This window comes from Parabacteroides sp. PF5-6 (genome assembly GCF_029504695.1).
Taxonomy (GTDB): Bacteria; Bacteroidota; Bacteroidia; order Bacteroidales; family Tannerellaceae; genus QVMG01.
In genome coordinates this window covers 1-115,343 of record NZ_JAQFIN010000006.1, presented here as the reverse complement: position 1 = coordinate 115,343, position 115,343 = coordinate 1, and the positions used below count along the sequence as shown (strand labels likewise).

General features: G+C 47.9%; 86 protein-coding genes (1 of these 86 running past the window's edge). 60 read left to right on the top strand and 26 right to left on the bottom strand.

What is annotated here, in order from left to right:
* The 3 genes from M2133_RS09405 to M2133_RS09395 form a co-directional block, all read left to right on the top strand.
* Window positions 1-2,288 carry the 3' portion of an outer membrane beta-barrel family protein gene (locus M2133_RS09405; protein WP_277465866.1) on the top strand. It extends 199 nt beyond the left edge of the window, so the window shows 2,288 of its 2,487 coding nt (coding positions 200-2,487); its start codon lies beyond the left edge, outside the window; the stop codon is at window positions 2,286-2,288.
* Window positions 2,289-2,601: 313 nt separating this feature from the next.
* Window positions 2,602-4,353 (top strand): DUF6057 family protein, encoded by a 1,752-nt coding sequence (locus M2133_RS09400; RefSeq protein WP_277465865.1) that lies wholly within the window; start codon window positions 2,602-2,604, stop codon window positions 4,351-4,353.
* A 9-nt stretch (window positions 4,354-4,362) separates the two neighbouring features.
* Window positions 4,363-5,826, top strand: coding sequence for a hypothetical protein (locus tag M2133_RS09395; protein ID WP_277465864.1), 1,464 nt, complete (start codon window positions 4,363-4,365; stop codon window positions 5,824-5,826).
* Between the two features lie 665 nt (window positions 5,827-6,491).
* On the opposite strand, the gene M2133_RS09390 is transcribed toward M2133_RS09395, so the two are convergent.
* The 6 genes from M2133_RS09390 to M2133_RS09365 all read right to left on the bottom strand — a co-directional run bounded on the left by M2133_RS09390 (window position 6,492) and on the right by M2133_RS09365 (window position 18,083).
* Window positions 6,492-8,201 (bottom strand): erythromycin esterase family protein, encoded by a 1,710-nt coding sequence (locus M2133_RS09390; RefSeq protein ID WP_277465863.1) that lies wholly within the window; start codon window positions 8,199-8,201, stop codon window positions 6,492-6,494.
* Between the two features lie 73 nt (window positions 8,202-8,274).
* Complete coding sequence (locus tag M2133_RS09385; RefSeq protein WP_277465862.1) at window positions 8,275-10,701, bottom strand: TonB-dependent receptor plug domain-containing protein; 2,427 nt, start codon at window positions 10,699-10,701, stop codon at window positions 8,275-8,277.
* A 344-nt stretch (window positions 10,702-11,045) separates the two neighbouring features.
* Window positions 11,046-11,786 (bottom strand): DUF3800 domain-containing protein, encoded by a 741-nt coding sequence (locus M2133_RS09380; RefSeq protein WP_277465861.1) that lies wholly within the window; start codon window positions 11,784-11,786, stop codon window positions 11,046-11,048.
* A gap of 222 nt (window positions 11,787-12,008) precedes the next feature.
* A complete protein-coding gene (locus tag M2133_RS09375) occupies window positions 12,009-13,625 on the bottom strand; it encodes a RagB/SusD family nutrient uptake outer membrane protein (RefSeq protein WP_277465860.1) in 1,617 nt (538 codons plus the stop codon).
* Window positions 13,626-13,656: 31 nt separating this feature from the next.
* Complete coding sequence (locus M2133_RS09370; protein WP_277465859.1) at window positions 13,657-16,788, bottom strand: TonB-dependent receptor; 3,132 nt, start codon at window positions 16,786-16,788, stop codon at window positions 13,657-13,659.
* Window positions 16,789-16,937: 149 nt separating this feature from the next.
* A complete protein-coding gene (locus M2133_RS09365; RefSeq protein ID WP_277465857.1) occupies window positions 16,938-18,083 on the bottom strand; it encodes a basic secretory protein-like protein in 1,146 nt (381 codons plus the stop codon).
* A 561-nt stretch (window positions 18,084-18,644) separates the two neighbouring features.
* On the opposite strand from M2133_RS09365, the gene M2133_RS09360 reads away from it, so the two are divergent.
* The 7 genes from M2133_RS09360 (at window position 18,645) to deoC (ending at window position 26,169) form a co-directional block, all read left to right on the top strand.
* Window positions 18,645-19,877: a nucleoside recognition domain-containing protein gene (locus tag M2133_RS09360; protein ID WP_277465856.1), complete on the top strand. Its 1,233-nt coding sequence runs from the start codon at window positions 18,645-18,647 to the stop codon at window positions 19,875-19,877.
* Between the two features lie 333 nt (window positions 19,878-20,210).
* Complete coding sequence (gene ybeY, locus M2133_RS09355; protein WP_277465854.1) at window positions 20,211-20,636, top strand: rRNA maturation RNase YbeY; 426 nt, start codon at window positions 20,211-20,213, stop codon at window positions 20,634-20,636.
* Between the two features lie 81 nt (window positions 20,637-20,717).
* On the top strand, window positions 20,718-22,595 hold the full coding sequence (gene mnmG / locus M2133_RS09350; RefSeq protein WP_277465853.1) for a tRNA uridine-5-carboxymethylaminomethyl(34) synthesis enzyme MnmG: 1,878 nt from the start codon (window positions 20,718-20,720) through the stop codon (window positions 22,593-22,595).
* A 30-nt stretch (window positions 22,596-22,625) separates the two neighbouring features.
* A complete protein-coding gene (gene uvrC, locus M2133_RS09345) occupies window positions 22,626-24,449 on the top strand; it encodes an excinuclease ABC subunit UvrC (RefSeq protein WP_277465851.1) in 1,824 nt (607 codons plus the stop codon).
* Window positions 24,450-24,481: 32 nt separating this feature from the next.
* Window positions 24,482-24,934, top strand: a complete 453-nt coding sequence (gene dtd, locus M2133_RS09340) for a D-aminoacyl-tRNA deacylase (RefSeq protein WP_277465850.1) — start codon at window positions 24,482-24,484, stop codon at window positions 24,932-24,934.
* A 27-nt stretch (window positions 24,935-24,961) separates the two neighbouring features.
* Entirely contained in the window at window positions 24,962-25,297 is a 336-nt protein-coding gene (locus M2133_RS09335) for a nucleotide pyrophosphohydrolase (RefSeq protein ID WP_277465848.1), read from the top strand.
* Between the two features lie 2 nt (window positions 25,298-25,299).
* Window positions 25,300-26,169, top strand: coding sequence for a deoxyribose-phosphate aldolase (deoC, locus tag M2133_RS09330; RefSeq protein ID WP_277465847.1), 870 nt, complete (start codon window positions 25,300-25,302; stop codon window positions 26,167-26,169).
* Window positions 26,170-26,330: 161 nt separating this feature from the next.
* Here the strand turns inward: deoC and M2133_RS09325 are convergent, their stop codons facing one another.
* Window positions 26,331-27,305: a polyprenyl synthetase family protein gene (locus M2133_RS09325; protein ID WP_277465846.1), complete on the bottom strand. Its 975-nt coding sequence runs from the start codon at window positions 27,303-27,305 to the stop codon at window positions 26,331-26,333.
* A 118-nt stretch (window positions 27,306-27,423) separates the two neighbouring features.
* Between M2133_RS09325 and polA the strand changes: the two genes are divergently transcribed.
* On the top strand, window positions 27,424-30,189 hold the full coding sequence (gene polA / locus M2133_RS09320; protein ID WP_277465845.1) for a DNA polymerase I: 2,766 nt from the start codon (window positions 27,424-27,426) through the stop codon (window positions 30,187-30,189).
* A gap of 68 nt (window positions 30,190-30,257) precedes the next feature.
* Here polA and M2133_RS09315 read toward each other — a convergent pair whose 3' ends face one another.
* Window positions 30,258-31,292 carry a hypothetical protein gene (locus tag M2133_RS09315; protein WP_277465844.1) on the bottom strand — a complete coding sequence of 345 codons (1,035 nt, stop codon included), beginning with the start codon at window positions 31,290-31,292 and terminating at the stop codon, window positions 30,258-30,260.
* 9 nt (window positions 31,293-31,301) lie between these two features.
* Window positions 31,302-32,528 carry a 6-bladed beta-propeller gene (locus tag M2133_RS09310; protein ID WP_277465842.1) on the bottom strand — a complete coding sequence of 409 codons (1,227 nt, stop codon included), beginning with the start codon at window positions 32,526-32,528 and terminating at the stop codon, window positions 31,302-31,304.
* A 398-nt stretch (window positions 32,529-32,926) separates the two neighbouring features.
* Here M2133_RS09310 and ychF point away from each other — a divergent pair, with 398 nt between their 5' ends.
* The 11 genes from ychF to M2133_RS09255 all read left to right on the top strand — a co-directional run bounded on the left by ychF (window position 32,927) and on the right by M2133_RS09255 (window position 42,313).
* Window positions 32,927-34,030 carry a redox-regulated ATPase YchF gene (gene ychF, locus M2133_RS09305; RefSeq protein ID WP_277465841.1) on the top strand — a complete coding sequence of 368 codons (1,104 nt, stop codon included), beginning with the start codon at window positions 32,927-32,929 and terminating at the stop codon, window positions 34,028-34,030.
* Window positions 34,031-34,283: 253 nt separating this feature from the next.
* Complete coding sequence (locus tag M2133_RS09300; RefSeq protein WP_277465840.1) at window positions 34,284-34,790, top strand: hypothetical protein; 507 nt, start codon at window positions 34,284-34,286, stop codon at window positions 34,788-34,790.
* A gap of 127 nt (window positions 34,791-34,917) precedes the next feature.
* Window positions 34,918-36,111: a glycoside hydrolase family 88 protein gene (locus M2133_RS09295; RefSeq protein ID WP_277465839.1), complete on the top strand. Its 1,194-nt coding sequence runs from the start codon at window positions 34,918-34,920 to the stop codon at window positions 36,109-36,111.
* A gap of 48 nt (window positions 36,112-36,159) precedes the next feature.
* The gene (locus tag M2133_RS09290) at window positions 36,160-37,353 is read left to right on the top strand and encodes a DUF2264 domain-containing protein (protein ID WP_277465923.1); all 1,194 of its coding nucleotides are present in this window, start codon (window positions 36,160-36,162) and stop codon (window positions 37,351-37,353) included.
* Window positions 37,354-37,462: 109 nt separating this feature from the next.
* On the top strand, window positions 37,463-38,305 hold the full coding sequence (gene kduI / locus M2133_RS09285; RefSeq protein ID WP_277465838.1) for a 5-dehydro-4-deoxy-D-glucuronate isomerase: 843 nt from the start codon (window positions 37,463-37,465) through the stop codon (window positions 38,303-38,305).
* A gap of 94 nt (window positions 38,306-38,399) precedes the next feature.
* Window positions 38,400-39,191 (top strand): gluconate 5-dehydrogenase, encoded by a 792-nt coding sequence (locus M2133_RS09280; RefSeq protein ID WP_277465837.1) that lies wholly within the window; start codon window positions 38,400-38,402, stop codon window positions 39,189-39,191.
* 249 nt (window positions 39,192-39,440) lie between these two features.
* Window positions 39,441-40,355 carry a transporter gene (locus tag M2133_RS09275; protein WP_277465836.1) on the top strand — a complete coding sequence of 305 codons (915 nt, stop codon included), beginning with the start codon at window positions 39,441-39,443 and terminating at the stop codon, window positions 40,353-40,355.
* Window positions 40,356-40,475: 120 nt separating this feature from the next.
* Window positions 40,476-40,931, top strand: a complete 456-nt coding sequence (locus M2133_RS09270; protein WP_277465834.1) for a DUF4252 domain-containing protein — start codon at window positions 40,476-40,478, stop codon at window positions 40,929-40,931.
* Entirely contained in the window at window positions 40,921-41,430 is a 510-nt protein-coding gene (locus M2133_RS09265; protein ID WP_277465922.1) for an RNA polymerase sigma factor, read from the top strand. Before M2133_RS09270 ends, M2133_RS09265 begins: the two co-directional genes overlap by 11 nt.
* A complete protein-coding gene (locus M2133_RS09260; RefSeq protein ID WP_277465833.1) occupies window positions 41,420-41,833 on the top strand; it encodes a hypothetical protein in 414 nt (137 codons plus the stop codon). Before M2133_RS09265 ends, M2133_RS09260 begins: the two co-directional genes overlap by 11 nt.
* Window positions 41,834-41,845: 12 nt before the next feature.
* Window positions 41,846-42,313 (top strand): DUF4252 domain-containing protein, encoded by a 468-nt coding sequence (locus tag M2133_RS09255; RefSeq protein ID WP_277465832.1) that lies wholly within the window; start codon window positions 41,846-41,848, stop codon window positions 42,311-42,313.
* 121 nt (window positions 42,314-42,434) lie between these two features.
* Here M2133_RS09255 and mutS read toward each other — a convergent pair whose 3' ends face one another.
* A complete protein-coding gene (gene mutS / locus M2133_RS09250; RefSeq protein ID WP_277465921.1) occupies window positions 42,435-45,017 on the bottom strand; it encodes a DNA mismatch repair protein MutS in 2,583 nt (860 codons plus the stop codon).
* A gap of 181 nt (window positions 45,018-45,198) precedes the next feature.
* Here mutS and M2133_RS09245 point away from each other — a divergent pair, with 181 nt between their 5' ends.
* The 11 genes from M2133_RS09245 (at window position 45,199) to M2133_RS09195 (ending at window position 61,264) form a co-directional block, all read left to right on the top strand.
* Window positions 45,199-45,921 carry a tRNA threonylcarbamoyladenosine dehydratase gene (locus M2133_RS09245; protein WP_277465830.1) on the top strand — a complete coding sequence of 241 codons (723 nt, stop codon included), beginning with the start codon at window positions 45,199-45,201 and terminating at the stop codon, window positions 45,919-45,921.
* Complete coding sequence (locus M2133_RS09240; RefSeq protein ID WP_277465829.1) at window positions 45,918-46,574, top strand: ABC transporter ATP-binding protein; 657 nt, start codon at window positions 45,918-45,920, stop codon at window positions 46,572-46,574. Before M2133_RS09245 ends, M2133_RS09240 begins: the two co-directional genes overlap by 4 nt.
* A 21-nt stretch (window positions 46,575-46,595) precedes the next feature.
* Window positions 46,596-47,966, top strand: coding sequence for a sodium-dependent transporter (locus tag M2133_RS09235; RefSeq protein WP_277465828.1), 1,371 nt, complete (start codon window positions 46,596-46,598; stop codon window positions 47,964-47,966).
* 376 nt (window positions 47,967-48,342) lie between these two features.
* A complete protein-coding gene (locus M2133_RS09230; RefSeq protein WP_277465827.1) occupies window positions 48,343-49,062 on the top strand; it encodes a helix-hairpin-helix domain-containing protein in 720 nt (239 codons plus the stop codon).
* A 103-nt stretch (window positions 49,063-49,165) separates the two neighbouring features.
* The gene (locus M2133_RS09225; RefSeq protein ID WP_277465826.1) at window positions 49,166-51,427 is read left to right on the top strand and encodes an inorganic phosphate transporter; all 2,262 of its coding nucleotides are present in this window, start codon (window positions 49,166-49,168) and stop codon (window positions 51,425-51,427) included.
* Window positions 51,428-51,548: 121 nt separating this feature from the next.
* Window positions 51,549-52,733, top strand: coding sequence for a DUF6383 domain-containing protein (locus M2133_RS09220; RefSeq protein ID WP_277465825.1), 1,185 nt, complete (start codon window positions 51,549-51,551; stop codon window positions 52,731-52,733).
* Window positions 52,734-52,743: 10 nt separating this feature from the next.
* Entirely contained in the window at window positions 52,744-53,460 is a 717-nt protein-coding gene (locus M2133_RS09215) for a DUF3784 domain-containing protein (RefSeq protein WP_277465823.1), read from the top strand.
* A 320-nt stretch (window positions 53,461-53,780) separates the two neighbouring features.
* The gene (locus M2133_RS09210; RefSeq protein WP_277465822.1) at window positions 53,781-55,463 is read left to right on the top strand and encodes a PHB depolymerase family esterase; all 1,683 of its coding nucleotides are present in this window, start codon (window positions 53,781-53,783) and stop codon (window positions 55,461-55,463) included.
* Window positions 55,464-55,662: 199 nt separating this feature from the next.
* A complete protein-coding gene (locus M2133_RS09205; protein ID WP_277465821.1) occupies window positions 55,663-58,755 on the top strand; it encodes a TonB-dependent receptor in 3,093 nt (1,030 codons plus the stop codon).
* A 22-nt stretch (window positions 58,756-58,777) separates the two neighbouring features.
* Window positions 58,778-60,433, top strand: a complete 1,656-nt coding sequence (locus M2133_RS09200; RefSeq protein ID WP_277465820.1) for a RagB/SusD family nutrient uptake outer membrane protein — start codon at window positions 58,778-58,780, stop codon at window positions 60,431-60,433.
* 12 nt (window positions 60,434-60,445) lie between these two features.
* Window positions 60,446-61,264 carry an MBL fold metallo-hydrolase gene (locus M2133_RS09195; protein ID WP_277465818.1) on the top strand — a complete coding sequence of 273 codons (819 nt, stop codon included), beginning with the start codon at window positions 60,446-60,448 and terminating at the stop codon, window positions 61,262-61,264.
* A 70-nt stretch (window positions 61,265-61,334) separates the two neighbouring features.
* Here the strand turns inward: M2133_RS09195 and M2133_RS09190 are convergent, their stop codons facing one another.
* Window positions 61,335-65,309 (bottom strand): hybrid sensor histidine kinase/response regulator transcription factor, encoded by a 3,975-nt coding sequence (locus M2133_RS09190; RefSeq protein ID WP_277465816.1) that lies wholly within the window; start codon window positions 65,307-65,309, stop codon window positions 61,335-61,337.
* 376 nt (window positions 65,310-65,685) lie between these two features.
* On the opposite strand from M2133_RS09190, the gene M2133_RS09185 reads away from it, so the two are divergent.
* The 3 genes from M2133_RS09185 to M2133_RS09175 are packed head-to-tail and all read left to right on the top strand — an operon-like array spanning window position 65,686 to window position 71,778.
* Window positions 65,686-66,894 (top strand): esterase, encoded by a 1,209-nt coding sequence (locus tag M2133_RS09185; RefSeq protein ID WP_277465815.1) that lies wholly within the window; start codon window positions 65,686-65,688, stop codon window positions 66,892-66,894.
* Window positions 66,895-66,903: 9 nt separating this feature from the next.
* Complete coding sequence (locus tag M2133_RS09180; RefSeq protein ID WP_277465814.1) at window positions 66,904-69,255, top strand: beta-glucosidase; 2,352 nt, start codon at window positions 66,904-66,906, stop codon at window positions 69,253-69,255.
* A gap of 30 nt (window positions 69,256-69,285) precedes the next feature.
* The gene (locus M2133_RS09175; RefSeq protein WP_277465812.1) at window positions 69,286-71,778 is read left to right on the top strand and encodes a glycoside hydrolase family 3 N-terminal domain-containing protein; all 2,493 of its coding nucleotides are present in this window, start codon (window positions 69,286-69,288) and stop codon (window positions 71,776-71,778) included.
* 5 nt (window positions 71,779-71,783) lie between these two features.
* Here the strand turns inward: M2133_RS09175 and M2133_RS09170 are convergent, their stop codons facing one another.
* The 4 genes from M2133_RS09170 to dapB all read right to left on the bottom strand — a co-directional run bounded on the left by M2133_RS09170 (window position 71,784) and on the right by dapB (window position 75,503).
* Complete coding sequence (locus M2133_RS09170) at window positions 71,784-72,407, bottom strand: WbqC family protein (RefSeq protein ID WP_277465811.1); 624 nt, start codon at window positions 72,405-72,407, stop codon at window positions 71,784-71,786.
* Window positions 72,408-72,411: 4 nt separating this feature from the next.
* On the bottom strand, window positions 72,412-73,242 hold the full coding sequence (gene lepB, locus M2133_RS09165; protein WP_277465810.1) for a signal peptidase I: 831 nt from the start codon (window positions 73,240-73,242) through the stop codon (window positions 72,412-72,414).
* Between the two features lie 116 nt (window positions 73,243-73,358).
* A complete protein-coding gene (gene lepB, locus M2133_RS09160; RefSeq protein WP_277465809.1) occupies window positions 73,359-74,765 on the bottom strand; it encodes a signal peptidase I in 1,407 nt (468 codons plus the stop codon).
* Between the two features lie 21 nt (window positions 74,766-74,786).
* Entirely contained in the window at window positions 74,787-75,503 is a 717-nt protein-coding gene (gene dapB, locus M2133_RS09155) for a 4-hydroxy-tetrahydrodipicolinate reductase (protein ID WP_277465808.1), read from the bottom strand.
* A 109-nt stretch (window positions 75,504-75,612) separates the two neighbouring features.
* On the opposite strand from dapB, the gene M2133_RS09150 reads away from it, so the two are divergent.
* The 3 genes from M2133_RS09150 (at window position 75,613) to M2133_RS09140 (ending at window position 79,729) form a co-directional block, all read left to right on the top strand.
* Window positions 75,613-76,890, top strand: a complete 1,278-nt coding sequence (locus M2133_RS09150; protein WP_277465807.1) for a DUF2851 family protein — start codon at window positions 75,613-75,615, stop codon at window positions 76,888-76,890.
* Between the two features lie 99 nt (window positions 76,891-76,989).
* Window positions 76,990-78,900 (top strand): Ig-like domain-containing protein, encoded by a 1,911-nt coding sequence (locus M2133_RS09145; RefSeq protein WP_277465806.1) that lies wholly within the window; start codon window positions 76,990-76,992, stop codon window positions 78,898-78,900.
* A complete protein-coding gene (locus M2133_RS09140) occupies window positions 78,848-79,729 on the top strand; it encodes a DUF3108 domain-containing protein (RefSeq protein WP_277465805.1) in 882 nt (293 codons plus the stop codon). Before M2133_RS09145 ends, M2133_RS09140 begins: the two co-directional genes overlap by 53 nt.
* Window positions 79,730-79,733: 4 nt before the next feature.
* Here the strand turns inward: M2133_RS09140 and M2133_RS09135 are convergent, their stop codons facing one another.
* Window positions 79,734-80,141: a PaaI family thioesterase gene (locus M2133_RS09135; RefSeq protein ID WP_277465804.1), complete on the bottom strand. Its 408-nt coding sequence runs from the start codon at window positions 80,139-80,141 to the stop codon at window positions 79,734-79,736.
* A 137-nt stretch (window positions 80,142-80,278) separates the two neighbouring features.
* On the opposite strand from M2133_RS09135, the gene M2133_RS09130 reads away from it, so the two are divergent.
* Entirely contained in the window at window positions 80,279-81,589 is a 1,311-nt protein-coding gene (locus M2133_RS09130) for an AAA family ATPase (RefSeq protein WP_277465803.1), read from the top strand.
* Here the strand turns inward: M2133_RS09130 and cysS are convergent, their stop codons facing one another.
* Window positions 81,590-83,062 (bottom strand): cysteine--tRNA ligase, encoded by a 1,473-nt coding sequence (gene cysS, locus M2133_RS09125; protein ID WP_277465802.1) that lies wholly within the window; start codon window positions 83,060-83,062, stop codon window positions 81,590-81,592. It abuts the gene before it with no gap.
* A gap of 282 nt (window positions 83,063-83,344) precedes the next feature.
* Here cysS and M2133_RS09120 point away from each other — a divergent pair, with 282 nt between their 5' ends.
* Window positions 83,345-84,097 carry a phosphatase PAP2 family protein gene (locus M2133_RS09120; RefSeq protein WP_277465801.1) on the top strand — a complete coding sequence of 251 codons (753 nt, stop codon included), beginning with the start codon at window positions 83,345-83,347 and terminating at the stop codon, window positions 84,095-84,097.
* 108 nt (window positions 84,098-84,205) lie between these two features.
* Here M2133_RS09120 and M2133_RS09115 read toward each other — a convergent pair whose 3' ends face one another.
* Window positions 84,206-85,720 (bottom strand): GH3 auxin-responsive promoter family protein, encoded by a 1,515-nt coding sequence (locus M2133_RS09115; RefSeq protein WP_277465799.1) that lies wholly within the window; start codon window positions 85,718-85,720, stop codon window positions 84,206-84,208.
* Window positions 85,721-85,838: 118 nt separating this feature from the next.
* Here M2133_RS09115 and M2133_RS09110 point away from each other — a divergent pair, with 118 nt between their 5' ends.
* On the top strand, window positions 85,839-86,849 hold the full coding sequence (locus tag M2133_RS09110; protein WP_277465798.1) for an ATP-dependent 6-phosphofructokinase: 1,011 nt from the start codon (window positions 85,839-85,841) through the stop codon (window positions 86,847-86,849).
* A gap of 2 nt (window positions 86,850-86,851) precedes the next feature.
* Here the strand turns inward: M2133_RS09110 and rnc are convergent, their stop codons facing one another.
* Genes rnc through M2133_RS09095 form a run of 3 tightly spaced genes read right to left on the bottom strand, consistent with a single transcriptional unit; the run spans window position 86,852 to window position 89,208 of the window.
* Window positions 86,852-87,688 (bottom strand): ribonuclease III, encoded by an 837-nt coding sequence (rnc, locus tag M2133_RS09105; protein WP_277465920.1) that lies wholly within the window; start codon window positions 87,686-87,688, stop codon window positions 86,852-86,854.
* A 4-nt stretch (window positions 87,689-87,692) separates the two neighbouring features.
* Complete coding sequence (gene fabF, locus M2133_RS09100; protein ID WP_277465797.1) at window positions 87,693-88,949, bottom strand: beta-ketoacyl-ACP synthase II; 1,257 nt, start codon at window positions 88,947-88,949, stop codon at window positions 87,693-87,695.
* 22 nt (window positions 88,950-88,971) lie between these two features.
* Window positions 88,972-89,208 carry an acyl carrier protein gene (locus M2133_RS09095; protein WP_277465796.1) on the bottom strand — a complete coding sequence of 79 codons (237 nt, stop codon included), beginning with the start codon at window positions 89,206-89,208 and terminating at the stop codon, window positions 88,972-88,974.
* A 156-nt stretch (window positions 89,209-89,364) separates the two neighbouring features.
* On the opposite strand from M2133_RS09095, the gene purN reads away from it, so the two are divergent.
* From purN to M2133_RS09060, 7 genes are all read left to right on the top strand, one after another.
* Window positions 89,365-89,928 carry a phosphoribosylglycinamide formyltransferase gene (purN, locus tag M2133_RS09090; RefSeq protein WP_277465795.1) on the top strand — a complete coding sequence of 188 codons (564 nt, stop codon included), beginning with the start codon at window positions 89,365-89,367 and terminating at the stop codon, window positions 89,926-89,928.
* Window positions 89,929-89,961: 33 nt separating this feature from the next.
* The gene (locus M2133_RS09085; protein WP_277465794.1) at window positions 89,962-90,438 is read left to right on the top strand and encodes a pyridoxamine 5'-phosphate oxidase family protein; all 477 of its coding nucleotides are present in this window, start codon (window positions 89,962-89,964) and stop codon (window positions 90,436-90,438) included.
* A 90-nt stretch (window positions 90,439-90,528) separates the two neighbouring features.
* Complete coding sequence (locus tag M2133_RS09080) at window positions 90,529-91,080, top strand: ORF6N domain-containing protein (RefSeq protein ID WP_277465793.1); 552 nt, start codon at window positions 90,529-90,531, stop codon at window positions 91,078-91,080.
* 111 nt (window positions 91,081-91,191) lie between these two features.
* Entirely contained in the window at window positions 91,192-94,032 is a 2,841-nt protein-coding gene (gene leuS, locus M2133_RS09075; RefSeq protein ID WP_277465792.1) for a leucine--tRNA ligase, read from the top strand.
* A complete protein-coding gene (locus tag M2133_RS09070; RefSeq protein WP_277465791.1) occupies window positions 94,032-94,910 on the top strand; it encodes a YitT family protein in 879 nt (292 codons plus the stop codon). Before leuS ends, M2133_RS09070 begins: the two co-directional genes overlap by 1 nt.
* A 188-nt stretch (window positions 94,911-95,098) precedes the next feature.
* Window positions 95,099-95,686, top strand: coding sequence for a non-canonical purine NTP diphosphatase (locus M2133_RS09065; RefSeq protein ID WP_277465790.1), 588 nt, complete (start codon window positions 95,099-95,101; stop codon window positions 95,684-95,686).
* Window positions 95,683-97,980 carry a hypothetical protein gene (locus tag M2133_RS09060; protein ID WP_277465789.1) on the top strand — a complete coding sequence of 766 codons (2,298 nt, stop codon included), beginning with the start codon at window positions 95,683-95,685 and terminating at the stop codon, window positions 97,978-97,980. The genes M2133_RS09065 and M2133_RS09060 overlap by 4 nt, the downstream gene beginning before the upstream one ends.
* A gap of 77 nt (window positions 97,981-98,057) precedes the next feature.
* Here M2133_RS09060 and nadA read toward each other — a convergent pair whose 3' ends face one another.
* Window positions 98,058-99,032: a quinolinate synthase NadA gene (nadA, locus tag M2133_RS09055; RefSeq protein ID WP_277465788.1), complete on the bottom strand. Its 975-nt coding sequence runs from the start codon at window positions 99,030-99,032 to the stop codon at window positions 98,058-98,060.
* 588 nt (window positions 99,033-99,620) lie between these two features.
* On the opposite strand from nadA, the gene M2133_RS09050 reads away from it, so the two are divergent.
* Genes M2133_RS09050 through M2133_RS09040 form a run of 3 tightly spaced genes read left to right on the top strand, consistent with a single transcriptional unit; the run spans window position 99,621 to window position 102,922 of the window.
* Entirely contained in the window at window positions 99,621-100,151 is a 531-nt protein-coding gene (locus tag M2133_RS09050) for an RNA methyltransferase (protein ID WP_277465787.1), read from the top strand.
* A gap of 13 nt (window positions 100,152-100,164) precedes the next feature.
* Window positions 100,165-101,652 carry a glycoside hydrolase family 30 beta sandwich domain-containing protein gene (locus M2133_RS09045; RefSeq protein ID WP_277465786.1) on the top strand — a complete coding sequence of 496 codons (1,488 nt, stop codon included), beginning with the start codon at window positions 100,165-100,167 and terminating at the stop codon, window positions 101,650-101,652.
* A 19-nt stretch (window positions 101,653-101,671) separates the two neighbouring features.
* Window positions 101,672-102,922, top strand: a complete 1,251-nt coding sequence (locus M2133_RS09040) for a glycoside hydrolase family 5 protein (RefSeq protein WP_277465785.1) — start codon at window positions 101,672-101,674, stop codon at window positions 102,920-102,922.
* A 7-nt stretch (window positions 102,923-102,929) separates the two neighbouring features.
* Here M2133_RS09040 and M2133_RS09035 read toward each other — a convergent pair whose 3' ends face one another.
* A complete protein-coding gene (locus M2133_RS09035; protein WP_277465784.1) occupies window positions 102,930-103,532 on the bottom strand; it encodes a DUF4294 domain-containing protein in 603 nt (200 codons plus the stop codon).
* Window positions 103,533-103,908: 376 nt separating this feature from the next.
* Here M2133_RS09035 and dinD point away from each other — a divergent pair, with 376 nt between their 5' ends.
* From dinD to M2133_RS09005, 6 genes are all read left to right on the top strand, one after another.
* Window positions 103,909-104,742, top strand: coding sequence for a DNA damage-inducible protein D (gene dinD / locus M2133_RS09030; protein ID WP_277465783.1), 834 nt, complete (start codon window positions 103,909-103,911; stop codon window positions 104,740-104,742).
* Between the two features lie 122 nt (window positions 104,743-104,864).
* On the top strand, window positions 104,865-105,683 hold the full coding sequence (locus tag M2133_RS09025) for a hypothetical protein (protein WP_277465782.1): 819 nt from the start codon (window positions 104,865-104,867) through the stop codon (window positions 105,681-105,683).
* 16 nt (window positions 105,684-105,699) lie between these two features.
* Entirely contained in the window at window positions 105,700-107,748 is a 2,049-nt protein-coding gene (locus M2133_RS09020; RefSeq protein WP_277465781.1) for a helix-hairpin-helix domain-containing protein, read from the top strand.
* Window positions 107,749-107,814: 66 nt separating this feature from the next.
* Complete coding sequence (locus M2133_RS09015; RefSeq protein WP_277465780.1) at window positions 107,815-108,177, top strand: type II toxin-antitoxin system RelE/ParE family toxin; 363 nt, start codon at window positions 107,815-107,817, stop codon at window positions 108,175-108,177.
* The gene (locus tag M2133_RS09010) at window positions 108,174-108,470 is read left to right on the top strand and encodes a helix-turn-helix transcriptional regulator (protein WP_277465779.1); all 297 of its coding nucleotides are present in this window, start codon (window positions 108,174-108,176) and stop codon (window positions 108,468-108,470) included. Before M2133_RS09015 ends, M2133_RS09010 begins: the two co-directional genes overlap by 4 nt.
* A gap of 39 nt (window positions 108,471-108,509) precedes the next feature.
* Complete coding sequence (locus M2133_RS09005; RefSeq protein WP_277465778.1) at window positions 108,510-109,289, top strand: radical SAM protein; 780 nt, start codon at window positions 108,510-108,512, stop codon at window positions 109,287-109,289.
* Window positions 109,290-109,298: 9 nt separating this feature from the next.
* Here the strand turns inward: M2133_RS09005 and M2133_RS09000 are convergent, their stop codons facing one another.
* Both M2133_RS09000 and sulP read right to left on the bottom strand, forming a co-directional pair.
* Window positions 109,299-110,399 (bottom strand): heparan-alpha-glucosaminide N-acetyltransferase domain-containing protein, encoded by a 1,101-nt coding sequence (locus M2133_RS09000; RefSeq protein ID WP_277465777.1) that lies wholly within the window; start codon window positions 110,397-110,399, stop codon window positions 109,299-109,301.
* 113 nt (window positions 110,400-110,512) lie between these two features.
* Window positions 110,513-112,204 (bottom strand): sulfate permease, encoded by a 1,692-nt coding sequence (sulP, locus tag M2133_RS08995; RefSeq protein ID WP_277465776.1) that lies wholly within the window; start codon window positions 112,202-112,204, stop codon window positions 110,513-110,515.
* Between the two features lie 500 nt (window positions 112,205-112,704).
* On the opposite strand from sulP, the gene rbr reads away from it, so the two are divergent.
* Window positions 112,705-113,286 (top strand): rubrerythrin, encoded by a 582-nt coding sequence (gene rbr, locus M2133_RS08990; protein ID WP_277465919.1) that lies wholly within the window; start codon window positions 112,705-112,707, stop codon window positions 113,284-113,286.
* 73 nt (window positions 113,287-113,359) lie between these two features.
* On the opposite strand, the gene nadB is transcribed toward rbr, so the two are convergent.
* The gene (nadB, locus tag M2133_RS08985) at window positions 113,360-114,937 is read right to left on the bottom strand and encodes an L-aspartate oxidase (protein WP_277465775.1); all 1,578 of its coding nucleotides are present in this window, start codon (window positions 114,935-114,937) and stop codon (window positions 113,360-113,362) included.
* A 196-nt stretch (window positions 114,938-115,133) separates the two neighbouring features.
* Between nadB and M2133_RS08980 the strand changes: the two genes are divergently transcribed.
* Window positions 115,134-115,343 (top strand): hypothetical protein (locus M2133_RS08980; RefSeq protein WP_277465774.1); only part of this gene is annotated, 210 nt, incomplete at its 3' end.

Sequence of the window (115,343 nt, the reverse complement as noted above, 5' to 3'; positions counted from 1 at the left end):
ATGACGGTAAGTTTGAAACTACCTTGAAGGCTCCGGGCAATTATGTCCTGATTACCCAATATGTAGGGAAAGTTCCGGCTCATAAATCTTTTACGGTTAAAGAAGGAGATAAAACGGTCGACCTGGGCCAAATCATGATCTCCGACGATACGCAACGGATTGCCGAGGTGACTGTAACGGCTCAGAAGCCCCTGGTCAAGGTAGAGATCGACAAGATCGTCTATAGCCTGGAGGACGACCCTGAGGCGCAGACGAATAATACGTTGGATATGTTACGCAAGGTTCCGATGGTCACCGTCGACGGCGAAGACAAGATACAACTGAAGGGATCGAGCAATTATAAGATCTACCTGAATGGGAAGCCTTCGAATATGCTTTCTTCGGATAATGCTTCGGATGTATTGAAGAGTATGCCGGCCAGCTCGATCAAGAACATCGAGGTGATCACCGACCCGGGGGCGCGTTATGATGCCGAAGGCATTGGTGGGATCATCAATATCATCACCACTAAGAATGCCTTGCAAGGCTATACCGGAACGGTCAATGCAGAAGTTTCTTCTTTCGGTTCGTTCCGTGGGGGAGGTTATTTCACGACGAAGATTGGCAAGGTGGGACTGACGGCGAATTATAACTACATGGATTTCAAAAGGCCTTGGAGCGACTCGGAATCTTACCGGGAAAACTATGGCGATTTTGCCAGTCAACTGACCCAGACCGGTCGGAGTAAAAGCAAAGGCCCGCGCCAGTTCGGTTCTTTCGAGTTCAGCTATGAGATCGATACCCTGAACCTCTTGAGCATCAACGCAAATATCTGGGGAGGAAGCAACACCAGCACCTCGGAGATGTCTGCCGTACAGACCAGTGCGGATAACCCGTTATGGAATTATCAGTATGATCGGCACAGCAAGACGAAATTCGAATTCGGTTCCGTCGATGTCGGCCTGGACTATCAGCATTCGACCCGGAAGAAAGATGAACTGTTGACTCTTTCATATAAGTTCAGCAATTCGCCCAATAACTCGGAAGGGCATACCTATCTTCATAATGTGATCAATTATTACGATTCCATCGCTTATCCGCGTTGGAGTATCAACGACGCATATACCCGTGAGCATACGGCACAGGTGGATTATACGACACCGACATTCAAGGATCAGACGCTTGAAGCCGGTTTGAAGTATATCATGCGGCAAAGCGACAGTGAGACAAAAGAGCGGATCCTGAATGAAGAAACGCAGCAATGGCGGGATTCTCTACGTCCGATGCGCGACTTCAAGCATACCCAGCATATTTATTCTGCTTACCTGTCGTATGCGATGAAGTTCAATAAGTTTGGGGCGAAAGTAGGGGTACGCGCCGAAGGTACAGCTCTGAAAGCTAAATTCGCTGATACGCCGGAAGCGAACTTCGACACGGACTATTTCAACCTCGTGCCCAATGCCACGTTGTCGTATCAGATCAATATGGCGCAGCAGTTACGCCTGGGATACAATATGCGTATTCATCGTCCGGGTATCTGGCATTTGAATCCGTATGTCAACCGCGACGACCCACAGTTTATCTCCTATGGTAACCCGAACCTGCGGCCGGAAAAGAGCCACGGGATCAACTTCAATTACAGTATGTTCACCCAGAAGTTCAACTTCAACGCAAACCTGAGTTATCACTTCGTCAACAATTCGATCGAACGGTATTCATTCAAGGATGAAGAGACGGGCGTGAACGTGTCGACCTACGACAATATCGGTAAGAACCAAAGCATCGGTATGTTCCTTTATGGCCGTTGGAATCCGGTTCCTTTGTTTAATATCTCTTTGAACGGAGGTATGGATTATACCGATATCAACGGCGAAGACTGGGGCATGAGCAATAGCGGTTGGAGCGGACGTTTGTTTGCCAACGCTCAATTCAACCTGCCGAAAGACTTCAATATCAACCTCAATGGCGGGTACTTCAGCCCGTGGATACAGTTGCAAGCCAAACAGAGTGGTTACTACTTTACCGGTATCTCGGTAGGCAAAGGATTTATGAAGCGCAAACTAAACGTGCGCCTCTCGTGCCAGAGCCCGTTCGAGGAGAACTTGAAATTCAAGAATACGACAACTGCTTCTTCGTTCTATTCGCGGAGTACGTCTTATATGCCTATGCGGGAAGTGCGCCTGAGTGTAAGCTACCGCTTCGGGACATTGAAAGACAGCATCAAGAAAGTACGCCGCGGTATCACCAACGATGACACCAAAGGTGGCGGAGGCGACACCGGCGGCGGTGGTGGCGGCCAGACGATGTAAGCTTCCTAAAGCTCTCCTCCTTTGAAAAGGAGGAGTACGGCGAGGTACGAGCCGGGAGGAGGTTAGACTCTTTAAGAGTTTATTAATTAGAAACATAAGAATCTAACCACCTCCCCCTCTCTTCGTTCGGGTACTCCTCCTTTTCAAAGGAGGAGAGCTTTAGGAGCCTTTTGATACACCCTCAGCTTTAGCATACTATTATGTAAACCCCAGCTTTAAGATACTATTGGGTTAGCCCCAGTTTTAGGACCTTTTGATACATCTCTCATTACTTTTTTTAGTACTTTTACCGGGAATAAGCCATAGATAAGCCATGAGCGACCGGAAGACCACACACAAACGACGCATTGATTACCTGCAAGGGGTTCTTTTTATTGCCGGTAGTTTTCTTTTCATACAGGTGAATTACCGTTACTGGTATCATTTTATGGAGCAGTATGTGTTGTTCCGGACGACTCCGTTTTATTTCTTCGGTTTGTTGTCTCAGCCCGGGGGTTTCAATGCCTATCTTTCGGAGTTCCTGATGCAGTCGTTCTATTTCCCTTTGGGGGCGGCATCGGTCATTGCTTTACTCTTTGGGGGAGTCGCTTTTTTGTATTATCTTTTCCTGCGGCGGATCCAAAGGGAGGTTTCCCTGTTTGGAGCCTTACTTCCTGTATTCTTGTTCTGGCTCTTTCCGGTAGAGACTCTGGCTCCTCTTTTAGCGTTGGTTTTTGCCTTTTCATCGGTGCTTTTATATACTTCGATCCCGAAGAAGAATCTGCGATATCTGGTTGGGATACTACTGATCGGCGTCAACTATTTCCTGGCCGCTCCGGCTCATCTGGAGCTGGCGATACTTATTGGCATTTTTGAGTGGGTCAAGGGAGAAAAGGGGAAAGTCTGGATTGCCCTGGTGGCGATCGGCTGGAGTGTGTTGCTTCCCGTATTGGCCATGCATACGGTTTATGTTATTCCGCTGCGCGAGGCTTATTTGAGTAAACATCTGTATCATCCCGAATATCCGATCCCGTATGCTTTCTGGCTGATCGGGTTGGCTTTCCCGGTAGGGGCGATATTGCTGTATGGGTTGAGGAAAAAGGCCGGAGGCGGTGGCAAGGTAAAGGCGGTTGTATCGACCGGCCTGTTATTTGTCTGTATGGCCATTGGGATAGGCTGGGGCAAACATCCGATGGAGCAGGCGTATCGCTACGACTACTATGCGCGACAGGGGCAGTGGCAGGCGATCGTCACCGAGGCGCAAAGGACAGGGGTGCACGATAAGGATGCTTTGGTTTATACGCATCTTGCTTTGTCGCGGACCGGGCAGTTCAATGAACAGTTCCTGCAACTGCCGCAGATTGGCGAAGCGGGCTTTATCCCTCAGGACCCGAAGAGCCGGTTGGGATTGATCGAAGCCGCGGAAGTGGCCTGGCAGCTGAATCATATCAATAGCGCGCAACGCTTTGCTTTTGTTGGCGTGTTGAGTTCGCAACGGTGCATACAGCCCCGGCTGATGATGCGGTTGGTAGAGACTTACCTGGTGAATGAAGAGTATAAAGCGGCAGAGAAATACATCACGATCCTGGAGTCTGCCCCGTTGTACCGTTCCTGGGCGCGGAGTCAACGTCGGTTCCTGGATCCGGCGACGGCAGCGGAAACGCCATGGATCGCCGAGCGGAGGGCTTTGCGCTCCGTTACGGACAATAACTTCGACCTGACGGTTAATTTCTCGAACGCACTGGCTTTTCAATTGGACGACCATCCGGACAATCGGGCGGCCTTCGAGTATGCTATGGGTTACCTGTTGGTTCGGAAAGACATACCGACTTTCATGCATTATATGGAGTTACTCAGAGATAATGGCAAAGCTTTTCCTGTCGTCTATCAGGAAGCGATCTGTTTGTTCTTCAGCACGATGAAAAGTGATCCGGAGGCTTTCCGTTCGTTTCCGATCGATAAGGAGGTCTACAGCCGTTTTATCTCGTTCGTGCAGTCGGCACAGAAAGTGTCACCTGCCATTTTGAAGCAACAATACGGCGATACTTATTACTATTATGCCCAATTTGCCCCCACGCTTAAATAGAAGATCCAGATGAAAAGAGTCATACTATCCACGTTCGTTTTATTTATCCTGTTGACCGCCTGCAATCGGCCACAGGGAATGCCTACGGAGAATGTCGGTGAACGACAGGCGATGCCGGTGATCTTCCCGGACTATACCGAGGTGACGATCCCGTATAATATCGCTCCGCTTAACTTCCGGATCGAAGGCGAAAAGGAGAACGTTTATGTTCACGTCAGCGGTAATATCACCGGTGAAACCGTCGTTTTCGAAGGGAAAGCCTCCATTCGTTTCAACGAGAAGAAATGGAAACGTTTGCTTGCGGGTAACAAAGGCGGTTGGCTTACGGTGGCGGTCTATACCGAGGAGAAAGCGGCCTGGAACCGTTGGCAACCGTTCCGTATCTATATCAGCGACAAGGCTATTGATTCGCATCTGGCCTACCGTTTGATCGAACCCGGCTACAAGAAATGGCATATCATGGGGCTTTATCAACGCGATCTGACTTCTTTTCGCGAGAAAACTATTATCCGCAACGATATGGTTGGCTACAACTGTATCAATTGCCATAGTTTCTGTGGGGGCGACCCGGAGCAGATGATGTTTCACATGCGTGCGGCCAATGGGGGGACCTATATACTGCAAGGGGGAGAGATCGAGAAGCTATATACGAAGACTGATAAAACGATTAGCCACCTGACCTATCCCTACTGGCATCCGTCGGGCCGGTATATCACGGCTTCGGTGAACGATATCAAGCAGTTTTTCCATGCCGTGAAAGAGAAAAAGATAGAAGTGTTCGATTTGGAGTCGGATGTGGTGGTGTACGATATCGCGAAGAGAGAGATTCTGTCCGGTGCTTCGTTGATCACACGGGATGCTTTTGAGACGTTCCCTTCTTTCTCGGCTGATGGGCAGTGGTTGTATTTCTGTAGCGCTCCGGCGAAGAAGATGCCCGACCACTATGCCGAGGTCCGGTATAATCTCTGCCGCGTGGCATTCGACGCGGAGAAAGGAGAGATCCGTATGCCGGTGGATACATTGGTACGTGCCGACAGCCTGAGCGCTTCTTTCCCGCGCATCTCTCCCAACGGGCGTTTTATGATGTACACCGAAACGGCTTACGGCCAATTCCCGATCTGGCATACGGATGCGGAGATCCGCATGATCGACCTGGAGAACAATCAAGCGGTCGATATGACGGCGTTGAACAGCAGCGACACCGAGAGCTATCACTCGTGGAGCAGCAACAGCCATTGGGTCGTTGTCAGCAGCCGACGCGATAACGGGCTTTATACCCTCCCCTACCTTTGCCATATCGGGGTGGACGGTCAACCCGCCAAACCTTTCCTGATGCCACAAAAAGATCCCGACTACTACGATCACCAGCTCTATTCGTACAACCTGCCTGAACTGATACAGGGAGAGATTACCACCAGCCCCTACAAAATCCAACGGTCGGCACTCAAGGACAAAGCGATACCCCTGCATTGATCCGCATTTTCGGTGGCGTTCCCTACTCCTTCCAAAAAAGCGACTCTCTATACACATCTCCGACGCTCGCCCTGAAAGGGCAATGAGCGCTGAAGGCGCGTTAGCCCCCAGCCCGGGGCCAGCAGGCCGTTAGGTCTGCGCCACCCCGGGTTAAGGATGAATAAAAACGGTGGTGTGTGTGCGTGGGAGCCGACCCAGGGTGGCGCAGAGTTTCACTCTGCTGACCCTGGGCTGGGGGCTAACGCGCTTTCAGCGCTCATTGTCCTTTCAGGACGACTGGTGCAGCGACTTAATACACTCCAAAGAGGTATATAGAAAGTAGTGCCAAAAAAGGCCGGCGGAGTTTTCCAAAAGGCTGCCGGAGTTTTCCAAAAGGCCGGCAGGGTTTTCTAAAAGGCTGCCGGCCTTTTGGCAATCTCCGGTGGTTTTTGCAATGGAAGAGGCAACTTTTTGTAGTCAAATGGAGAATGTTAACAAACGCAAACGGCCAACAGTGGTAAACCTATCACCCAAAACAGTTTTTCGTTTTTTTACTTACATCATACAGGATTTTCAATTGTTTTCCGGCTCTCACATTTTATTATACAACTGATTCATAACGATATAGAAAATCCTGTATGATGTAAGTAAAAAAATGAAAAACTCATTTCAGAGACGCTTTTACGTCATTCTCTTCCTCCTGGGACCGACGGCTGGTCGATAAAGATCAGGATATCGTACTCCGAAGAGAGCAGCGAGCGGGTGAATTCGGTTGTTGTTTTTATCGCTCCCAACTCGCGGAAGCGTGCCGGCCGGCGCAGCCATTCGCTATCGGGGGAGATGTCTTTACGTACCTCCCGCAGATCGATCAGAAAGAGCGGTTCGTTCAATTGCCGGAAGTAATATTCGTACGTGCCCGGATAGGCTTTCAATAGTTTTTGCTTCCCGGAGGCATAGCTCGTGCCGGTGAAGGCATGGTAGGTTCCTTCGTTAAAGGCAAAAGCGACCGAAACGTACGCCTCACCCAAGCGTTCATCTAACAGGACGCCCAGGCTATTGCCGTTTTTCCGGATGATCGGGTTAGCCGAATAGAGTACCATGCGCTGGTCGGGGGTATGTTGCATATATCGAATGACCTCGTCTATGTTATAATCTGCCAAATCTTCTCTCCACCAAACTTTTACCATTTGCTGTTCCAGGGATACAGTGTTCTGCACCAGCCATTCTCTTTCTTCGGCATTCGTGATATACTGACGCACATACGCCGCGATTTGCAGGAGATGCTTCCGAATCAATTCTTCTTTGGACATGCGTCCGGCAAAAGCGAGGAGGAACGCGTCCAGTTCCGCTTTGGCCTTGGGATACGGTTCCAAGGCTTTCAATAGTTCCACATAGGCCGCATTGACGGGATAGCCTTGAAAGGAACTCCATAGAAGCCGGGGCGAGTCGCCGTTGAACTCCTCGATCCATCGGGTCAATGCCTGGAAATCCCAATAATTGACTTGCATAGGCACCGGGGGCGTATACCGGTTCACGCGATATGCCCGGGAGTTACCCCCTTCGATCGTCAGGAGATTAAAGCCTTCCTGTTCGACCAAGGCCTGCGTGATGCGGTGGCGTAACCGGTTATTCTCGTAAGAGCCGGAGGTCACTCCGCCCAGGGCAACGATAGAGGCGCCTTTCAGGCTGTCGAACAGGGGTTGCAGATCTTCGGTATCGGTGCCCGGATCGATCGTCCGGAGCGGATGGATATGGGCACGCAGCCATTCGATCTCTTCGGCAGTAGGTTCAGCCGGCAGATCAGCGTCTCTCAGGCGTTTGCCGTCGATACGGATCTCGAAATCATCGAACCAGGCGGTTCCCCTACCCGACATCATACCGGAGAGATAGACCTCCGTCGCCGTCGAGTCGACCGCGCATTCCACCGTCAGGCGGGTCCAGCCTTTGGTCGCCCGCAAGCCCGAGGCCGGATCGTTCACCTCCTGGACCAAAGTATCACGCAGGATCGACAAGACCAACCGGGCATATTGTGTAACCGATTTGGTCTTTACCATCGCGCTGACCTCCAACCGCTTGCCCCGCACCAATTCGCCGGGCAAAGAAAGGGAAAAGACACCCGCAGCCAAGGAGTCGTTCTCCGCGAACCATTTCAGATCAGGCTTCTCACTATGGATACGCAGGCACTTCCCGCCCTCTTCGGCATTAGCCACCCATTTGATAAAGTACCCGCCCAGGTCCTGGTACTGCCAACTGTATGGGATCTCCGATCCCTCTATCCCTTTCTCAAAATCCAGATTACAGTATACAGGCGATTGGACCGTAAAAAGATTACAGCTACACAACAGCCAACCAGCCACTACCCAACAATTCACCAGATAGAATAAACTCCTTCTCATCTCATCAATTTAAAATCAAGCCTTAAAGATAAGAAAATTTAGCGGGTGAACCTTTTTCGTTTCACAGGTCTCGTCATTTTATATCCACCTTCTCGATTTTCCGAACAATTCCTCCATCGGCGGTGATTCCTTCAATAATAATGGAATAACTGCCCCTCTGGTCTGCGGTATAGAATTTAAAACCGGCATTCCCCTCTTCATCTGTCCGTAGATCAGGCTTCCAGAAGAGGGTCGTACGCAAGTCCGGAAGAGACGAACTCCTCTGTTGCGGCGTATCATAAACAGGAGTATAAAATTCTATGGCATGCTGATAGCCTAATGGCGTATAGTTGATCTTATTATAGATAGGGTGTTCGGCATCTTCAGGTGTCCATTGTTTGGTAATAAAATTGACCACACCATTCATACCCCGCTTTCCCCAGAAAGCGGTCTCGGCAGCCAATCTATACACTTCTATACGTTCCACGTCCTGCACATGTAAGATATCAAATGGACTCATATAAGACGGTACATCATTGATCAGAATAAGTGCCGGAAGTTCTTCAATAGCTCCGGATCCTTCGCCCCGTATATCCTCAATATTCATTATCGTACCTGTCGCACGAGCATATATTTTTCCCTCAGAAACGCGCACTCCGGGAATCCCCAGAAATAAATCTTCCAATCTAACGGGTTTCTTTCGTTCGATCAGCTCGGGACCAATCGACACGAGAGCTTGAGGGTGTGCCGTTTCAAAAATACGCTTCGTTTTTTTGGCTACGGTAACACTTATTTCTCCCAGTTGGATCTGCCACATATTCCCGGCAGCCTCGAGACGTTTCACATAAGCCTGCGAGAACACATAGTTTGAGGATTGCGGAATATATCCGTCTTTCTTTGCAGTCGGATAACAGATACTGTCGATATTCAATTCCACCCAGTCGCCCCCTTTTATATTCAACGCGTGTAATACGTACTCCGTAGCATCCGGCAATTCGAAGCCTTCCAATGAAAAACGTCCGTTTTCATCGGCGCTTGTTTCGTCTGTAAACCAACCGTCCTCATCGGCCGTAAGAGCCATAAACGCGATCTGTGCATGAGGCACTGTTTTGTTGCTTTTTACTTTGTTTACTGTTCCGCTGATTCGCTGACCGGTTTCAAAAGGGATAAGCGGATGAGTATATTCTCCCTGCAATACTTTGGATAAATCATAACGCCGCCATCCCTGGGTCATCATCAACAGATCTAACGCATTGGTTGCCTTTTTCTCTTTCTGCAGATAGAAGCCGGGAGATTCGATATGTCCTTTCAGCTCTGTCGATAACAAAAGGGTAGAGAGCATATCGTAGTCGGAACCTGCCGGCACGTCCAGATCATCGGTAATAGCGACCGAGAGATCACCGACCAGCGGATTACCGTTGAAATCGGTCAGTTGCAACGAAATATTGACAGGCTCCCGGGTCGAATAAACCATTTTATCGGTTTGTAATTCGATATGGGTTGAATCATTCCCAAAGTTAAAAGCCAACCGTTCACTGATGGGATTATGTTGCTGATCGAGTAATACGATTTGTAGAATGCCCGAAGGAAAAACATCGTTTGAAAAAGAGATAAACTCTTTCCGAAAGTCCCATTGGCCAAAATGAAAAACCATGCCCCGGCAATGAATCAGCAGATAAAGCGGAGATTTATTTTTCATCGCCGCAGATTGCACGACCTTAACATGCAGATTCTTTTCCTGCCAGGTGGTCTGTAAGCTGTATCCTTCGATAACCTTCGGCAGGTCAAACCGTTTACGAACACCGTTACTGCCTATACATTCCGCATAATAACGTTTTCCAGCCTTGGGGAGAATAGCAAACATGCCCATCCCCGCATGCTGGGTAGTCAGCTCATGTACAGGCGTTCCGTCTTCCTCATACACCATACCTTGTATGGGTTCTGAAAGTCCTTTGTCGTTTATCGCTTTAAACGCCACCCGACACAAAACACCATCCAATATATAACCCCCTTCAGGAAGAAAAGAGACGGAAAAGTTTTTACTGGCTGCGGCTGATTCTTTGGTCTGGTCTTTATTTAAGCCGATGTAGACCGGCTTACGAAAGAAGTATTCACTCCCTAAGTTTTCCATGTACCGGGTGTACGCCCTGAGGGTATAACTACCGTCGACTAAATTCTCAGGGAGTGGAAGACAACCCGAGTAGTTTTGCTCCACGGGATGGATACTTACCCGGTTGACCACAGAATCGGTCTGATTGATTAATTCCACATAAATATACCGGCTCCCAAAAGAAGGAATATGCGTAACGGCATCGACCAGGTAAGCTTTAAACCAAATCGAATCCTTAGGCATATAATAATCCCTGTCGGTATGTAAGTGGAGCTTCTCTTGCGGATAAAGCTCCATCTGTTGAATTAGTTTTTCCTGCACATCCGGCATTTCACGGTTTTGCGCATGGGACAGGCTATAACTACCGACTAAACATATAAAGATCAACACACACACTATCTGCTTTCTCATAAGGTTTAATAAATTATAGGTTTCAAACACAACCACAATATCCTCTTTTTCTTTTAGAAAAACGGTATCCCGTATGTCATAAAGAGTATCACAAACAACATTTAACCACTTTTTCAAAGACAAGGACAATTACATATACAAAAAAGTGTGGAGAGGAAGCGACTCTCTCCACACTACAAGTGAGAAGAGCATTAACGAAAATATCGTTAAATCTCTACTCCGACATATTGTTATTATTATTATTATTATTATATTTGTAATGAATCTACTGAGTTAGATTTCGGGACTGGGGTGTCCTCGGTCGGAAAAGGGTCAAAAGTTTTTACTTATTGACTCTTTTTTCTTTATGGGAAAACCTTTAATCCATGCAGTCTTCCTTTGTCTTTATAAATTTTATCTTTGATTACGTCATAGGCAGGATTAGCGGCTTTGGGATCAAGAACATGCCTCGTTATCGGATAAGCAATAAGATCAGCGACCTGCGTACCGAGAATATCATCTGATTTTGGTATGAACTTAAAAGATTTATAATAAGCCCTTATTCTTTCTTTGCTCACATAATAGGTTCCTCTATCCAAAACCTCATTATAATAGTTCAAAAGGTTCCTGTCCTCTCTTTTCCCTCTTTTCTCGGCAAAGATATGGAGAGTGATATTCGAGTCTTCTCTTTTGAAAGTATCCAATAAGAACACTATTCGCTCTATGATATATGATAATGAAACGCCATAAACATCGGACAGTTTTCCGTATGACTTAATATACTTTTCTTTTAATATGCTACAGGCTATTACCGTATAGTTAGCTCCAGCAAGAACTTTATTCAAATCATGGTAAAACGAAGCTTTAACTCCCATATCAAAAAATATCTCAAATCCCTTTTCACACTTTCGGATATCTCTGGAATGGAATATAATTTTCTTATCCTTCCAAAATTTTCTTTTTATTGCAAGGAGTAGCGGTCCCATGCCTGTTTTATATTCTGTTTCACTAACCAAAATTCCACATAAGGTAAATATTGGGAAGTTCACATCAATATTTGCCAAACTCTGATCACCACATTCATCAAGAAAAAGGTAATACTTCATATTGCTTTAACTTTTTCGCAATATACAGAGATTATTTCTAATGCGAACAAAGACTGCCGATTAGTAAGAATATACAACAAAAAAAAGTGTGGAGAGGAAGCGACTCTCTCCACACTACAAAATAGACTAATAGCTATCTAAACTTGAAAAACAGATGCAATCACTGCATCAACACGAATAATAGATTATATGATAAAAAAGTCAAAGTATGTTATATCGGTATTAGTTCCAACCTGGATTCTGATTGCCTTGCAGCGCCGGGTTTGCTTGCAGCTCACGCAAGGGGATCGGCCACAACAGGGCATGTTCGGGAATAGCACCTACGCGTGTGCTTCCGTCAGGCTTGTTCTGGATCGTGGCAGATGCCAGCGGAGTCCATTTCAATTTGCCGGAGTTCATGCCATCGGCTTCCGGATACAGACGGGTACGGCGGATATCATCCCAAATCTTGAATTCCAAGGGGAACTCATGGAAACGTTCGGTCAGGATCGACTGGATCAAGGCATCGCCTGAAGCTGTTTCGTCGGCCAAACCAGCACGTTTACGCACCTGGTTCAGGTAATCTTTAGCTTCGCTTTCATTGCCTGTGCGTGCCAGACCTTCAGCAGCAATCAGTAATACTTCAGAATAACGGAAGGTCGGCATATTGTTGTCGCCATTTTTCCCGTTGATCAGCGGTTCTTCTTCAAACCATGCCCAGTTACCGGCATTGTTCAATTCGTAATTATTGCCGTCAGCATCGGTATAGTGACGGAAGAAGAATTGCTTTTCATGTCCGCGGATATCTTCCGGCGCATAGCTGTTAAGCAGCATATCACAAGGCAGGTAAGCGTTATACAATACGTCACCACCGGGATGCAATACGCCCCATTGGAAAGCGTCTGTTCCGACTGAACGTACCGGGTAAGAGTTACCTACGTTGTAGTTGGTCTGATCGTATTCTTTGGCAAAGATGATCTCTTTCGAAGACTTCGTTGTCTTGATGATGTTGAAAGCCGAGTTCAGGTCGTCGCTGCTACCTGAAGCCTGTTCCAGTGCGTGTTGGCCACCGCTGATCACATTCTTCGCCATAGCGGCTGCCTTGCTGTAGTATTCGGCACCGCCATTCAACGGCGCGCCGGCCCACTGCAGGTAAACCCAAGCCAACAGCGTCTGTGCCATCGCCTTGGTTACATAGCAACCATTGTCATAGAACGCTTTGTTAGGCAACGCGTCGCCGGAGATGATTGAAAGCAGGTCGGCTTCTACGTTTTTGTAGATCTCATCAGCCGACGAACGTTCCACATACATCCCGTCCGTAGAAGTGTACGGCTCGCTGATATAAGGCACACCACCGTAGTCTTTCACCAGGTAGAAATAACCGTAAGCACGGAAGAACTTCGCCTGTGCCATGTAGTTATTGATCTTCGCATCGCTCAATACACCCGTCATCGTCGGGATATTAGCAATCACAAAGTTCGCGCGGGAGATCCCTTTGTAGTATTCATGCCACAATTTATATGACGCGCCATCGAAAGCTTCGACATTGAAGTTACAGCCTTCGGAAGCGGTCGTGAAGATCCGGTCTTTGCGTTTGTCGACAAACAGACCTGACATCACCCCACCCCACATGGTGGCTTTCGGTGTCCAACCACCATCCACGTCGGTATTGTGCAGGTAAGGAACTCCACCATAGTAGAGCGCGTTCACAGCCGTTTGCGCATCCGCTTCGGTCGCCCAGAATTGATTGGATGACTTGGCATCCAGTGGCTTTTCTTCCAGAAAACTATCACATGAACTCATCACTAAGGAGAGAGTCACCATGCAAAAGATGTATTTGAATATATGTTGCAATTTCATAAGTTTATACTTTTATTATTGATTGCTTGTATTAAAATGTCAGATTAAGACCGAACGTGAATGTTCTCGGTTTCGGATAAGCAAAGAACTGGCGGTTAGCCCCCCATTTGTTGCTTCCCAAACGTGTTGAACCATCGGGATCGTATCCTAAATAATCAGAAGCGGTGATCAGGAACGCGTTGTTCACACTACCGTACAGACGTAAGCCACCCAGACCTAATTTCGCCAACGTTTTATTGTCGAAGGTATACCCTACCTGGATCAGGTTACCCCGCAGGTAAGCACCATTGGCAACCCAAGTATCATCCGCCTGGTTGTTAGATCCCTGTCCGAAGTTGTTCAGACGAACAGCCTGAGCCGTTCCGGTCGGGTTCTTCGTCGGATGCCAGGCTTCCTGGTAGAGACGGTCGAGACCGCTGGTGAGGAAACGCGCTTCGGTAGAGTGGAAGAACTCTTGCATAATGTCTGCACCCCAAGAGAATTGCAGGTCGACAGTCAAGTCTAAGTTCTTATAGTTGAACGTATTGATAAATGAACCCATCCAGTCGGGCAAACCGTTACCCAGGATTTCACGTTGTTTGTAGGTTACTTTCTCACCTACAGTCGACGGGATATTCATCGTTGCCGCATCCCAGTTACCCGGGATACCATCGTAGATACCGGCACGTTTGTAACCGTAGAATGTAGAAAGCTCTTCGCCTTCACGGATCAACATTTCATAACCCACGAAACCGTCGGTCAGGATCTGACGTTTGCCGGTAGCGGCGTCAACAGAAGAACTTTCGTCCAGTTTTTCAACCTTGTTTTTATTGAAGCTCAGGTTCAAGGTCGTGTTCCAGCTGAAATCACGGCCCTGGATCGGATACGCGTTGATCAATAAGTCAAGACCGCGGTTTGATACTTCCCCTACGTTGTCGGTAATCGTCGTATAACCGGTAGATTCGGGAACCGGACGGCTCAACAACAGGTCGGTCGTATATTTATAGTAGTACGACAGTTCCATGTTCAAACGGTTGTTGAACAGACCCAGGTCAACACCTACGTCGAACTGGCTGGTCTTTTCCCATTTCAGGTTCGCGTTAGGCATCTTGTCCAGATAAGCCACGTTCTGCAAAGCACCACCGATAATGGTTGTACCCTGGCTTACCGTTGCCAATGAAGCGTATGTACCGATTTCAGAGTTACCGGTCAAACCGTAAGAAGCATGCGGTTTCAATTTGCTGATCACCGGATGATCTTGCAGGAATGCTTCGTTCGACGCCATCCAGCCCAAACCAACGGATGGGAAGAAGGCATACTTATTGTTTTCCCCGAACTTGGAAGATCCGTCGTAACGACCGGTTACCGTAGCCATATACTTGCTGTCGTAAGAATAAGCCGCACGCAGATAGTAAGAGTTCATCGCCCATTTGTCGTAGTCGTTGCCTACCGACGGGCGGTCGATACCGCTACCTAAGTTGTAGTATCCGTAGAAGTCGTCTTCGAAGTTCGACTGAGAAGCAGTCAGTTTGGTCCATTTGCGTTCGATCCATGACAAACCGGCCATCGCATTGATAGAGTGCTTACCGAAAACTTTGTTATAGTTCAAATAGGTTTCTTCCTGCCAATACAGTGAGCTGTTGTTTTCAGCAGCTACCTTACCGGTTGACGACTGGTTGATCATCGGACGCGGAGTAAACGGCGTATATTCAGCCTTGCGGTAGTTGTTGTAGTCGATACCCAACTGTGTTTTCAGGTCTAAGCCCGGCAACAGGTGGAACGTCAAAGCGGCATTACCGAAGATCTTCGTCTGATACGTCATCGATTCCATACGTTTCAGCAATTCCACGGGGTTACCCACACCTTCGGGGCTAAAGCCCTGTTTAGATCCATTCGGATTATTCTGATCGGTCGGGATAGACGTTGTCTTGATGATATTGGTCTGCGTATATTCGCCATCCAACATCACCGGCAGGAACGGTAATTGCTCAACCATGGTACGCAAAGCGCCCTGTCCGTAAGGGTTGTCCGATGTACGGTTACCCCAGGAGTGGTTCACCAATAAGTTCACAGCCGTAGATAACCACTTGGTGGGTTTGTCGTCGTACGACAATTTCGCATTCACACGTTTGTAGTATGAGTTATGCAGGATACCTTGTTGGTCGGTATAGTTCAGGAACGCTCCTACCGAATGGTCTTTGTCACCCCGTTGAATGCTCAACTGATGGTTGTGCGACAGCGCCGTACGCGAAGCTTCTTTCTGCCAGTCGGTATTGTACTTGGGCGAACCGTCGGCGTTGAACAGACGTTCGTCGGTAAAGATCTTCGACAGGTCAGTCGTGAAGTTCTTACCCTGGAATTCATTGGCATTTTCCAAACCTTGTTTGAAAGCACCCATCCACTCGTTGGCATCCATCAGGTCCATATAACCGGCCATGGTGCTGAGTGAAACCGAACCGTCGTACGAGATCTTGGCTTTCGAGCCGGTGTTACCACCGCGTTTAGTTGTTACCAATACCACCCCGTTGGCACCACGGGCACCGTAGATAGCAGCCGAAGAAGCGTCTTTCAATACTTCGATTGATTCGATATCATTCGGGTTGAGGAACTGGAAGTCTTGCATCACCACACCATCCACTACATAAAGCGGATTGGCTGAAGCGTTGATCGTAGCAATACCGCGGATGATCACACGCAACTCACCTCCAGGCTGACCTGTATTGGAGAAGATGTTCACACCGGCAGCCTTACCCTTCAACCCTTCCAGGGCGTTGAACGACTGTCCTTTGATAATATCCGACCCTTTAGCCGTAGAGATAGAACCGGTCACGTCCGATTTACGCATCGTACCGTAGCCCACAACGACCACTTCGTCCAGCATTTCAGAGTCTTCCAGCATGGTAACCATCACACGTGTCTGGTTGCCAACAGCTATTTCTTGGGCTTTATAACCCACATAAGAGAAAATAAGCGTCGCGTTAGGTCCTACCGAGATGGTATAATTCCCATCAAAATCGGTCACATTACCGGTGGTAGTTCCTTTTACCTGAATACTTACACCGATGAGCGGTTCATTTTGTGAATCCAATACGCGTCCGGTGACTGTCCTCGTCTGGGCGCTGGCACTAACCAATGTACATAATCCTAAAATGAACGTAATAATAGAAACTTTCATTTCTTTCATAAAATAGTTAGATTTAAAAAAATTAATAATTCGTTTTCTTTGAACTGCCGAGTTCGCATGGTCCGACAGGTTCGTCTCTTTGTTAATTCATACACTTTCACTTCTGGTCTTAATCCATAGGCTCTTTTTTAGGTTTATAATTCTTTTCATTAAGTTGTTTTCAATAAGTTTTCTTTGAGTTGTTGTTTGTTAATGTCCATTTGATATTCAGCCCAAAGGCTTTCGATTGTTACTTCCGGTCCGAAGATTGATTTCATAGCGGAATCAAAGCTCCAGATAGCGAGGTTTTTGACCGTCTGGTTGAATAGCCTGACGGTCTCCGGGTTCTTATTCAGGGTAAGCCAGTGCAGGAAGAAGCCGGTGACATGCAGTCCGTCCAGCCAATGTCCGCCGGGAGTCTGGCGATCGTTCGGATTCGAAAGGCCGGTCTGCGCCCGGACGGCAAACGCCATGCCTTGCACACAGGCGCGATACTCCTGGCTGGTTTCATACGTGCCGATGCCTCGGGGTTCGTACTGATAGGCATGGGTCAGGATATGGTACAAGACACCCCGGGTCTCCCGGTTCAAGGCGTATAACGATTCTTTCCCGATCTGTTCGATATAGCGCGAACTGTAGCGGATGGTGATCACCGGGGGCTGTCCGGACTTCTCCGAGATGCCTTCGTAGTCGTAGATATTATAATTGATCTTCTCGACTTTCGGCATGGGCTCCGAGGCGGAGGAATAGAGTATGCGGGCGACCTTACGCGCGTGATACTGTATATACGCCTCCGGATCCTGCACCAGGGTGGTGTACAGGCGATAGCCCTCACCTTCTTCGGTGATCGTAAAATCAATCTCCGGACAGGCAAAAGCTGCCCAGCCGTTGGAGACATAGTTGGTAAGGAATTGTACGCTGCCGATCTTCAACGTATCGCCGGTTGCCGTCCGGGCTTCCAATATATATTGATTATAGTTAGAAGGTTTAGCGATCGGACAGAACTTCTCCTGATAGCGGGCACAGAATGTATGATCGTTCACTTCACTGAGCAATACCCAGGTCTTCCCGTCGTAACTGCCTTTCAATGTCCAGTCGGAAGCATCGTACACGGGATCTTCTCCGCTGGAGTAGATCGTATAATTTTGTATAGGCGTGGAAAAGCGGTCTTTGAACAGCATCATATTGATCCCCGCGCGCCCGGTAAAGGCAACCGAAGGATCATTATCCAATAACGCAGGCTCATTCACGTAAGGACGATCAGCCTGGCAGGACAACAGCATCAAAGTTAACAAAGCCACAATACACTTCTTCATAAATATACTTTCGTGTTAACATAGCAACCGGGGGATTCACATTGCGTAAAAGCCGTCACATTGCAATTGCAATATTAGAGATTCACCTGCAGAAAGCTTTTATCCTAAACAGCACAACAAGTATCCTAATTGACCAAAGGTCGATCAGGATACTTTTTTGTTCATCCAGGACACTCCATCGCGCCCACAGATGCCTACAGAACGCTATTGGATATTCATCCTGAACCCAGGAGGGTGTATAGAAACGGAAGAGCAAAAAACAGAAAACAGAAGGCCAGAAAACAGCCGCCAAAAAATAACGGAGTAAGCAACTGTAAATGAGCGTAGTGTAAGGACCATTCATTTGTTGATAATTATCAACAAGTTTGTTGACAATTGTCAACAGATCTGTTGATAACTATCAACAAATGTGTTGACGGTTATCAACAAACAAATAGTCGCTTCAGTAGACAGATCTATTCATCTGTTTTGCTTTTAATACATTAGAGGCGTCAAAATTAAAGAAAGAGAGGTCCTCAATGCCAAGAAGAATTCGTAATTTTGCAGATTAAACAAACGAAGATGGTTCTGAATTATATCTGGGTCGCATTTTTTCTGATTGCCTTTATTGTAGCAGTGTGTAAGCTGTTATTCCTGGGCGATCTGGAGGTATTCAACCGGATTATCGCCGCTTCGTTCGATTCGGCCCGCAATGGTTTCGAGATCTCCCTGGGACTGACGGGTATCCTGACACTCTGGCTGGGCATCATGAAGATCGGGGAACAGGGAGGAGTGATCCAGGCGTTTGCCCGGATCGGCGCACCCGTATTCAGCAAATTGTTTCCGGATATTCCCAAAAACCATCCGGTCACGGGTTCCATCTTTATGAATATCTCTGCCAACCTCTTGGGGCTCGACAATGCGGCGACGCCGATGGGGCTCAAAGCGATGCAACAACTGCAGGAACTGAATACGGAGAAAGAGACGGCCAGCAACGCGATGATTATGTTTCTCTGTATCAATGCTTCCGGGCTTACGCTGTTGCCGATTACCATTATGATGTACCGGGCACAACTGGGGGCAGCCAACCCTTCGGATGTCTTTCTGCCGATTATGCTGGCGACCTTTACTTCGACACTGGTTGCTGTACTGATGGTGTGCATCAAGCAGAGAATCAATATCTTACAAAGAAACTTACTCCTCTTCTTCGGCGGACTGATCGGGCTGATCGCTGGATTGATCGCCCTGTTCCACAGTATGCCCGAGGAGAAGGTGTCTTTATACTCTACATTGTTCGCTAACACATTGCTATTCACCATCATATGTGGATTTATCGTGGCAGGCATACGCCGGAAGGTGAATGTCTACAATGCCTTTATCGATGGGGCAAAGGAAGGGTTTAAGACGGCGATCACGATCATCCCTTACCTGGTAGCGATCCTGGTGGGCATCGGTGTGTTCCGTGCTTCGGGCGCCATGGATTTCCTGATCGACGGCATACGCGGCGGGGTGGCTCTGGCGGGACTGAATACGGACTTTGTGGAGGCGCTACCGACGATCCTGATGAAACCGTTGAGCGGAAGTGGGGCACGCGGCATGATGATCGATGCGATGAATACCTATGGCGCGGACTCGTTTGTCGGCCGCCTGGCCTGTATCGTGCAGGGAACGACAGACACGACCTTCTACGTGGTCGCCTTGTATTACGGCAGCGTAGCAATCAAGAACACCCGCTATACCGTCTCCTACTCCCTCTTGGCCGACCTGGCCGGAGCCTTGGCGGCGATCGGCATGGCGTATTTGTTCTTTGGGTAGACATTAATATGAATTTGATATAAGAAGGATATTGTTAATTGAAGGATATTTGAATATGCAAGAGAATACCAAATGGACATTCCTGGCTCCTCTTCTTGGATAAGAAGAGGGGGACCGCCGGCATAGCCGGTGGTGGAGCAGTTTGATCCTAATCGTATATGATCATTTTTCAAGAATTCAAACTGCCCCACCGCTGCAAGCAGCGGTCCCCCCCCTTCTTGTCCAAGAAGGGGAGCCAAGATAGTTTTAGTATCCACAAGCAAAATACAAAATCCGTGGCATCCGTGTGATCCGCGGCTAAAAGCCCTTCAATTAACAACCTATAAGTTAATTATGGCAATACATTATTATACAGAAGAGGTGAAAGCCCCGGCGATCAAGCGGCGGGCTGTAACGAACTGGATCAAAGCCGTAGCAAAGGAACACGGCTATAAAGTCGGTGAAATCAGCTATATTTTCTGTTCCGACGAGAAGATACTGGAGGTAAACCGGCAATATCTGCAACACGATTATTATACCGATATCATCACTTTCGACTATACGGAAGGACAAACGATCGCCGGCGACCTGTTTATCAGCCTGGATACCGTCAGAACCAACGCGGAGAAATTCAACTCCACCTACGAGGAGGAATTACACCGTACGATCATTCACGGCATCCTGCACCTTTGCGGCATCAACGACAAAGGACCCGGTGAACGCGCCATTATGGAGGGGGAAGAGAATAAAGCACTTAGTCAATTAAAAATTAAGAATTAAAAATTACGAATGGAACAGGGTATTTCCCCCATTCGTAATTCGTAATTCGTAATTCGTAATTCGTAATTAAAAAAAGAACAGATGTTATTTAAATACGATATCATCGTGGTAGGTGCCGGACATGCCGGTTGTGAGGCAGCGGCGGCAGCAGCCAACCTGGGATCACGCACCTTATTGATCACGATGGACATGAATAAGATTGCCCAGATGAGCTGCAACCCGGCCGTGGGTGGCATTGCCAAAGGGCAGATCGTGCGCGAGATCGATGCATTGGGCGGCTATATGGGCTTGGTAACCGATCAAACCGCGATCCAGTTTCGGATGCTGAACCGCAGCAAAGGGCCGGCCATGTGGAGCCCGCGGGCACAGAGCGACCGGGCCCGTTTCATCGATGCCTGGCGGGGTATTCTGGAACACCTGCCCAACCTGTATATCTGGCAGGACACGGTCAACGAACTGATCATCCGCGACGGACGCGTTTGTGGCGTGCGTACGGAGATGGACGTGACATTCGAAGCCGGCGCTGTGATCCTGACCAACGGTACATTCCTGAACGGCTTGATGCACATCGGACGCACGCAGATCCGCGGCGGACGAATAGCCGAACCGGCCTCCCAAGGCATAAGCGAACAGTTGATGGCGGCGGGTATGAAAGTCGAACGCATGAAGACAGGTACCCCGGTACGCATCGACGGACGCAGCGTGCATTTCGATGAAATGGGCGAACAACCGGGAGAAAACGACTTCCATAAATTCTCCTATATGGATACGTCGCGGCGGGTATTGAAACAATTAAGCTGCTGGACGACCTTCACGAACGAGACAACGCATGAGATCCTGCGCGAAGGACTGCCCGATTCCCCGCTCTATAACGGACAGATCCAAAGCATCGGCCCGCGTTATTGCCCCAGTATCGAGACCAAGATCGTGACGTTCGCCGACAAAACGCAACACCAGTTGTTCCTCGAACCGGAAGGGGAAACCACCGAAGAATACTACCTGAATGGCTTCTCCTCTTCCCTACCCCTCGATATTCAGTTGCGTGCGTTGCAGTCGATCCCCGCTTTCCGCGATATCCATATCTACCGTCCGGGTTATGCGATCGAATACGATTTCTTCGATCCGACCCAGCTCAAGCATACATTGGAGACCAAAGCGATCCGGAATCTCTTTTTCGCCGGACAAATCAATGGTACCACCGGTTACGAAGAAGCCGGCGGGCAAGGCATCATGGCGGGCATCAACGCGCATATCAATTGCCATGGCGGCGATCCGTTTATCTTGGGACGGGACGAAGCCTATATCGGCGTATTGATCGACGACCTGGTGACCAAAGGCGTGGACGAACCCTACCGGATGTTTACCTCGCGTGCCGAATACCGTATCCTGCTGCGGCAAGACGATGCGGATATGCGCCTGACGGAAAAAGCCTATCAATTGGGATTGGCCAAAACGGACCGACACGAGCTGTTGACATCAAAGATTGAACACCGGGATGCGCTCATCTCTTTCGTGGAAAACTATTCCGTCAAACCACAACACCTGAACAGCGCCCTCGAACAGGCAGGCACTACTCCCCTCGCCCGTGGATGCAAACTGATCGATTTAGTCCTGCGTCCGCAACTCACGCTGCCGCAATTGGCAGAGATGGTTCCGGCTTTACAAGCCGAACTGGATAAACTGCCGGAAACGCGCAAAGAGGAAATTGTGGAAGCCGCTGAAATCTTACTGAAGTATAGCGGCTACATCAAACGCGAACAAGTGATCGCCGAGAAGATCAACCGATTGGAGAATATCCGGATCAAAGGCAAATTTGATTACAACAGTATCCAATCCATCTCGATCGAAGCCCGGCAGAAACTAAGCAAAATCGACCCGGAAACCATCGCGCAGGCCAGCCGGATACCGGGCATATCCCCCAGTGATATTAATATCTTATTGGTACTTTTAGGGCGTTAATAAGGAAATGTTCCACGTGAAACATTCACCATGGAGAGAAAGATAAACCAACATATAAAAGATATCCTTTCGATCATTCCGGATTCGCCGGGGTGCTACCAATACTTCGACGAGAAAGGTACCATTATCTATATCGGCAAGGCGAAGAACCTAAAGAAGCGCGTCTCCTCCTACTTCAATAAAGAGCACGAGATCCGCAAGATTCAGGTATTGGTCAAGCAGATCAAAGACATCAAATACATCGTAGTCGATACGGAAGAGGATGCGCTTTTGTTGGAGAACAACCTGATCAAGGAATACAAACCGCGCTACAACGCGATGCTGAAGGATGATAAGACCTATCCTTCCATCGTCGTGAAGAACGAATACTTCCCACGCGTGTTTATGACCCGCAATATCGTCAAGGATAAATCGACGTATTACGGGCCGTATTCTTCCGCCTACTCGGCCAAATTGATGCTACAACTACTGAAAGAGCTCTATCCGATCCGCACCTGTTACCTTCCGCTCACGCCGGAGACGATCCAACAGGGGAAGTATAAAGTCTGCCTGCAATACCATATCAAACGGTGCAAAGGACCGTGTGAAGGATTACAGTCCCACGAGGAGTATCTGGAAAACATCAACCATGTCAAAGAAATCCTGAAAGGGAATAGCTCGGAGGTGAGCCAACTGCTCTACCAGCAAATGCAGAAACTGGCGGAAGAATTGCGGTTTGAAGAGGCGCAGGCGATCAAGGAGAAATACGAGATCATCGAGAACTTCCGAAATAAATCAACCGTGGTCACTCCCACCCTCCACAATATCGATGTCTTTTCTTTTGCCGATACGGAGAAGTCGGCCTACATTAATTATATGCACATCGGAAACGGCGCGATCATCCAGGCTTATACCTTCGAATACAAAAAGAAACTCGACGAATCGAAAGAGGAACTCCTGAGCCTGGGCATCATCGAGATGCGCGACCGCTTCAAAAGTACAGCCAAAGAGATTATCGTGCCTTTCCTGCCGGATATCGAACTGGAGAATGCCGTATTCACCCTCCCACAGCGGGGCGATAAGAAGAAACTATTGGGGCTTTCCGAATTGAACGTCAAACAATTCAAGGTGGATCGCCTGAAACAGGCGGAAAAGCTGAATCCGGAGCAACGAAACACCCGCCTGTTGAAAGAGATTCAGGATATGTTGCACCTGGAGAAACTACCGGCTCGCATCGAATGTTTCGACAACTCCAACATACAGGGAAGCGATGCCGTCGCCGCCTGCGTGGTCTTTTTGATGGGCAAACCGGCCAAAAAGGAATACCGCCGGTATATCATCAAAACGGTGGTAGGACCCGACGATTACGCCTCGATGAAAGAGGTCGTGCGCCGCCGCTATACCCGGGCGATAAATGAAGGTACTCCCCTGCCCGACCTGATCATTACCGACGGCGGAAAGGGACAAATGGAGGTCGTACGTGCTGTGATTGAAGACGAACTGCAACTCAAAATCCCCATTGCCGGGCTGGCCAAAGACCGGAAGCACCGGACCTCCGACCTACTGTTTGGCTTCCCGCCCGAGAGTATCGGTTTGGTACAGCAAAGTCCCCTGTTCCGCCTCTTGGAACAAATGCAGAACGAAGTGCACCGCTTTGCCATCACCTTCCACAAAGAGAAGCGAAGCAAAAGCCAGACACGCTCGGAATTAGACCAGATAAAAGGCATCGGGGAAAAGACAAAAGTATTACTTTTACGCCACTTTAAGAGCGTCAAACGGATTCGCGAGGCCGATTTCGAAGAGCTAAAGAAAGTAGTCGGCGAGGCAAAAGCCAAGCTCCTGAAACATTGGACTGAGCCCAATGTTCCAGGGTAATTGATAATTGATAATTGACAATTGATAATTAGATGAGAACGGTTATACAACGGGTGACACGGGCATCGGTAACTATCGATGGGGAGATCAAATCACAGATCAATAAAGGACTGATGATTCTGGTGGGCATCGAGGATAAAGATGCGCAAGAGGATATCGAGTGGCTAAGCAAAAAGATTATCAACCTGCGCGTTTTCGACGATGAAAACGGAGTGATGAACCGGTCGATCCTGGATATTCAAGGGGAGATTATGGTCGTCAGCCAATTCACTTTGCACGCCTCGACCAAAAAGGGGAATCGTCCCTCCTACATCAAGGCGTCCAAGCCCGATATCGCTATTCCGCTTTATGAGGCCTTTTGCGCCGAGATCAGCCAGCAACTGGGTCGTAAGGTAGCCACCGGTGAGTTTGGCGCCGATATGAAAATAGAACTGGTAAATGACGGGCCGGTCACGATCCTGATTGACTCGCAGGCAAGGGAATGAAAAACAATGATTAATGATTAATGATTAATGGAAGAGATTACGATACAGAAGGCACAAGAGCAGGTCGATCATTGGATTAAGACGTACGGGGTGCGCTACTTCAATGAATTGACCAATATGGCGATACTGACGGAAGAGGTGGGCGAACTGGCACGTATCATTGCCCGCACTTACGGGGAACAATCCTTTAAGGAAAGTGATCGGAACAGGGATCTGGGCGATGAGATGGCCGATGTACTCTGGGTATTGTTATGCCTGGCCAATCAAACGGGCATCGACCTCACGGAAGCATTCCATAAGAATCTGGAAAAGAAAACATTACGAGATAAAGAAAGACATCAAAACAATCAAAAATTAGAATAAATATGAGCGAAACAACGAAATATCAGGACGCGTTCGACCGCTTTGAACCGGCGCTTTCGGACGAGAAGACAACAGAGAAGGTTAATGCATTGATCGACAAACACTTCAAAACCAATCTCACACCGGAAGTATTTCAACTGGTGCATGGATGTATCGACCTCACCTCATTAACCAGCCTGGATACGCGCGACAGCATCTGGCGAATGGTTGAGCAGGTCAACGATTACGAAGGCACACGCCCCGACGTACCTAATGTAGCCGCTATCTGCGTCTATCCCCTATTCGTAGATACAGTAAAACAAGCGCTAACGGCCCAGGAGGTGAAGATCGCTTCGGTAGCCGGTGGCTTTCCGGCCTCACAGACCTTTGTCGAAGTCAAGATCGCCGAGACAGCCATGGCCGTCATGCAAGGCGCCGACGAGATCGATGTCGTCCTCAATCTGGGGTATTTTATGGAGGAAAACTTTGAAGACCTGAGCGAAGAGATCCAGGAAATCAAAGAAAGCTGTCGCGGCGCCCACCTGAAAGTAATCCTGGAAACAGGCGCATTGGGCAGTATGGCCAACGTGCAGAAAGCCGCTATTCTGGCGATCTATTCCGGTGCGGACTTTATCAAGACATCGACCGGCAAGGAATACCCCGGAGCAACGTTGGAGGCGGTATATACAATGTGCCAGGTCGTCAAAACCTACCATTCCATCACGGATCGGAAGATCGGCATCAAAGTATCGGGCGGCGTGCGCACGGCGGAAGATGCAGTGAAATACTATACGATCGTCAAGGAAGTCCTGGGCGAAGAATGGCTGAATAAAGACTACTTCCGCATCGGGGCAAGCAGCCTGGTAGGCGATATCCAAAAGAAATTAGGCTAATCACTTCTTTCGAAATGAATCACTTACACTTCGCCTTCAAACTACCGGTAGTTTGCGAACGAAATACCGGTAGTTTGCCGACAAAATATTAGTAGTTTGTGCGCAAAGTACTGGTAGTTTGAAAAAAGGGGGTTGTGGAGGGTTTCAAAATCTTCATTTTGCTACTTATCCCTTTCGACGATATAGTCGGCTAAGAGCAAGAGGGATTCTTTGGCGGCGGATTGAGGCAATTGGTTAAGCAAAGCGATGGCTTTTGCCTTGTACTCCTTCATCTTCTCTTCGGCATAGGTAATGCCGCCATTGGCGATGGCAAAAGAGATCAGCCAATCGATATTTTCTGCGGTGAAAGCTTGCTTTTTGATGATTTCTTCTGCCTTTTTCGCCTCTTCCGGATTCCCGGTACGCATGGCATAAAGCAGAGGCAGGGTAACCTTTCCTTCCCGGATATCGTTACCGGTAGGTTTCCCGATCTTCGCTGCCCGGTCGTAATCGAAGATATCGTCTTTGATCTGGAAGCAATAGCCCATATACTCACCGAATTGCTTGCAGAGAGCGATGACTTCATCCGACACCTCTGCCGAGATCGCACCGATCTCCGTACAGGCCGACAACAGGCTTCCCGTCTTCTTATAGATCACCTGCATATAACGCTCTTCGCTCAACACAACCTCTTCCACGATCTCAAGCTGCTTCAACTCCCCTTCCGACAGGTCACGTCCCAGATTGGAAATGATATACACTATGCGGCTATCGCCGGTCTGTATCGCGCGCACCAAAGCCGAAGAAAGGATATAATCGCCCGCCAACACAGCCACCCGGTTATCCAGGATCGCATTCAGCGAAGGCGCGCCCCGGCGTTGCTTCGTCTCATCCACCACATCGTCATGGATCAGCGTTGCCGTATGAAGCAGCTCCAATAAAACAGCGGAATTGATGGTCTTCGGATTGACCCGGCCACAGGCTTTTGCCGTCAATAGGACAAGGAGCGGGCGTATATGCTTCCCGGTATGACTGAGGATAATATCGATCGCCTGTTGCAGGTACTTCGTGCCGCTTTGTAGGGACGCGACAAAATCTTCCTGAAACTGTTTCAGTTCCAAAACAACCGGCTCTTTTATTTTTTCCTTATTAATCATGCTTGCGGGGCGATACATGGCCCGTTAAAAGATTCGGCAAAAGTAAGAAAAACTATTGAGACAGCGAGTTTTTTCGTACATTTACCCGAGATTGTATTCTTAAAACAGTATAAAAGAGATGAAATTATTCCTCATTGATGCTTACGCGCTCATCTATCGCTCGTATTACGCCTTTATCAAAAACCCCCGGATCAACTCCAAAGGAATGAATACCTCCGCCATCTTCGGCTTTGTCAATAGCCTGGAAGATGTCTTGAAACGGGAAGATCCGACCCATATCGCCGTGGCCTTCGACCCCCCCGGCCCTACCTTCCGCCACGAAGCATACGAGGCCTATAAAGCCCAACGGGAAGAGACGCCGGAGGACATCCGCGCCTCGGTTCCCCTGATCAAAGACATTATCAAAGCGTACAATATCCCCATCCTCGAGATCAAGGGCTACGAAGCCGATGATGTGATCGGAACGGTGGCCAAACAGGCGGCGGCGGAACACTTCGAAGTTTATATGATGACTCCGGATAAGGACTACGGCCAGTTGGTCGAAGAGCATATCTATATGTACCGCCCGAAGTTCGGCGGCGACTACGAGACCATGGGCGTAAAAGAAGTATTGGATAAATACGGCCTGACCTCCACCGCCCAGGTGATCGATCTCTTGGCATTGATGGGCGACAGCTCGGATAATATCCCCGGATGCCCCGGTGTCGGCGAGAAGACCGCCCAGAAATTATTGACCCAGTTCGGCAGTATAGAGAACCTACTCGAAAATTCCGACCAGCTAAAAGGAGCACTCAAAACGAAGATCGAAGAAAATGTGGAGCAGATCAAATTCTCTAAATTTCTGGCGACGATCAAAACGGACGTGCCCATCACCTTCGATGCCAATCAATGCCGGCGCGAAAAACCCGACGAAGGGAAGTTGACCGAAATTTACACTGAATTAGAATTTAGAACATTTATTAACAAACTGCAGGGTGAGGCCAAAAAGCCCGCGCAAACGGGTCCGATTCAAGGCGATCTCTTTGCTTTATTTGCGCCCGAGGGGCCGGAAGCTCCCAAATATTCCACTCTCGCAAGCTTAAAATCGACCGATCACACTTATCATCTCACTGATAATCAAACAAAACAGGAGGAGTTAGCCCGCTTTTTGAACGACCAGGATTTTTTTGCTTTTGACACGGAAACCGACGGAGTCGACCCGTTGACGTGTAATTTGGTCGGTCTCTCTTTCGCGGTGAAAGAAAAAGAGGCGTGGTATGTTCCCGTGCCCGCCGATCGGACGGAAGCGCAAAAAATTGTCGACCGCTTCTCCCCTGCCCTTCAAAATGAAAAAATCCGGAAGATCGGACAAAACATCAAATTCGATATACTCGTCTTGCGCAAGTACGGTGTCCGAGTGAAAGGGCCGCTTTTCGATACGATGATCGCGCATTACCTCTTGAACCCCGAACTGCGTCACGGCATGGATTACTTGGCGGAGACCTATCTCGGTTATACGCCGATCGCCATCGAGGAGCTGATCGGTCCGAAAGGCAAAAAGCAACTCAGTATGCGCGACATCCCGGTAGAGCAGGTGGCGGAGTACGCCGCCGAAGATGCGGACGTCACCCTTCAGCTCAAAAACCATTTCGCGCCCCTGTTGAAGAAAGAGGGCTTGGAGTCGCTTTTCTTCGATATCGAGATGCCGTTGGTCTATGTCCTGGCCGACATGGAAGCTACCGGGGTGAGCCTGGATACGGAGGCGTTGCACCAATCGTCGGTGGTCCTGACCGCTTCGCTTGAGAAATTGGAACGTGAGATTCATGAGATGGCCGGTGAGTCGTTCAATATCAATTCGACCAAACAAGTCGGCGAGATCCTGTTTGAGAAACTAAAGATCGACGAAAAAGCCAAGAAGACCAAGACGGGCAACTACAGCACCAGCGAAGATATACTGGAGAAGCTGCGCAATAAACATCCGATCATCGGCAAACTGTTGGAATACCGCGGCCTGAAGAAGCTGTTGAGCACCTATATCGACGCCCTGCCGACATTGATCCATCCGGAAACGGGCAAGATCCATACCTCGTACAACCAGGCCGTTACCGCCACCGGTCGCCTGAGTTCGACCAATCCCAACCTGCAGAATATCCCCGTCCGCGATGAACTGGGCCGGGAGATCCGCAAGGCCTTTACCGCCGATAATGCCGGTTCGGTCTTCTTCTCTGCCGACTACTCCCAGATCGAACTGCGCATCATGGCGCACCTGAGCAACGATACGAATATGATCGAAGCCTTCCGCAGCGGCGAAGATATTCATGCCGCGACAGCCGCCAAGATCTATGGCATCCCCGTGTCGGAGGTCACCGCCGAGATGCGCCGGAAGGCGAAGACGGCCAACTTCGGCATTATCTATGGCATCTCCGTTTTCGGCTTGGCCGAGCGCCTGGGCATTCCGCGCGCGGAGTCGAAAGAATTGATCGACGGCTATTTCCGCTCCTACCCGCAGGTGCGTGAGTATATGGATGAAAGTATCCGTGTGGCGAAAGAAAAAGGCTATGTAGAGACGCTATTCAAGCGCAAACGTTTCCTGCCGGATATCAATTCGAACAACGCCATCGTGCGGGGTTACGCCGAGCGCAACGCCATCAACGCCCCGATCCAGGGAAGCGCTGCTGATATCATCAAAGTAGCTATGATCCGGATCTTCGACCGCTTTGAACGGGAAGGCGTAAAGAGCAAAATGACCCTTCAGGTGCATGATGAACTGAACTTCAACGTGTACCGGGAAGAGATCGACCGCGTTCGCGCCATCGTTCTGGAAGAGATGGAACAGGTCGTTGCTTTGCAGGTGCCATTGATTGCCGATTGCGGGGTGGGCAATAACTGGCTGGAGGCGCATTAAAAGTTGAAAGTTGAAAGTTGAAAGCGAAAAGAGAAATATTCTAATCGCTTTCAACTTTCAACTTTCAACTAAATCCCCGGCAGCCTAAACCGTACCAGCACCTGCGTCGACCCTACCTTGGAATAGGTCGCATAGGCATATTCGCCTTTGCTGTCGAACTTCATATAGCTCATCATATCGGGAAGGGTATAGCGGGCCACGGGCCTGCCTTCCCGCGTGAAGACAACGATCGCGTTGGTGAACTCCTCTCCCGCCGAGTCGTCGCAACCGTTATACAACGTATAGATATGATCGCCGGCAAAAGCAACCTCAAGGAAACCGTTCTTGTGCTTCTCATCAAACGTATACCCCAAGCTACTCTCCCGGTAAAGGAAATCGCTCACCTGCTTCTCCCATAATTTCCGCAGTTTCCCCTTTTTATACCGGTAAGAAGAGATATAACCGAACTGATAAGAGACATACACCAGCTGATCGCCGGAAAACGCGATACGCCCGCTGAAATACGGCAATAGAGCCTGAGGAACAATCTCATACGTGATCGGATAAGTGCCGGTAAACGTCAGTTCGCGTGTCGATTCTTCCCAGATACCCCATAATCCGTCTTTGTAGCTCCCGATAAAAGCAAAGTGATCGGCATCCAATCGGACCGCTTGCCGGGGCGAATTGCCATACAGACGCATGCGCGTAAAATTATCGAGCCGCAACGCTCCGTCTTCGACCGTATATTCATAAAAGATATTCGTATTCGGGTGCAGGAAAGAGAAAGAAGCGCGATAAGCCGGATCGATCGCCAGCGGATGGCGGTCGGTCAATTTACGGATCGATGACTTCCCCAGATCTTTACCCGTCAGATCATAGAAACGGAGCACCGCCGCATTCTTGAAATAGCTCAATGCCACCAGACTATCCCCCGCCAGATACAGATCGGGTGTCGACACATCGCCCCATTCAAAAGGCTCTGCGATCACCTCCATCTCGAGCGCCGTCTGCGGAATACTATCCAGCGAGAGGCGCTCCAGCCGCGCATCTTCCAGCGTCTTCGTATTGCAGGAGAAGAAGAGAGGCAAAACAAAGGCCAAGCCAAAGAAATAAAATCGTTTCATAGTTGCCGTTTACCGTTTCATCCGGGCATACACCACGTAGTTGTTATCGTCGGGACCGATCGACTGGCGGAGCGTCGTCAGCCTTTCGCGTACCGCATCCGACATGGTCTTGGATTTCAACGCCTTCTCGAGCCACTCTTCCAGGTTTCCGGGGTCCATATTGCGGGCGTAATACCCTTTCTCAAACAGCATAAACGGCCAATCCATATCTTCGCCGCCCATATAATCGTTCACAACGCGGAAGAACGCGCCACGTAAGGTTTCTTTATCCACAATATAATAAGCGGGCTTCTCCCCTTCCTGGCGCAGGCTGTTGCCATCAGAGATCGTGACGATCGTACTCGTATTGCCCGCATAGTAGTTCGGCCACTCGGCATAGGAATGCGGTTCGAGCTTGTTTTCTTTGAACTTCACCGTGAAGCGCGGGATCAATTGGCCCTGGTCCGCGTCGATATGATACAGGGTATCGATCCGTGTCGGCCAGTACCAAAACGAAAGGTCCATGCGCTCGGCATGCTGATAGGAAGAGATCTCGTTGCTGAAATCAAACTCCATCGCCAGCGCTTCGGTCACCGGTATTTCATTCAATACCTTGCCGTCGAGCGTTTGCGTCCAGGCCACCGATGGGATTTGCGGGAAAGGCAATACCGCCATCGTTACCCGGTCGCCCTCCACGCGGAAGACTCCTTTATTTGCCCGGTAAGGCAGGCGGATGGGTTCCAACACTTCGCCTTTTAGACTGTACACCAACAATTTGTCCGATTGCCAGGGCAAGAGATAAATGCGATCGGCGGCTTCGTCGATCTGCATCGCGTAGATATCATTGTATTCGCCCGGCCCCTGCCCGATCGAACCGATATCGGTAATGTATTTCCCCGTCTTATCGAACAGCCGGCAAGGCATAGGCACGCTGGCCTGCCATTCCTCGAAAGAAAGGTTATTGTTGCGCCCGCTCTGCACCAGGATATAATTGTCGGAAAGCAATACAGCCGAAGGATAGACAAAGGCATCCTCCCGGTCGTCCAACTTGACGATCTGCAACTCTTCGGCGAAGAAACTCAACGGAAACACAATCGTATCTTTCAATAAAGCGGGATCCAATGTGATCAACTCGCCCGATCGCTCGGCCACGACCGGCGCGTTTTCCCAATACGTCACATCTTTACTTTTCGCACAGCCCATCACCAACAAGGCGAACAACAGGCTAATTCCAACCAGAGATTTATTCTTCTTCATAATGCGTATAATTTAGTTTAACAGTCTACTAATGTTTCGCAATATACGCAATTGCAACGTATTACGAATGCAAAGTAGAAATAATTAACAAGAATTATTGCAACTCGCCCTATTTTTTTCTGATTCCCGGAAGGAAAAAGCAGTAAGAGGTACGTCAAAACTTATTATGAGGTACGTCATAATCGATTTTGAGGTACGTCATAATTGTTTTTGAGGTACGTCATAATTGTTTTTGAGGTACCTCATAATTTTAATAGAGGTAGGTCATGCCGGAATCTCCTCCCGGCGGGGCGAAAAAGGCAGGGCCAACGTGCAAAAAGAACGTCGGCGTGATGTCAACTTTTTTCCCTATCTTTGCCCCCTCAAAAAGAAGCAAATAAACTTAAAACAAAAGATAAATGGCATTACAATGCGGTATCGTAGGTCTTCCCAACGTGGGCAAATCTACCCTTTTCAATTGCTTGTCGAACGCGAAAGCACAATCGGCAAACTTCCCTTTCTGTACGATCGAACCCAATGTAGGGGTAATCACCGTTCCCGATGAACGGTTAAACAAACTGGCGGAACTGATCCACCCGCAACGGATCGTGCCTACCACGGTGGAGATTGTCGATATTGCCGGGCTCGTCAAAGGCGCCAGCAAAGGGGAAGGACTGGGCAATAAGTTCCTGGCCAATATCCGGGAGACGGATGCGATCCTGCACGTGTTGCGCTGCTTCGACGACGAGAATATCACCCATGTGGACGGCAGTGTAGACCCGGTGCGCGACAAAGAAATCATCGACGCCGAGTTGCAGATCAAAGACCTCGAGACGGTCGACGCCCGCATCACCAAGGTGCAGAAACAAGCACAGACCGGAGGCGACAAACAGGCGAAACTGGCGTACGATGTTCTGGTGAAGTTCAAAGAGGCCCTCGAACAAGGGAAAAGCGCCCGCACGGTGACTTTCGACACGAAAGACGAGCAAAAGATTGCACACGAACTGTTTCTGTTGACCAGCAAGCCGGTGATGTATGTCTGCAATGTCGACGAGGCCAGCGCTGTCAACGGCAATGCCTACGTAGAGGCCGTTCGCGAAGCCGTCAAAGAAGAGAATGCGGAGATCCTGATCGTTGCCGCCAAGATCGAGAGCGAGATTGCCGAGTTCGAGACCTACGAAGAACGCGAGATGTTCCTCGGAGAGATCGGTTTGCAGGAATCGGGCGTCAGCCGCCTGATCAAATCGGCTTACCGCCTCCTGAATCTGGAGACTTACCTGACCGCCGGGGTACAGGAAGTACGTGCCTGGACCTACCTGCGCGGCAGCAAAGCGCCCCAATGCGCCGGTGTGATCCATACTGACTTTGAGAAAGGATTTATCCGCGCCGAAGTGATCAAATACGACGATTTTATCCAATACGGCTCGGAAGCCGCCGTCAAAGAAGCCGGCAAGATGAGCGTCGAAGGCAAAGAATATGTCGTGCAGGATGGGGATATTATGCATTTTAGGTTTAATGTGTAAGGAGATTAAGGGGTTTAAGGGGGCTAAGGGGTTTAAGGACGACATTAATCCCCTTAGCCCTCAACCCTTAATCCCCTTAATCCCCTTAAACCCCTTAATTCCCTTAGCCCCCAATCCTTAATCCCCTTAAACCCCTTAGCCCCCTTAAACCCCTCACCTCCCCTTTTAGCTTTTATTAAGACAATAATCCCCTTCTTTCCCAGAAAAACCAAATACCTTAGCAGCCTATTATCTTATTAATACAATGCTTATTATGAAAACATCGTACTTATTTGCCCTGGTGGCTTTCCTTTTATTATCACTAAGTTGCAAACCCAAAACCAACGCTTCGGTGGAAGTAGCCGTGGCCGATTGGGCTGAAGTAGAGCAGGAAATCACCCTGTCGGACGAAGCCATTGTCGTGGATGAAGATACCACCATTCATGCCATGCCACCTTACACCGCCCATCAGAAAGATGCCCTCAATTACTTCCGGCAGAACAATCGCCTGAAAGATTGGGATCCCAAAAAGGCCAAACAGGTCATGGTCAAAGCCGTTATCGAGAAAGATGGAAGCCTCACCCGCCCCTACATCCATCGCTACCGGGAATTAGACTCCGCCACCAACGAATGGACTACAAAAGAAAACTGGCAGGAAGACGACTTCACCCGTGAAGCGCTCCGCCTGATACAGGAAGCAGACATCGAAGCCGGAAGAGACAAAGACGGCAATTTCGTGCGCTCCGAATGGATGAATGTGGTTTTCTTCCCACCGAAATAACCGCTACAGGGAAAAAGACTTCTTCGCTCCCACTCTGATCAGAATAGACCAGGGAAAGACCAATAATTATACCTCATATTGAGAAAAAAATCGTATGTTTGCGCCAACATAGAAATTAGATCTCTTTATGAAAAAGAACTGGATTACTTTATTACTCTTGTCCGGCTTACTTTTTACCGCGTGCCAGACAGACAAACGCGAGTCGTTATCCGATATGATCGACCGAGGACTCGGTGTGGCCATGGAACAAGCGCTATTGATGGCTGAAAAGCTTGAAAAAGAAGAAGGTAAACTACCGAAGACAATCAACAAAAAGGGCGAACTGGAAACCAGCAACTACGGCTGGTGGTGTAGCGGTTTCTTCCCCGGTGAACTCTGGTATCTCTACGAGAACAATCCGACTCCCCAGTTGAAGAAGTATGCGGAGATGTACACCGACCGGGTGGAACCGGCCAAGAACCTGACCAATACGCACGACCTGGGCTTTATGCTCTTCTGCAGTTTCGGTAATGGCTACCGCATCACGCAGAACCCGGATTACCTCGACGTGATGATTACCGGCGCACATTCCCTGGCGACCCGCTACAATTCAACCGTATGCGCCATCCGTTCCTGGGACTTCAACAAAAACGTCTGGCAGTTCCCGGTGATCATCGATAATATGATGAACCTGGAGTTCTTCAACTGGATCGCCGAAAAAACAGGAGACCAGCAGTTCAGCGAGATCTCCCATTCACACGCGCATAAAACCATCGCGCACCATTTCCGCGACGACTACAGCAGCTACCACGTGGTGTCGTACGATACGATCACAGGCGATCCGCATTGCAAACAGACACACCAGGGCTTCGCCGACGAATCGGCATGGGCGAGGGGACAGGCCTGGGCTTTGTATGGCTACAGCACGATGTATCGCCAGACCAAAGCGCCCGAATACCTCGAACAGGCCAAAGGTATTGCCGCTTTTATCATGAACCATCCGCGACTGCCGGAGGATAAGGTGCCTTACTGGGACTTCGACGCGCCCGATATCCCGAACGTGCCCCGCGATGCTTCCGCGGCAGCGATTATGGCTTCTGCTTTTATCGACCTGAGCGAACTGGTAGGAGGGGAGGCAGGCAAGCCTTACCTGGAGCTGGCCACTGAGATGCTGCGCACTTTATCGTCGCCCGAATACCTGGCCGAAGTAGGGTCTAACCAGTATTTCACGTTGATGCACAGTACGGGCAACCTGCCGGGCAATAGCGAAGTGGACGTGCCGTTGAGCTACGCCGATTATTATTATGTTGAAGCATTATTGCGTTTGAAGAAACTCATTTAATTTCAAGGTATGAACAATACAATCTTTTCTTTCTTTGCCGTTCTTCTAATGGCAACCGCCCCTTTGGCGGCACAGCAGAACCCACCGACGGGTGAGCAGGACCGGGCTTTCTGGGTAGAGACCCTGGTGAAGATCGCCGATCCGGTGTACACAAACCTCAGCCAGCATACGCTGAAGAAGAATATGCCTTTCGAATCCCTTTCCAACGATCCGTTGCGCAAAGAGGTATCTTATCTCGAAGCGGTCGGCCGACTGACCTGCGGCATCGCGCCCTGGCTCGAACTGGGGCCCGACAATACAGCCGAAGGACAAGTACGGAAGAAATACATCGACCTGGCCGTCAAAGGATTGACGAATGCCGTCGATCCGCAATCACCCGATTACCTGACGTTTGGCAACCGGCATACGCAACCGCTGGTCGACGCCGCTTTCCTGGCCGAAGGGCTCCTGCGCGCGCCCAAACAACTCTGGGGAAACCTCAGCCCGGAAGCCCAAAAGAATATGGTGACCGAACTGAAGAGAAGCCGAAGCATCAAACCGTACGAAAGCAATTGGCTGTTGTTCGCTTCCACCGTGGAAGCGGCGCTGTTGGAATTCACTGGCGAATGTGATATGGAACGCCTGACCTACGGGGTGAAACGTTTCCGCGACGACTGGTACAAAGGCGACGGCTGGTATGGCGATGGGGCACCGTTCCACATGGATTATTACAACAGCTTTGTGATCCATCCGATGCTCACCGATGTATTGGTGACCATGAAGAAACATAATATCGAAGGCGCCGACTTTCTGGACGTGCAACTCAAACGGCTTGCCCGTTTCGCCCAGCAGCAAGAGCGTTTCATCTCGCCGGAAGGCAGTTTCCCGGTGGTAGGTCGCTCGATTGTCTACCGCTTTGGCGCTTTCCATGCCCTGGCACAGGCCTCATTGATGGATATCCTGCCGAAGAAGGTAGCTCCTGAGCAGGTACGCTGCGCGATGACCGCTGTGATCCGCCGGCAGATGCAATCGCCGAAGAACTTCGATCGTGAAGGATGGTTAAAAGTAGGCTTTGCCGGTGAGCAAATCCACATGTCTGAATCGTATATTAATACCGGAAGCGTCTATCTCTGCTCGATGGGCATGCTGGCATTGGGCTTACCGCCCAGCCATACGTTCTGGGCAGGGCCGTATACCGAATGGACGAACCTGAAGGCTTGGAATGGCATTGATGTAGGGGCGGATAGTGCGCTTAAGGATTAAGGAGCTTAAGGGGTCCAAGGGGTTTAAGGGATCAAAGAGACCTCCCCTTAAACCCCTTATCCCCCTTAAACCCCTTTCAAAAGAATAAAAACTTAAAATAATAAGCAATATGAAAACAAATTATGAGTTAAGGTACGCCGCCCACCCGGCGGATGCCAAGAATTACGACACCACCCGCCTGCGCAAAGACTTCCTGATCGAGAAGGTATTTGCCGCGGATGAAGTGAACATGGTCTATTCCATGTACGACCGTATGATTGTCGGAGGCGCCATGCCGAAGACAGAGAAACTGCACCTGGAAGCGATCGATCCGCTGAAACAGGCGTTCTTCCTGCATGCCCGTGAGATGGGCATCTACAATGTAGGTGGCCCCGGTATCGTTCACGTCGGAGACGAAAGCTTCGAACTGAACTACAAAGAAGCCCTCTACCTGGGAAGCGGCGACCGCGAAGTCTATTTCGAAAGCAAAGACGCTGCCAAACCCGCGCTCTTCTATTTCAATTCACTGACAGCCCACCGCAACTACCCGGACAAGAAAGTAACGAAGGCGGATGCCGTCGTAGCCGAAATGGGTAGCCTGGAAAGCTCCAACCACCGGAACATCAACAAAATGCTGGTCAACCAGGTATTGCCCACCTGCCAACTGCAAATGGGGATGACCGAACTGGCGCCGGGCAGCGTATGGAACACCATGCCCCCGCACGTGCACAGCCGCCGTATGGAAGCGTATTTCTATTTCGAAGTGCCGGAAGAGCAGTCCGTATGCCATTTTATGGGCGAGATCGACGAGACGCGTCATATCTGGATGCAGAACAACCAGGCGGTATTATCGCCCGAATGGTCGATCCACTCCGCCGCCGCCACCTCCAACTACACCTTTATCTGGGGCATGGGAGGGGAGAACCTCGATTACGGCGATCAGGACTTTTCAAAGATTACAGACATTAAATAATTAATAGTAGTTAGAAGTTAGTAGTTGGTAGTTAGTAGGCGCATGCGATACTTTCTACTAACTACTAACTACCAACTACCAACTACTAAACATTATGATTAACTTTTCATTAGAAGGAAAAATAGCCATGGTTACCGGAGCGAGCTACGGTATCGGCTTTGCGATGGCTTCCGCACTGGCAGAGGCAGGCGCAACGATTGTGTTCAACGACATCAATCAGGACCTGGTAGACAAAGGTCTTGCAGCTTATAAAGAAAAAGGCATCACGGCACATGGTTACGTTTGCGACGTGACCAACGAGGAACAGGTCTACGCCACTATCGCCCAGATTGAGAAAGAAGTCGGCGTCGTCGATATCCTGTTCAATAACGCGGGCATCATCAAGCGCATCCCGATGATCGAGATGTCGGCAAAGGATTTCCGCCAGGTGATCGATATCGACCTGAACGGCCCCTTTATCATGGCTAAGGCAGTGATCCCCGGCATGATCAAGAAAGGACATGGTAAGATTATCAATATCTGCTCGATGATGAGCGAACTGGGACGCGAGACCGTTTCCGCTTACGCTGCCGCCAAGGGTGGATTGAAGATGCTGACCCGCAATATCGCATCGGAATACGGCGAATACAATATCCAGTGTAACGGCATCGGCCCGGGTTATATCGCCACGCCGCAGACCGCGCCCCTGCGCGAGAAGCAGGCGGACGGCAGTCCCCATCCGTTCGACTCGTTTATCATCGCCAAAACACCGGCTGCCCGTTGGGGAACCGCGGAAGACCTGGCCGGACCGGCCGTTTTCCTGGCTTCTGAGGCCTCCAACTTCGTCAACGGACACATTCTCTATGTCGACGGCGGTATCCTTGCTTATATCGGCAAGCAGCCGTAAATAGGGGAAAGTGCTGAAAGCACGATAGACTTCAGCCCAGGGTCAGAACCTTGAAAAGGTTCGCCACCCTGGGTTATAGATAATAGGAAAACGGAGTTCTGAAAGAACGACAGAAGAGAAGCTGTAAGCCAGTTGATTACCCTGTCGTTCTTTCAGAACTCCGTTGTTTATGTTCGAGGATTAAATGAATTTGCATACCGAGTCTATGTTGACTATATTTGCTACCGTAAACCACTAATATCCGATATCATGAGACGTCTTCTCTTTTCTTTCTTTTGCCTATTTATCACGCTGTCGATAAGTCATGCCCAATCCAACCAAGTGACCAGCATACTTGAGATACTGGACGTAACGACCGGGCAGCGAACCGTCGTCAACGAATTTCCTTTCCGCATCGAAGCGCCCAACTGGACACCCGACGGGCAATGGCTGGTGTATAATAGCAGTGGCAAGCTCTACAAACTCTCGCCCGAAGGGACAAGCGCCCCGGAAGAGATCACCACCGGCTTTGCTACCCGTTGCAATAACGATCATATCCTCTCGACCGACGGCCGGCAGATCGCCATCAGCCACAACACCCGGGAAGACGGCCAGTCGCGTATCTATACCCTCCCGTTTGAAGGCGGCACGCCGACACTGATCACGCCCCTCGCGCCGTCTTACCTGCACGGCTGGAGCCCGGACAAGAAATACCTGGCCTATTGCGCCGACCGCAAAGGCAACTATGATATCTACCTTATTCCTGCCGAAGGAGGGGAGGAAATCCGCCTGACCACCGCCGAAGGGCTTGACGACGGACCGGAATATTCACCCTGTGGCCGGTACATCTGGTTTAACTCCGTCCGTTCCGGCCGGATGCAGGTCTGGCGTATGCGTGCCGACGGTAGCGAACAGACGCAAATGACCTTCGACGAAACGCGCAACGCCTGGTTTCCACATATCTCGCCCGACGGAAAATCCATTGTGTATATCGCCTACCGGAAGGACGATGTCGCCCCGGGTGACCATCCGGCCAATAAAGATGTAGAGTTATTATTTATGCCGGCGGTAGGAGGGGAGCCGCGCGTGCTTGCCACCCTCTTCGGTGGGCAGGGAACGATCAATGTCAACTCCTGGGCGCCCGACAGCCGACGCTTTGCTTTTGTCTCTTACCGCATCGATTAAAAAAATCATTCTATTTTGTCACAACATCCATACACCTACCGTCTACTTATTGAAAACCCGCTGGAAGTGCACAGCAGCAAAGGTTGAAACAGAGTAGTAAACAATAAATACATCATGAACATGAAGAAATACATTGCCGTACTGGCGCTCCTGATCGTTTGTCAAGCGGGATACAGCCAGAAGAATGTAGAACAGCTCTTCAAAGAGTTTGCCAAAATAGAAAATACGGAAAGCGTGAAGTTAGGGAAATTCTTTATGAGCTTCGCCGGCCTGTTCACCGACACGATGGGTGTGGATGGCATCGAGGTTTATTCCTTCGACGACTGCCCCGGTGAGGTGAAAGAACGCCTGACCAAGGCTATACGCAACCTGAAAGACGCCAAATACGAGACGATGGTCACCTCCAACGAGAACAACAGCCGGACAAAAGTATTGGTACGCATCGAAGACGAGATGATCCGTGAACTCATCGTGCTGACTTCAGGCGACTCCAATGCCCTGGTCCGCATCAAAGGCAAGATCAAGCCGTCCGATATCGAGCAGGTAGTTGAAAAACATGGGAAAGGTGAATGCTAACAGCTTCAAAGAGCAGTTTCTTCCCCTTCATCCCAAACTCTACCGGGTGGCCTACGCATTGGTCGAAAACAAAGCCGATGCGGAAGATATCCTTCAGGAGGCCTACTGCAAGCTCTGGAACAAAAGGGAAGAGCTGACGGAGATTCAGAATCCGGAAGCTTTCTCAGTCACCCTCATCAAAAATCTTTGCCTCGATTTCCTCCGCTCGCCCCGGGCCAACCGCCACGAAGAACAGATCGAAAACGTGCAACTGGCCTACGAATCGAGCCCCGACCGGGAGATAGAAAAGGCAAACGAACTGGAAACCATCAAAGAACTGATCGAACAACTGCCCGAAAACCAGAAACGCGTCTTAAAACTACGGGGATTCAACGACTGTTCGATGGAAGAGATTGAAGAGATTACCGGACTGACGGCGGTCAATATACGCACATTGCTCTCACGGGCAAGGAAAGTGATACGCGAACAATACACAAAAATAACCATATATGAACGATAAACACATAGATGAACTGATCGACCGGGCGCTGCGCGAAGAGCAGGAGTTGCCGCAAGGATTATCCGACAGGCTCGAGCAATACATCGACCAGCTGGCCGCAGAAGATCACCAAAAACAGGCCAAGCGAGTCAAGATGCGTACGCTCTACTGGATGACCGGAGTCGCTGCCTCCCTATTGCTGGGTATCGCCTTGTTCTTCCCCACCGAAAGCTTCAATCCGCGGCCTACCACCGCCGATACATTCAAGAGTCCGGAAGAGGCAGCCGCCGCAGCCCAAGAGGCGCTCGCGTTCCTCTCGCTCCAGCTCAACAAAGGGCTCGACCAGGTATCCGATGCCAAAGGCGAAGTGGAGAAAGTCAATGAGATTGTAAACAAACAAATTAAAGAAGTAGACACACCATAATACAACAACAATATGAAAGCAAAATATTTTATCCTAAGCATCCTGTTATTTGCCCTGGCACAGCTGGGAGCGGCACAGAATAGCAAAGCATTATTCGATAAATACACCGATATGGACGACGTCACGTCGGTCTATGTCTCCAAAGCCATGTTCAAAATGATGCCGGCTTTCGAGACGGCAGGACTAAGCCTGGTCAATATGGCCGGAAAGATCGAGTCGCTGCAGGTGATCTCGACCGAACGCAAAGACCTGGCGCCAAAGATGCGCGAAGACTTCAGTAAACTGATCGGCAAAGGCCATGAAGAACTGATGCGGGTGCGCGACGGCAAAACAAAAGCCACCTTCTACGCCGATATGAAAGGCGACCTGGTCAAAGACCTGATCATGCTCGCCGACACCGAAGACGGCTTCACCATCATCCAACTCCTGGGCAACTTCACACTCAAAGATATTCAGGAGATCACGAAAGAGATGGAATAGAGGCCCCTCCAACCTCCCCCAAAGGGAGGCTTTTGGTTCCGCAATTAAAAAACTGATCATTAAACCGAAAAAAGGCCTTCTCTTAGCCTCCCCTTCTGGGGGAGGTTGGAGGGGGCCGATTCTATTTTCCCGTTATAATCCGCTTTATCTCACTTAGCTTATTCAGGGCTTCGAGCGGAGTGAGGTTGTTGACATCGAGGTTTTTGATTTCATCGCGTACCTGGCTGAGGATTGGGTCGTCGAGCTGGAAGAAGTTCAGTTGGAAACCTTCGCCGCCGGAAGCGATCTCTTTCATCGGTTTGCCGATACCATCCTGGCGGTTTTCCGCCTCCAGTTGTTTCAGGATATCATTCGAACGCTTGACAATGCTCTTCGGCATGCCCGCCATACGGGCCACATGAATACCAAAGCTATGCGCGCTGCCGCCCCGCTCCAATTTACGCAGGAAGATCACTTTATTGCCGACCTCTTTCACCGTCACATTGTAATTCTTGATCCGCTTGAACGAGCGTTCCATCTCGTTCAGTTCATGGTAGTGCGTGGCGAATAGCGTTTTGGCGCGGGCATTCGGGTGCTCATGGATATGTTCGACGATCGCCCAGGCAATGGAGATCCCGTCGTACGTACTCGTTCCCCGGCCCAGCTCATCAAACAAGACCAGGCTGCGCGGAGAGAGGTTATTCAGGATGTCCGAGGCTTCGTTCATCTCGACCATAAAGGTAGACTCGCCCAACGAGATATTGTCGGATGCCCCCACCCGGGTGAAGATCTTATCCACAATCCCGATGCGGGCACTCTCAGCCGGCACAAAACAACCGATCTGCGCCATCAGCGTGATCAAGGCCGTCTGCCGCAACAGGGCCGATTTACCCGCCATATTGGGCCCGGTGATGATGATGATCTGCTGCTTCTCGCTGTCCATATAGACATCGTTGGCAATATAAGGTTCGCCCAAAGGCAATTGTTTCTCGATCACCGGATGACGACCCGCCTTGATGTTTAACACATCCGACTCATCGACTACCGGACGGATATATTTATTCATCTGTGCCGCCTTGGCAAAAGACAAGAGGCAATCCAGGCGGCCCACCAACGACGCGTTCATCTGAATCGGAGGGATAAACTCCGCCAGATTCAATATCAATTCATTGAAAAGCCTGGTCTCCAGCGATAAGATCTTCTCTTCGGCACCCAGGATCTTTTCTTCGTATTCTTTCAGTTCCTCCGTGATATAGCGTTCCGCGTTGACCAGGGTCTGTTTGCGGATCCATTCGGGTGGCACCTTGTCTTTATGCGTATTGCGCACCTCGATATAGTAGCCAAACACATTGTTAAAGGCGATTTTAAGGCTCGGGATGCCCGTGCGTTCGCTTTCCCGTTGCTGCACCTTCAACAGATAATCTTTGCCCGAATAAGCGATCGAACGCAGTTCATCGAGCTCTTCACTGACGCCCCGGGCTATGATTCCCCCTTTGTTGATCAATGCCGGCGGATCATTATTGATCTCCCTTTCGATACGCATACGAATGGTTTCGCAGGGATTTAATTCTTCCCCGATACGCATCAGGCTCGGCTCTTCACTTTCGAGACAAGCCTTTTTGACCGGCTCCAACGCGCGCAGGGCCACTTTCAGCTGCACCACCTCGCGGGGAGAAACACGACCGACCGCCACCTTGGAAATGATACGCTCCAGGTCGCCGATCTGTTCCAACTGCACTTCCAACAGTTCTTTCATCTCCGGATGGCGGAAGAAATGATCGACCACATCCTGCCGCTCCTGAATCCGTTTGATCTCTTTCAACGGGAACAAGACCCAACGGCGCAGCATGCGGGAACCCATCGGAGAGACCGTTTTATCGATCACATCCAACAGGCTGGTGCCCTCTTCATTCATCGAGCCGACCAGTTCGAGGCTGCGCACCGTAAACTTATCCAGGCGCACGTAGCGGTCTTCTTCGATACGCGACAGGGCGGTGATATGCCCCACCTGCGTATGCTGCGTGATATCCAGGTAATGCAGGATCGCGCCGGCAGCCACAATGCCCTGTTTCAGGTGTTGCACCCCGAAGCCCTTCAGGTTTTTCGTTTCGAAATGTTTCAACAACCGGTCGTTTGCCGCTTCGGGCGTAAACACCCAGTCGTCCAGTTCGAAAAGGAAGAAACGCGCACCGAAAGCCTCTTCGAACGCTTTGCGGTTGTTGCGCTCGATCAATACTTCTTTGGGGAAAAAGTTGTTCAATAACTTATCAATGTAATCGATCGTACCTTCGGCGGTCAGGAATTCACCGGTCGAGATATCCAGAAAGGCGATGCCGCAACTGCTTTTGCCGAAATGGATCGCCGCCAGGAAATTATTTTCTTTGTGATTGAGGATATTGTCGTTGATCGAAACGCCGGGCGTCACCAGCTCGGTAATGCCACGCTTGACCAGCTTCTTGGTCATCTTCGGGTCTTCCAGTTGGTCGCAGATCGCCACCCGTTTGCCGGCCCGTACGAGTTTCGGCAGATACGTATCCAAGGCATGATGCGGGAAACCGGCCATCTCCACAAATTGTCCGGGGCCATTGGCTTTGCGGGTCTGTACAATGCCCACGATCTCAGCTCCAACGACTGCATCTTCGCCGTACATCTCGTAAAAGTCGCCCACACGAAACAACAGGATCGCATCCGGATGTTTAGCCTTTATATCAAAATATTGCCGCATCAAAGGCGTATCAAAGATCTGTTTTGTCACTGTTTACCCAATTAGATTTATCTGTCTTCGCTTTCTTGTGACAAAGATAGAAAAAAACAATCACCCCTCCGCATTTGCTCCAATAGTTAGTCGCGGGTAGTTAGTAGATAATTACGGATTTTTGTATAGTTTTGTCTGCAAAGAACAACAGATGAGTTATTCGTGGAACAGTAGAACCGAATTATTGCTGGGTAGCGAGCGGTTGGAGCACCTGGCGCACAGCCATGTATTGGTGGTTGGCCTGGGTGGAGTAGGGGCGTATGCTGCCGAACAGATCTGCCGCGCCGGCATAGGGAAGATGACGATTATCGATGCGGATACGGTGCAGGAAAGCAACCTCAACCGGCAGTTGCCGGCCTTGCATTCGACCTTGGGGCAGGTCAAGGCCGAGATTGTCGGGAAGCGCCTGTTGGATATCAACCCGCGCCTGAAGCTCACGGTCCTACATGAGTTCCTGCGCGACGAGCGTACGCACGAAGTACTGGCGGAAGGGCGGTTCGATTTCATTGTCGACGCCATCGATTCCTTGAGTCCCAAGGTGTTTCTGTTGGCAGAAGCCATCTCCCTGGGTATTCCGGTCGTTTCGTCCATGGGCGCCGGAGCGAAGGTAGATCCTTCGCAGGTGAAGCTCGAGGATATCTCCAAGTCGTACAATTGCGCGCTGGCGAAGATGGTGCGCAAGCGATTGCATAAACTGGGCATCCGCAAAGGCATTCCGGTGGTTTACTCCACAGAGAAAGCGGATATGGACGCGATTATCGAGGTCGACGACGAAGCATGCAAAAAAACCACGGCAGGCACCGTATCGTATATGCCGGCCCTCTTCGGTTGCTTCCTGGCTTCACATGTCATACGAAATATTGAAACAAAGTGATCAGAACAAAAGACATTACAAAGAGTTTCGGCTCGCTGCAGGTGCTTAAAGGCATAGACCTGTCGATCGAAAAGAGCGAAGTGGTCGCCATTGTCGGACCCAGCGGCGCCGGCAAAACCACCCTGTTGCAGATCATCGGCACCCTGGACGCACCCGATGCCGGCGAATTATACATCAACGACACCCGGATACACGGCATGAACGATAAGGAGTTGTCGGCCTTTCGCAATCAGAATATCGGCTTTGTCTTTCAGTTTCATCAGCTTTTGCCCGAGTTCACCGCCCTGGAGAATGTGATGATCCCCGCCCTGATCGCCCGTGAGAAGCCGGCCCAGGCGGAGAAGCGTGCCAAAGAGCTGTTCGACTTTATGGGGCTGACCGACCGGATGACTCACAAACCGGCGGAGCTTTCGGGCGGCGAGAAACAACGCGTAGCCGTAGCCCGCGCCCTGATGAACAATCCCGCTGTGATCCTGGCCGACGAACCTTCGGGAAGCCTCGACACCAAGAATAAAGAAGAACTGCACGCCCTCTTCTTCCAGTTGAGGGATCAGATGAAGCAGACGTTCGTATTGGTCACCCACGACGAGCGGCTGGCGGCCAATGCCGACCGCATCATACATATCAGAGACGGAATAATCACCCCGGAATAAATTTAAACAGGAGGAACAGTTATGACAGAAAACAAGAGAGTCACTTTTGGAAGTAAATTAGGCGTTTTGATGGCCACCGTCGGTAGTGCTGTCGGACTGGGTAATATCTGGCGTTTTCCTTATATGCTCGGCGAGAACGGAGGCGCGGCTTTCCTGTTGATCTACCTCATCTGTATCCTGATCCTCGGCTTGCCCGTGATGATCACCGAGTTTTTTATCGGGCGGCACACCCATAAGAACGCCGCCGGAGCGTTCAAAGCCATGGCGCCGGGCACCCGGTGGAGCCTGATCGGTTACAATGGCGTATTGGCGGCTTTCCTGATCCTCGGTTTCTATTCCGTGATCGCCGGCTGGACCTTAGAATATATCCTGCAATCGGTCACTTCGCCGATGGCCAATAAATCCGTTGAAGTGTTCGCCTCCGAATTCTCGGCCTTCTCTTCCGGCCTGATCCGCCCGATCGCCTGGACGATTGCTTTTATCACCATCACCCATATCATCATCGTTTCGGGGGTAAAAAACGGCATTGAAAGGGCTTCGAAAATCATGATGCCCATCCTTTTCCTGATTCTTTTTATCCTGTGCATCCGTTCCGTCACATTGCCGAATGCGGATAAAGGACTGGCGTTTCTGTTCCAACCGGACTTCAGCAAGATCACCTCTTCGGTCACATTAAGTGCTATGGGACAAGCCTTCTTCTCGTTGAGTATCGGTATGGGATGCCTGATCACCTATTCGTCGTATTTCAATAAAAAGACCAACCTGCAGACCACCGCCTTGCAGGTGACCCTGCTCGATACGTTGGTTGCCCTGCTGGCGGGTATTATGATCTTCCCGGCGGTGTTTAGCTTCGGCATCGCACCCACGGCGGGACCCGAACTGGTGTTTATCACCCTGCCCAATGTGTTTGCCCAACTGCCGATGGCCAATGTCTGGTCGTTTATCTTTTTCATCCTGTTGGGCTTGGCGGCACTCACCTCCACAATCTCCCTGCATGAGGTAGCAACCGCCTATGTACATGAAGAGTTTCAATTCTCCCGCGCCAAAGCTGCCCTGTTGGTTTCCACGGGCGTTTTGATCTTGGGCGTGATCAGCTCCCTATCGTTCGGCATATTCAAAGGATACACCCTCTTCGGCCTGACCTTCTTCGATCTCCTGGATTACGTGACGGCCAAGATCATGTTACCCCTGGGCGGCATGATGATCTGCATCTTCGTCGGTATGCGCGTCGACAAAAAGATCCTGAAAGCCGAACTGACCAACGAAGGAACCGTGCCTTTTTATTTCTTCAATACCTATTCTTTCTTTATGAAGTATATCGCCCCGGTATTGATCGGCATCGTCTTCCTGAACGAACTGGGAGTGATCAAGGGCATTCAGCGGTTTTTCTAAGCCTTTGTTATCAAAGCCTCCAGTATTGCGCCGAAGAAAAAGCAATGGAGATCTTGCGTATTTGGTTGATTTTGTTATCTTTGCAGAAGATAGGATGCACCTCAGCATAGTCAAGCAAGCTTGCCTCTGCGTTCGGCTTTCACTATCTTTGTAAAGAATTAAATCGTTTTCATTATGTCAACTAGAACAGTCTCTCCCCCAGAAAAGAAACGACTTCCCGAAATAGATATTAGTGCGGAAGAATTGGACGCTATAATTCTAAAAGCGGACGAAGGACCTTTCTATTCTCTCGAAGAAGGCTGGGAATTAATGCTGCGATGGAGAGAAGAAAGGCATTAAGAATATCAAATCTAAAAGAAATATAAACCCCTAAACTATGAAATGGCGTGACTTTTTTTATTTTTCCAAAGGGGAGCGGAGGGCGTTGATTGTTCTGGCTTCCTTGATTGCGGTGGCGTGGCTGATTTTGGTGTTGACCGGGGAACATTCCCGCCTGACGGGAAGGCAAACGAATGCCGGGCAAATTCTTTATCCCGTATGTATTTATCCTTTGAACACTGCCACACAAACGGCGGAAGCCGAACTGCCGGAGATGCCTGTGTTGCCGGAAAAAGAGTCGGCAAAAGAAAGAATCACGCCTGAACGGAAGCCGTTCTACGACAAAGCTCCCGCCCGCATAGAGAAGTACCCCAAAGGCACATTGGTCGAACTCAATACCGCCGATACCCTGATCCTGAAAAAGGTGCCCGGCATCGGCAGCGCTTTCTCCAACCGTATCGTGAAATACCGGAACCTGTTGGGCGGATTCCATTCGGTCGACCAGCTCAGTGAGGTCTACGGGATCGATGAAGAAAGATTTCACGCACTGAAAGAATGGTTTTGTGTCAATCCGGCACTGATCCGGAAGAAACAAATCAACCGGCTGCCGGCCGATTCCTTGTCGCGCCACCCCTATATCAGCTATCGCCAGGCTAAAGTAATCAAGCAGTTATGCAAGCAAAAAGGGAAGCTCACCGGGTGGGAGAACCTCATCCTCCTGGAGGAATTTACCGAAGCCGACCGCATACGGATCGAACCCTATGTCGGTTTTGAATAACCATTTCTATTCTCCGTTTGTTTTTGTAACAGGTTTGTAACACGGGCGCAACCTGCCTGAAATATATATTTCAGACCTTTGCCTCAAATTAGATTATATCAGTATGGAAACATTCTATTTATTCTTAGTCATCTTTATCTTTATCCTGGCGATCTTCGACCTGAATGTCGGGGTGAGTAATGATGCTTCCAATTTTCTGAATTCGGCAATCGGCTCCAAAGCGGCCTCTTTCCGCACCTCCATGATCGTGGCAGCGATAGGTATCTTTGTCGGTGCCGCCCTTTCGAACGGCATGATGGACGTGGCGCGGCACGGGGTATTCCAACCGCAGTACTTCTATTTCAATGAGATTATGTTTATCCTGTTGGCGGTTATGCTGACGGATGTGGTTTTATTGGATGTCTTCAATTCCCTGGGTATGCCGACCTCCACGACCGTCTCCCTGGTGTTCGAACTCTTGGGTGCTACGGTGGCTATCGCCCTGATGAAGGTGGCTCATTCCTCCGGAGAGCTTGAATTCATTAACCTGATCAATACGGATAAAGCGTTCACGATGATCCTGGCGATCTTCCTCTCGGTAGCGATTGCCTTTATCTTCGGGGCAGTTGTGCAATACTTCTCCCGTTTGATCTTCACCTTCAACTACCGCAAGCCGTTGAAATACTTCGGCGGCCTGTTCGGCGGCATAGCTACCACTTCGATCATCTATTTTATGCTGATCAAAGGCTTGAAAGGCAGTTCGTTTATGACACCGGAGATCAAAGCCTATATTGATGCCTATACCGGCCTCTTCCTGTTGGGCAGCTTTGTGTTCTTTACTGTCCTGATGCAGGTTCTGACCTGGCTGAAAGTGAATGTCCTGAAAATAGTTGTTCTCTTGGGTACCTTCGCCCTGGCGCTTGCCTTCGCGGGTAACGACCTGGTGAACTTCCTGGGTGTGCCGCTGGTAGGCTATTCTTCGTATATGGACCTGATGGCGCAGGGTGGAACCACCACGCCCGAAACCTTCCTGATGACTTCCCTCTTGGAATCGGCAAAGACACCCTGGTATTTCCTGATCGGTGCCGGTGCGATTATGGTCATCTCGTTGTTTACTTCCAAGAAAGCGCAGAATGTGATCAAGACCTCGGTCGATCTGGCCAGCCAGGCACAAGGAAATGATAATTTCGGAACCTCACCGGTGGCCCGCGTATTGGTGCGCAAAGCGAGTAATATATCCTCTTCTTTGTTGAGTGTGGTGCCGGTGACAACCAAGAACTGGATCGACAGCCGCTTCAATCATACGGAAATCATATTGGAGAACAAAGCCAGCTTCGACCTGGTGCGGGCGGCGGTCAATGTGGTGTTGTCCGGTCTGCTTATTGCCATTGGTACCTCCCTGAAACTGCCGTTATCGACCACCTATGTTGCTTTTATGGTGGCGATGGGTACGTCGCTGGCCGACCGGGCCTGGGGACGTGAAAGCGCGGTGTATCGCATCACCGGGGTATTGTCGGTGATCGGGGGCTGGTTTATCACTGCCGGCGCTGCCTTTAGCATTGCGTTTATCGTGGCGCTCCTGATCTACTGGGGAGGTATTCCCGCGATGGCCGCGATGGTCGCCCTTGCCGCCTATTCATTGATACGCAGCCAGATGGCCTACCGCAAAAAGATGAAAAAAGAAGCCTTGAAAGCGGAGGTGAACGAAACGGTAGCCCAACTGAGCCAGACCACCAACTCACGCGAAGCGCTCGCCCTCTTCCGCAAGCATAGCCGGGAAGAAAATCAGGCGTTGCTTACCTTCGCCGCGGAAAACCTGGACAAAGCGGTGAATGATGTGATCGACTGGAACCTGAAAGACCTGCGCCAGGTATGGAACGACTTGCAGGAGAAAAAGATCCACCTCAAGCAGATCAAACGGGTCGGCACACTGGGCGTGACACAGATTGAAAATGATATCGCCGTCGACAAAGGTTTGTATTACTACCAGGGCAACGACTTTGCCAGTGAGGTGATCTACAGTATCCTGCGTCTGTCGGAACCCGCCAAAGAGCATATCGACAATAACTTCAACCCCCTGAGCGAAGAAGAAGTTCACGACCTGAAGAAATTCATGCCGCAGATCACTGCCTTCCTGCACAACTGCGCGGGCATGATCCGGGAGCGGGAATACTTCAATCTGCCGAATCTCGTTTCCGAATCGGGCATGTTGAATAACAAACTGATCCAATACAAAAAAGGCGAACTCAAACGCATTCAGATGGATAACGGAGCCAGCAGCACCAAGACCAGCCTGTTGTATCTGACCATCCTGCACGAGATGCAAAACGTATTGATGTTTACGACCAACCTGATCAAGGTCAGCCGTAAATTCCAGATGGAATAGCTCTTTTCACACGCTTTGGAAAGGATATCCAAGACATAATTGTATCTTTGTAAGAACCGGGGAAGCAGCATTTCCGGTTCTTATTGCATCAGTATAGTATGAACTTCAAGACATTATGATTATGCAAAGAATAATTTTACACGTATTTTTATCCGTATTCTTCTTTTCGGTTTCTTCTTTTCAGGCGATGGCGCAAGAAACAACGATATCAACTCCCGGGCCTCAAACAATTACAGGCGTACACACTTCCATCACCTTTGCCGAAGGGGCGGGAGGCACCTATACCTTTAATGAGGTAGAAACAGACGTACTAACTGTCGATGCCGGCGTGGATATCCTTATCGAACTGACCGGTGGAAACGGCAAGAACACCATCGGTAAGATCACCAATAACGGAACAGTTTTTCTGAAAGGCAATACCTTCCTGCCGGAACTCGACGACCAGCATGTTACCAATAATGCCTTCCTGACCGATTCGACCGCCTCGATCAAGGTAGTCAATGGTGTTGCCCCGGTTATATCCGGCCTGATCGAAGGCAGTGAAGTACATAACGACTCGGTAGCTACCTTTGCCCATGTATTGGTGGTCGGCCAGCAGCAGCTCGATCCCAATATTATTCAACCGATTGAACTTCCTGAAACGCTGACCTTGATCTGCCAACGGAAAAACATACTTTGGTGGTACGACATCGACACCCTCTATATCCCGGTGATGAATCGCATTGTTTCTGTCGAACATGAGGTGAAACGTGCCGGCCAATACCGCTACCGTACCATCGCGGAATATGAGAATGCAAGAACTGAAATCATCTCCAACACCGCAGAAGTCAAGATGTCGTACGATGTGACCCTGCCCGAGGTGGAAGGCGTCACGACCGATCCGGAAGCCGGCACCCATATCGTGCCCGATGGCGGAAACTTTAAGTTCTACCTCTCCCTCGATCCGAAATACTCGCTGTCGGAACCCTTTGTCACCACCAGCAAAAGCGACACGCTCGAGGTGGACTGGAATGGTTACTACACCCTCGAAGCAGTTACCGACTCGGTGACCATCTTTATCGACGGGATCGCATTGGATAATCCTTCTTCCAACACAGGAATCGCGACGGATGATCTTATCATCCACGGTGGACAAGGCCAGATCGAGATCTACACCCCAGAAGCTACCCGACTGAAGATCCTGACTTTCGACGGCATCACCCGTAGAAACATCCGCCTCACCGCCGGCAACCACCGGATCGCCCTGCCGGCCGGCATCTATCTCTTGCAGACCGACCGGAAAACGGTAAAGGTTGTTGTTAAATAACCTTTACATTATGGATAAAGCAGAACTCTGGATCGGTCTCTTTTTTATAGTACTGGGTTTTCTGGTCTATAAATTCCCGATGTTGATCAGCGGGTATAACACCCTGCCGAAAAAAGAAAGGGAGAAGATCGATATCCGTCCGGTCGCTTCCCGGATGCGTACGATCTTTTGTATCATGGGGCTCATTCTGATGACTGTACCCTTTCTATTGGACCGCATAGGCCTGTCTGCGTGGAACGAATACCTTGGACTAGTGGTCACCCTCGGAGGTGTAGCCATCCTCTTTATCCTGAACTATCGCAAGCAGGACACAAAAAAGATACCCCGTTCGAAAGCAGGCAAAATAGGAGGCTGGATTGCTGCCGGCATCACGATTCTCGTATTCGGAAGCATCATCCAGGCTGCCCAACCGGCTAAAATCAACATTGAAAACGGAATGGTTAATATCTCCGGCGCCTATCGTATAAAAATCCCTTTGGCGGAAATTACGAAAGCGGAAGTGACCGAAAACATTCCCAGAGCAAAAATACGAAACAACGGGCTCAGCTTTGCCCGGTATCACAAAGGACATTTCCAAATGGAGGATTACGGGCGTAGCCGCCTGTACCTCCATAGCGGAAAACCACCTTACCTGGTTCTCACGACCCAAAAGAACGGCACAGTAATCATCAACCGCAGTACCCCGGAAGAGATCTACGCCCTCTACGAAGCGGTAGCTGTACCGTGAATATCGGCTTTCATAGCTCACCCGATTTGACACTTTGTAACTCCTATAGGTAGTACGCGCGCATACTACCTATAGTATGACGCCGTACTATATATAGTATGAGCCCGCACTATATATAGAAACACTTTTTAACTTATCATATTGTCATTCTCAGGAAAAAGATGGCGCAAAACGTAATGTGTAGGAAAGTATTTGAATTATATGAAAAAAGAAAGAAGAGATGAGTGATATGAACAAAAAGAAAAACATTTGATCACACAGGAAATAGACTTGAGTTTCATTTCTCTAATATTGCAGAATCAATTATTTAAAACTGCATTATGATGAACAACAAGTTAATTATTACGTGTTTACTGACCTTTATGTTTGTGATAACAGGGGGAGCCATGTCTTCTTCGGATATTACACTGAAAGAGTTTCCGGGATTACAGCAACAGGTATTTCTATACCGTGATACAGTAAAGAGTGTGGACGGACGTTTTCCGGGTTTTTCACCCTGGTTTATGATCTATCCCGATAAACCTTGTGATAAAGAACAGGCGGAAGCTCTGATCCGTGAATTAGGCATCGATAAATATCTGTCTACCTATTCGGCGACAGTGAGTGTTGTAAACCCCATCGGGGAGCATTATGATAGTGTAAAGGACTTAGATGCGTACAAAGAACTATTGAATAAATTACGTGTTTTCACCAACCTGAAGGTCATTGGCATAGGCGCGGGGGCTACTTTTGTGAATAACACGATTGCCAATCATGCCGGGCCGGTTGCCGGAATAGTTTCTATTAACGGTAAATCTTCCGGCCTTAAATCCGTTGGGGCCTCTGTTCCCGCATTTATTGCCGGAGCGAATAGCAAGCGAGTGGCTTCTTCTTATATCAAACGGAATGAAGCCGTGATGCAAGGTAAGTCGGGCGAATTTTCTTTTTATACAAACGAAAAGGAACCCTTGTTACAAGTGGTAGTGAGTACGGACAAGCAAAAGTCATTACAAGAAATATTTGATGATGCCTGGACACATCTACTCAGTAAGAATTATCGCTTCAACAACTACAAGCATACCTGGTACTTCGGAACCGGCTTTGATCAATACGGGCCGTACCAGTTGGAACCTTATATTATGCCTGAGGAATGGAATGTGACCCGGTTGGCTGTTGAGAAAGACCTGCTTGGAACCGGTACCTTTTTGTGGTATGAATTCCATCCGAAGGCCATACAGAATGCACCAAAGGCCAGTGTGCCTCTTCTGCTTTTGTTGCATGGCAATAACAACGATCCCCGTACACAGGCAGAGACCTCAGGCTTTATCGAAGTCTGCGCCAAAGAAAACTTTATGGTGGCCGAACTGGAATGGCAAGGCAATGGATACGCCCCCATGGGATTGGATGGCATTGAAATGGTTGTTCATCATCTATTGGAAACCTATCCACAACTCGATCCTTCCCGTATTTATGCCGAGGGGCTTTCGGCAGGATCGGCAACGGCAACAGCTCTTGGCATCCGTAAATCACATCTGTTTGCTGCCGTAGGAGGCCATTCGGCCGGTCTGATTCCTAACCGTTATGCCTTTGGCTATAGTTTGGAAGCCTTGTTTAATGAAGCGATCCAGAAGAGGGCCTGTGTGGAGATGCCCTACTTCTCCGTTACCGGTACAGAGGACGAAACCGTTCCGTTCCCCAATTCGGAGAACTGGCAGGAAAATACGTTCTTCCATGCCTGGAGAACGTACCAGACGATGAACGGAATGACTGTTGTTGATCGATTGGATTTCAATAAGTATGGTCTTTTTGGACTGGAATTGAAAGACCGTCAAACTCTACATACGAATAAGAATATTTCAATGGAAACCGGTTCCCTATACAAAGGCAATGTGCCATTGATCAAACTCGTGGCTGTAATGGATTATGGGCATTGGAATTTTAAGCCTGCCGCACAGTTGATGTGGGATTATTTTAAGCTATTCGCACGCAATCCGGAAACAAAAGAACTGATTTATAATCCCTAAACAAGGGGATAAACGATCTGGCAAAAGCTGCCCTTTTCGCATCAATGATGTGCTTAAGGGCAGCTTTTAAACATTTGAACAACTATTTGAACAAGTAAGAAAACGACTTTGAACAAACAGAAAAGTTTTCTACACACCCGAAAAAGCCGCTCTTTGACATATAGAGTAACATTGCAGTGTTAAACTTAAAAAAACAATTATGCAAAACAAAGTAGTGAAAAGACTGACGGTATTCGTATTGTTACTCTTTATGGGGTTACCTCCCATATTGGCACAAGGGTCTACGAGAATCTCCGGCAATATTGTCGACACCACAGGTGAACCGATGATCGGAGTGAGTGTACTTGAAAAAGGCACCACAAATGGTGTTATTACAGATTTGGATGGCAACTATGTCTTATCTGTAAAAGAGGGTGCAACCATTGTATATTCTTATATTGGTTATATCACCCAGGAGAAGAAAGCCATCGCCACAAGAATGGATATCGTTTTTATTGAAGATTCTAAAGCGTTAGACGAGGTTGTAGTTATTGGTTATGGCGTACAAAAGAAAAGCGACCTGACCGGTGCGATCTCTTCCGTGAAAGCCGAAGATATCCAGAATCGCACAATCACACGGGTGGAAGAAGCCTTGCAAGGGAAAACCGCCGGTGTGCAACTGATCTCCACTTCTTCACAACCCGGTTCTTCACCAACGATCCGTATCCGTGGATTTTCTTCTAACGGTACATCTGATCCACTCTATGTGATTGATGGCCTGATCGCTTCGGATATGAGCTCCGTCGATCCGAATAACATTCAAAGCATGGAGGTGTTGAAAGATGCTGCCTCGGCAGCGATCTACGGTGCGCAGGCGGGTAATGGTGTGGTATTGATCACCACAAAAAGCGGAAGCAAAGGGACGAGTAGTATTTCATACGATATGCAACACTCGATCAATAGTCTGTCGCGACGCCCCAAACTCCTCAACGCACAGGAAGCCTTGGGACAAGGAAAAGAGCGGGATGCGACCTTTACAGATACAAATATTCAGGAGTTGATCGACAACGGTACATGGGATGGCGTGTCGAGCACCGATTGGTACGATGTGGCATTCAGCGCATCTCCTACCACCCGGCATACCGTCAATATGCAAGGAGCGAATGACAGAGGATCTTTCTATCTTTCACTCAGCAACCTGTCTGACAATGGGATCATTCGTGAAAACAAAGATGTATACGAACGTTTGTCGGTGATGGTAAACGCCGACTACAACATCAAACCCTGGATGAAGGTGGGTGTAAACGCAAATTATGGCAAGTACACAAGCCGGATGATCTCAGACGGAAGTGGCAACTCCTCTTACGTGAGTATGATCTCTACCGTAATGACAATGCCGGCTTATTACGCAGATACCTATGCTCCTGATGCACTTCCTTTACCGATGCAAGCGCTCCAGGCAAACGGCTTTACACTTCTCACGAACGACAATGGCGATTATTACAGTACCTTAGGTAGCATGGAACAAATCCATCCGATGGTAGCCATTCGCCGGAGCGACCGAAAGAACTACGGCAATACGTTGATGGGAACGTTATATGCTAATCTGACCCCATTTAAAGGATTTGTATTTACGTCCAGACTGGGTTTCAGAGAAGCAAACGCAAATACTTATTCTTATTCGCATTTATTTTATGGTTCCGCTTCCGTGTCGAACAAAGACAGGAATGGAGCGACGCGTACCAATACGTCGACCTCTTATTACCAGTGGGAAAACTTCGCGAACTATAATACTACCTTATTAGATAAACATAACTTAGCGGCTATCCTGGGTATGTCGTATAGTCAGACCCGCTTGACGTATTTGTCCGCGGCAGTAGATAAAACAGCGATGGATGATCCTCTTTACGCCGATGTTTCTTATCCGGCAGGTGACGCGGTCAAAACAACCGCAGGGTATCATAATATTTATCGCAAACTGTCTTATTTCGGACGATTGAATTATGACTTCCGGAGTCGTTACATGGCACAATTCTCGTTGCGTGCTGATGCTGCCGATACCTCTATTCTGCCGACATCAAACCGATGGGGATATTTCCCTTCGGCATCCGCCGGTTGGACGATTTCTAATGAAGATTTCTTTACAGATAATAATAATACGCCTATTAGCTTCGCTAAACTACGGGTGAGCTGGGGGCAAAACGGAAGCACCAGCAACCTGAGTGGTTATACATATTCTAACGCGCTGACTACTTCGGCAGCAGGCTATTCGTTTACCAATAGTCAGTTAGGTTATACCACATCGGCAAAACCCTCGCAATTATACAATCCAAACCTGAAATGGGAAACTTCCGAACAATTGAATATAGGGCTCGATATGCGCGCTTTAAACGATCGGTTTGGTTTCAGCATGGATTGGTATAAGAAGAAGACAAAAGACCTGATCGTATCCAATATTGTCATTCCGTTCGAAGCTGGAAATAAATCCGCTCCGATGAATGCAGGCCATGTTGAGAATAAAGGTTTTGAACTTGAAGCCAGTTGGAAAGATAATATAGGCGACTTTAAATACTCTGTGGCTGCCAACGTAGCTACACTGAATAACAAAGTAACCTATCTGGATCCTAATGTAAGTGGCGGACGTATCGACGGTTCATCCACACAGGCTTCCAACGGTTCGTTCTCCGCATTCGAAGTCGGACACCCGGTATGGTATTTCAGAGGCTATCAGGTAGATCACCTGGATGATAACGGCAGTCCGGTATTCAAAGATCATACGGGAGACGGTACGATCGATGCCAGCGACAAAGTGCAAATCGGCAAACCGATGGCGGATTATACTTTTGGCATTACGTTGACGGCGAACTACAAAAACTTTGATTTCCTTGTCTTTGGTAGCGGTTCGGTAGGTAACGATGTATTTATGTCTTATAGCTATAACTCCATCTCTTACTCTTTGAAAGAAATGTACGACAAACGTTGGACGGCCGACGGTAGTACCGTTCGGAAGTATGCGAAACCCAGCTTGTTGAACGCAGATAAATACAGCCTGTCTGATGCGTATGTATTCGACGGATCTTATTTCCGCATCAAACAAATTCAGTTGGGATATACCGTCCCGAAATCATTGACTCAGAAATTATTAATAGACAACTTAAGAGTGTACACGTCTTTGGATAACTTCTTCTTGTTTACCAGTTATCCGGGACTTGATCCTGAAGTTTCTGCTTCCTCTACCAGCGGTATGGGTGTCGACTACGGAAACTATCCCATGACAAAGAAAGTTGTATTTGGTTTATCGGTAACATTCTAATTAAAAACGAAAAGATATGAAAATGAAACATATTATATGTTCCTTTATAGCGTGTGCATTTATCTTCCAGTCATGCGATGTGGATTTATTGAATATTGCGCAGCAAGGAGTACAGGACGAAAACAGCTACTACCAGACAGACGAGCATAGTGAAAGTGCTTTAGCTGCCGTGTACAATTCATGGCGAGGGGCTTTCTCGGGAGCAGGCAGTGGTGCCAACCATTATGCGAATGGTTTTTACATGAAGAATTTTATGGCAGACGATTTCAATACGGGCGGGATACGTTCTGACCAAATCTCTGCGCAGGAAATCTATGAAAGTGCGACTACCGCAACCAACGGATGGGTAGAAAACTATTACAAAAAATTATATGAAACGATCTATCTGTGCAACTTAGTCATTGAAAAGTTTACCCCCGATAGCCCAATTAAGGCCCGGAATATAGCGGAAGCTAAGTTCTACAGAGCGCTTTGCCATTTCGAGTTGACCACCCTGTGGGGTACTCCGCCTCTGGTGGATAAGATACTAAAAACAAGTGATGAGTTTCAAGTGGCGAATTCAACACAAGAAGCCTTATGGAGTTTCATCGAGTCTGAACTCAATGAAGCGATTCATTCCGGGAATCTGACCACAAAAGCATCCATCAATGATATAGATGGTGGCACACGGGCTACGATTGAAGCGGCACATGCTTTATTGGGAAAAGCGTATCTTTTCCAGGGCAAGTATGCGAATGCTAAAACCGAATTGGAGAAAGTGATCCATTCCGGGAAATACGGCTTGGTTGATGATATCAGTGGTTTCTATCATCCGGTATGCAATGGGAGTAAAGAGTATGTCTTGGAATGTGTTCGTCATTATGATCCGTCTAATATGTATGCCCAGGGCGGTTGGATGGGTATTCTGGGGAATTGGGGTTTTGGCTATGGTTTTATTGCCGGAGCGGAATCTTCTCAACATTACCGGTTCAACACCACAAGTGGTTACGGTTATTTTAACCCGAGCAAATCACTCTACGATACTTATGTTGCGGAAGAGGGAGTCGACGGGTATCGCCTCACCAGTTGGATCAAAACCTGGGATCAGGTGGTTGCCATGAATATTGCGGTGAATGCAACAAGTAGCCGATATGGTAATGAAGGTTACTTCCGATTGAAATGGTTGGCCAGTTTGGATGATGAGAATGTGGCGTATTGGTGCGGAAACCAAAGTAATACGCCGGTAATCCGTTACGCTGATGTATTATTGATGGCTGCAGAAGCTTGTGTTCTATCCGGCGATCAGCCCAACGCGGATAAGTATGTGAACTTAGTGCGCGACAGAGCTAAACTATCCTCTAAGTCGAATGTGACATTGGATGATGTTAAACTGGAACGCCGTTTGGAGCTGGCAATGGAAGGTATACGCTTCCAAGACCTAAAACGTTGGGGCGACGCACCTGCCGTCTTAGCGGATAAGGGTAAGAAGTTGCCTACTTTCATAATCACTCCGAATGCGAATAATGATATCACTACGGCACAAGGTATTTATAATGCCCAATATACGACAAGCCTGTCTTATACCGACAATGAAAGGCCTATGGCAGGTTGGACGCCGAACCGGGATGAGTATCTGCCGTTCCCGGAGACCGAGCTGCAAGTAAATAGTAACCTGGTACAGAATCCCGGATATAATTAATACTGAAATAGAATGAAACGACAACTATATATTTGCTTATTCCTGTTGCCTTTTGTCCATACGGTAGCTCAGGAGGTCTTTAAAAACGACCAGGTAACCGTTTCCGTACTTAAGGAGAATGTTTTGGTATTTGAAACATTCGACAACACCACCATGTATCTGATCGAGGGCAACGAACAAGCCGCCCTAATCGATATGGGAACAACATGTGATGGATTAGATCAGATCGTCAAACAACTATGTAGTAAACCGCTTATCGTAATCGGTACGCATGCGCATCCCGACCATATCGGTTGCATCGATCAATTTGAGAAAGTCTGGTTACACAAAGACGACAGTGTGTTGATCAAACAGTTTGCCAAAGACTATAAAGGAGAGATCCTGTATATGGAAGCAGGCCAGATCTTCGACCTGGGTGGTCGTCAACTGGAAGTCGATCTGATGCCGGGCCATACTCCGGGTTCCATTATCCTTTTGGATAAGGAGAATGGGGATTGTTATACCGGTGATGCTTTCGGATCGGGACAGGTTTGGTTACAAACGATTCCGCATACGCCTATAAAGGTGTATTATGAATCTTGTGTTCGCATGGAAAAGATCATGAACGATACGGGTATCTCCCGAATCTATTGCGGTCATTATCCATACCTCAAGAAAGCACTTGATCTGGATTACCTCATCGAATCAAAGGATTTGGCTAAACGCATATCCGATGGCGAAGATGTAAACGCCGTGTATTATCCTTATACTCCGGATAAGGACAACAAGAACATCGTGATTGCACGGAATGGCTTTGCGATGATCGTTTACGACTCTGAGAATATAAATTGACACCGGTATTTCGCAAACAAAACACCAGTATTTTGTCGATAAAATACTGGTGTTTTTATTTACAAAGTATTTACGCATGATACTCGCTCGGGGATACGCCAAACTGTTTCTTGAAGCTCGACGAGAAATGAGGCAACGTACTGAATCCTGTCATATCAGCAATTTCCGAAACATTATGTTTTCCTTCCTTCAGTAACTCTGCCGCACGGTTGAGTTTGTAGGTCTTGAAAAAGACGTTCGGGTTTTCTCCCGTTAGTCCCTTCACCTTGTAATAGAACTTGGTGCGCGATATTTTCATCACTTCGGTCATGCGGGTGATGTTGAGTTCCGGGTTGGATAACTCGTTCTCCATCAAACTGTAGAGTTCTTTCATAAAGACATTGTCTTGTGGCGAAAGTACATTCTCTTCTATTTTCTCCGTCTGGGTGGTTTTCACCAACAGGTTCTGTATCTTCTCCCGGTTTTTGAGTTGCGACTTGATAAGTGCCAAGAGATAGGTCGGGTCGAACGGTTTGGTGACGTAGGCATCGGCTCCCGTGTCGAGTCCTTCCACCTGGCTTTCTACGGTTATCTTGGCTGTTACTAAAATCACTGGGATATGGCTGAGCTGGATGTCTTCTTTGATCATACGACAGAGCTGATAACCGCCAAGGCCTGGCATGACCACATCACTCAATACAATGTCTGCTGCCTCTTCTTTTAGGGTTTTGTAAGCGCTTTCGGCATCGAAGCGACAGGTCACCTTATAATAGGGTGAAAGTAAGGTTTTCAGATAATGAACGACTTCTGTATCATCGTCTACAACAAGTACGCTGTGTTGTTTCTCTTTCGCCTCTTTTGTTTCGTCTTCGGATGACCATTGCACTTCGGTTTGGATCGGATAAATCTCTTCTTGCGTTTCCTTGTCCGTCAGACGCTCTTGCTTAGGATATAAGGCATCATTTGTCGGAAGAATATAAGTGAAGACAGCGCCTCCCTCTTCGTTGTTTCCCGCTTTGATGTAGCCGTGATGCAGGTTCACCAAACAACGGGTAAAATATAATCCGATACCTGTTCCCCAGTTATAAGAGCCTTTCATCTGTTCATTGAGTTGATAATACCGCTCAAAAATCTTTTCCAATTTATCCTCCGGGATACCGCATCCTGTATCGGTAACAGATATTTGTATGTATTCCGAATTCATATCTTGATCAGTCAGGGCGAACAACTTCAATGCCTCAGCGCGGCAAATGACATCAAACCGGATCGTAATCTTTCCTCCTTTTTCGGTAAACTTCAATGCGTTCGATATAAGATTTGTGTTGATCTTATCTAACTTATCTGTGTCGAGCCAGGTGACGAATGAATCCTCCAATCCATAGGTCTTCAACGCCACACCTTTATTATTACAGCTTATACGGAAGACCTCAATCAGCCGGTTTAATTCTGAAATAACATCTGTTCGTTTGACAGCCAGCCGTAATGTGTCATTTTCCAGTTTATTGAAGTCCATCAATTGGTTAACAAGCTTCAACATCCGGTTTACGCTGCGTTGAACGATGAGAAGTAACTGTTTGTTATCTCCTGTAATATCCGATGTATTACAGAGTTGGGTGACCGGTCCTGAGATCATGGTCAAGGGGGTGCGGAACTCGTGTGATACATTCGCAAAGAAACTCATGTTCATCTGGTTGAGCCGCCTCTCCTGTTCTTTCTCCAATTCACTTTGAGCGATGCGCAGTTTACTCAATCGGTTTCGGTTGTATAGTCGTAGTATAACGTAACAGATAGCCAGGATAATGAGTGTGTACAAGGCATATGCCCACCCCGTAGCCCACGGTGCCGGCCGGACAATGATAGAGATGGAGTTCTCCGCTTCCAGAATAGACTCGTCATTGTTTGTAATCCGCACTTTGAACGTATATTTTCCTGCCGGGAGATTAGAATAATAGGCCTCACGATTGTTGCGCGCATCAATCCAGAATTTATCATAACCCTCCATGATGTAGTGATAATGAACCCGTTCAAATTCAGAATAATCGAGTGCAGTGAACGAAACAGTGAAACTACTTTCGTTGTGGTTCAACCGGATAACAGGGGCATAGTTTAGATGTTTATCAATACACGCACTGCGAAACGGACGAATCAGTTGATTATGTATCTTCAGATCCTCGAATAACAAAGGAACACTACGCTTTGATATTACATCTATCGGATTAAAGAAAGTCAGCCCATGCGTTCCTCCAAACAATAACATTCCGTTGTCCAGTCGGCACACTGAGTGCTCGTTGAATTGATTTCCTCCTATTCCATCCACAATGTAATAGTTTGTGAATTTGTTTAAGGCCTGGTCGTACTTACTCAGGCCATACAACGTGCTTATCCACATATTCCCTTGTGTATCTTCTATGATAGACGAAATATCCGTGCAGGAAGCTCCTAAGATACATTCGGTGGTATTCGTACTGCGCGAGTGATGCAGTATCTCGTTGGCAATGGTACCAATCCAGATGTCGCCTTTTGAATCTTCATATAGGCAGGTCGGAATAAACGTCGGCCGGTTTTGAAGATAAGGATAGACATCGAATGCTTCGGTGATATTCCAGGTATCCGGATCAATGAACTGTGGATTGTGTGGATAAGAAGCCACCAGGATTTCGCCGGTTGAAAGAGTCGTTATGGCATTGATAAAGGAATAAACAGCGGAAAAAGAGTGTAACTGCAGCTCTTCGAACGCTTCACTTCCCCGGCGTAATCCATAAATGCAACGATTTCGTGTACCCGCCCAGATTGTTCCATTCCTATCTTCTGTTATTTCAGCTACATCTACCGGCATCCAGTGCACCTCTTTCTGGTAAAGTGCCCGTGTCGTTTTGTCGTAGCGGCAGCGAATGAGCTTGGCCTGGGCAATCAGCCAGATGTCATTGTTGCTGTCGATAAATACCGATGACAGGTCATTTCGTAGCACATCCTTTTCTGGAAAGAATTGCCGCGTTTCTACCGCATGGATACTTTCCGCCAGCGTATCATAAACATATACTCCGTCTCTGGAGGTGGTCATCCATAAGTTATTCTCTTTATCTTTTTGTATCGAGGTAATGGAACGGTGTTGTGTATGGGATGATAAATAGTAATTATTGTTGAAACGTTCCTTTGCATTGTGCTGAACCGTAAAGCCCTGGTCAAATCCGCCAATCCACAGATTCTTCTGTGAATCGGTAAACATTGTGGTGATTTTAGCATTCGGCGTATTCAACGGAAGGCCGAAGTCATCCTGATGGATGGCTTTGTCGTTTCGTATGTCGTAAACAAACATTCCTTCATTCGTGTTGATAAAAAGCACGTCGGAAGATGCCTGATGCATATACTGAATAAGCGCGCCTGAAAGTTTGGGGTGCCGACGAATACCGTCAGGATTTTCTATGTATTTGCCCGAACGTGTATCTAATATAGATAAGGTATTGAGCGATGCCAACCATAATTCATCGTTGTCTCTCATGAAAGCGTAATGCGTGTCTTGGCCGGAACGGTCGAAACTTGCCTTCAGTGCCAGTGTTGTCGAGTTATAGCAAAATACAGTAGAAGAAGTGACTATCCATAAATTATTTTTACTGTCGATGAAGCAACCCCGGATAAACAAGTTCTTATCCGCCAACTCGGGAGTTGCTGATACAAATTTATTCTCCTCCGGCAGATATACGCCCATTTCCATACCAAAGTTGACGAATATCCGCTCCTCATGGTTCTCCAATATCTGATAGGCATACTCCCTACTGACTTCGGCTTTGATACGTTCAAAGCTATCCTGATGGGTATAACGGCATACACCATATACTGTACAGACCCACAATTGCCCTTTGGAATCGCTAAGTAACCCACGTATCTGATTATCGCTCAGGCTCGTTGAGTCTGAACTATTGAAATACTGATGAAACTCATATCCATTGTATTTGTTAAGCCCACGAAACGTTCCAATCCATATATTCCCAAAACAGTCCTCGGCAAATGAAGTGATTTGCTGATTGGAAATGGTAGTGGCGATCCTATGGTCAGTCTCAATAACCATTTCCCTGTTATCGGTCTGCGCACAGGAAATAGAAAGAAGAAAACAGAACAAACAAAGAATAAGCGTTCTCTGGGTTATCATGGTGCACCTCTATTTAGTATATGTTCTTACTTCATGCGATAGGTCTACAAATCTATAGATTAAAATCTACTCTGCATAGCTTCAATGCCTCTTGGAAAGGTGTTTTTAGGCAGATTTGAATAAATAGACAAACCTTTGAACAAATAGAAAACCTTATTTAAACAAAAGAATAAGTTATTTGCATGCTTTGAGAAGAACCTGTTTCTCCTTTATTTGTAATATTGCAATACCGATTAGGAGTGCAATCGAAAGTAAAATATAGAATACTTATTTATAATTAAATTCATATAAAACCATGAAGAAGATATCAATTTTAGCAACAATGCTGTTGATCTGTGTAACAACATTTGCGCAACAAGCTCTTTGGGGAGGTTCGCAAATTATCTCTCCCGAAATCCACGAGAACAACACCGTAACCTTCCGCCTGCGCGCTCCTAAGGCCGTCAAGGTTGAAGTGACGGGTGACTTCCTGCCGACGCAGAAGATGGACACTCCCTATGGCCAATTCGATGCGCCGGGAGTAGCCGCATTGGTAGAAAATAAAGAAGGCGTTTGGGAATTCACTACGCCCGAACCGCTGGCTTCCGAACTGTACAGTTACACCTTTATTGTCGACGGCTTGCAGATGAACGATCCGAGCAACATCATGATGAAACGCGACGTCGCCTCGATAACCAATCTCTTCATTATCAAAGGGGGTATGGCCGATTTATACAGTGTGAACGATGTGCCGCACGGCACCGTTGCCCGCCGCTGGTACAACAGCCCGACCCTGCAAGAGAACCGCCGCATCACCATCTATACGCCTCCCGGCTACGAGAATAACAAACAAAATTACCCGGTGTTCTATCTACTCCACGGCTCAGGAGGCGATGAAGAAGCCTGGATCGCTTTGGGGCGCACGGCGCAGATCATGGATAACCTGATCGCCCAGGGCAAAGCCAAACCGATGATTGTGGTGATGACCAACGGCCATACACAGAACAATGCCTCACCGGAGGAAACCAACCGTGCCTACACGCCGGCCATGGGTGGCGGCCCGAGAGAAGCCGTTGCCAGTATGGAAGATAGCTTCGGCGACGTGATCAAGTTTATCGAAAATAACTACCGGGTGAAGAAAGGCAAAGCGAATCGCGCGATAGCCGGTTTGTCGATGGGCGGTATGCATTCAGCTACCATCTCAGCCCAATATGCGAATACATTCGACTATGTCGGAGTATTCTCTGCACCTCCTATCGCTGCGATGATGGGTGCCGGTAACCCAGGTGCCGAAGAAGCACAGAACGCCTTCGTAAAGAAATTGGAAACGCAGAAAAAGAATGGCTACAAACTGTACTGGATCGCTTGCGGTTCGACCGACTTCCTCTACAAAAGCGTGATCGAAAGCATGAAGAAAATGGATGAGATAGGTTTCAAATATACCTACCACGAAAGCACTGGTGGCCATACCTGGGACAACTGGCGGATCTATCTGTCACAGTTTGCTCCGATGCTATTTAATTAGCCTGTTGTCATGAAGAAGAGTTTATTCGTAACAATAGCTTTCACTCTGTTGATCACATCATGCGAAGACAAGGTTCCGCAATTGGGTAAGGCTTCTGTCGATCAAGTAGTTGCTGCCATGACGCTGGATGAAAAAGTGAAACTATTGGTTGGGACTGGTATGGCAGGGTTTACAGGTGAAAATGCGGTTGTTGGTGAAACCGGTTCACTTGTACCCGGCGCTGCCGGAACCACTTATCCGATCCCTCGTTTAGGTATTCCGGCTATCGTACTGGCCGATGGACCGGCCGGGTTGAGGATACAACCTATTCGCAAAGGGGATGATAATACATATTACTGTACGGCATTTCCAGTCGGTAGTTTACTGGCTTCCACCTGGAATACGGAACTGGTGGAACAGGTGGGCCAGGCTATAGGCAATGAGGTGTTGGAGTATGGTGCGGATATTCTTTTAGCCCCTGCATTGAATATTCATCGTAATCCACTCTGCGGACGTAACTTCGAATACTATTCGGAAGACCCGGTCCTTTCCGGTAAAATGGCTGCCGCAATGACTAAAGGGGTACAAAGCAATGGGGTAGGGGTATCCTTGAAACATTACGCGGCGAATAATCAGGAGACCAATCGTATGGGCAATGATAGTCGTTTGACTCCGCGTGCCTTGCGTGAAATTTACTTAAAAGGTTTCGAAATCGCGGTTAAAGAGTCTGCTCCATGGACTATTATGTCCTCCTATAATTTGATCAATGGGCAGTATGCTTCTGAAAGTCACGATTTGCAAACAACCATTCTGCGTGATGAATGGAGATTTACCGGAACGGTAATGACCGATTGGTTTGGCGGTAAAGATGCTTCGGCACAAGTGTATGCCGGTAACGACCTGTTGATGCCTGGTTCTCCGAAACAGATAATGGATATTGTGGAAGCCGTGCAAAACGGGACACTAGCAGAGGCTGATGTAAATACGAATGTGAAACGTATCCTGGAGTTAGTTCTTAAATCGCCTCGGTTTAAAGGTTACAACTATTCGAATAAACCTGATTTGAAAGCGCATGCGGCTGTAACCCGCCAATCGGCTGCTGAAGGTATGGTGTTGTTGAAGAACAATAACAGCACATTGCCACTTGCTTCTTCCGTGAAAAAAATAGCGGCGTATGGAATTACGTCTTATGATTTCATTGCCGGAGGAACAGGTAGTGGGGATGTAAACGAAGCCTATACTATTTCTTTAGTTGAAGGGCTTGAAAAAGCAGGATACATATTAGATATCGGTCTAATGGTTTCTTATGAAAAATATATACAAGAAGAAAACGCCAAAAACGCTCCCGATCCAAACGATAAAATGGCTGCTTTTATGCCTAAATCGCGTCCGGGTGAATTTATTCCGAATACCACAGAACTGAATAAACAGGCAACAAATGCAGATGCTGCTTTAATTACTATCGGAAGAACGTCGGGAGAGTTTCTGGACCGTAAAATACCCGGTGACTTTGAATTAACAAAAGAAGAGCAAAATTTGATCACTGCCGTATCTAAAGTATTCCGGTCTAAAGGGAAGAAAACAATCGTTATCCTGAATATCGGCGGCGTAATTGAAACAGCATCATGGAAAGAAATACCGGATGCAATCCTTTTAGCCTGGCAAGCCGGACAGGAAGGAGGGAATAGTGTAGCCGATGTATTGAGCGGGAAGGTGAGCCCCTCGGGCAAACTAACCATGACCTTCCCTGTAAACTATACGGATGCAGCTTCTTCTACTAATTTTCCTATTAATTATCCGACATCAAACCAGTCTGATCTGATGAAAGGTCGCGACGATACCGAAAAGGAATGGGTGCGTAATATTGACTACACCGTGTATCAGGAAGATATCTATGTGGGCTATCGTTATTTCAACACCTTCAATAAAGCGGTTTCTTATCCGTTTGGTTATGGATTGTCTTATACTTCCTTTGAGTATGCCCATGCGAAAGTAAACAAGGCGGATGGTGCTTTTACGGTTACCGTAGAGGTGAAAAACACCGGGAATGCCATCGGCAAAGAGGTGGTTCAACTTTATGTTTCTGCTCCTGCAAGCCCTTTAGGTAAGCCGTCGTTGGAATTGAAAGCCTTTGCAAAAACAAAAGAATTGAAACGTGGCGAGGTTCAAACCCTGACCATGCCTGTTGCCGTTGCTGATCTGGCTTCGTATGATGCAAACGGGAGTGCCTGGGTAACCGATAAAGGAACTTATAAACTATCGATTGGTTCTTCTTCGGAGAACATAAAAGCAACATTGGAGGTTGCAATAACCGAAGTGGAGGAGTGGAAGACAAATGACGTATTAAAGCCTCAAGAACCTATTGCCGTGTTGAAACCCTAATAATTTTGTTTATAATATAAATTACATATCATGAAACGAAACGTATTCCTTTTTCTTCTATTGATGGGAGTTGTACTTAGCTCGTGCACACAAAAGCAAAGCGTAAAACCGGCCATTCCCAAAGATGAAAAGATAGAACAACAAGTAGAAGCACTACTAAAAAAAATGACGCTTGATGAGAAGGTCGGACAGATGACCGAATTGGCTATCGATGCCATCACTCTGCGTACCAATCCTTTCGCAGGAATCGATATGCAGAACTTCAAGGTGGACGACCTGAAAGCTCTCCTTGCCAAATACGGCTTGGAAGATCAGTTTGAACTTACGGATGAAATGCCCGGACAACAAACATTTATGGGCATCTATATGGCTATCCAAGGCATAGAAAGTAAAAAAGGCTTTCAGGTTGATGAGGCATTGCTCGACTCGGTCATTGGCAAATACAAGGTAGGCTCTATTCTCAATGTGCCTGCCGGTATTGCACAGACTCCCCAGGAGTGGGAACGTATCATTAAGATCATTCAGGATAAGTCGATGAAAGAGATTGGAATACCCTGTATTTATGGGGTAGATCAAATCCACGGGACCACCTATACGATGGGAGGAACCCTGTTCCCGCAAGGAGTCAATATGGCGGCTTCGTTCAACCGTTCCCTGGTACGCGAAGGAGCCCGTATCTCGGCTTACGAGACAAAGGCTGGAAGTATCCCCTGGACATACGCGCCTGTGGTCGACCTTGGCCGTGATCCGCGCTGGCCTCGTCAGTGGGAAGGGTATGGCGAAGATGCCTATGTGAATACGGTTATGGGACGTGAAGCCGTGTTAGGCTTTCAGGGAGAAGACCCGAATCATATCGGTCCGCATAGCGTGGCCGTCAGCATGAAACACTATATGGGTTATGGCGTTCCTGTATCAGGTAAAGACCGTACGCCTTCTTCTATCTCCGTTCAGGATATGCGGGAGAAACATTTCGCTCCACATCTTGAAGCCATCCGGGCAGGGGCACTTACCGTAATGGTTAATTCGGCGATGAACAATGGATTGCCTTTCCATGCGAACTACGAACTGCTTACCGAATGGTTGAAACAAGACCTGAACTGGGACGGGCTGATTGTCACCGACTGGGCGGATATCAATAATCTTTACACGCGTGATAAGGTAGCTTCAAGCAAAAAAGAAGCGATCAAGATGGCGATCAATGCGGGGATTGATATGTCGATGGTTCCCTACGAATGGACTTTCTGCACGTTATTGAAAGAGTTAGTTGAAGAAGGGGAAGTGAAAATGAGCCGTATCGACGATGCCGTACGTCGTGTATTACGTTTGAAATACCGCTTAGGGCTATTTGATACGCCGGCATATAATCATGCCGACTTCCCTCTATTCGGAAGTGATGAACATGCGAAAGTAGCTCTTTGCGCCGCTGAAGAAGGTATCGTACTTCTTAAAAACACTGATAATATCCTTCCGCTGCCACAAGGAAAGAAGTTCTTACTTACAGGACCAAATGCCAACTCCATGCGTACACTTAACGGAGGATGGTCGTACTCCTGGCAAGGCGACAAGGCAGACGAATGCGCGGCAGACCATAATACGATCCTTGAAGCTTTCCGGAATAAATTTGGAGCAAACAATATTGTTCACGAAGCAGGGGTTACCTATAAACAAGGGGGTAGCTGGTGGGAAGAAAACGCTCCCCAGATTGATAAGGCTGTCGCGGCAGCACGGGGTGTTGACTATATTATCGCCTGTATCGGAGAAAACTCCTATTGTGAGACGCTGGGAAATCTGAACGATCTGACCCTTTCACCCAACCAACTGAATCTGGTTAAGGCCTTGGCGACTACCGGAAAGCCGATTGTATTAATCCTCAATCAAGGCCGTCCGCGTATCATCAATGAAATTGAACCCTTAGCCAAAGCAGTCGTCAACATCATGCTGCCGGGGAATTATGGCGGGGATGCCTTAGCCAACCTACTTGCCGGAGATACGAACTTCAGCGGGAAAATGCCTTTTACCTATCCGAAGTATATCAACTCGTTAATCACTTATGATTATAAGCCGAGTGAAGAAATGGAAAGAATGGAAGGGGCCTACAACTATGATGCGGTGGTATCGGTTCAGTGGGCTTTTGGTTATGGATTAAGCTATACTCAGTTTGCTTACAACAATTTGAAAGTGAATAAATCAGACTTTACTGCTGATGATATCCTTACTTTCACCGTCGATGTAACCAATACAGGGAAAATGGCAGGAAAAGAAAGTGTCTTGTTGTTCAGTTCCGACCTTGTCGCCTCACTGGCTCCGGATGTACGTCGGTTGCGCGCTTTTGACAAAATCGAGTTAAAACCGGGCGAAACCAAAACGGTAACACTGGAAGTAAAGGGTTCCGACCTTGCCTATGTCGGTTATGACGGAAAATGGATCATAGAAAAAGGAGATTTCCGTATTCAAATCGGTAATCAGACAACAAACATTACTTGTTCACAAACGAAAAAATGGAATATGCCCAATAAAGACTAAAGCCCTCAAATCACAGCATCCCTTAACACCAAAAGGCTTTCCGGGCCCATATTGAAGAGGAGGTCGACAATGCTTAGGTTGGGGAGGAAGCCGTGGCGTTCGCGGAAAACCTGGTAATAGGGTAGGGGGCGGAAGCTGGCATCGTCGCCCGGATGGCGTGGGCGGATCGATTCGCGGAAGTCATTGGGAAGCTGACTTTCATAGTGATCGGTATAATGGATCGTGGGTTGAATGTCTAATAACTCACAAATCAAGGTGCGCAGCTCCTCATTGAAATCGAAAAGGAATTCATATTTCTTTTGGTAAAAAGGGGCGAAGTCTTCTTCGTAATATTCAAAGAAAGGGCTCAGTCCATAGGCCGACACCAAGGCGTTCCAATGCAGGTGGCGCCAGTTGCCGTGGTCGGAGATCCGGATATCTTTCGTTAGGCATTTCGGTGTATCGGGCTTAATAATCGGGACAGTGAGGGGAAGCACTCCGTTCGCTCCGGCGATCGTGCAGCGGTTGCGGTAGGTTTGCTTGATATAGTTTTCAGCCGTTTCGATATAGACTTCGGGATAATGGTAGAGCTTGACGTATTGCTGCACAGGGCCCAGATAGGTGGTGGAGAGGTAAACAGAGGTATCCATAGATTCAATATACACGGGTTAACATCTTATTTTTATCGGAGCTGAACCAGCAGAACCAAACATTCCCAACCAGATGATCGGCCGGGATAATGCCCAGGTAGCGCGAATCGACCGCCGCCTGGGGGTTGTCCGATAATAACCAGTAATAATCTTGTTGGAAGAAATAGAAAGTCGTTTCCCGGCCATCGAGATAGAGCTTGCCGTCGCGGAACTTCGCTTGCCCGCCGGTCTCCTGCATGATCGCATCCTGGCAAAACAAAAGGGAATATTCATCCAATCGGTACGCCCGTCCTTTGCGGGGAAGCACGACCTGATAGGAGAGGGCCGGACCGCTGAGTTGCAGTTTGGCACGTTCCTGTTCCATTTCCTGGTTGATACGCGCCGTTTCCAGCGGGGTCAACCGCAAGGTATAACCGTCGTCCGCCTGTTTCCATTCGCGCAAAGGGATATGAAGCGTTTGCAACGCCTTCAGGCAGTCGTCTTTCCAACGGCTGCCCACGTACCAGGTCTGCAACGATTGCGGCGCCAGCGGCACTTTCTGCCCGTTCAACACATACCCTTCGGGTTGCACCTCCACCGTATCGCCCGGCAATCCCATGCAACGTCCGACTAACAAGGGCGAACGAAGCGAATCACGCGACAGCGGACTGGAGAAAAGAACCACCCCGTTGCGCTTGGGCGCCTTCGCAGCCCATTTATCAACCAACACAAAATCGCCCGGATGCAAAGCCTCTTCCATTGCCGGCGTGGAGATCCGGTAAGAAGCTACGCACCATTGCCGAACAGCCAGGATCAGGCCGGTAGCCAGTAGAAGGAGAAAAACAAAGTTTTTCAATTAAAAATTAAAAATTAAAAATTACGAATTATAAGTAGTCTCGCTTGCGAATCAAAATTACGAATTCGATAAGCTAACCATGGCAATTCGTAATTCGTAATTTTTAATTCGTAATTCTATTTATGAACCATCCTGAACATTCGTCCCCAACGGATACCGCCGTCGAACAGGCTGCGGTCTTTATCCAGAGATAACCAGATGAGGATCGGTTTGCCCACCACATGATCTTCGGGAACAAATCCCCACGAGCGGCTATCGGCGCTCTTGTGGCGGTTGTCGCCCATCATCCAGTAGTAATCGTATTGGAACGTATAAGTCGTTGCCGGCTGACCGTTGAGGTAAACGGTTCCGTTTTTCACTTCCAACTCGTTGTTTTCGTAGTTTCGGATACACCGGTGATAAAGACCGATGTTCCATTCTGTCAGTTCGATCGTCGCCCCTTTCTTCGGGATCCAGATCGGGCCGTAGTTATCGCGTCCCCAGCCGGTAGGATAATCCACCGGATAGTAGAGGCTCGAGAAGATCGATTCCGGTTCTACCCGTATACTCTTTACCTTCGGTAGTTTCTTTGCCTTTTCAACCATCTCCTGCGTGAGCGGAAGCTGAAGAATCATATTGTACATCCCCTCCTCATTGGCAGGAATACCCAGAAAAGCATGCCACTTGCCATTGGTTCCCCCTTCGGCAAATAAGTTTTGATCTTCCCGGCTTACATTCAACAGACGAAACTCCTGATCACTCAACACAGAGCTGACCTCCACCAGATAGTTCAATTGCATCTCTTTCGGGTTCTCACCGGCCACACCATTGATATACACCTGATTGTCGCGAACTTCCAAGGAATCTCCCGGCATCCCGATACAACGTTTCACATAGTTTTCGCGCTTATCGACCGGACGGTAGATTACATCTCCGAAATACGATTTGTTCAAGGCGATCGCTTCCCTGCCATGCTGGGCGATCAGCGTATAATAATCCGGGTTTTGCACTTTCAGTGCCACCGTATCTCCGGCAGGGAAATTGAATACCACGATATCGTTGCGTTTCACCTCGCCCAGGCCGGCCACCCGCTTATAATCCCAATGCGGCCAGTCGGAATACGATTTGGAGTTGGTGATCGGAAACGTGTTCTGCACCAAAGGAAAAGAAAGCGGCGTATTGGGCACGCGCGGGCCGTAGCTCAATTTGCTGACAAACAGGTAATCGCCCACCAGTAACGATTTCTCCAACGAAGAGCTGGGGATCTGGTAGTTCTGAAACACAAACAGGTTGATCAGATACACCGCGATCAGGGCAAAGAGAATATCATCCACCCATTCCAACATATTCTGCACTTTGGGATTCTTTGATTTCTTCCAGGCGCCCCAGGGTACGAACTTAGTCAGAAAGATATCGACCAGGACAAACAAACCCAGGAGCAACCACAGGTTTCTCATCCAAATAGCGAACAACGTATAAAGGATTCCCCAGATAGCAAACTTGATCCACTGTTTTTTGGGGAATTGGGTAGGAAACTTTTTCATATGATGTTTTTCTTAAGTATATCAAAAGCTAAAAAGATCATGCATACTGAGGAAACCTTTCTTTCCGGCAGTAAACTCAGCGGCAATGACAGCACCCAAAGCAAGGCCGTCGCGGTTCTTGGCATCATGCTCGATGCGGATCGTATCGACAGGCGAGTCGTACACAATATCATGGCGTCCGGGCACTTCACCTTCGCGGAACGAGGTGATCACCAGATCATCCGGTTTCTTCTCCGCGCCGAGCACCCAGCGTTTCTTTCGCTCCACTTCGCCCATCAGGTCTTCCGCCAGGGTGATCGCGGTGCCGCTTGGTGCATCTAACTTATGGATATGGTGCGTCTCGGTGATATATACATCGTACGCGGGGAAGTTGTTCATGATCTTCGCCAGGTATTTATTCAACGCAAAAAAGATATTTACCCCCAGGCTGAAGTTCGAGGCATAAAAGAACGTCTTTCCTTCTTCGGCACACATCGCTTTGACCTCCGGCATCTGGTTTAACCAACCGGTCGTTCCCGAAACCACCGGCACATCGGCAGCAAAACATTTCATGTAATTGGCGTAAGCCATGGAAGGTATTGTAAACTCAATCGCCACATCGGCACTCTTAAACGCTTCGGATTCAAAATCTTCCCGGTTGTCTATATCGATGATCGATACAATCTCATGTCCCCTCTCCAACGCAATCCGTTCGATGGTCTTGCCCATCTTTCCGTAACCTATTAATGCTATTTTCATCTTTATTTGCTTAAATACTGCATTATCAGGCAAAAAAGTCTGCCTGTAAAGGTGCAAATATACAGAAAATGAATTATATTTGTGGTAATCGATCTTAACTTGAATGAATATGGAACGTTTATTACAATATGTTTGGAAATATAAACTGTATAAGACGACTGCGTTGACCACGACCGACGGAACACCTATACAGGTAATCGATACGGGCATACACAATACGGACGCCGGCCCGGATTTCTTCAATGCGAAAATAAAAATCGATCAAACGGTTTGGGCCGGAAGTGTGGAGATACACGAGAAAGCCTCCGACTGGCTCGTCCATCATCACGACCTGGATAAAGCTTACGACGCGGTGATCCTGCATATCGTCGGATCGGCCGATGCCGTGATTCGCCGCACTACCGGAGAGATCATCCCACAGATCGTGATCCGGATCCCCGACGCGGTCAGCCATAACATCAACTGGCTCTTACACCACGACACGAATATGCCTTGCCTGCCCTATATCCGTGACGTCGAGCCGGTGCATCTCTCGGGCTGGGTGAACGCGTTACTCCAGGAAAGACTGGAAAGGAAAACGCGGAATATCCTCGACCTGTTGAAGCTCTACAATAACGACTGGAATGAGGTATTCTATATTATGCTCACCCGGAGCTTCGGTTTCGGCATCAATAGCGATTCGTTCGAGTGGCTGGCGAAGAGTCTTCCTTTTCAATGCATACGCAAGCAGAGGGATAACCCGGTACAGGTCGAAGCGCTCTTGTTCGGACAAGCCGGCATGCTCGAGTATCCGGGCAGATGCCCCTACTACCTGTTGCTGCAAAGAGAGTTTCACTTCCTGAAACAAAAGTACAATCTTCGCCCGTTGGACGCTTCCCTGTTCAAGAACCTGCGCGTACGCCCGGGTAACTTCCCCTATCAACGGTTGGCCCAGCTCGCCGCGATCTGGACCGCGCACGGCTCGCTCTTTTCCCTGATCCTGGAAAGCAATGTACTCAACCAGATGAAAGGATACCTCAAACAAGCCCCCTCCGAATACTGGAAAACCCATTATCATTTCCGTTATGCCTCGCCCCAGAAGGAGAAGACGATCGGAGAAGACTCATTGAATATCCTGTTGATCAACACCGTCATCCCTATGCTCTTTGCTTACGGCAAGCAAAAACGTCAGGAGATCTACTGCGAACGTGCCCTCCACCTATTGGAAACCCTCCCACCGGAAAAGAACAGTATCATCTATACCTTCAACCGCGCCGGTATCCCTACCCGCCATGCCGGCGACACCCAAGCCTTGATCCAACTCAAACGCGAATACTGCGAAAGCAAAAAATGCCTCTACTGCCGCATCGGCTTCCGCTTCCTCAAACGGGCCGTCCCGAGGGAATAAGCTAAAAATCCTTTACCTACTCATAATCACAGGATTTTTATCTATTTTTGTCGCGGCTGAATGTTTGAAGTAGTTTGGATGAATAATCGATTCAAAAGGATGGGAAACAAGTATCTGAAACATATAATGTCCGCACTCAGCGGATTATTCTTTGTATTACTGATTTATTCATGCGCCAGCATAGGGAATCCGAATGGGGGGCCGTATGATGAGGCGCCGCCAAAGTATATCACGAGTACGCCTGTCCCCAATAAGACCAATCACCAAGGGAAGAAGATAGAGATCCTTTTTGATGAATTGATCCAGCTGGAGAAACCTTCCGAGAATGTGATTATCACCCCGCCGCAGATGCAGACGCCGATCATCCGCGCGATCGGGAAAAAGGTAACCGTCGAACTGCAGGATACCTTACAGGAGAATACAACCTATACGATCGACTTCACCAACTCCATCGTCGACAACAACGAAAAGAACGTATTGGAGAACTTTACGTTCGCCTTCTCTACCGGTGATGTGATCGATACGCTCGAAGTGTCCGGCTTCCTATTGAACGCGGAGAACCTCGAACCGATGCCCGGCATTACGATCGGCTTGCACCGTAACCTCGAAGATTCCGCTTTTACCCATACACCTTTCGACCGTACCTCGCGCACCAACGAAAGGGGGAAATTCACCATCCGCAATATCTCTCCGGGCACGTACCGCATCTACGCGTTGAACGATGTCAACCGGGATTATACATTCGACCAGCCGGGTGAAGATATCGCCTACAACGAAGAACCCATCACCCCGACCTTCGAACTGACTACCCGCGAAGATACCACCTGGGTCGACAGCCTGACGATCGATACGATCCGCACGGTTGCCTATACCCGCTTTATGCCCGATGATATTCAACTGTTCCTCTTCAAAGAGAAATTCGCGCGCCAGTATATGTTGCGTCCCGAACGCCCGGAATCCCATCTGTTCGTCGTCAAATACAACGCGCCGCTGGATACTGTTCCGCTTCCGGTGCCGGTCAACTTCGAACCGCAGGACAGCAGTTGGTATTATATCCAGACCGCCGATATGGGAACGACCGTCAACTTCTGGATCACCGACTCCACGGTCTGGAAGCAAGACAGCCTACAACTATCGTTCACCTATCCGAAAAGCGATTCATTGAATATCCTCGTTCCGCAGACCGACACGATACAAGCCAATATGCGCCGTCGTCCGGAAGAAAAGAAAAAGTCGAAGAAGAAAACGGAGGAACCCGAACCGATCCAATTCCTGGAAATGGCGGTAAGTACCTCATCGTCAATGAACAATTTCGATACGCTTTTTGTTACATTCAACGAGCCGGTACTCGAAGTATCGAAAGATCTTTTCTTCTTGAACCAGTTGGTCGACACCCTGTGGGTGCCGGTTGATTTCGAATTCAAAGCCGACTCCGTCAATACGTTGCGGTATTACCTCGAACGGAAATGGAAATACAGCGAAGAATATATGCTCGAGGTCGACTCCGCTTCTATCTTCAGTGTGTATGGCCGTTGGAATAACGGATACAACGGGAAGCTGAAGATCAAGAGCGCCGACGAATACGGGAACCTGTATATCAATATCCACGACCTGGATACCACCGCCTTTGTCGAATTGCTCAATGCAAACGATCAGCCGGTAAGGAAAGTGCCGGTCAGTAACGGAGGAGTGCTCTTCATGGACCTGAAGCCCGATAAATACTACGCCCGCCTGATTGTGGATGAGAACAATAACGGCGTATGGGATACCGGGAATTACGCGGAGAAAAGACAAGCCGAACGGGTGTATTACTACCCCGGGGTATTCGAGGTCTTGGTCAACTGGGATAAAGAAGAAGACTGGCATGTATTGGATACGCCGATCGATCGGCAGAAGCCATTAGACATTACAAAGAATAAACCCAAAGAGGTTACCAAGAAACAAAGAGATTACAGAAATGAAGGAAGAAGTCAATCGTCGAGTTCCAATCGGGGCGGGTTCTCATTCTAAAATGGGGCTCTGCCTGTTGTTATTCCTTTGTTTACTTAGTTTCACTTCCCCCTCAAAGGCACAATGCCTGCAAGACAGCGACATCTTCCACGACGGCGAGAAGGTCGAGTTCGATCTCTACTTCAAATGGGGCCTATTGATGACCAAAGGGGGAGGAGCAACAATGACTGTCACCTCTTCCGAATATGAGAACCAACCCGTATGGAAATCCGAACTCTTGTTATACTCCTCCGGTATGATTGATAAATTCTTCAGTATCCGGGATACGATCGTCAACTATACGACACAGGAGAAACCCCGCCTGCTCTTCAGCACCAAGCGCTCCGACGAAGGCGGATACTACCAGATCGATAATCTCACCTATTCCTATAAAGACGCGGAAACCCATGTCCATGCTTTCCGCCGCAATAAGAACCGCATCAAAGCCGATACCGTATTGGTGGGCGGCAACTGCGTATTGGATATCCTGGGTTCGTTGATGTACGCCCGCTCTTTCGACTGGCATGAGATGGAGCAGAGTAAGCATTACCACCTGCAGGTGGCGATGGGAAAGAGCGTGATCCCGATCAGCTACCATTATGAAGGGCAACAGATTGTCGAACGGGAGAACGTCAAATACGCCACCCGCTACTTCATTGTCGATATCTACGATGATGCCTTCACCCAGAGCAAGGAAGCGTTGGAAATCTGGATCGGCGACGACGACAACCACCTCCCCATCAAAGTGCGCGCCAAACTGAAACTGGGCGCCATGGAAGCCTACTACAAAGACGCCTCCGGCCTGCGTTATCCACTGAATAGCCGGATAGTGGTTCCCCGCAAAAAGTAAATACTTATTCTATCGCTTCGAAGGGCAAGGCGGTGTCTTTGCGGTAGCCTGTGCCGTTGAAGGTGGCAATCAATTCGCCGGCTTCGTTGGTGATTTGCACTTCGCAGTTGGCTAATCGCTTGTGGTTGAATACTTCTCGGGCTTTGGCATAGAGGAAGCCGTGGCTTTCAGACTTGAAGAAGTTTATATTGGAAGTGATCGAAAACGTCAACCGCGCATGACTGTTCGTTGCCGCCGCAAAAGCCAGATCCGCCAAAGTAAAAATCGCTCCGCCTTGACAAACGCCTCCGCCATTCAGGTGCATGGGTTTGATTTCCATCCGCGCCCGAGCGTATCCATTGCCTACTTCCAACAGCTCCACCCCAGCCAACAAGGCGAACCGGTCGCCTTGCAGGAATTCTTGTATGGTCATTTTTGTTTCTTTCATCACTTTCTGTTATAAATATTTGCATGTAAAGGTAATAAGATCTGGAAAATAACCTATATTTGCCTGAAACAACTGTCGATTTTGTGAGCGGAATCACAAAATCGACAGTTAATGTGTGATTTATGTATATAAAAAGAAGATTTATTGAGAAGCTTATCCAATGGAAAGTGAATCCACGAAGAAAACCATTGGTATTACAAGGTGCCAGACAAGTGGGAAAGACTTGGTTACTGAAGCATTTTGGAGAAACCTCATTTGAAGAAGTTGCCTACTTTAACTTTGAGCGACAATCAGAACTGAAGCAGTTGTTTATTAAAACAAAAGAACCGGTTCGTATTATTGAATTCTTATCTGTCATACACGGCAGAGCCATTAATCCTGACACGACACTGATTATTTTTGATGAAATACAGGAGTGTAATGAGGCTTTAAACGCTTTAAAGTATTTCTGTGAAGAAGCTCCTGAGTATTGCATTGCATGCGCCGGTTCACTCTTAGGGGTAGCCTTACGAAGAGGAAATAATTCTTTTCCTGTAGGCAAAGTTCATTTCCTGCACGTTCATCCTGTCACCTTCCTTGAGTTTTTGGAAACGGTAGATAAAAGCTTATCTGATTACCTGGAAGGTATAAATAAGTTTGAGGCTATCCCGGATATTCTCTTTAGCCGGATTGTTGATATCTACAAAAAGTATTATCTGTCGGGAGGAATGCCTGAAGCTATTGTAAGCCTTCTTGAACAAGGCATTGAAGGAGTACAGGAGACATTGGAAGATATATTGCTTACTTATTCTCTTGATTTCAGTAAACACATTGAAACGAAAGAAATTCCCAAAATTAATTATATATGGAACTCTTTGCCTTCTCAGTTGGCACGGGAAAACAAAAAATTCCTGTATCAGACCGTTAAGTCAGGAGCCAGAGCCCGTGAATATGAAGATGCATTACAGTGGCTTGTCAATGCGGGGTTGGTTTATCGAATTCATAGATGTTCAAAACCTTCTTTGCCCTTATCGGCTTACGACGATCTTTCTGCATTCAAGATATATGTTGTAGATGTAGGATTACTTCGAAAGCTATCCAATCTCCTACCGACTGCTCTAACGGAAGGCAATAGGTTGTTCACCGAGTTTAAGGGCGCATTGACTGAAAACTATATTCTTGAAAGTCTGTCTGTTCAATTTGGAGACCTGAGATATTGGACTTCGGAAAGGAGTGCGGAAGTCGATTTTCTGATTCCATTTGAGAATGAGATTATCCCTGTTGAAGTGAAATCTGATATCCATACGATCAGCCGAAGTTTGACTCTCTATCGCCAAAGGTATTCTCCGCCGATAAGTATTCGTTTCTCTCTCAAAAACTTAAAACGGGATGCCGATCTTATCAACATCCCGCTCTTTATGGCCGATTTAACGCACAAACTTATATCCTTTTAGTTATAATTTCTTCCACTCTGCGCCGTCTTTGGTGTCTTTGATTTCGAAGCCGAGGGCGGTGAGTTCGTTGCGGATGCGGTCGGAGGTGGCCCAGTCTTTGTTGGCTTTGGCTTGCTGGCGGATGGATAATAAGAGATCCATGGCTTTGCCAAAGGCTTCCACGTTAGAGCCACCGGCAGCGGTCGCGTCGGTCATGCCCAGGATATCGAAGAGGAAGAGTTGGAATACGTCTTTCAGTTCGGTCAGATCTTCGGCTGCAAGCGTTGCTTTTCCGTCCTTCACGGTGTTGATGGCACGGGCAGCATCGAAGAGATGAGAGATGACGATCGGGGAATTGAGGTCGTCGTTCAAGGCGTCGAAGCATTTCTGCCGCAGGCCGGCTACATCGACCGTCGTTTCTTTTCCCGCTTGGATCTTCTCCAAGGCATGAAACGCATCCATCAACCGGGCCAGTCCTTTCTCGGAGGCTTGCAGGGCGTCGTTGCTGAAGTCGACCGTCGAGCGGTAGTGCGCCTGCAGGATAAAGAAACGGATCGTCATCGGCGTATAGGCTTGCGCCAGCATGCGGTGACTTCCGGTAAAGAATTCTTCGAGGTTAATGAAGTTGCCCAACGACTTACCCATCTTTTGTCCGTTGACCGTAATCATATTGTTGTGCATCCAATAGCGCACCATATCGTCACCCTGCGAGGCAACCGACTGGGCGATCTCGCACTCATGGTGCGGGAAGATCAGGTCCATGCCGCCGCCATGGATATCGAAGTGCGCGCCCAGGTATTTCCGTCCCATAGCCGTACATTCGCAATGCCAACCCGGAAAACCATCGCTCCAGGGCGAAGGCCAACGCATGATATGTTCGGGCTGTGCTTTCTTCCAAAGCGCGAAATCGATCGGGTTGCGCTTTTCGTCCTGCCCGTCCAATGCGCGGGTGGTGTTGATCATATCTTCGATATTGCGTCCCGAGAGCACGCCGTAATGGTGTTTCTTATCGTATTTCTCGACATCGAAATAGACCGAGCCTTCGCTTTCGTAAGCCAGGCCATTGTTCAGGATTTCCTGCACCAATTGGATCTGTTCGATGATATGCCCCGAAGCATGGGGCTCGATACTTGGAGAGAGCACATTCAAGGCTTCCATCGCCTGATGGTAACGGTTGAGGTAGTATTGCACCACCTCCATGGGCTCGAGCTCTTCGAGGCGTGCCTTTTTGGCGATCTTGTCTTCTCCTTCGTCCGCGTCGTGCTCCAAATGCCCCACGTCGGTGATATTACGCACGTAGCGCACCCGATAACCCAGGTGACGCAGGTAACGAAACAGGAGGTCGAACGTGATCGCCGGCCGCGCGTGTCCCAGATGCGCGTCGCCATAAACGGTCGGTCCGCAGACATACATACCGACATGCGGCTCATGCAGGGGTACGAACTGTTCTTTCTTGCGCGAAAGCGTATTGTAAATGTGTAAAGGATGCTCCATGATTTTAATCTCTTTCTCTGATTTGGAAGTACAAAGGTAATATATTTTTCATTGCGTGCCATTTTCCTCTTTCGCCATTTAGATCTTTCTTTACCACCGGGGTAGTAAAGGTTTACGACCGGGGTCGTAAAGGTTTATCACCCCGGTGGTAAAGGTTTACTACCCCGGTCGTAAAGAAAGAACAAGCCTTACTTATGAAAGAAACCGACAGAAAAGCGCCCCAAGAGCCCATGATAAAAATAAATAATGACTTCCTTTGTAGCCGAAAAGAAAGTAATACGTATGCGAGTTTCTATTCTTCTGTTGATCTTGAGTGTGTACAGCGCTTTAGCCTGGGGCTTGCCCCGGCAGGAGGCGACATGGGCAGCCGATAGCACATCGAAGCAGACGATAGAGGCGCCGGATCGTTTTCAGCCCAAGCATTTGATCTTGCCGGCTTCGCTGATCACGCTGGGGGCGGTGGGCACGGCAGTTGACGGGATGCAGGATTTCCACCTGTTCTCGCGGCGCGACAGTGTGACGCCAATCCGAATCGATAACTACCTCGAATGGGGCATGCTGGGCTGGGTTTTCCTGTGCGACCTGATGGGAAAAGAGAAACACCGCTGGACGGATCAGCTCTTTCTCGTTGCCCTTGCCGAAGGGTTGAACGCCGGCATGGTGCAAGGGCTGAAACATACATTGCATACGACCCGTCCCGACGGCAGCCCGCATTCGTTCCCTTCGGGACATACCGCCAATGCTTTTCTGGGCGCCCATATAGCGTATAAAGAATTCCGGGATACGTCGCCGGTACTGGCCTATTCGGGTTATGCAGTCGCCTTGTTTGTTGCCGGAAGCCGGTTGCACAACAATAGGCATTGGGTGGCCGATGTGGTGGCCGGAGCCGGGTTCGGCATTCTTTCGGTTGAGCTTTCTTATCTGATTTATTTTCCGATCCGGGATGCGCTGATGAGAAAAGCGGATGATCGGCTGGTGGTTGCTCCTTTGGTGAATGGGAGAGGGGCAGGGGTTTATCTTTCTTTGCGGTTTTAGGGAGTTAGGAGATAAGGGGTTTAAAGGGTTTAAGGGGTTTAAGGGGAGTAAGGGGTTTAAGGTTTCAGTTCTTTAAACCCCTTACTCCCCTTAAACCCCTTAAGCCCCTTACTCCTTATTAATTGTCAATAAAGCCTCGATCATCTCCCGATCATTACTCAGTCGAGGGATCTTATGCTGGCCGCCGAGTTTGCCTTTGCGGCGGAGCCATTCGTAGAAAACGCCGTCTTTGGCTTCTACAATCTCCAAAGGTTGGAGGGAAATCTCCTTGTATCGTTTGGCTTCATAGTCGGAATTCAGGCGTTTGAGGTTCTGATCCAACAGGCGGGCGTAGTCGGTCAGCGAATTCGGGCGCTTGGTGAACTCAATAAACCACTGATGAAGGCCTTTGGCTTTATCCAGCATGAAAAGGGGAGCGGCAGTGTATTCTTTTACAACGGCTCCGGTCGCTTCGTTGGTCAGCGAGATGGCTTTGTCGGCATTATCGACCATCAATTCCTCACCAAAAGCATTGATATAATGCTTCGTTCGCCCGGAGATAATGAATTTATGGGGATATAAAGAAGTAAAACGAATCGTATCGCCGATCTGATACCGCCAAAGGCCGCCCAATGTGCTAATCACCACCGCGTAGTTCACCTCCCGTTCCACTTCCTGCAACGATAAGATCTTCGGATCGGAGCTGCCCACCTGATCGAGCGGGATAAACTCATAGAACACCCCATAGTCCTGCATCAACAGCAGGCTCGGGTCGGACAAATCGCTCTGGATGCCGAAGAAACCTTCCGAAGCATTGTAAGTCTCCATATAATGCATGTCGTCCGAGGGGATCAACTCCTTATATATCGTGCGGTAAGGTTCGAAACTGATGCCGCCGTGGAAGAAGACTTCCAGGTTGGGCCATACCTCTGTCAGGTGCTGCCGACCGGTCTTTTCCAACAGGGCACGGATCAACACCAGCATCCACGAAGGCACACCGGAAAGGCTGTTCACATCTTTGTTGCACGTACTCTCCACAATCGCCCGGATCTTACTCTCCCATTCATCCATCAGGATAATACGCTTGGGCGGGACGCGGACCAGGTTGACCAGCGGATTCAGGTTCTGCAAAAGCACCGCCGAAAGATCGCCCTGATGCGCCTGCGCGTTCAAGGGTGAAGGACTATGGCTTCCGCCCAGGATCAAACCTTTGCGTGAGAAGAAACGGCTCTTGGGATTGTTCTCCAGGTAAAGCGCTACGCAGTCGACCCCGCCTTTGTAATGGCAACGCCAAAGGATCTCACTGGTGACGGGAATAAACTTGCTCTTATCGTTGGTCGTACCGCTGCTTCGCGCAAACCAACGCACCACCGAAGGCCAAAGCACGTCCTTCTCGCCGTTCACCATCCGGGTGATATACGGTTTCAGGTCTTCATACGATTGCAGCGGGATACGTTGACTGAAATCTTTGTAGTTGCGGATACTTTTGAAGTCGTATTTCTTTCCCCACTCCGTATCCCGAGCCTTAGTAATCAGCTTACGCAACTGTCCAGCCTGAATGCTTTCGCTTTCCTGCTCAAATCGCCGTATATTCCCTTGCCGATGAAGGAAAAAAGGAGAAGCCAGACTGGTAATAAAATCCATAAGTTGCTTGTTTCTGTTTCTATTCAAGAAACCGCAAAGGTAGCCATATTGTTTATTATTCGTATATTTGCTACTCACAAAATAACTTCTAACTTCTATCTTCTAACTTCTATAATTTATGAAAATAGGTATTCTTTCTTCCGGAGGTGATTGTCCCGGAATTAACGCGACGATACGGGGAGTAGGTAAGACGGCGCTTATGCACTACGGCATGGAGGTGGTCGGCATCCACAGCGGTTTCACCGGACTGATCACCAAAGACATGGAGGTCTTCAACGAACGTAGCCTCTCGGGCATCCTGAACCTGGGCGGAACGATCCTGGGCACTTCCCGCGAGAAAGGCATCCGCAAAAGACTGCGCAACAACGAAAACGATCTGGCCGATACCATCCGGACAAACTACCGGGAGATGGGCCTCGACGCCGTAGTCTGTATCGGAGGCAACGGCACACAGAAAACGGCCAACCTGCTTTCACAGATGGGTCTGAATATCATCGGCGTGCCTAAGACGATCGATAACGATGTATGGGGGACTGATCTCTCCTTTGGCTTCGATACGGCGGTGAACATTGCGACCGAATCGATCGACCGGTTGCATTCGACCGCCAGTTCGCACAAACGGGTGATGGTGGTTGAAGTCATGGGGCACCATGCCGGATGGATCGCGCTCCATGCCGGTATGGCCGGTGGAGCCGATGTGATTCTTCTTCCCGAACTGGGTTATGATATTGACAAGGTGAATGAAGCGATCCTCAACCGGTCGCAGAAAGGAAAACCCTATTCGATCGTTGTCGTGGCCGAAGGTGTGAATACACCAGCCAAGCGGCCGGTGGATTATTTCACACCGACAATCGAGCAGGGGACAGGCATCGAAACACGTGAAACCGTACTGGGATATACGCAAAGAGGAGGTAATCCGTCGCCTTTCGATCGTAACCTGGCTACCCGCCTGGGTGGTCATGCCACCGAATTACTGGCCAGCCGTCAGTTCGGACGAATGGTTTGTATCAAAGGGGAACATGTGGATTCCATCCCACTCGAAGAGGTAGCAGGCAAGCTTAAGATCGTGCCGCCACAACATGAATTAATACAGCAAGGGAAACGGATGGGGATTATGTTTGGGAGATAACGTTAATCGTTATTTTCGTTCTCATCCGGCAGTTCGTCAAACTCCTGGTCGGGTGTATTCTCGCCGGTATTGTTTTTCTTCAGCTCCGCCACGTATTGTTGGGTCTCACGGTCGTTGCGCAGCTTCTTGACGGCCATCTTCGCCGCATTCTGTTGCGATTCTTTCTTGGAATAACCGATACCGATACCGATCTGGCGTTCGCCTAGGCAGATGGCGGTCTGGAATACCGGATTCCCGTCGTTATCCATAAACGATTCGATCAGGTCGAAATTGATCTCGATCTTGTTCTTCTGACTCCATTCGATCAGGCTCGACTTGAAGTTTACTTCCTTGCGGGCGATCTGCTCCAGATCGATATGTTGCCCGATCATTACATCGTTTATGAAATGAAAACAACGACGATAGCCCTGATCGAGGTAGATTGCACCGATCAAGGCTTCTAAAGCATTCCCGTTCATGTGATTGTTGTGCGTATTCATCCGGGAGGAAAAGCGAACCTGCTTATCGATGCCCAATTCGATGGCAATGCGGTTCAGCGTATCCCGTTGAACGATCTTGGAGCGGGTATTGGTCAAGAAACCTTCCCGTTTATAGGGAAAGTGTTTATACAGAATATCGGCCACAATAGAGTCTAAGATCGCATCGCCGAGGAATTCCAACCGCTCATTATTGATCCACTTTCCATTGTGGACTTCCACCGAGGAAGACTTATGTAGGAAAGCCTGTTCGTAGAGCCGGATATCATCGGGATAAAAACCTACGATCTTATAAACAGACAAATAAGGCTCCTTGCCTTTGTTCTTCAGGAGCCTTATTTTCTTATTTAGCCATTTAAACAGCACGTTACTTCACAAACTTTTTGACGATCATACAAGCGTTATGGCCTCCAAACCCAAAGGTATTGGAAAGAGCCGCGTTGATTTCTCTTTTTTGTGCTTTGTTGAACGTATAGTTCAAGTTATAATCAATTTCCGGGTCATCGTCTCCTTCTTCATGGTTGATCGTCGGAGGGATGATTCCTTCTTCTACCGCCTTGATACAGGCAATGGCTTCGACAGCTCCCGCGGCACCCAGAAGGTGACCGGTCATGGACTTGGTCGAACTGATATTCAGGTTAAACGCGTGATCGCCGAATACTTCTTTGATCGCTTTCACTTCCGAGATATCGCCCACGGGGGTAGAGGTACCATGTACATTGATGTAGTCGATTTCTTCCGGCTTCATCTCTGCATCTTCCAGGGCATTGAGCATCACCAATTTCGCGCCTAATCCCTCCGGATGAGAAGCGGTCAGGTGATACGCATCAGCCGATAAGCCCGTACCTGCGACTTCGCAATAGATATGCGCGCCGCGTGCCAAGGCATGCTCCATCTCTTCCAATACCAGACAGCCGGAACCTTCACCCATCACAAATCCGTCGCGGCTGGCGCTGAACGGACGAGAGGCCGTGGCCGGCTCATCGTTGCGGGTAGAAAGGGCATTCATCGCATTGAAACCACCGATGCTGGCTATCGAAACAGCCGCTTCCGCACCGCCGGTAACGATCGCATTCGCTTTACCCAAACGGATATAGTTGAATGCGTCGGCAATCGCATTGGTAGAAGAGGCGCAAGCCGATACAGTGGCGAAGTTCGGCCCGTGAAATCCATATTTCATGGAGATCTGACCCGCTGCGATATCCGCAATCATCTTGGGGATGAAGAAAGGATTGAAACGGGGTCCGCGCTCATCATTATAGCCCATGACTTCTTCTTCGAAGGTTTTAATGCCTCCGATACCGGCAGAGAAGATCACGCCGATCCGATTCTTATCCACCTTCTCCAGGTCGAGAGCAGAATCGGCAACAGCATCATCGGCCGCCTTCAAAGCTAACAGGGTATACCGGTCGCACTTACGCGCTTCTTTCCGGTCCATCATTTGCAACGGATCAAAACCTTTGATCTCACAGGCAAACTGGGTCTTGAATTTGGATGCGTCAAACTGAGTAATAGGTCCTGCGCCACTCTTCCCATCAATAAGACCCTCCCAGGTTTCCGAGAGGGTGTTACCAAGAGGAGTAATAGCTCCAAGACCTGTTACTACAACTCTTTTTAATTCCATACTTAAAATAGGAAAGGGTGGATTACTTCGCGTTAGCTTCAATATAAGCGATAGCGTCGCCTACTGTTGTAATCTTTTCTGCTTGATCGTCTGGAATAGAGATTCCGAATTCTTTTTCGAATTCCATGATCAGTTCCACTGTGTCAAGAGAGTCTGCTCCTAAATCGTTAGTAAAGCTAGCTTCCGGTGTTACTTCTGTTTCTTCAACACTTAATTTATCAACGATGATAGCTTTTACTCTTGATGCAACTTCAGACATAACTTTTTAAATTTAAATTAATAATTACGAAATATACTTCTTAAATTTGCAGTGCAAAGGAAAGAATTTTTTTGCTTACGAAACAAATATAATCAACTAAAAATATGAAAATCTGCACATTTTCTCTTTTTCTGTGCATTTTAAAGGGATAAACGTATGAAGAACATTGCCATTTTTGCCTCCGGATCAGGAACAAACGCTGAAAATATCATCAAATACTTTGCGAATCACCCCCATATCCGGGTTGCGGTTGTCTTATCGAACAACGCAAATGCCGGCGTGCACGAACGGGCAAAAAAGTTGGGTGTCCCTTCTTTTACTTTCTCGCGTGCCGATTTTGAAGAAGGTTTTCCGGTACTGAAAATATTGGCGGAATACCAGGTTGATTTCATCGTATTGGCGGGATTCCTGAATATCATCTCCGAAGCGTTCCTCAATGCTTATCCGGAAAAGGTGATCAATATACATCCGGCGCTCTTACCGAAACATGGTGGCAAAGGCATGTACGGTATGCGGGTGCACGAGGCGGTGGTGGCTGCCAAAGACAAAAAGACCGGCATCACTATACATTATATAAATGAGTATTACGACGACGGAGAAATCATCTTCCAGGCCGACTGCCCCGTATCCGCTCAGGACACGCCGGAAACGGTTGCCCAAAAGGTGCATATATTGGAGTATGAACATTTCCCACACGTGATCGAAGAATTACTTTCTTAAAAAGAATCTATATTACTTTCCTAAACGCAGCGTATGAAAACTTTAGTACATACCGATCAGGCAACTATCGAAGAAGCCATCCGCCAATGTCAGGTCTGTTCGGTCGGCATGGTCGACACCGACGGAACTCCGTATGTCATCCCGATGAGTTTCGGTTACGAAGAGAATATCGTCTACCTCCATTCCGGGCAGGAAGGCCGGAGCATCTCTATCCTGGAAAAGAATCCGAACGTATGCCTTTCCTTTTGTACCGATCCCAAAATCGTATTTCAGCATCCCCAGGTGGCCTGCAGTTATAGCGCGCATTCGAAAAGCGTGATCGGATGGGGCCGTGTCGTTTTCGAAGAAGATTACGACGAAAAGCTTAAAGCCCTCAACCTGATCATGCAGCATTATTCCGACAAGACATTCGAATTCAACCGCCCCGCCGTCCTGAACGTCAAGATCTGGAAGGTCGAATTGCAGAAAGTCACCTGCAAAGAATTCGGCACCTCACCCCATAAAAACTAAACACCGGTGTTTAGTTTTTCCCCATTTTTATACTCTCATTTGATATATTTTTTCTATTTTTATCCTGTCGTATAACTAAAACAAATAACTATGGAAATCCAAATCATCCAAAATAAGATTTACGAGATCAGGGGAGAACGGGTCATGCTGGATTATGATCTGGCGGAGATGTATGGTATTGAAACAAAAGTAATGAACCAAGCTGTCAGGAGAAACATCAATAGGTTTCCTCCTGATTTTATGTTTCAACTTACAAATCAGGAATTTACCAACTTGATGTCACAAATTGTGACTTCAAGTTGGGGTGGTACAAGAAAAAATCCTTTCGTTTTTACCGAACACGGTGTAACGATGTTAGCCAGTGTTTTGCGTAGTCCGATTGCCATTGAAATCAATATTCAGATCGTACGCGCTTTTATTGCTTTGCGTCAATTGGTGTTGGAGAATAGAGAAGTGATTGAACAACTGGGTGACCTTCAGAAACAAATAAAAGTCCTTCAGGAAGATATGGAAAGCCTATCTAAAGACCATGAAAATTACGAACAACACTTTGACGATATATACATCGCTTTGGCAGAACTTGCCAAACATGATAAAAGCAAAGAAAAAACTCCCCTTCCCAAAGTTGGTTATCTAAAGTAAGTTCGCAAGTAAGTTCGCATTGAATAAATAACTAACTTTGTGCGCTGTAAATGAGAGTGGATACGAAAAAGAAGTATCCCTATATTGTTTTATTAGAAGATAAAAAGTAAAATGGAATACAATTTCAGAGAAATTGAGAAGAAGTGGCAGGCCTGGTGGGACGCCCATGCGGTTTATAAAGTAACGGAAAATCAAAGTAAACCCAAATACTACGTATTGGATATGTTTCCTTACCCGTCGGGGGCAGGGCTTCACGTAGGTCATCCGCTCGGATACATCGCTTCTGATATTTATTCCAGATATAAAAGACTACAAGGATTCAATGTGTTGCACCCGATGGGCTACGACGCCTACGGTTTGCCCGCCGAACAATATGCTATCCAGACCGGACAACATCCGGCTATCACCACCGAAAAGAATATCGAACGTTACCGTCAGCAGATGGATAAGATCGGTTTTTGTTTCGACTGGAGCCGCGAAGTGCGCACCAGCGAACCCGACTATTACCATTGGACGCAGTGGGCGTTTATCCAAATGTTCAACAGCTACTATTGCAACGATACGCAACAGGCACGCCCGATTGAAGAACTGATCGAAGCATTCGAACAGGTCGGTACCGGTGGCGGACTGAATGTGGCCAACGGTGGCAAATACGCTTTCACCGCCGACGAATGGAAAGCGATGAATGAAAAGGAAAAACAAGAGGTATTGTTGGATTACCGGATGGCTTATCTGGGCGATACGATGGTGAACTGGTGTCCGGCTTTAGGTACCGTATTGGCGAACGATGAGGTTGTCAACGGTGTCTCCGAACGTGGCGGTTATCCGGTGGAGCAGAAAGTGATGCGCCAGTGGTGTCTGCGTGTATCCGCCTATGCCCAACGTTTATTGGATGGTTTGGATACCATCGACTGGACCGACTCCTTAAAAGAAACCCAGCGCAACTGGATCGGACGGAGTGAAGGGGCGGAAATGCAGTTCAAGGTAAAGGATTCGGATATTGAATTTACAATCTTCACCACCCGTGCCGATACGATCTTCGGGGTGACCTTTATGGTCTTGGCGCCGGAGAGTGAACTGGTCGATCAGTTGACTACCGCCGAACAGAAAGAAGCCGTTGAAGCTTATAAAGCCGCTACAAAAAAGAAAACCGAACGGGAACGTATCACCGAAAAGAAAGTAAGCGGTGTATTCTCCGGCTCGTACGCGATCAACCCATTGACCGGCGAAGCAATTCCTATTTGGATCAGCGATTATGTATTGGCCGGATATGGAACGGGCGCAATTATGGCGGTTCCCGGACACGATAGCCGCGACTATGCTTTTGCTCGTCATTTCAATCTGCCGATTATCCCATTGATCGAAGGTTGTGATATCTCGGAAGAGAGTTTTGATGCCAAAGAAGGTATCATGACTAACTCACCGCAAGAGGGAAAAGGTATTGAAGGAGGTTTGGTATTGAACGGCCTGGAAGTTCAGGAAGCCATTGCCAAAACAAAACTATATGTAGAAGAAAAAGGGCTGGGCAAAGTAAAGGTGAACTTCCGTCTGCGCGACGCGATCTTCAGCCGCCAGCGCTATTGGGGCGAACCGTTCCCGGTCTATTACGATGCGAACGGTATGCCGCAGATGTTGCCGTTGGATAAACTGCCGTTGAAATTGCCTGAAGTAAGCCGCTTCCTGCCGACGGAAACCGGTGAGCCGCCCTTAGGCAATGCCACCGTTTGGGCATGGGACAGCGTAAACCAGGAAGTCGTTGAAACAGCACGGATTGATAATCAAACGATCTTCCCATTGGAACTGAACACCATGCCGGGATTTGCTGGTTCTTCCGCTTATTATATCCGTTATCAGGATCCGCATAACGATAAAACCCTGGTCGATAAAGATGTGAATGCCTATTGGCAGAATGTCGACCTCTACCTGGGTGGAACCGAACATGCAACCGGACACTTAATCTACAGCCGTTTCTGGAATAAATTCTTGTACGATCAAGGCATAATTCATAAAGACGAACCGTTCCAGAAACTGATCAACCAGGGTATGATCCAGGGACGTTCCAATTTTGTGTATCGTATCAACGGAACAAACACTTTTGTTTCATTGAATCTGAAAGACCAGTATGAGACTACTCCGCTTCATGTGGATGTGAATATTGTCAGCAATGATATTCTGGATACGGAAGCTTTCCGCAACTGGAATCCGGAATACAAAACGGCGGAGTTTATCCTGGAAGACGGGAAATACATCTGCGGTTGGGCAATTGAGAAGATGTCGAAATCGATGTACAACGTGGTCAATCCGGATATGATCGTCGATAAGTTCGGAGCGGATACCTTGCGTTTGTATGAAATGTTCCTCGGCCCGTTGGAACAGTCCAAGCCTTGGGATACAAACGGTATCGATGGGGTTCATCGTTTCCTGAAGAAGACCTGGGGTTTGTTCTACAACCGCGAAGGAAACCTGCAGGTAACCGATAAACAACCGACAGCCGATGAACTCAAAGCATTGCATAAATTGATCAAAAAGGTATCGTGGGATATCGAACACTTCTCATTCAATACCTCGGTAAGTGCCTTTATGATCTGTGTAAACGAATTGGGTAGCCTGAAATGCAACAGCCGGGCGATCCTGGAGCAACTGCTCGTCGTATTGGCTCCTTTTGCTCCGCATATCGCGGAAGAACTTTGGCATGTATTGGGTCACGAAAACACCATCTGCGATGCCGAATGGCCCCAGTACAACGAAGAATATCTGAAAGAAAACAGCGTTACTTACGCCATCTCATTCAACGGCAAAGCCCGTTTCAATTTGGAATTACCGGCTGATATGAATAAAGAAGATGTTGAAAAAGCAGCGCTTAGCCATGAGAATTCCGCTAAGTGGATGGAAGGCAAGGCACCGAAGAAGGTGATTGTCGTTCCGGGGAAAATTGTTAACATCGTCATTTAATGAAACAAAAAAAAGGTATACATAAGATATACCACCACGCACAAGACTATATCATTATTGCCATCGGGTGTTTACTCTATGGCTTTGGTTTCAACGGATTCATTTTTTCCAATGAAATTGTAACAGGAGGGTTAACCGGTATTTGTACACTGATCTATTTTGTGACCAGTATACCGGTATCTCTTTCCTACTTCCTGATAAACATTATCTTACTGGGGATTGCCTTTAAGATACTGGGATTGAAATTTATTATCAAGACCATCTTTGGAGTCGTTTGTTTGTCGCTCAGTCTTTCCCTATTCGAGATCGTACTGGGTGGCGTACCGATTATCAAAGATCAGGTCTTTATGTCGATCATTATCGGTGGAGCGATCTGTGGTACCGGACTGGGATTGATCTTTGCAGCGAACGGAAGTACGGGAGGTACGGATATCCTGGCTGCTATTATCAATAAGTATAAAGATGTTTCCATCGGTACGGGGTTGATTATCTTCGACTTCGTGATTATCGGTTCGGCTTACTTTATCTTCCATGATATCGAGAAGATCGTATTCAGCTTTGTTGAAATGGGGGTTAATAACTATGTGTTAGACCGGATTATCAATGCCAACCGTCAGTCTGTGCAGTTCCTGATCTTCTCGCAAAAGTATGATGAGATCGTCGAACGGATCCTGCAAGATATGGAACGCGGCTGTACCTTACTGGAAGGCGAAGGTGGATATTCCAAACGCCCGATCAAGGTGGTTGTATTATTGGCGAAGAAGTCCGAATCACTTACTGTCTTCCGTATTGTCAAAGAAATCGATCCGCAAGCTTTTATCTCCCAAAGTATCGTTCGCGGGGTCTATGGGGAAGGGTTTGATCAGATTAAAACATAAGTTCAACCCACTTCGGGGTTGATTTGCAGGGAATAGGCATTCACCCCGGGTTGACACTCGGGGTTATCCACATGAAAGCCCTTTCGGGCTTTTCCGGCAAATCATATAATTATTCTAACAAACAATTAAAAGCGTTTTTTTACGTTATTCAGATACGTAAAGAAACGCTTTTAATGTTTTAGAAAGATATGAAACTGGTATTTGCCACCAATAATAAACATAAGTTGGAAGAGGTGCAGGCTATTCTGCCCAAAGAGATCGAGTTGGTTAGTTTAAAAGAAATCGGCTGTCACGAAGATATTCCCGAAACAGCGGAGACATTGGAAGGAAACGCCATGCAAAAGGCTTTGTTCGTAAAGGAACATTACGATTTGTATTGCTTTGCCGATGATACGGGTTTGGAAGTCGAGGCGTTGAATAATGCACCCGGTGTCTATTCGGCCCGTTATGCCGGTCCCGGACATGATGCGAAAGCGAATATGCGGAAGCTACTGCGTGAATTGGAAGGGAAAGAAAACCGTAATGCCCGTTTCCGCACCGTTATCGCCTTGTTACTCGACGAAAAAGAATACCTGTTCGAAGGTATTATCGAAGGAACAATCATCGATCAGGAAAGAGGAACGGCCGGTTTTGGTTATGATCCCATCTTCATCCCTTCGGGTTACGACGAGACCTTTGCTGAAATGGGCAATGAGATTAAGAACACGATAAGCCACCGGGCTTTGGCCGTTCGTAAGCTGGCTGACTTTTTATCCACTTTATCCGTAAAAGAATGAAACGATTGATTTACCTATCCCTTTTTATCTGTTGTATTTCCACCCAGATATCGGCGCAGGCAACAGGAAGTTGGAAGTCGCACATGGCTTATCACAACACCACCTCCGTAGCCGAAGCAGAAAACAACGTATTCGCCGTCGCCAACGGTTCCCTGTACAGCTATAATAAAGAAGATCAGAGTTATCGCACCTATATCAAGAAAGAAGGCGAACTGAATGATACGCAAATCAAAACAATCGCTTATAATTCCACGATCAAAACCCTGTTGATCGTCTATTCCAACGGTAATATCGATCTGTTGAACGAAAACGGTATCTACAATATTCCTTTTCTTATGCAGGCCACCCTGGCGGATAAAACCATCAATCACATCTATTTCCATGATCAATATGCCTATCTGTCGGCTGAATTCGGCATTATGGTCATTAATATGGAAGAACGGGAGATCGCCGATACCTATCGCTTGGGTCATTCCATCTATTCGACCTGTATCCATAAAGACCAGATCTATGCCGCCACTTCCAAGGGAATTTTATACAGTGCATTAAACAATAACCTCCTCGATCCGAACAATTGGAATCCGTATGCCATCCAATATACCGATATCGATGCCGGAACTGCTCGTACGATCGTTGTTTTCCAGGACTTACTGGCCGTTTTAGTAGACAAACAAGGCATTTATATCCAACAGGAGAACAATCTGTTCAAACCTTTTTACAAGAATAACGAGATAAAGAAGCTTTCCGTTCAAAACAATAAACTACTATGCACGACTGCCGGCCGGGCGTATGTCTATTTCTCCCTTACGGAAAACCACTCGTTGCCCACCGGCGCGTTAAGCGATATCTCTTCATTGAAAGACAATATCTATTGGGTCGCGTCGGAGACTGAGATGCTTCGCGGATTAAGAAGGATAGGAGCGACGACCGATTACGAATGGTTTGTACATGGTATCCGCATTGATAGTCCAAAGCGCGATTACGCCACTTTTATGACTTTCCAACATGGAAAACTATGGGTGGCCGGAGGTGGTCGCTGGACTGATATATTCAATCGCCCGGGAACAATTATGATTTATGATCCGGCAAGCGAATCATCCCAATGGTTTACGGTCAACGAAGCGGATGTGGCTAAAAACAGTCCGGGTAATAATTTTAAAGATGTCACCTCTATTGCTGTCGATCCGCAGGATGAAACCCATTTTTATGCTTCGACCTGGGGAGGAGGGGTCTTCGAATTCAAGGATAATGAATTTGTCAACCTGTATCATCCCGGAAACAGTACGCTTCAATCCATTTATAATTCGCAATACGAGTATATCCGCGTCGAAGGCCTTTGTTTCGATAAAGAAGGTAATCTGTGGATGACCAATAGCGAAGTCAGTCGAGGCATAAAAAAAATGAATACGGATGGAAAATGGGAATCTTTCAATTATACACAGGCCAATGGTCAACACCTGGTCGATAAGATCCTGATCACTTCCGCCAATCACAAATGGGTGAATATCCTGCGTGGCGGTTATGCCGGTATCCTGGTGTTTGATGAAGCTTCGGATCAATCCGCTTATTACAAAACATTCTACAGCATCAACGGAGATATCAGCGCCAGCGCCTATTATTGCATGGCGGAAGACCTGAACGGGCAGATCTGGATCGGTACGAACCTGGGACCCATCATCTGTCCCAACCCAAGAACCGCCTTGGATAATCCGGATAATATGTTTGCCAACCGTATCATCCGTGAAGATGAATACGGCAACCTCAGCTTGTTTATGGATGGAGAAACCGTGCGGGCGATTGCCGTCGACGGGGCTAACCGTAAGTGGTTGGGCACACAAAACTCCGGCCTCTTACTCGTCTCTGCCGACGGAATGGAGACTATCGAGCACTTCACGGCCGAAAACTCACCTTTACCATCCAACTACGTCGAAAGCATCGCCATTAACCACGAAACCGGTGAAGTATTTATCGGTACCGATAAAGGCATCGTTTCGTATATGGGAACAGCCACCGCCGGTGAAGCATCCTATTCCGACGTATATGCCTATCCCAACCCGGTCAGACCCAATTATCAAGGCGACGTAGTGATTACCGGACTGATGGCCGATTCGAACGTAAAGATTACTGATATAAACGGTCATCTGATTGTCCAGGGCAAATCCTTAGGCGGACAATTCGTCTGGGATTGTCGCAAATCCAATGGCGATCGGGTATCGACCGGCATCTACCTCGTCTTAGCTTCCGAGCCCAACAAAGGGGAGAGTGTGGTGAGTAAAATAATGGTGATTAAATAATTTGGAACTTTGATTATACTGATTAAATGATTAGCTATGATGCTTTTATATCATAGCTAATCACTTAATCATCAGAATCAAAGTTCAGACAATTCCAGCATCCTTTTGATCGGAAGCACCGCCTTCTTCTGGATTTCCGGATCTACAAGTATCTCCGGGCTTTCGTATTTCAAGCAATTGTATAACTTCTCCATCGTATTCAGGCGCATAAATTCACATTCGTTGCAAGCGCAGGTACTGTCGTTGGGCGGCGCCGGGATAAATTCCTTATCCGGACTCTTCTTGCGCATATCATGAATAACACCGCTTTCGGTAGCTACAATGAATTGTTTCTTATCCGACAGCATGGTATGTTTGATCAATGCCGCAGTCGATCCTACGAAGTCGGAGACCTCGATAATCGGACGTTTGCATTCCGGATGCGTGATTACTTCCGCTTCGGGGTATTGCACTTTCAATTCCAGGATCTTTTCCAACGAGAACTTCTCGTGCACATGGCAGGCACCGTCCCAAAGCAGCATATTCCGGCCCGTAATGCTATTGATATAATTTCCCAGGTTGCGATCGGGACCGAAGATGATCTTTTCGTCTGCCGGGAAACTGTCGACAATCTGTTTGGCATTCGTTGAAGTAACCACCACATCGGTCACCGCCTTGACGGCAGCTGTCGTGTTCACATAAGAAATCACCGTATATCCGGGATGCTGCGCGACAAATTCGGCAAACGCGGGAGCCGGACAACTATCCGCCAATGAACAGCCCGCATTCAGATCGGGAACCAACACTTTCTTGTCGGGACAAAGAATCTTTGCCGTCTCGCCCATAAAATGAACGCCACAGAGTACGATGATATCCGCCTCTGTCTTCGCCGCCCATTGCGCCAATGCCAGGCTGTCGCCCACGAAGTCGGCTATATCCTGAATCTCTCCCGTCTGATAATAGTGCGCCAGGATAATCGCATTCTTTTCTTTCCGAAGCTTATCGATCTCCACCCGCAAATCCGTTCCTTCCGGAACCGGTCTGTCCATATATCCGATTGATTGACTTTCCATAACTACCTTTCTTTACTCTTTCATACATAAGATAAGACAAAGATAAAGCAAAGATAACGGACTTTTATCCTTTTCTGCCCAACTTTTATCCCGGAGGTTTCCGATCGAGGTCGAAACAGTTATCAACATTTCATATTATTATTATTATTTCTTTTAAAAATTAAAAAAAAGAAATGATGATGATGATAGCCTGTTGAAATGGTTCGTAAAAATTGAGAAGAATCCTTGTTTGTTATGTTATTAAGTAAATATAAATCGATTGGATCGGGTTATCAACAGGGTTCTTTGTATGTTATTTACTGAAAGATAGTAAGATACAGACTTTATTAACAAAGTGTTGAAAACCGGAAGGGTGGAAAAAAACGGCATGTGGATACCGGTCGAAACAGTGGATAAGGCGTGTTGAATCTCCGTCGGAAAAAGAAGCTAACTTTTGATGATCATTATTTTCAGCGGCTGGTATAAAGAAATCTTCGACTTATGCAAGGAAAACTTTTAAATGGATATCCACTACTTATCCCTAAGTTTTCAACAGGGTTTCCACCGGAATGAAGCAGTTTCATTATCTTTGCTAAAAATCATACGGATATGCGCAAGTGGAAGATAACAGAACTGAACCGCCTCACGCCAGAGGCCTTTAAAGCGAGTGAAAAAATCCCTTTGATCGTTGTATTAGATCATGTGCGGAGTTTACATAACGTCGGTTCGGTGTTTCGCACTTCCGATGCTTTTCGGGTGGAAGCTATTTATCTTTGTGGCATCACGGCGACTCCTCCCCATGCGGAAATCCACAAGACGGCTCTCGGAGCCGAAGATACGGTGGATTGGCAATATTTCCAAGAGACTTCAGAAGCTGTTGAAAAATTGCATCAGGCCGGGTATACGGTGTGTGCAATCGAACAGGCAGAGGGCAGCGTGATGTTGGATAACCTTCTGTTAGACAAAGAAAAGAAGTACGCTGTGATTCTGGGTAATGAGGTGAAAGGTGTGCAACAGGAGGTTGTTGATAACTGCGACCTATGTATCGAAATCCCGCAATACGGTACGAAACATTCGCTCAATGTATCGGTCACCGCCGGGATTGTGATCTGGGATTTCTTCAAAAAGATGAATACATAAATACCTATTTATTATGCGTAAGTTAGTTATTACTTTTGTTTTGGTAGGCTTGATAGGTTTTTCCGGTCTGGCACAACAGAGCGGTTTATACCCAATGGAAGCCTGGGTTACTGAACCCGATCGTTCGCAACTTTTTCAGCAACAAACGGAGAAAATTTCCTTTAGTGACCGGCCGACCGGCAGGGGAGGAGCTACGATTGTTATCGATGAATCTCTACAGATGCAGGAAATCGATGGTTTTGGTTTTGCACTCACAGGAGGTAGTGCGGAATTGATGATGCTGATGACTCCGGCTGCTCGCACGGCTCTATTGAAGGATCTTTTCGAAACGGATGGCAGTTGTGCCGGTGTAAGTTATGTCCGGTTGACGATCGGTGCTTCCGATCTGAACAGTTATGTGTTTTCTTATAATGACCTGAAAACAGGGGAAACGGATCTTTCGCTGGCTAAATTTGATTTGGTACAGGATAAAAACGATGTGGTGCCGGTAATGAAAGAAATCCTGGCAATCAATCCGGATATCAAGATCCTGGCTTCGCCTTGGTCGGCGCCCATCTGGATGAAAACCAACGATAAGGTGAAAGCCGGCTCGTTGAAACCGGAATACTACGATGTATATGCCCGCTATTTCATCAAATATATCCAGGCGATGAAGGAACATGGCATCACTATCGACGCCCTTACCATTCAGAACGAACCGCTCAATGCAAATAATACGCCAAGTATGCGGATGAGCGCACAGGAACAAGCAATCTTTATCAAAGAACACCTCGGTCCGCAACTGCAGAAGGCTGGTTTGAAAACCAAGATCGTATTGTTCGATCATAACCTCGACCGTCCGGATTATCCATTGACCATATTGAGCGATCCCGATGCGGCGAAATATGTCGATGGCTCCGGCTTTCACCATTACGGAGGCGATATGAGTGCCATGACAGTGATGCATACCGCTTATCCCGATAAACATTTGTATTTCACGGAACAGATGGTGGTCGAACGCCCGGGAAGTCCGCGTATCGAGATCGCCGCACAGGTGAAACGCATGATTATCGACGTGACACGCAACTGGAGTCGGAATGTGATCCTGTGGAACTTCGCGGCCGACCCGTTGAACGATCCGCATACGGACGACGGTGGTTGCTCGATGTGTCAGGGGGCTGTGACTATCGATAACGACAAGGTGACGAAGAATCTGGCGTATTATGTGATTGCTCATGCTTCTAAATTCATTCGTCCCGGCTCTGTACGCATCGGTTCCACCAATCCGGGTGATATGTCTGTGGCTTTGACCACCGATGAGGAACGGCGGGAGATTGTTCGCGTAGCGACTTTCCCGAACCAAAATGTGTTGCCGAATGTGGCTTTCCGTACACCGGAAGGGAAATATGTGTTGGTGGTTGCCAATAATAGCTGGAACGCGGCTTCTTTCCGTATTCAGTTCCGCAGCCAGTATGCAACCGTACGCTTAAATCCAGGCGCTGTAGGCACCTATATTTGGTAAAAAGTAAAAAATTATAATCATGAAAAAGACATTATTCACAATCCTTGCTTTGGCAGCTTTGTTATTATCGGCTTGCCAGGCAGAAAAGAAATCGGAAGGCCCTCCAGCAGTTAAATTGATGATCGTTCAAGGCCCCGACCTGATCACCCCCGACGGAGAAAAGTTCTTTATCAAAGGTACGAACTTCGGTAACTGGATCAACCCCGAAGGCTATATGTTCGGTTTTCGCAAGACCAACTCAGTGCGTTTTATCAACGAGATGTTCTGCCAACTGGTAGGACCCGACTTCACCGCCGAATTCTGGAAGACGTTCAAGGACAACTATATCACGCGTAAAGACGTGCAGTTTGTGAAGAAAACGGGTAGTAATACGATCCGTATTCCTTTCCACTACAAACTGTTTACCGATGAGGATTATATGGGACTGACCGTCAATCAAGACGGTTTCGCCCGGATCGACTCGATCGTGGAATGGTGTCGTGCGGAAGGCCTGTATGTGATACTGGATATGCATGATGCGCCCGGCGGACAAACCGGCGATAATATCGACGATAGCTACGGCTACCCCTGGTTGTTCGAAAGCGCGGCAAGCCAGAAGCTCTATTGTGATGTCTGGCGGAAAATTGCTGATTATTACAAATATGAACCGGTGATCCTGGGTTACGAACTGTTCAACGAGCCGATCGCTCCGTATTTCGAGAATATGGAAGCGTTGAATGCCAAGATGAAAGATGTGTATAAGATGGGAATCAAGGCAATCCGTGAGGTCGATAAGGAGCATATTATCCTATTGGGTGGCTCGCAGTGGAACGGTAATTTCAATCCGTTACGCAATGTTGAGTTCAACGACGACAAACTGATGTACACCTGCCATCGTTACGGCGGCGAACCGACCCCGGACGCGATCCGCGACTTTATTGTTTTCCGCGACAGCGTGAACCGCCCTATGTATATGGGTGAGATCGGTCATAACACCAACGAGTGGATGGCCGCCTTCTGCAAAACGATGGAAGACAACAATATCGGTTGGACCTTCTGGCCTTACAAGAAGATGGACGGCTCATGCTTTGCCTCTGTCGTTCCGCCCGAAGGCTGGGATAAGATCATCGAGTTCTCGGAAGCACCCCGTGTTACCTATAAAGATATCCGCGATGCGCGTCCCAACCAGGAAGAAGCCAAAGCGATAATGCTGAAAATGCTCGAACAATGTAAGTTCGAAAACAACCATATCGAAGAAGGATATATCCGGGCGTTGGGATTGAATCCGTAAGGACTCGTTAAATCAACCCCCTTTCGACCAGCATGACCACCCGTTCCGTCTTGGCGTCTTCGCCCTTCGGATCATACGTGGTTTTCAGGCTGGCGCCGAAAAGGCCGGCGAAGATATTCCAGAACCCGGCGCGGAAACTGCCCAGATAGGCCTTCAAAAGATTATAACTGGATTGATTGCATTGGCGATTGATCAATTTCAACAGGAGCTTGCCTTGTGAAAAGGTGAGCTTCTTGAGTTCAGGTTTGTATTGTTTGAACAGTTCCTTTTCCATCCGTTCCAGGTGTTCCTGGCGCGCTTTATCATCCGGAAGGGTTTCCATATATTCGTAGGTCTCGATCAATGTATCATAGATCAACAGGGCATAGGGATAGGTTTTCTTGACGTCGCGAACCAATTTGGTATAGGCAATCCGTTCTTTTTCGTTTTTGAACTTCATCTCAGGAAATACCAATACTTCCCGCAAAGCAACCACGGCTACGGTATCGGTTCCTTCCAATGTCGCGCGCTGGTAACCCTCGGGCAGTACGTTCGTCACCGGTTGTTGTGCCTTTACCACCGCACACAAAAGGACGAATACAACTAATATATAACCTTTTAGGCATCTCATCCACTACAAAAATAGATAATAAATCAGTATGTATTTCATTCTTCACACTCTTTGACTTCTTTACGTTCTTTGATAGCAGGAAAATACGCCGATTTATTCCTCGTTTCAGTAACCAATATAAACGACTGAATGTGAGTCTATTGTATGGAATAGTTATTTGTTGATAATTATCAACAAGTTTGTTGACAATTGTCAACAGATCTGTTGATAGTTATCAACAAATGTGTTGACGGTTATCAACAAATAAATATCCCCAGCATTACGATGGAATATTCCTGTCAATACGGATGTAAAAAGAGTGGAATTTATCCTTTGTTTTTCCGGAAATTTTATTATGTTTGTACAAACTAAAGTATTAACTATCAATCCTTAGGCTATGAAACAGAAGGAAATTAAAGAACTATTCGTTCGGTTTGAATCAGCAGCTATTGAAATTGAAAGCCTCGAGTGTTGGAGCGCGCGTGAACTCCAGCCTTTATTGGGTTATGCCAAGTGGGATAACTTTGTGAATAATGTCATCGTCAAAGCCAAACAAGCTTGTCTGACTGCCGGCGAAAAGGGTGAAAACCATTTTCGTGACGTTACGAAAATGGTTTCTATTGGATCAGGCGTTGAAAAACAAGTTGATGACATTCTTTTAACTCGTTATGCCTGCTATCTGATTGCGCAAAATGGAGATAGCCGGAAGCCGGAAGTGGCTTTTGCTCAATCTTATTTTGCTGTACAAACCCGTCGGGCTGAAGTCATTGAACAGCGTTTTCAGGAAATAGAACGCGTAAAAGCCCGGGAGAAACTAACCAAGACGGAAAAGCAACTGTCCGGTATTCTCTATGAGCGCGGAATTGATCAGAAAGGATTTGGCATGATCCGATCCAAAGGCGATAAAGCTTTGTTTAAGATCGATACGTTGACATTGAAGCGTAAAATGGGCATTCCGGAGAAAAAACCTTTAGCCGATTTCCTGCCCACGGTGAGCATTAAAGCCAAAGATCTGGCTGCGGAAATGACGAATGTGAATGTCCAGACTAAAGATTTATATGGACAAAAGCCGATTGAAGAAGAACATATTGATAATAATTCAGCCGTTCGTAAAATGCTATTGAACCGAGGCATCAAACCGGAAGATCTTCCCAAAAGCGAGGATGTGAATAAAGTAAAGAGGAGATTGGAAAAGGATAATAGGAATATCTTGAAAAACAAGGGACAATAGCTAAAACTATCTTTCTTATATGGGGAGATAATACCGACCATTTTCCCGACGTCGGGAAAATGGTTTTATCGTTTAATTAATTGATATTTAGATTATTAATAGTTGATTTTAACCACAAATACATGAAAAAAATACGATTTTGGTACCTGATGATACTCTGGTTTGGCTTTTCTTTTTACTCGTATAGCACTGATAATCTGCGCTTTGCGGACATGAAAACCCTTGCTTTGGGCAATAATGGGGCGACAGAAAGTGTGTTGTTTAATCCTTCCCTGATTGCTCTTTCGGAACGGAAGACGTTGAAAATAAATTACTTCAATAAGTATCAACTGAAAGAATTAGGTTCGGTCAGTGCTGCTTTTCTTTATCCGAACCGGTTGTTGCCGGTTGCGTTACATATCAATTCGTTTGGCTATGATGCGTATCGGGAGAGCCTGTTTCGGATCAGTGTGGGGAAAATATTGAATAAACGCTGGGCTGTGGGGGTTGGTATTCATTATTCGCTACTGGAAACGGATCTGTATGAAGAGCGGCGGGGGCGGATTGCTACGGATATCGGGGCGAGCTTCCGCCCGTTTGATAACTTGTTGATAGGGATGTTGATATTGAATACACCTTCTGTCCGTATTCAGACAAAAGAGGTTGAAAATGATATTTTTACAGGATATGTTCTGCAATTGGGCTTTCGTTGGGAAATTATCAACAACCTGTTGATAACTGGGAATATGGGCACCTGCGAAGCGGAAGAATTGACCGGTGCGTTAGGGGTGGAGTACCAGGCTTTCTCTTCTTTTTATCTGCGTGCGGGTGTGCAGGCCGAACCGCTCTTGCCCGGGTTTGGGGTAGGGTATGGGTTCGCTTCTTTTACGTTGGATCTTGCTACGGTTTACCATCCGGTACTGGGCATGAGTACGGGGATTGGTTTGTCTTATTCTTTTTAATACTTAACGCTGAGCGATGAAAAAATATATCATTTACACTTTACTCTTATTTATCTGTCCGATCCGGGCACAAGTGAATACCAATCAATGGATGGAGTATATCGAAGAATTGGCGGAAGAGACCGAAAATACAGAAATGCTGGAAGCTTTGTTTGTCGAACTCTCCGATCGGACACAGAACCCTTTCGACCTGAACCGGGTGACACGCGAAGAACTGAAAAGACTGCCTTTCTTGTCCGATCAGCAGATCGAGAGCCTTATTGCCTTCCGGGAGAAACAGGGCGAGTTCGTTTCTATTTATGAATTAAAGAATATCCCGGCACTCGATTTTCAGGCGATCTCTCTGATTGTTCCTTTCGTTTATGTGGGGGAAGCGGCGGTTGATAACTTGCCCATAACGGTTGATAACCTGTTGAAAAGAGGAAAGAATGAGTTGATTGTACGCTACGATCAGGGTTTTCAACAGAAGAAAGGCTATCGGTTTCAGCCGGATAGTATTTTGGAGAGATATCCTAACCGGAAATATCTGGGGGAGGCGTTTTATCATTCGGTACAATATGCCTATACGTTCGACGAGCGAATTCAGTGGGGAGTGGTGGCGGAGAAGGATGCCGGAGAACCTTTCTGGAATAAATATCACAAAGGCTATGACTATTATTCGGGCCATTTGTTTCTGAAAGAGATGGGGCGAATCAAAAGCTTGGCTATCGGTGATTATAAGGTTTCTTTTGGGCAGGGATTGGTGATCAGCAACGATTTTATGCCGGGACGAAACGCTTTGGTGACGCAGGTGGAGCGTAGGAATAACGGTTTCCGCCGGCATTTCTCGACCAATGAAACGGATTTCTTCCGGGGCGTAGCCACCACACTTGCCTGGGATAGGGTAGAGGTCAGTCTGTTTTATTCGTATCGGCAGTTGGATGCCAAACTGGATAGTGGGCGGTTTACCACGCTTAAGACCGACGGCTTGCACCGTACGGTGGGCGATTGGGAGAAACGGCGTACGCTTCCGATGCAGACTTTCGGCGGGAATATCCGTTATGTTTCGCCTGATCTTTGTGTGGGACTGACTGCGCTGGGTTATACCTTCGGCCGAAATCGGATGGAACCGCAGGATCAACCCTACAATCATTTCTATTTTCGGGGCAGTTCGAATGCGAATGTCAGTGTGGATTATATGATCAAGAACCGAAGGATCAAAATCTACGGCGAGACAGCCCTGTCGGGAAGCGGCGCCTGGGCGTCATTGAATGGTTTGCAATTCACTCCCGTCTCTTATATCTCTTTTCTATTTTTGCATCGCTACTACGACAAACACTATCAATCGCATTTCGGAAGTGCTTTTGGGCAGAACAGTACGGTACAGAACGAGCAGGGCGTATACACGGGTTTACAACTCACGCCTTTCCCGTATTGGAAGCTCTCGATGTATGCGGATGTGTTTCGCTTTCCCTGGTTGAAATATGGTGTCGATGCCCCTTCGTCCGGAAAGGAGTATATGGTGCAGCTCCAGTATACGCCGGGCGATCACCTGTCGGCTTATATCCGTTACCGCTACCGACAAAAAGAAAAGAACGTAAATGAAGAGGAAAGAACTTATACCATCTTACCCTATACACAACAACGATTGCGCTTCCAGTTGACGTATCGCTTTTCTCCTTCCGTATTCTCCCGCTCTTCGGTCGATGGAGTCTTTTACGCGGAAGAAAAAAAGGGTAGAGAGACTCATAAAGGGATAATGATCGCGCAGAGTATCGGCTGGAAACCGGGTAGACTCCCTTTGCAAGGCGATCTTTATCTCGCCTGGTTCTATACCGACGATTACAATACCCGCATCAGCTCGTACGAACGCAACCTCCTGTATTCCTTTTATATGCCTTCGTTCTACGGCAGAGGCATCCGCCTGGCTGCCACCTTCCGCTGGGATATTTTGAAGCATCTCTCCTTCTCTTTTAAGATCGCCCACACCCGATACGCCGACCGCGACCTGATCGGAACCGGTCTGGAAGAGATCGAAAGCAAACAAAAAACCGATTTCTATGGGAATCTGAAGTGGAAGTTTTAAAGGAGATGATCGAACGTTAATGACTGTGTTTTCTTTGGTGTTTTGTAACGAATTAATTACATTTGTATGATAGAAGATAGATATGCAGGAAAAGAGCGCACTGTTCTTTTGAGTAAAGCATTTAAAGAGTTTTTTGACGGTTTAGGTTCTCAGGAGCAAAACAATATTGAGTATGTAATAGACTTGATTATAGATCATAAGCTAATTCATACAAGTTTTGTAAAGAAATTGATAGATACGGAATTCTATGAGATGAGGGTTAAGATAGGTTACAATGAATACAGAACCATTGTTTTCTCAGTCGATCACGATAATATCATAGAAGCAACTAAAGTGTATTTGCTGAATGGCTTTTTGAAAAAGAGCACAAAAGATTATAAGAAACAGATAAATAGGTCAAAAACAATATTAGAGGAATTGAAATTATGAATGTATACGATGAATCAAAATTTATAAACGCCAATGTGCTGTTGGATGTAAAATATGGGAAAAAGGGCACCCCTTCCCGTGAAGAATTTGAAAAAGAAGCGATCGCCTATTACTATGGCGTTATACTTCGTGACAAACGGAAGGAGTTGAAAATGACGCAGCAATCGCTGGCCGACCGGGTGGGGCTGAAGCGAAGCTATATCGCTAAAGTAGAGAAAGGGGAGACGGATTTGCAGATCTCCAGCTTTGTCCGTATCGCAAAGGCTTTGGGAATGGAGTTGGAGTTGGTTTGATTTTCGTACTTTTGTAGCGTCAATAACTAAATCGATCGTATGGCAACAATTCTTTTTGATCAGATTATATTTGGGCCGATTCATAGTCGGCGCCTGGGAGTTTCGTTGGGTGTTAATCTGCTTCCGACGGATGGGAAGATCTGTTCGTTTGATTGCATCTACTGTGAGTGCGGACTGAATAAAGACGGGCGTACGCGAAGCCGGATGCCCCGGCGGGAAGAGGTGAAAGAGGCTTTGGAAACCAAGCTTCTTGCGATGTATGAAGAAGGTGTAAAGCCGGATGTGATCACCTTTGCCGGCAATGGTGAGCCGACGATGCATCCGGATTTCGGCGCGATTATCGACGATACGATTGAAGTGCGCAACCGATTGTGTCCGGAGGCGAAGATCGCTGTGCTTTCCAATTCAACGATGCTATATAAACCTGCTGTCTTTGATGCGCTGAATAAGATTGAAGACAATATCTTGAAACTGGACTCGGTCTTAGACCGCCGGATCCAACAACTGAATGCACCTAATTCTCCTTCTTTCACCTTTGGCCAGTTGTTGGAACAGTTGCTTCTTTTCGAGGGCAACCTGATTATCCAAACCATGTTCCTGCGTGGCGAATGCAACGGTGAATCCGTGGATAATACCACTGAAGAAGAGATCAATGGTTGGCTGCAAGCGCTGCAAAAGATCAAGCCCAAAAAGGTTATGATCTATACGATCGATCGGGAAACCCCCGTCAGCGGCCTTCGGAAAGTAGGCAAAGAAGACCTGGAAGCCATTGCCGACCGGGCACGAGAATTGGGCTTCGAAGTTTCGGTCTCTATTTGAATAATATATTTATAGTTTAATGTAGATCTGTTTCTTGTAAAGGAAATAGCCTGGTATCCAGTTTACGATCACGAAAAACAATGCCCAGGCCAGTGAGCCGCCATAGTTACCGAACGCAGGGGAAAAGACCTGTTCGTACATAAAACCTTTGAGCCCGCTCACTTCTGCCAAGGTCGATAACAGGGCAGCCTGCACATAAAGATAGAGCGGATTGATACCGAAAGACTCGAAGAACAACGTCCATTTCTTTTTGGCGTTGATATCGATGATCCAGATCAACAGACCCAGGAACAAGGAGGCCATGCCGCAGGTAATCAACACATAGGTACTACTCCATAATTTCTTGTTCACCGGGCAGCCGTAACTCAACAGATAACCGGCAAAGAAAAGGATAACCCCGAAAATAAAGAGGTTACGGATGATGCATTCGTTGTCTTTTTTACTGTCCATGATCATTTTCCCGGCATAAAAGCCCAGTAAGACATGGGCGATACTCCCGATCGTGCTGGTCAGCCCTTCCGGATCGAACGCGATGCGGGTACCATCCGCCATCGTGTCTTTATACATGTGGGAGGCACCCAAAACCAAGCGGTCGATAACCGCAACGATACTGTTTTCCGTCAGTGCATAACTATCCGTTAGCCCGATCAAGGCCCAATAACCCGCCAGGATTCCCCCGGCTACATATAATATATATTTGTGATTTACCGTCAGTCCGATCAACGAGCCGATCCCATACGCCAGTGCCAGCCGTTGCATGACTCCCAGTATACGCAGGTTCTCCAGACTGAAATGCGGTTGGAAGAACAGGCCGAAAAGATTAAGTCCGAGCCCTACCAGAAAGATCAGTAAGGTTCTTTTCAATACTTTGAAAAGGCTTTCGCGGGTAAGTGTAAAATTGTATTTCCGCAAGGAGAAGAACATGGAAACGCCCATGATAAACATAAAAAAAGGAAATACCAGGTCGGTCGGAGTTAATCCGTCCCAATGGGCATGGAGAAGTGGTGCGTAATTGGTACTCCACGATCCGGGATTGTTTACCATAATCATTCCGGCAATGGTGATGCCCCGCATGACATCCAAAGAGAGAAGTCGTCCTGTCTGTTTCATTGTATTCGATTTTACGGTTTAGACAGAACAAAAATAAAGAATCCGACGCATACGTTGCGTACTTTTCAGACCCAATAAAGGGGATAAAATGATAATGTGATTAGATTCTGCGATCAGCTTGCGCTGTATTTCACAAAATTGGCTGCCTTGTTGATTGCCTCATTGATGTTGCTGCAGATATTCTCGATGCCGATTGTTTTGTCTAATCCGGCATTCAACAGCATCTTGCGCACGTCCGGATTTACCCCGGAGAGGATCACCTGAATATGTTCGGCACGCGAGAGGCGAACCAAACTTTCCAAGTTGTGCAGTCCCGTAGAGTCCATAAACGGTACCTTACGCATACGGATGATACGGACTTTGGTTTTGTTATCCCCCGTCCGTTGCATCACACTGTCGAACTTATTGGCGATACCAAAGAAGAACGGCCCGTCGATTTCATATACTTCCACACCGTCGGGCACAATCAGTTTTTCATCGTCCATCATTGGCATCTCGGTTTCTTCGGACAGATTGATCGAGTTCTTGGTGACCGATACCTTTGTCGTCTCCGATACGCGCTTCATAAAGATAAACATGGCGATCAACAGGCCAATCTCAATGGCAATGGTGAGGTCGAAGATCACAGTCAGGAAGAACGTGACCAAAAGGACGGCCACATCCCCTTTCGGGTTTTTCAACAGAGAACGGAACGTACGCCATTCACTCATATTATACGACACGATAATCAACACACCCGCCAGGCAAGCCATCGGAATATGTTTGGTCAGCGGACCGAGGAACAACAGGATCAACAACAGTACGACGGCATGAATAATACCGGCTACCGGTGTGCGCCCCCCGTTATTGATATTGGTCATTGTACGGGCGATGGCGCCGGTCACGGGTATGCCGCCAAAGAGGGGAACCACAATATTTGCCGCTCCCTGCGCGATCAGTTCCGTATTGGAATTATGTTTATCACCGGTAACCCCGTCGGCCACGGTGGCGGATAATAACGACTCGATCGCCCCCAGCATGGCAATGGTGAAAGCGGAAGGCAACAATAGGTTGATCGTTTCGATATTAAACGAAAGCCCTTCCGGGCGGGGCAGGCTGGCATTGATCGTAAAACGATCGCCGATCGTCTCGATCGAAGAGATGCCCAGGTAATTGCGTAAGATAAATGCAATAATCGTCATGACGATAATGGAAATCAACGAACCGGGGATTTTGCGCGAGAACTTCGGGGTAACGGCAATAATCACGATACTGACGATGCCGATCAGTAATGCCCACCAGTTGATCGTATGGATACTTTCAAAATAAGCACCCCATTTACTAATGAAATCGGCCGGCACCTTCTCCATCTGCAGGCCGAACAGGTCTTTCATCTGCGTGGTAAAAATGGTCAGCGCAATGCCGCTGGTAAACCCGACAACTATAGGGTAGGGTATGAATTTGATGACCGTCCCGAGCTTGAATACGCCCATCAATACCAATAGAATACCCGCCACGACGGTCGCAATGGCCAACCCTTCGATACCAAAATTCTGGATGATGCCATACACAATCACGATAAACGCGCCGGTCGGCCCACCGATCTGAACCGAGCTACCCCCCAAGAAAGAGACGATGAAACCGCCGATAATTGCGGTGATCAACCCCTTTTCCGGACTCACTCCGGAGGCAATACCAAAAGCAATGGCTAAAGGAAGAGCCACAATCCCTACAATAATCCCGGCCATCAGGTCGGATATAAATTTTTCTTTGGAGTACGTCTTCAGCGCTGTGATCAGTTTAGGCTGGAAAGTGTATTTATTCATCTCAATATGCACCTGAATTTCAAGATGCAAAGGTAGGAATAATAATGTAATTGTGTTCACATTCTATCGGATTATGGATGTTTATCTCCTTTCTCACCGGTTGTTCTTTGTTTGACCGGTATCGAACGGCTGTTTGTCCCATATCAAACAAAGAAATATTGGGAACTTTTGAAATAAAAGCTAATAAGTTCAACTTAATCGACTTAGAACGAAACCATAAAACGATTTGGTATATGATTAAATCAAAGAAGTAAAAAACGCTTTGATTATCAATCGCTGATGTTTTTGATGGCAAAAAAGGCTTAAGAATGGGCAACTTTTTTGCTTCGAATGAGTTATTATAGTAGGAGGGGAGGTGTTGGTATAGATTGTGTCTATATTTTGATAGGCATAATTTAAAGCGGAAGGGTATCCGGTTAAGAACAGAATACCTATTTTTGGACAGTTGAAAGAAAGACGTTGATTATCTTATCTTACATATACATAAATTTAGTAACATGATGGAAAAAAGTATCAAAGGAACTCGTACAGAGCAAAATCTACTGAAAGCATTTGCCGGTGAATCACAAGCCCGCACACGGTATACCTTCTTTGCCAGCGTGGCGAAAAAAGAAGGATACGAGCAGATTGCCGGCGTTTTTATGGAAACAGCCGAGCAGGAAAAGGAACACGCCAAACGTTTCTTTAAATTCCTCGAAGGCGGAATGGTGGAAATCACCGCCTCTTATCCGGCCGGAAAAATCGGCACGACAATGGAAAACCTGGCCGCTGCTGCCGAAGGTGAATTGGAAGAATGGGATATTCTTTACCCGGAATTTGCTGCTATTGCCGACGAAGAAGGTTTCAAACAAATCGCCATCGCTTTCCGTATGATCGCCAAGGTAGAGGTGGAGCACGAAAAACGCTATCGCCAGCTATTGGCTAATATCGAAACGAATACGGTATTCGCCAAAGAAGAAGCAATCGCCTGGCAGTGCCGCAACTGCGGTTACGTACACGAAGGCAAGAACGCCCCGCAGAAATGCCCGGCATGCGAACACCCGCAGGCCTATTTCGAGCCGATGAAGCAGAATTATGCGTAAAAAGCAATTACGAATTAAAAATTACGAATTACGAATAAGTTAGGATGGCCTTTCAATTCGTAATTCGTAATTTTTAATTCGTAATTGTATCCTTTGTCGGATAATCCAGTGTATAATGCAATCCCCGGCTTTCTTTGCGGTCGATGGCTTGGCGCATGATGAGGTAGCCGGTGTTGATCATGTTGCGCAGTTCGCAGATCTCTTTGGAGGCGACTGAGCGTTTGAAAAGGCTTTCCGTTTCTTCGTAAAGGATATCCAATCGATCCCAAGCCCTTTTCAGGCGGAGATCGGAACGGACGATTCCCACATACGTACTCATGATCTGTCCCACTTCCTTGGCGCTCTGGGTGATCAAAACCATCTCTTCCGAGGCTTGTACGCCTTCATCGTTCCAGGCCGGGATATCTTCCTGGTAACTACATTCCTCAATGAAATGCGCACTGTGTTTGGCTGCCGCGTCGGCATAGACCACTGCTTCGATCAGGGAGTTGGAGGCCAGGCGGTTACCGCCATGTAGGCCGGTGCAGGCACATTCGCCGACGGCATACAAGCGTTTGATCGAGGAGCGGGCATCCAGATCCACTTTAATTCCCCCGCACAGGTAATGCGCCGCCGGGGCTACCGGAATATATTCGCGGGTGATATCAATGCCATAGCCCAGGCATTTCTCGTAGATGGTGGGGAAATGTTTTTTTGTCTCTTCCGCATCTTTATGGGTCACGTCTAAATACACAAAATCATCTCCCCGGTTTTTCATTTCATTGTCGATCGCGCGGGCCACGATATCGCGTGGCGCCAGCGAAAGGCGCTTGTCGTATTTCTGCATAAACTCTTTCCCGTCTTGGGTGCGCAATACGGCTCCGTAGCCGCGCATGGCTTCGGTGATCAGGAACGACGGGCGATCGCCCGGGTGATAGAAAGCGGTGGGGTGGAATTGTACGAATTCCATATCTTTTACTGTCCCTTTGGCGCGGTAAACCATCGCAATGCCATCGCCGGTAGCCACCAGCGGATTGGTGGTCGTCTGATACACGGCACCGATTCCGCCGGTGGCCATCAGTGTCACTTTGGAAAGGAAGGTATCGATGCGCCCATCCGGCCCCATAATATAAGCGCCGTAACATTCAATGTCCGGGGTTTGCCGGGTGACGGTAATACCCAAATGGTGCTGGGTGAGTATCTCTATGGCAAAATAATTTTCAAATACATGAATATTCGGATGTTTCTGAATCGCCCGGATCAGGCTGTCCTGTATTTCGGCTCCGGTTTTATCTTTGTGGTGGAGGATCCGGAATTCGGAATGTCCGCCTTCTTTGTGGAGGTCGAAGTTGCCGGCTTCGTCTTTATCGAAGTCGACCCCCCAACTGATCAATTCATTGATTTGCGCGGGTGCTTCGCGCACCACTTTCTCAACCGCCGTCCGATCGCTTAGCCAGTCGCCGGCTATCATCGTATCTTCGATATGTTTCTCAAAGTTGTCGGTCAACAGATTGGTCACCGAAGCCACACCTCCCTGTGCGAAATACGTATTGGCTTCTTCCAGTCCTGACTTACAGATCAGCGCTACCCTTCCTTGATGAGCCACCTTCAGGGCAAAACTCATACCGGCTATACCTGAACCGATCACCAGGAAATCATATTTGTGTATCATCCTTTGTGTATTTTAGGAAAGCAAAGGTATGAATTATGTCGGTTTGTTGGTGCTTGCTGCTGTATTTAAATATGCACGGTGCAGCTGCCGGGGGGAGCGGCTCGGCGATCGACTGGAAATGGAGGTATAAGGCGGCATTGCGAAGGCGGTAAAACTATCACAGTGGTGATATTATCAACACGCAGGCAAAGCTATCATGCAAGGCGGCAATCCTATCACGCCTGCATTGATCAGCCTTCCGGGAAATTTGTTACAAAAATTAACAACGGCGAAACTATCACCGAATGATAGCTTTGCCATTGCTTCGAATAGTGTCCTACGTAAAGAAGAAGCGCACATCCGGAAAATCCGGATGTGCGCCATATGTTCGTATACAAAAATTGAGGGTCTCTGTTATCCTACGGTT

Coding starts and splice junctions, on each gene's coding strand:
- M2133_RS09400 (WP_277465865.1), top strand. CDS start 2,602: ATGAGCGACCGGAAGACCACACACAAACGACGCATTGATTACCTGCAA.
- M2133_RS09395 (WP_277465864.1), top strand. CDS start 4,363: ATGAAAAGAGTCATACTATCCACGTTCGTTTTATTTATCCTGTTGACC.
- M2133_RS09390 (WP_277465863.1), bottom strand. CDS start 8,201: ATGAGAAGGAGTTTATTCTATCTGGTGAATTGTTGGGTAGTGGCTGGT.
- M2133_RS09385 (WP_277465862.1), bottom strand. CDS start 10,701: ATGAGAAAGCAGATAGTGTGTGTGTTGATCTTTATATGTTTAGTCGGT.
- M2133_RS09380 (WP_277465861.1), bottom strand. CDS start 11,786: ATGAAGTATTACCTTTTTCTTGATGAATGTGGTGATCAGAGTTTGGCA.
- M2133_RS09375 (WP_277465860.1), bottom strand. CDS start 13,625: ATGAAATTGCAACATATATTCAAATACATCTTTTGCATGGTGACTCTC.
- M2133_RS09370 (WP_277465859.1), bottom strand. CDS start 16,788: ATGAAAGAAATGAAAGTTTCTATTATTACGTTCATTTTAGGATTATGT.
- M2133_RS09365 (WP_277465857.1), bottom strand. CDS start 18,083: ATGAAGAAGTGTATTGTGGCTTTGTTAACTTTGATGCTGTTGTCCTGC.
- M2133_RS09360 (WP_277465856.1), top strand. CDS start 18,645: ATGGTTCTGAATTATATCTGGGTCGCATTTTTTCTGATTGCCTTTATT.
- ybeY (WP_277465854.1), top strand. CDS start 20,211: ATGGCAATACATTATTATACAGAAGAGGTGAAAGCCCCGGCGATCAAG.
- mnmG (WP_277465853.1), top strand. CDS start 20,718: ATGTTATTTAAATACGATATCATCGTGGTAGGTGCCGGACATGCCGGT.
- uvrC (WP_277465851.1), top strand. CDS start 22,626: ATGGAGAGAAAGATAAACCAACATATAAAAGATATCCTTTCGATCATT.
- dtd (WP_277465850.1), top strand. CDS start 24,482: ATGAGAACGGTTATACAACGGGTGACACGGGCATCGGTAACTATCGAT.
- M2133_RS09335 (WP_277465848.1), top strand. CDS start 24,962: ATGGAAGAGATTACGATACAGAAGGCACAAGAGCAGGTCGATCATTGG.
- deoC (WP_277465847.1), top strand. CDS start 25,300: ATGAGCGAAACAACGAAATATCAGGACGCGTTCGACCGCTTTGAACCG.
- M2133_RS09325 (WP_277465846.1), bottom strand. CDS start 27,305: ATGATTAATAAGGAAAAAATAAAAGAGCCGGTTGTTTTGGAACTGAAA.
- polA (WP_277465845.1), top strand. CDS start 27,424: ATGAAATTATTCCTCATTGATGCTTACGCGCTCATCTATCGCTCGTAT.
- M2133_RS09315 (WP_277465844.1), bottom strand. CDS start 31,292: ATGAAACGATTTTATTTCTTTGGCTTGGCCTTTGTTTTGCCTCTCTTC.
- M2133_RS09310 (WP_277465842.1), bottom strand. CDS start 32,528: ATGAAGAAGAATAAATCTCTGGTTGGAATTAGCCTGTTGTTCGCCTTG.
- ychF (WP_277465841.1), top strand. CDS start 32,927: ATGGCATTACAATGCGGTATCGTAGGTCTTCCCAACGTGGGCAAATCT.
- M2133_RS09300 (WP_277465840.1), top strand. CDS start 34,284: ATGAAAACATCGTACTTATTTGCCCTGGTGGCTTTCCTTTTATTATCA.
- M2133_RS09295 (WP_277465839.1), top strand. CDS start 34,918: ATGAAAAAGAACTGGATTACTTTATTACTCTTGTCCGGCTTACTTTTT.
- M2133_RS09290 (WP_277465923.1), top strand. CDS start 36,160: ATGGCAACCGCCCCTTTGGCGGCACAGCAGAACCCACCGACGGGTGAG.
- kduI (WP_277465838.1), top strand. CDS start 37,463: ATGAAAACAAATTATGAGTTAAGGTACGCCGCCCACCCGGCGGATGCC.
- M2133_RS09280 (WP_277465837.1), top strand. CDS start 38,400: ATGATTAACTTTTCATTAGAAGGAAAAATAGCCATGGTTACCGGAGCG.
- M2133_RS09275 (WP_277465836.1), top strand. CDS start 39,441: ATGAGACGTCTTCTCTTTTCTTTCTTTTGCCTATTTATCACGCTGTCG.
- M2133_RS09270 (WP_277465834.1), top strand. CDS start 40,476: ATGAAGAAATACATTGCCGTACTGGCGCTCCTGATCGTTTGTCAAGCG.
- M2133_RS09260 (WP_277465833.1), top strand. CDS start 41,420: ATGAACGATAAACACATAGATGAACTGATCGACCGGGCGCTGCGCGAA.
- M2133_RS09255 (WP_277465832.1), top strand. CDS start 41,846: ATGAAAGCAAAATATTTTATCCTAAGCATCCTGTTATTTGCCCTGGCA.
- mutS (WP_277465921.1), bottom strand. CDS start 45,017: ATGCGGCAATATTTTGATATAAAGGCTAAACATCCGGATGCGATCCTG.
- M2133_RS09245 (WP_277465830.1), top strand. CDS start 45,199: ATGAGTTATTCGTGGAACAGTAGAACCGAATTATTGCTGGGTAGCGAG.
- M2133_RS09235 (WP_277465828.1), top strand. CDS start 46,596: ATGACAGAAAACAAGAGAGTCACTTTTGGAAGTAAATTAGGCGTTTTG.
- M2133_RS09230 (WP_277465827.1), top strand. CDS start 48,343: ATGAAATGGCGTGACTTTTTTTATTTTTCCAAAGGGGAGCGGAGGGCG.
- M2133_RS09225 (WP_277465826.1), top strand. CDS start 49,166: ATGGAAACATTCTATTTATTCTTAGTCATCTTTATCTTTATCCTGGCG.
- M2133_RS09220 (WP_277465825.1), top strand. CDS start 51,549: ATGCAAAGAATAATTTTACACGTATTTTTATCCGTATTCTTCTTTTCG.
- M2133_RS09215 (WP_277465823.1), top strand. CDS start 52,744: ATGGATAAAGCAGAACTCTGGATCGGTCTCTTTTTTATAGTACTGGGT.
- M2133_RS09210 (WP_277465822.1), top strand. CDS start 53,781: ATGATGAACAACAAGTTAATTATTACGTGTTTACTGACCTTTATGTTT.
- M2133_RS09205 (WP_277465821.1), top strand. CDS start 55,663: ATGCAAAACAAAGTAGTGAAAAGACTGACGGTATTCGTATTGTTACTC.
- M2133_RS09200 (WP_277465820.1), top strand. CDS start 58,778: ATGAAACATATTATATGTTCCTTTATAGCGTGTGCATTTATCTTCCAG.
- M2133_RS09195 (WP_277465818.1), top strand. CDS start 60,446: ATGAAACGACAACTATATATTTGCTTATTCCTGTTGCCTTTTGTCCAT.
- M2133_RS09190 (WP_277465816.1), bottom strand. CDS start 65,309: ATGGTTATTGAGACTGACCATAGGATCGCCACTACCATTTCCAATCAG.
- M2133_RS09185 (WP_277465815.1), top strand. CDS start 65,686: ATGAAGAAGATATCAATTTTAGCAACAATGCTGTTGATCTGTGTAACA.
- M2133_RS09180 (WP_277465814.1), top strand. CDS start 66,904: ATGAAGAAGAGTTTATTCGTAACAATAGCTTTCACTCTGTTGATCACA.
- M2133_RS09175 (WP_277465812.1), top strand. CDS start 69,286: ATGAAACGAAACGTATTCCTTTTTCTTCTATTGATGGGAGTTGTACTT.
- M2133_RS09170 (WP_277465811.1), bottom strand. CDS start 72,407: ATGGATACCTCTGTTTACCTCTCCACCACCTATCTGGGCCCTGTGCAG.
- lepB (WP_277465809.1), bottom strand. CDS start 74,765: ATGAAAAAGTTTCCTACCCAATTCCCCAAAAAACAGTGGATCAAGTTT.
- dapB (WP_277465808.1), bottom strand. CDS start 75,503: ATGAAAATAGCATTAATAGGTTACGGAAAGATGGGCAAGACCATCGAA.
- M2133_RS09150 (WP_277465807.1), top strand. CDS start 75,613: ATGGAACGTTTATTACAATATGTTTGGAAATATAAACTGTATAAGACG.
- M2133_RS09145 (WP_277465806.1), top strand. CDS start 76,990: ATGGGAAACAAGTATCTGAAACATATAATGTCCGCACTCAGCGGATTA.
- M2133_RS09140 (WP_277465805.1), top strand. CDS start 78,848: ATGAAGGAAGAAGTCAATCGTCGAGTTCCAATCGGGGCGGGTTCTCAT.
- M2133_RS09135 (WP_277465804.1), bottom strand. CDS start 80,141: ATGACCATACAAGAATTCCTGCAAGGCGACCGGTTCGCCTTGTTGGCT.
- M2133_RS09130 (WP_277465803.1), top strand. CDS start 80,279: ATGTATATAAAAAGAAGATTTATTGAGAAGCTTATCCAATGGAAAGTG.
- cysS (WP_277465802.1), bottom strand. CDS start 83,062: ATGGAGCATCCTTTACACATTTACAATACGCTTTCGCGCAAGAAAGAA.
- M2133_RS09120 (WP_277465801.1), top strand. CDS start 83,345: ATGCGAGTTTCTATTCTTCTGTTGATCTTGAGTGTGTACAGCGCTTTA.
- M2133_RS09115 (WP_277465799.1), bottom strand. CDS start 85,720: ATGGATTTTATTACCAGTCTGGCTTCTCCTTTTTTCCTTCATCGGCAA.
- M2133_RS09110 (WP_277465798.1), top strand. CDS start 85,839: ATGAAAATAGGTATTCTTTCTTCCGGAGGTGATTGTCCCGGAATTAAC.
- fabF (WP_277465797.1), bottom strand. CDS start 88,949: ATGGAATTAAAAAGAGTTGTAGTAACAGGTCTTGGAGCTATTACTCCT.
- M2133_RS09095 (WP_277465796.1), bottom strand. CDS start 89,208: ATGTCTGAAGTTGCATCAAGAGTAAAAGCTATCATCGTTGATAAATTA.
- purN (WP_277465795.1), top strand. CDS start 89,365: ATGAAGAACATTGCCATTTTTGCCTCCGGATCAGGAACAAACGCTGAA.
- M2133_RS09085 (WP_277465794.1), top strand. CDS start 89,962: ATGAAAACTTTAGTACATACCGATCAGGCAACTATCGAAGAAGCCATC.
- M2133_RS09080 (WP_277465793.1), top strand. CDS start 90,529: ATGGAAATCCAAATCATCCAAAATAAGATTTACGAGATCAGGGGAGAA.
- leuS (WP_277465792.1), top strand. CDS start 91,192: ATGGAATACAATTTCAGAGAAATTGAGAAGAAGTGGCAGGCCTGGTGG.
- M2133_RS09070 (WP_277465791.1), top strand. CDS start 94,032: ATGAAACAAAAAAAAGGTATACATAAGATATACCACCACGCACAAGAC.
- M2133_RS09065 (WP_277465790.1), top strand. CDS start 95,099: ATGAAACTGGTATTTGCCACCAATAATAAACATAAGTTGGAAGAGGTG.
- M2133_RS09060 (WP_277465789.1), top strand. CDS start 95,683: ATGAAACGATTGATTTACCTATCCCTTTTTATCTGTTGTATTTCCACC.
- nadA (WP_277465788.1), bottom strand. CDS start 99,032: ATGGAAAGTCAATCAATCGGATATATGGACAGACCGGTTCCGGAAGGA.
- M2133_RS09050 (WP_277465787.1), top strand. CDS start 99,621: ATGCGCAAGTGGAAGATAACAGAACTGAACCGCCTCACGCCAGAGGCC.
- M2133_RS09045 (WP_277465786.1), top strand. CDS start 100,165: ATGCGTAAGTTAGTTATTACTTTTGTTTTGGTAGGCTTGATAGGTTTT.
- M2133_RS09040 (WP_277465785.1), top strand. CDS start 101,672: ATGAAAAAGACATTATTCACAATCCTTGCTTTGGCAGCTTTGTTATTA.
- M2133_RS09035 (WP_277465784.1), bottom strand. CDS start 103,532: ATGAGATGCCTAAAAGGTTATATATTAGTTGTATTCGTCCTTTTGTGT.
- dinD (WP_277465783.1), top strand. CDS start 103,909: ATGAAACAGAAGGAAATTAAAGAACTATTCGTTCGGTTTGAATCAGCA.
- M2133_RS09025 (WP_277465782.1), top strand. CDS start 104,865: ATGAAAAAAATACGATTTTGGTACCTGATGATACTCTGGTTTGGCTTT.
- M2133_RS09020 (WP_277465781.1), top strand. CDS start 105,700: ATGAAAAAATATATCATTTACACTTTACTCTTATTTATCTGTCCGATC.
- M2133_RS09015 (WP_277465780.1), top strand. CDS start 107,815: ATGATAGAAGATAGATATGCAGGAAAAGAGCGCACTGTTCTTTTGAGT.
- M2133_RS09010 (WP_277465779.1), top strand. CDS start 108,174: ATGAATGTATACGATGAATCAAAATTTATAAACGCCAATGTGCTGTTG.
- M2133_RS09005 (WP_277465778.1), top strand. CDS start 108,510: ATGGCAACAATTCTTTTTGATCAGATTATATTTGGGCCGATTCATAGT.
- M2133_RS09000 (WP_277465777.1), bottom strand. CDS start 110,399: ATGAAACAGACAGGACGACTTCTCTCTTTGGATGTCATGCGGGGCATC.
- sulP (WP_277465776.1), bottom strand. CDS start 112,204: ATGAATAAATACACTTTCCAGCCTAAACTGATCACAGCGCTGAAGACG.
- rbr (WP_277465919.1), top strand. CDS start 112,705: ATGGAAAAAAGTATCAAAGGAACTCGTACAGAGCAAAATCTACTGAAA.
- nadB (WP_277465775.1), bottom strand. CDS start 114,937: ATGATACACAAATATGATTTCCTGGTGATCGGTTCAGGTATAGCCGGT.